The sequence below is a fragment of the Streptomyces violaceorubidus genome (assembly GCF_000717995.1).
GTDB classification, from domain to species: Bacteria; Actinomycetota; Actinomycetes; order Streptomycetales; family Streptomycetaceae; genus Streptomyces; species Streptomyces violaceorubidus.
In genome coordinates, this window is the sequence record NZ_JODM01000003.1 from 114,251 (window position 1) to 227,039 (window position 112,789).

102 protein-coding genes, 4 tRNA genes and 6 pseudogenes (2 of these 112 cut by a window edge) are annotated in these 112,789 nt (G+C 71.8%); 71 read left to right on the forward strand and 41 right to left on the reverse strand.

Annotated features, from left to right (window positions below):
• The 3 genes from IE94_RS0107095 to IE94_RS0107105 all read right to left on the reverse strand — a co-directional run.
• On the reverse strand, positions 1-508 hold the 5' portion of the coding sequence (locus IE94_RS0107095; protein WP_030179847.1) for an acyl-CoA thioesterase. 365 nt of this gene lie to the left of the window's left edge; the window shows 508 of its 873 coding nt (coding positions 1-508); the start codon lies at positions 506-508; its stop codon lies off the left edge, out of view.
• Between the two features lie 30 nt (positions 509-538).
• Positions 539-1,696, reverse strand: coding sequence for an acyl-CoA dehydrogenase family protein (locus tag IE94_RS0107100; RefSeq protein ID WP_030179849.1), 1,158 nt, complete (start codon positions 1,694-1,696; stop codon positions 539-541).
• A gap of 122 nt (positions 1,697-1,818) precedes the next feature.
• A complete protein-coding gene (locus IE94_RS0107105) occupies positions 1,819-2,421 on the reverse strand; it encodes an SACE_7040 family transcriptional regulator (protein ID WP_030179851.1) in 603 nt (200 codons plus the stop codon).
• Positions 2,422-2,528: 107 nt separating this feature from the next.
• On the opposite strand from IE94_RS0107105, the gene IE94_RS0107110 reads away from it, so the two are divergent.
• The 10 genes from IE94_RS0107110 to IE94_RS0107155 all read left to right on the forward strand — a co-directional run bounded on the left by IE94_RS0107110 (position 2,529) and on the right by IE94_RS0107155 (position 15,541).
• The gene (locus IE94_RS0107110; protein ID WP_030179853.1) at positions 2,529-4,145 is read left to right on the forward strand and encodes a carboxyl transferase domain-containing protein; all 1,617 of its coding nucleotides are present in this window, start codon (positions 2,529-2,531) and stop codon (positions 4,143-4,145) included.
• Between the two features lie 68 nt (positions 4,146-4,213).
• Entirely contained in the window at positions 4,214-6,178 is a 1,965-nt protein-coding gene (locus tag IE94_RS0107115) for an ATP-binding protein (protein ID WP_030179856.1), read from the forward strand.
• Positions 6,175-7,122 (forward strand): hydroxymethylglutaryl-CoA lyase, encoded by a 948-nt coding sequence (locus IE94_RS0107120; protein WP_030179858.1) that lies wholly within the window; start codon positions 6,175-6,177, stop codon positions 7,120-7,122. Before IE94_RS0107115 ends, IE94_RS0107120 begins: the two co-directional genes overlap by 4 nt.
• A gap of 5 nt (positions 7,123-7,127) precedes the next feature.
• Positions 7,128-8,288: an acyl-CoA dehydrogenase family protein gene (locus IE94_RS0107125; RefSeq protein ID WP_030179861.1), complete on the forward strand. Its 1,161-nt coding sequence runs from the start codon at positions 7,128-7,130 to the stop codon at positions 8,286-8,288.
• 147 nt (positions 8,289-8,435) lie between these two features.
• The gene (locus IE94_RS0107130; RefSeq protein WP_030179864.1) at positions 8,436-9,476 is read left to right on the forward strand and encodes an ABC transporter substrate-binding protein; all 1,041 of its coding nucleotides are present in this window, start codon (positions 8,436-8,438) and stop codon (positions 9,474-9,476) included.
• Positions 9,477-9,502: 26 nt separating this feature from the next.
• Positions 9,503-10,363, forward strand: a complete 861-nt coding sequence (locus IE94_RS0107135; protein ID WP_030179867.1) for a siderophore-interacting protein — start codon at positions 9,503-9,505, stop codon at positions 10,361-10,363.
• A 175-nt stretch (positions 10,364-10,538) separates the two neighbouring features.
• Positions 10,539-11,981, forward strand: a complete 1,443-nt coding sequence (gene desA, locus IE94_RS0107140; RefSeq protein ID WP_030179869.1) for a lysine decarboxylase DesA — start codon at positions 10,539-10,541, stop codon at positions 11,979-11,981.
• A complete protein-coding gene (locus IE94_RS0107145) occupies positions 11,965-13,245 on the forward strand; it encodes a lysine N(6)-hydroxylase/L-ornithine N(5)-oxygenase family protein (protein ID WP_030179872.1) in 1,281 nt (426 codons plus the stop codon). The genes desA and IE94_RS0107145 overlap by 17 nt, the downstream gene beginning before the upstream one ends.
• The gene (locus IE94_RS0107150; protein ID WP_030179874.1) at positions 13,242-13,772 is read left to right on the forward strand and encodes a GNAT family N-acetyltransferase; all 531 of its coding nucleotides are present in this window, start codon (positions 13,242-13,244) and stop codon (positions 13,770-13,772) included. Before IE94_RS0107145 ends, IE94_RS0107150 begins: the two co-directional genes overlap by 4 nt.
• A complete protein-coding gene (locus tag IE94_RS0107155; RefSeq protein ID WP_030179876.1) occupies positions 13,769-15,541 on the forward strand; it encodes an IucA/IucC family protein in 1,773 nt (590 codons plus the stop codon). The genes IE94_RS0107150 and IE94_RS0107155 overlap by 4 nt, the downstream gene beginning before the upstream one ends.
• A gap of 84 nt (positions 15,542-15,625) precedes the next feature.
• Here the strand turns inward: IE94_RS0107155 and IE94_RS0107160 are convergent, their stop codons facing one another.
• Entirely contained in the window at positions 15,626-17,233 is a 1,608-nt protein-coding gene (locus tag IE94_RS0107160) for a beta-N-acetylhexosaminidase (protein ID WP_030179877.1), read from the reverse strand.
• A gap of 123 nt (positions 17,234-17,356) precedes the next feature.
• Here IE94_RS0107160 and IE94_RS0107165 point away from each other — a divergent pair, with 123 nt between their 5' ends.
• The 3 genes from IE94_RS0107165 to glmS all read left to right on the forward strand — a co-directional run bounded on the left by IE94_RS0107165 (position 17,357) and on the right by glmS (position 20,489).
• On the forward strand, positions 17,357-18,274 hold the full coding sequence (locus tag IE94_RS0107165) for a DUF4429 domain-containing protein (RefSeq protein ID WP_030179880.1): 918 nt from the start codon (positions 17,357-17,359) through the stop codon (positions 18,272-18,274).
• 88 nt (positions 18,275-18,362) lie between these two features.
• The gene (locus IE94_RS0107170; protein ID WP_030179884.1) at positions 18,363-18,620 is read left to right on the forward strand and encodes a hypothetical protein; all 258 of its coding nucleotides are present in this window, start codon (positions 18,363-18,365) and stop codon (positions 18,618-18,620) included.
• Between the two features lie 51 nt (positions 18,621-18,671).
• Positions 18,672-20,489: a glutamine--fructose-6-phosphate transaminase (isomerizing) gene (gene glmS / locus IE94_RS0107175; RefSeq protein ID WP_030179888.1), complete on the forward strand. Its 1,818-nt coding sequence runs from the start codon at positions 18,672-18,674 to the stop codon at positions 20,487-20,489.
• An 81-nt stretch (positions 20,490-20,570) separates the two neighbouring features.
• On the opposite strand, the gene IE94_RS0107180 is transcribed toward glmS, so the two are convergent.
• Complete coding sequence (locus IE94_RS0107180; RefSeq protein ID WP_030179891.1) at positions 20,571-21,098, reverse strand: universal stress protein; 528 nt, start codon at positions 21,096-21,098, stop codon at positions 20,571-20,573.
• Positions 21,099-21,390: 292 nt separating this feature from the next.
• Between IE94_RS0107180 and IE94_RS40290 the strand changes: the two genes are divergently transcribed.
• The 4 genes from IE94_RS40290 to IE94_RS0107200 all read left to right on the forward strand — a co-directional run bounded on the left by IE94_RS40290 (position 21,391) and on the right by IE94_RS0107200 (position 24,219).
• Entirely contained in the window at positions 21,391-21,669 is a 279-nt protein-coding gene (locus tag IE94_RS40290) for a hypothetical protein (RefSeq protein ID WP_030179893.1), read from the forward strand.
• Positions 21,670-22,055: 386 nt separating this feature from the next.
• Positions 22,056-23,252, forward strand: coding sequence for a helix-turn-helix domain-containing protein (locus tag IE94_RS0107190; protein WP_030179895.1), 1,197 nt, complete (start codon positions 22,056-22,058; stop codon positions 23,250-23,252).
• 167 nt (positions 23,253-23,419) lie between these two features.
• Entirely contained in the window at positions 23,420-24,022 is a 603-nt protein-coding gene (gene orn, locus IE94_RS0107195) for an oligoribonuclease (protein ID WP_030179898.1), read from the forward strand.
• 124 nt (positions 24,023-24,146) lie between these two features.
• A tRNA-His gene (locus IE94_RS0107200) sits at positions 24,147-24,219 on the forward strand.
• Positions 24,220-24,343: 124 nt separating this feature from the next.
• Here IE94_RS0107200 and IE94_RS0107210 read toward each other — a convergent pair.
• Positions 24,344-25,399: a LacI family DNA-binding transcriptional regulator gene (locus IE94_RS0107210; protein WP_030179901.1), complete on the reverse strand. Its 1,056-nt coding sequence runs from the start codon at positions 25,397-25,399 to the stop codon at positions 24,344-24,346.
• Between the two features lie 364 nt (positions 25,400-25,763).
• Between IE94_RS0107210 and IE94_RS0107215 the strand changes: the two genes are divergently transcribed.
• The 4 genes from IE94_RS0107215 to IE94_RS0107230 all read left to right on the forward strand — a co-directional run bounded on the left by IE94_RS0107215 (position 25,764) and on the right by IE94_RS0107230 (position 30,589).
• Positions 25,764-27,089 carry an ABC transporter substrate-binding protein gene (locus IE94_RS0107215; protein WP_030179904.1) on the forward strand — a complete coding sequence of 442 codons (1,326 nt, stop codon included), beginning with the start codon at positions 25,764-25,766 and terminating at the stop codon, positions 27,087-27,089.
• 5 nt (positions 27,090-27,094) lie between these two features.
• On the forward strand, positions 27,095-28,108 hold the full coding sequence (locus IE94_RS0107220) for a carbohydrate ABC transporter permease (protein ID WP_030179907.1): 1,014 nt from the start codon (positions 27,095-27,097) through the stop codon (positions 28,106-28,108).
• Between the two features lie 12 nt (positions 28,109-28,120).
• Positions 28,121-29,032 carry a carbohydrate ABC transporter permease gene (locus IE94_RS0107225; RefSeq protein WP_030179908.1) on the forward strand — a complete coding sequence of 304 codons (912 nt, stop codon included), beginning with the start codon at positions 28,121-28,123 and terminating at the stop codon, positions 29,030-29,032.
• A 114-nt stretch (positions 29,033-29,146) separates the two neighbouring features.
• Complete coding sequence (locus IE94_RS0107230; RefSeq protein ID WP_030179911.1) at positions 29,147-30,589, forward strand: GH1 family beta-glucosidase; 1,443 nt, start codon at positions 29,147-29,149, stop codon at positions 30,587-30,589.
• A 471-nt stretch (positions 30,590-31,060) separates the two neighbouring features.
• Here IE94_RS0107230 and IE94_RS0107235 read toward each other — a convergent pair whose 3' ends face one another.
• Together IE94_RS0107235 and IE94_RS0107240 are read right to left on the reverse strand one after the other, a co-directional pair.
• Positions 31,061-32,479 (reverse strand): sensor histidine kinase, encoded by a 1,419-nt coding sequence (locus IE94_RS0107235; protein WP_037922046.1) that lies wholly within the window; start codon positions 32,477-32,479, stop codon positions 31,061-31,063.
• Positions 32,476-33,180 carry a response regulator transcription factor gene (locus IE94_RS0107240; RefSeq protein ID WP_030179917.1) on the reverse strand — a complete coding sequence of 235 codons (705 nt, stop codon included), beginning with the start codon at positions 33,178-33,180 and terminating at the stop codon, positions 32,476-32,478. Before IE94_RS0107240 ends, IE94_RS0107235 begins: the two co-directional genes overlap by 4 nt.
• A 111-nt stretch (positions 33,181-33,291) precedes the next feature.
• Between IE94_RS0107240 and IE94_RS0107245 the strand changes: the two genes are divergently transcribed.
• A complete protein-coding gene (locus tag IE94_RS0107245) occupies positions 33,292-33,867 on the forward strand; it encodes a hypothetical protein (RefSeq protein ID WP_030179921.1) in 576 nt (191 codons plus the stop codon).
• Between the two features lie 28 nt (positions 33,868-33,895).
• Here IE94_RS0107245 and IE94_RS0107250 read toward each other — a convergent pair whose 3' ends face one another.
• Together IE94_RS0107250 and IE94_RS0107255 are read right to left on the reverse strand one after the other, a co-directional pair.
• The gene (locus IE94_RS0107250) at positions 33,896-34,765 is read right to left on the reverse strand and encodes a spermidine synthase (RefSeq protein ID WP_030179924.1); all 870 of its coding nucleotides are present in this window, start codon (positions 34,763-34,765) and stop codon (positions 33,896-33,898) included.
• Between the two features lie 31 nt (positions 34,766-34,796).
• Entirely contained in the window at positions 34,797-35,177 is a 381-nt protein-coding gene (locus tag IE94_RS0107255) for a hypothetical protein (RefSeq protein ID WP_051777358.1), read from the reverse strand.
• Positions 35,178-35,464: 287 nt separating this feature from the next.
• On the opposite strand from IE94_RS0107255, the gene IE94_RS0107260 reads away from it, so the two are divergent.
• Positions 35,465-36,877 carry an NsdA family TPR-like regulatory protein gene (locus IE94_RS0107260; protein WP_030179928.1) on the forward strand — a complete coding sequence of 471 codons (1,413 nt, stop codon included), beginning with the start codon at positions 35,465-35,467 and terminating at the stop codon, positions 36,875-36,877.
• A 234-nt stretch (positions 36,878-37,111) separates the two neighbouring features.
• On the opposite strand, the gene IE94_RS0107265 is transcribed toward IE94_RS0107260, so the two are convergent.
• Positions 37,112-37,708, reverse strand: coding sequence for a histidine phosphatase family protein (locus IE94_RS0107265; RefSeq protein ID WP_030179931.1), 597 nt, complete (start codon positions 37,706-37,708; stop codon positions 37,112-37,114).
• Between the two features lie 213 nt (positions 37,709-37,921).
• On the opposite strand from IE94_RS0107265, the gene IE94_RS0107270 reads away from it, so the two are divergent.
• The 5 genes and pseudogenes from IE94_RS0107270 to IE94_RS41815 form a co-directional block, all read left to right on the forward strand.
• The gene (locus tag IE94_RS0107270) at positions 37,922-38,899 is read left to right on the forward strand and encodes a phosphatase PAP2 family protein (protein WP_030179933.1); all 978 of its coding nucleotides are present in this window, start codon (positions 37,922-37,924) and stop codon (positions 38,897-38,899) included.
• Positions 38,808-40,076 carry a hypothetical protein gene (locus tag IE94_RS0107275; RefSeq protein ID WP_078606418.1) on the forward strand — a complete coding sequence of 423 codons (1,269 nt, stop codon included), beginning with the start codon at positions 38,808-38,810 and terminating at the stop codon, positions 40,074-40,076. Before IE94_RS0107270 ends, IE94_RS0107275 begins: the two co-directional genes overlap by 92 nt.
• Positions 40,067-41,773 carry a hypothetical protein gene (locus tag IE94_RS0107280; protein ID WP_030179937.1) on the forward strand — a complete coding sequence of 569 codons (1,707 nt, stop codon included), beginning with the start codon at positions 40,067-40,069 and terminating at the stop codon, positions 41,771-41,773. The genes IE94_RS0107275 and IE94_RS0107280 overlap by 10 nt, the downstream gene beginning before the upstream one ends.
• Complete coding sequence (locus IE94_RS0107285) at positions 41,770-43,137, forward strand: AAA domain-containing protein (protein ID WP_051777342.1); 1,368 nt, start codon at positions 41,770-41,772, stop codon at positions 43,135-43,137. Before IE94_RS0107280 ends, IE94_RS0107285 begins: the two co-directional genes overlap by 4 nt.
• Before the next feature lie 138 nt (positions 43,138-43,275).
• Positions 43,276-43,918, forward strand: a pseudogene (locus IE94_RS41815) (IS701 family transposase); the annotation flags it as partial.
• Positions 43,919-43,961: 43 nt separating this feature from the next.
• Here the strand turns inward: IE94_RS41815 and IE94_RS37125 are convergent.
• Positions 43,962-44,481 (reverse strand): annotated as a pseudogene (locus tag IE94_RS37125) (DinB family protein).
• A 79-nt stretch (positions 44,482-44,560) separates the two neighbouring features.
• Here IE94_RS37125 and IE94_RS37735 point away from each other — a divergent pair.
• Positions 44,561-44,782: pseudogene (locus tag IE94_RS37735) on the forward strand (helix-turn-helix domain-containing protein); the annotation flags it as partial.
• A gap of 81 nt (positions 44,783-44,863) precedes the next feature.
• Here IE94_RS37735 and IE94_RS0107295 read toward each other — a convergent pair.
• Entirely contained in the window at positions 44,864-45,361 is a 498-nt protein-coding gene (locus IE94_RS0107295) for an SRPBCC family protein (RefSeq protein ID WP_051777344.1), read from the reverse strand.
• A 284-nt stretch (positions 45,362-45,645) separates the two neighbouring features.
• Between IE94_RS0107295 and IE94_RS41685 the strand changes: the two are divergent.
• Positions 45,646-45,786, forward strand: a pseudogene (locus tag IE94_RS41685) (transposase); the annotation flags it as partial.
• A 218-nt stretch (positions 45,787-46,004) separates the two neighbouring features.
• Positions 46,005-46,571 (forward strand): dihydrofolate reductase family protein, encoded by a 567-nt coding sequence (locus IE94_RS0107300; protein ID WP_030179949.1) that lies wholly within the window; start codon positions 46,005-46,007, stop codon positions 46,569-46,571.
• 8 nt (positions 46,572-46,579) lie between these two features.
• Here the strand turns inward: IE94_RS0107300 and IE94_RS0107305 are convergent, their stop codons facing one another.
• On the reverse strand, positions 46,580-47,014 hold the full coding sequence (locus IE94_RS0107305; protein ID WP_030179951.1) for an ATP-binding protein: 435 nt from the start codon (positions 47,012-47,014) through the stop codon (positions 46,580-46,582).
• Positions 47,015-47,232: 218 nt separating this feature from the next.
• Between IE94_RS0107305 and IE94_RS0107310 the strand changes: the two genes are divergently transcribed.
• The 4 genes from IE94_RS0107310 to IE94_RS0107325 all read left to right on the forward strand — a co-directional run bounded on the left by IE94_RS0107310 (position 47,233) and on the right by IE94_RS0107325 (position 50,102).
• On the forward strand, positions 47,233-48,084 hold the full coding sequence (locus IE94_RS0107310) for a helix-turn-helix domain-containing protein (protein ID WP_030179954.1): 852 nt from the start codon (positions 47,233-47,235) through the stop codon (positions 48,082-48,084).
• A gap of 8 nt (positions 48,085-48,092) precedes the next feature.
• A complete protein-coding gene (locus IE94_RS0107315; RefSeq protein ID WP_037922098.1) occupies positions 48,093-48,338 on the forward strand; it encodes a DUF397 domain-containing protein in 246 nt (81 codons plus the stop codon).
• 93 nt (positions 48,339-48,431) lie between these two features.
• Positions 48,432-48,893: a pyridoxamine 5'-phosphate oxidase family protein gene (locus tag IE94_RS0107320; protein WP_030179957.1), complete on the forward strand. Its 462-nt coding sequence runs from the start codon at positions 48,432-48,434 to the stop codon at positions 48,891-48,893.
• Between the two features lie 108 nt (positions 48,894-49,001).
• Positions 49,002-50,102, forward strand: a complete 1,101-nt coding sequence (locus IE94_RS0107325; protein WP_030179959.1) for an LLM class flavin-dependent oxidoreductase — start codon at positions 49,002-49,004, stop codon at positions 50,100-50,102.
• On the opposite strand, the gene IE94_RS0107330 is transcribed toward IE94_RS0107325, so the two are convergent.
• Complete coding sequence (locus IE94_RS0107330) at positions 50,078-51,979, reverse strand: putative bifunctional diguanylate cyclase/phosphodiesterase (RefSeq protein ID WP_030179960.1); 1,902 nt, start codon at positions 51,977-51,979, stop codon at positions 50,078-50,080. The two genes, IE94_RS0107325 and IE94_RS0107330, sit on opposite strands and share 25 nt — an antisense overlap.
• Before the next feature lie 283 nt (positions 51,980-52,262).
• Here IE94_RS0107330 and IE94_RS0107335 point away from each other — a divergent pair, with 283 nt between their 5' ends.
• The gene (locus IE94_RS0107335; protein ID WP_106977749.1) at positions 52,263-53,615 is read left to right on the forward strand and encodes a M6 family metalloprotease domain-containing protein; all 1,353 of its coding nucleotides are present in this window, start codon (positions 52,263-52,265) and stop codon (positions 53,613-53,615) included.
• Positions 53,616-53,803: 188 nt separating this feature from the next.
• Here IE94_RS0107335 and IE94_RS0107340 read toward each other — a convergent pair.
• From IE94_RS0107340 to IE94_RS0107365, 6 genes are all read right to left on the reverse strand, one after another.
• Positions 53,804-53,877: transfer RNA gene (locus IE94_RS0107340), tRNA-Lys, on the reverse strand.
• Positions 53,868-54,464, reverse strand: coding sequence for a bifunctional DNA primase/polymerase (locus IE94_RS37465; RefSeq protein ID WP_030179965.1), 597 nt, complete (start codon positions 54,462-54,464; stop codon positions 53,868-53,870). Before IE94_RS37465 ends, IE94_RS0107340 begins: the two co-directional genes overlap by 10 nt.
• Before the next feature lie 144 nt (positions 54,465-54,608).
• On the reverse strand, positions 54,609-54,956 hold the full coding sequence (locus IE94_RS0107350; RefSeq protein WP_030179968.1) for a hypothetical protein: 348 nt from the start codon (positions 54,954-54,956) through the stop codon (positions 54,609-54,611).
• A gap of 147 nt (positions 54,957-55,103) precedes the next feature.
• On the reverse strand, positions 55,104-56,660 hold the full coding sequence (locus tag IE94_RS0107355; protein WP_030179970.1) for a pectate lyase family protein: 1,557 nt from the start codon (positions 56,658-56,660) through the stop codon (positions 55,104-55,106).
• A 391-nt stretch (positions 56,661-57,051) separates the two neighbouring features.
• Positions 57,052-57,783: a maleate cis-trans isomerase family protein gene (locus IE94_RS0107360; RefSeq protein ID WP_030179973.1), complete on the reverse strand. Its 732-nt coding sequence runs from the start codon at positions 57,781-57,783 to the stop codon at positions 57,052-57,054.
• Positions 57,780-58,682, reverse strand: coding sequence for a maleate cis-trans isomerase family protein (locus IE94_RS0107365; protein ID WP_030179974.1), 903 nt, complete (start codon positions 58,680-58,682; stop codon positions 57,780-57,782). Before IE94_RS0107365 ends, IE94_RS0107360 begins: the two co-directional genes overlap by 4 nt.
• Positions 58,683-58,867: 185 nt before the next feature.
• Between IE94_RS0107365 and IE94_RS0107370 the strand changes: the two genes are divergently transcribed.
• Together IE94_RS0107370 and IE94_RS0107375 are read left to right on the forward strand one after the other, a co-directional pair.
• Positions 58,868-59,839 (forward strand): D-2-hydroxyacid dehydrogenase, encoded by a 972-nt coding sequence (locus IE94_RS0107370; RefSeq protein ID WP_030179977.1) that lies wholly within the window; start codon positions 58,868-58,870, stop codon positions 59,837-59,839.
• Between the two features lie 36 nt (positions 59,840-59,875).
• Entirely contained in the window at positions 59,876-61,282 is a 1,407-nt protein-coding gene (locus IE94_RS0107375) for an amidase (RefSeq protein ID WP_030179980.1), read from the forward strand.
• Here IE94_RS0107375 and IE94_RS0107380 read toward each other — a convergent pair.
• Entirely contained in the window at positions 61,260-61,757 is a 498-nt protein-coding gene (locus IE94_RS0107380; protein ID WP_030179982.1) for a DUF3830 family protein, read from the reverse strand. The two genes, IE94_RS0107375 and IE94_RS0107380, sit on opposite strands and share 23 nt — an antisense overlap.
• 107 nt (positions 61,758-61,864) lie before the next feature.
• Between IE94_RS0107380 and ehuB the strand changes: the two genes are divergently transcribed.
• From ehuB to IE94_RS0107410, 6 genes are all read left to right on the forward strand, one after another.
• Entirely contained in the window at positions 61,865-62,794 is a 930-nt protein-coding gene (gene ehuB, locus IE94_RS0107385) for an ectoine/hydroxyectoine ABC transporter substrate-binding protein EhuB (RefSeq protein WP_106977751.1), read from the forward strand.
• Positions 62,791-63,492: an ectoine/hydroxyectoine ABC transporter permease subunit EhuC gene (gene ehuC, locus IE94_RS0107390; RefSeq protein ID WP_030179988.1), complete on the forward strand. Its 702-nt coding sequence runs from the start codon at positions 62,791-62,793 to the stop codon at positions 63,490-63,492. The genes ehuB and ehuC overlap by 4 nt, the downstream gene beginning before the upstream one ends.
• On the forward strand, positions 63,489-64,139 hold the full coding sequence (gene ehuD / locus IE94_RS0107395; RefSeq protein WP_030179990.1) for an ectoine/hydroxyectoine ABC transporter permease subunit EhuD: 651 nt from the start codon (positions 63,489-63,491) through the stop codon (positions 64,137-64,139). Before ehuC ends, ehuD begins: the two co-directional genes overlap by 4 nt.
• Entirely contained in the window at positions 64,129-64,914 is a 786-nt protein-coding gene (gene ehuA / locus IE94_RS0107400) for an ectoine/hydroxyectoine ABC transporter ATP-binding protein EhuA (RefSeq protein WP_030179992.1), read from the forward strand. Before ehuD ends, ehuA begins: the two co-directional genes overlap by 11 nt.
• A gap of 181 nt (positions 64,915-65,095) precedes the next feature.
• A complete protein-coding gene (locus IE94_RS0107405; protein ID WP_030179995.1) occupies positions 65,096-65,854 on the forward strand; it encodes an IclR family transcriptional regulator in 759 nt (252 codons plus the stop codon).
• Between the two features lie 99 nt (positions 65,855-65,953).
• Positions 65,954-66,027, forward strand: a tRNA-Lys gene (locus IE94_RS0107410).
• Positions 66,028-66,072: 45 nt separating this feature from the next.
• Here the strand turns inward: IE94_RS0107410 and IE94_RS0107415 are convergent.
• From IE94_RS0107415 to IE94_RS0107425, 3 genes are all read right to left on the reverse strand, one after another.
• Complete coding sequence (locus tag IE94_RS0107415) at positions 66,073-66,678, reverse strand: lytic polysaccharide monooxygenase auxiliary activity family 9 protein (RefSeq protein ID WP_030179998.1); 606 nt, start codon at positions 66,676-66,678, stop codon at positions 66,073-66,075.
• Between the two features lie 129 nt (positions 66,679-66,807).
• Positions 66,808-68,067, reverse strand: coding sequence for an SPFH domain-containing protein (locus tag IE94_RS0107420; protein ID WP_245235193.1), 1,260 nt, complete (start codon positions 68,065-68,067; stop codon positions 66,808-66,810).
• A gap of 56 nt (positions 68,068-68,123) precedes the next feature.
• Positions 68,124-69,179 (reverse strand): peptidoglycan-binding protein, encoded by a 1,056-nt coding sequence (locus IE94_RS0107425; RefSeq protein ID WP_030180011.1) that lies wholly within the window; start codon positions 69,177-69,179, stop codon positions 68,124-68,126.
• Positions 69,180-69,376: 197 nt separating this feature from the next.
• On the opposite strand from IE94_RS0107425, the gene IE94_RS0107430 reads away from it, so the two are divergent.
• The 3 genes from IE94_RS0107430 (at position 69,377) to glxA (ending at position 73,644) form a co-directional block, all read left to right on the forward strand.
• Positions 69,377-69,450, forward strand: a tRNA-Lys gene (locus tag IE94_RS0107430).
• Positions 69,451-69,742: 292 nt separating this feature from the next.
• Complete coding sequence (locus IE94_RS0107435; RefSeq protein WP_030180012.1) at positions 69,743-71,710, forward strand: glycosyltransferase family 2 protein; 1,968 nt, start codon at positions 69,743-69,745, stop codon at positions 71,708-71,710.
• A complete protein-coding gene (gene glxA / locus IE94_RS0107440; RefSeq protein ID WP_030180014.1) occupies positions 71,707-73,644 on the forward strand; it encodes a radical copper oxidase GlxA in 1,938 nt (645 codons plus the stop codon). Before IE94_RS0107435 ends, glxA begins: the two co-directional genes overlap by 4 nt.
• A 14-nt stretch (positions 73,645-73,658) precedes the next feature.
• Here the strand turns inward: glxA and IE94_RS0107445 are convergent, their stop codons facing one another.
• The 3 genes from IE94_RS0107445 to IE94_RS0107455 form a co-directional block, all read right to left on the reverse strand.
• Positions 73,659-74,684 (reverse strand): glycoside hydrolase family 6 protein, encoded by a 1,026-nt coding sequence (locus tag IE94_RS0107445; protein ID WP_030180016.1) that lies wholly within the window; start codon positions 74,682-74,684, stop codon positions 73,659-73,661.
• Between the two features lie 91 nt (positions 74,685-74,775).
• Positions 74,776-75,459, reverse strand: coding sequence for a class F sortase (locus tag IE94_RS0107450; protein ID WP_030180018.1), 684 nt, complete (start codon positions 75,457-75,459; stop codon positions 74,776-74,778).
• 2 nt (positions 75,460-75,461) lie between these two features.
• A complete protein-coding gene (locus IE94_RS0107455; protein ID WP_030180019.1) occupies positions 75,462-76,025 on the reverse strand; it encodes a hypothetical protein in 564 nt (187 codons plus the stop codon).
• Positions 76,026-76,214: 189 nt separating this feature from the next.
• Between IE94_RS0107455 and IE94_RS0107460 the strand changes: the two genes are divergently transcribed.
• A complete protein-coding gene (locus tag IE94_RS0107460) occupies positions 76,215-76,994 on the forward strand; it encodes an HAD-IIA family hydrolase (protein WP_030180021.1) in 780 nt (259 codons plus the stop codon).
• Here the strand turns inward: IE94_RS0107460 and IE94_RS37745 are convergent.
• Positions 76,934-78,376, reverse strand: a complete 1,443-nt coding sequence (locus tag IE94_RS37745) for an ROK family transcriptional regulator (protein WP_425337956.1) — start codon at positions 78,374-78,376, stop codon at positions 76,934-76,936. The genes IE94_RS0107460 and IE94_RS37745 overlap by 61 nt on opposite strands.
• A gap of 197 nt (positions 78,377-78,573) precedes the next feature.
• On the opposite strand from IE94_RS37745, the gene IE94_RS0107470 reads away from it, so the two are divergent.
• From IE94_RS0107470 to IE94_RS0107480, 3 genes are all read left to right on the forward strand, one after another.
• On the forward strand, positions 78,574-79,656 hold the full coding sequence (locus IE94_RS0107470) for a Gfo/Idh/MocA family oxidoreductase (protein ID WP_030180027.1): 1,083 nt from the start codon (positions 78,574-78,576) through the stop codon (positions 79,654-79,656).
• Positions 79,653-80,141 (forward strand): heme-degrading domain-containing protein, encoded by a 489-nt coding sequence (locus IE94_RS0107475; RefSeq protein ID WP_030180029.1) that lies wholly within the window; start codon positions 79,653-79,655, stop codon positions 80,139-80,141. The genes IE94_RS0107470 and IE94_RS0107475 overlap by 4 nt, the downstream gene beginning before the upstream one ends.
• A 105-nt stretch (positions 80,142-80,246) precedes the next feature.
• The gene (locus IE94_RS0107480; RefSeq protein ID WP_030180031.1) at positions 80,247-81,119 is read left to right on the forward strand and encodes an LLM class F420-dependent oxidoreductase; all 873 of its coding nucleotides are present in this window, start codon (positions 80,247-80,249) and stop codon (positions 81,117-81,119) included.
• Positions 81,120-81,320: 201 nt separating this feature from the next.
• On the opposite strand, the gene IE94_RS0107485 is transcribed toward IE94_RS0107480, so the two are convergent.
• Positions 81,321-82,178 (reverse strand): fumarylacetoacetate hydrolase family protein, encoded by an 858-nt coding sequence (locus IE94_RS0107485; RefSeq protein WP_030180033.1) that lies wholly within the window; start codon positions 82,176-82,178, stop codon positions 81,321-81,323.
• Positions 82,179-82,491: 313 nt separating this feature from the next.
• Here IE94_RS0107485 and IE94_RS0107490 point away from each other — a divergent pair, with 313 nt between their 5' ends.
• Together IE94_RS0107490 and IE94_RS0107495 are read left to right on the forward strand one after the other, a co-directional pair.
• Complete coding sequence (locus tag IE94_RS0107490; protein WP_030180035.1) at positions 82,492-83,526, forward strand: SEC-C domain-containing protein; 1,035 nt, start codon at positions 82,492-82,494, stop codon at positions 83,524-83,526.
• A 126-nt stretch (positions 83,527-83,652) separates the two neighbouring features.
• Complete coding sequence (locus tag IE94_RS0107495) at positions 83,653-84,111, forward strand: SRPBCC family protein (protein ID WP_030180038.1); 459 nt, start codon at positions 83,653-83,655, stop codon at positions 84,109-84,111.
• A gap of 116 nt (positions 84,112-84,227) precedes the next feature.
• Here IE94_RS0107495 and arr read toward each other — a convergent pair whose 3' ends face one another.
• On the reverse strand, positions 84,228-84,638 hold the full coding sequence (gene arr / locus IE94_RS0107500; protein ID WP_030180040.1) for an NAD(+)--rifampin ADP-ribosyltransferase: 411 nt from the start codon (positions 84,636-84,638) through the stop codon (positions 84,228-84,230).
• Between the two features lie 153 nt (positions 84,639-84,791).
• Between arr and IE94_RS0107505 the strand changes: the two genes are divergently transcribed.
• Positions 84,792-87,941: a DEAD/DEAH box helicase gene (locus IE94_RS0107505; protein ID WP_030180043.1), complete on the forward strand. Its 3,150-nt coding sequence runs from the start codon at positions 84,792-84,794 to the stop codon at positions 87,939-87,941.
• A 30-nt stretch (positions 87,942-87,971) separates the two neighbouring features.
• Here IE94_RS0107505 and IE94_RS0107510 read toward each other — a convergent pair whose 3' ends face one another.
• Positions 87,972-88,586: an ATP-binding protein gene (locus IE94_RS0107510; protein ID WP_245235194.1), complete on the reverse strand. Its 615-nt coding sequence runs from the start codon at positions 88,584-88,586 to the stop codon at positions 87,972-87,974.
• A gap of 246 nt (positions 88,587-88,832) precedes the next feature.
• On the opposite strand from IE94_RS0107510, the gene IE94_RS0107515 reads away from it, so the two are divergent.
• The 14 genes and pseudogenes from IE94_RS0107515 to IE94_RS37765 all read left to right on the forward strand — a co-directional run.
• Positions 88,833-89,675, forward strand: a complete 843-nt coding sequence (locus IE94_RS0107515; protein ID WP_030180048.1) for a helix-turn-helix domain-containing protein — start codon at positions 88,833-88,835, stop codon at positions 89,673-89,675.
• A gap of 3 nt (positions 89,676-89,678) precedes the next feature.
• Positions 89,679-89,861, forward strand: a complete 183-nt coding sequence (locus IE94_RS37755; RefSeq protein ID WP_078606420.1) for a DUF397 domain-containing protein — start codon at positions 89,679-89,681, stop codon at positions 89,859-89,861.
• A gap of 118 nt (positions 89,862-89,979) precedes the next feature.
• Entirely contained in the window at positions 89,980-90,207 is a 228-nt protein-coding gene (locus IE94_RS0107520) for a hypothetical protein (RefSeq protein WP_030180050.1), read from the forward strand.
• Between the two features lie 43 nt (positions 90,208-90,250).
• Positions 90,251-90,694 (forward strand): DUF6879 family protein, encoded by a 444-nt coding sequence (locus tag IE94_RS0107525; protein ID WP_106977769.1) that lies wholly within the window; start codon positions 90,251-90,253, stop codon positions 90,692-90,694.
• A gap of 23 nt (positions 90,695-90,717) precedes the next feature.
• A complete protein-coding gene (locus tag IE94_RS0107530) occupies positions 90,718-91,563 on the forward strand; it encodes a helix-turn-helix domain-containing protein (protein ID WP_030180057.1) in 846 nt (281 codons plus the stop codon).
• Positions 91,564-91,625: 62 nt separating this feature from the next.
• Positions 91,626-91,931, forward strand: a complete 306-nt coding sequence (locus IE94_RS0107535) for a putative ATP-grasp-modified RiPP (RefSeq protein ID WP_245235195.1) — start codon at positions 91,626-91,628, stop codon at positions 91,929-91,931.
• A gap of 3 nt (positions 91,932-91,934) precedes the next feature.
• Positions 91,935-92,918 (forward strand): ATP-grasp ribosomal peptide maturase, encoded by a 984-nt coding sequence (gene tgmB / locus IE94_RS0107540; RefSeq protein WP_030180062.1) that lies wholly within the window; start codon positions 91,935-91,937, stop codon positions 92,916-92,918.
• Positions 92,915-94,120: an ATP-grasp peptide maturase system methyltransferase gene (gene tgmC, locus IE94_RS0107545; protein ID WP_030180065.1), complete on the forward strand. Its 1,206-nt coding sequence runs from the start codon at positions 92,915-92,917 to the stop codon at positions 94,118-94,120. Before tgmB ends, tgmC begins: the two co-directional genes overlap by 4 nt.
• 338 nt (positions 94,121-94,458) lie before the next feature.
• Positions 94,459-95,007, forward strand: a complete 549-nt coding sequence (locus IE94_RS35270; RefSeq protein ID WP_030180068.1) for a GNAT family N-acetyltransferase — start codon at positions 94,459-94,461, stop codon at positions 95,005-95,007.
• Between the two features lie 419 nt (positions 95,008-95,426).
• Entirely contained in the window at positions 95,427-98,147 is a 2,721-nt protein-coding gene (locus IE94_RS0107555) for a hypothetical protein (RefSeq protein ID WP_030180070.1), read from the forward strand.
• 505 nt (positions 98,148-98,652) lie between these two features.
• The gene (locus IE94_RS40565) at positions 98,653-98,934 is read left to right on the forward strand and encodes a hypothetical protein (RefSeq protein WP_030180072.1); all 282 of its coding nucleotides are present in this window, start codon (positions 98,653-98,655) and stop codon (positions 98,932-98,934) included.
• A gap of 2 nt (positions 98,935-98,936) precedes the next feature.
• Positions 98,937-99,359 (forward strand): roadblock/LC7 domain-containing protein, encoded by a 423-nt coding sequence (locus tag IE94_RS0107565; RefSeq protein WP_030180075.1) that lies wholly within the window; start codon positions 98,937-98,939, stop codon positions 99,357-99,359.
• Positions 99,356-99,514: pseudogene (locus IE94_RS35275) on the forward strand (DUF742 domain-containing protein); the annotation flags it as partial. The gene IE94_RS0107565 and the pseudogene IE94_RS35275, both read left to right, overlap by 4 nt.
• A pseudogene (locus IE94_RS37765) lies at positions 99,511-99,813 on the forward strand (cytochrome P450); the annotation flags it as partial. The pseudogenes IE94_RS35275 and IE94_RS37765, both read left to right, overlap by 4 nt.
• Before the next feature lie 89 nt (positions 99,814-99,902).
• On the opposite strand, the gene IE94_RS0107575 reads toward IE94_RS37765, so the two are convergent.
• A complete protein-coding gene (locus tag IE94_RS0107575) occupies positions 99,903-100,376 on the reverse strand; it encodes a carboxymuconolactone decarboxylase family protein (RefSeq protein ID WP_030180078.1) in 474 nt (157 codons plus the stop codon).
• A gap of 108 nt (positions 100,377-100,484) precedes the next feature.
• Positions 100,485-101,369: an alpha/beta fold hydrolase gene (locus IE94_RS0107580; protein WP_030180079.1), complete on the reverse strand. Its 885-nt coding sequence runs from the start codon at positions 101,367-101,369 to the stop codon at positions 100,485-100,487.
• Positions 101,370-101,520: 151 nt separating this feature from the next.
• Between IE94_RS0107580 and IE94_RS0107585 the strand changes: the two genes are divergently transcribed.
• The gene (locus tag IE94_RS0107585; RefSeq protein ID WP_030180082.1) at positions 101,521-101,823 is read left to right on the forward strand and encodes a hypothetical protein; all 303 of its coding nucleotides are present in this window, start codon (positions 101,521-101,523) and stop codon (positions 101,821-101,823) included.
• A 16-nt stretch (positions 101,824-101,839) separates the two neighbouring features.
• On the opposite strand, the gene IE94_RS0107590 is transcribed toward IE94_RS0107585, so the two are convergent.
• The 3 genes from IE94_RS0107590 to IE94_RS0107600 all read right to left on the reverse strand — a co-directional run bounded on the left by IE94_RS0107590 (position 101,840) and on the right by IE94_RS0107600 (position 105,190).
• On the reverse strand, positions 101,840-102,199 hold the full coding sequence (locus IE94_RS0107590) for a VOC family protein (RefSeq protein ID WP_030180086.1): 360 nt from the start codon (positions 102,197-102,199) through the stop codon (positions 101,840-101,842).
• A 50-nt stretch (positions 102,200-102,249) separates the two neighbouring features.
• Positions 102,250-103,761, reverse strand: coding sequence for an MFS transporter (locus IE94_RS0107595; protein WP_030180088.1), 1,512 nt, complete (start codon positions 103,759-103,761; stop codon positions 102,250-102,252).
• A gap of 73 nt (positions 103,762-103,834) precedes the next feature.
• Positions 103,835-105,190 carry a DUF445 domain-containing protein gene (locus IE94_RS0107600; protein WP_030180092.1) on the reverse strand — a complete coding sequence of 452 codons (1,356 nt, stop codon included), beginning with the start codon at positions 105,188-105,190 and terminating at the stop codon, positions 103,835-103,837.
• A 199-nt stretch (positions 105,191-105,389) separates the two neighbouring features.
• On the opposite strand from IE94_RS0107600, the gene IE94_RS0107605 reads away from it, so the two are divergent.
• Positions 105,390-106,754: an SGNH/GDSL hydrolase family protein gene (locus IE94_RS0107605; RefSeq protein ID WP_030180095.1), complete on the forward strand. Its 1,365-nt coding sequence runs from the start codon at positions 105,390-105,392 to the stop codon at positions 106,752-106,754.
• Positions 106,755-107,323: 569 nt separating this feature from the next.
• Here the strand turns inward: IE94_RS0107605 and IE94_RS0107610 are convergent.
• From IE94_RS0107610 to IE94_RS0107625, 4 genes are read right to left on the reverse strand one after another with little or no spacing between them, the layout of a single operon-like run.
• A complete protein-coding gene (locus IE94_RS0107610) occupies positions 107,324-108,142 on the reverse strand; it encodes a DUF1707 SHOCT-like domain-containing protein (protein WP_030180098.1) in 819 nt (272 codons plus the stop codon).
• Between the two features lie 33 nt (positions 108,143-108,175).
• Complete coding sequence (locus IE94_RS0107615) at positions 108,176-109,225, reverse strand: ABC transporter ATP-binding protein (RefSeq protein ID WP_030180101.1); 1,050 nt, start codon at positions 109,223-109,225, stop codon at positions 108,176-108,178.
• A 23-nt stretch (positions 109,226-109,248) separates the two neighbouring features.
• The gene (locus tag IE94_RS0107620) at positions 109,249-110,127 is read right to left on the reverse strand and encodes an ABC transporter permease (protein WP_030180104.1); all 879 of its coding nucleotides are present in this window, start codon (positions 110,125-110,127) and stop codon (positions 109,249-109,251) included.
• The gene (locus IE94_RS0107625; protein WP_063829705.1) at positions 110,120-110,926 is read right to left on the reverse strand and encodes an ABC transporter permease; all 807 of its coding nucleotides are present in this window, start codon (positions 110,924-110,926) and stop codon (positions 110,120-110,122) included. The genes IE94_RS0107620 and IE94_RS0107625 overlap by 8 nt, the downstream gene beginning before the upstream one ends.
• Positions 110,927-111,202: 276 nt before the next feature.
• On the opposite strand from IE94_RS0107625, the gene IE94_RS0107630 reads away from it, so the two are divergent.
• Positions 111,203-112,789 carry the 5' portion of a transglycosylase domain-containing protein gene (locus tag IE94_RS0107630; protein ID WP_030180109.1) on the forward strand. The gene runs 867 nt beyond the window's last position, so 1,587 of the gene's 2,454 nt are visible here — the first part of the coding sequence; its start codon is at positions 111,203-111,205; its stop codon lies beyond the right edge, outside the window.

Genomic DNA, 112,789 nt, shown 5'->3' on the forward strand with positions numbered 1-112,789 from the left:
CGCCGAAGGGCGGGTCGTCGACGTAGCGCAGGTCGACGGCGGCGCGCGTCTCCAGGAAGCGCTCCACGATCTCGGGTGGCAGGTGCGGGTAGCCGCGCAGCCGCTCCTCGCCGGTCGGCAGGGTCGCCGGGTCCGGTGCGGGCGGCATCGGGGCCTGGTGGTCCAGGCCCTCCTCGCGGGTCTGGAATGACGCCGACAGGGTGAAGATCGGCTTGCCGTGCTGGACGGCGACGACGCGGCGGGTGGTGAAGGAGCGGCCGTCGCGCAGGCGGTCGACGTTGTAGACGATGGGGGCGCCGGGGTCCCCGGGGCGCAGGAAGTACGCGTGCAGGGAGTGCGCGTGCCGGTCGCCGGGGACCGTGCGTCCGGCGGCGACCATGGCCTGGGCCGCCACCTGCCCGCCGAAGACCCGGGGGACGACGGCGGACCGGGAGCGGCCGCGGTAGATGTCCTCCTCGATCCGCTCCAGGTCGAGCAGGTCGAGGAGGGACTGGAGTGCTTCGCTCATGTCCGGTGGCTCTGTGGTCCGGGGACCGGTCTACAGGCCCATGTCCTTCGCGATGATCGTCTTCATGATCTCGCTGGTGCCGCCGTAGATGCGGTTGACGCGGTTGTCCGCGTACAGGCGGGCGATCGGGTACTCGTTCATGTAGCCGTAGCCGCCGTGCAGCTGGAGGCAGCGGTCGATGACGCGGTGGGCGACCTCGGTGCAGAACAGCTTGGCGGACGCGGCCTCGGCGGGGGTCAGTTCACCGGCGTCCAGGGCCTCGGTGGCGCGGTCGGCGACGGCCTCGGCGGCGTCCACCTCGGCCTGGCAGGCGGCCAGCTCGAACTTGGTGTTCTGGAAGTGGGCGACCGGCTTGCCGAAGACGGTGCGGTCCTGCACGTAGCTCTTGGCGAACCGGACGGCCGCCTTGGCCTGGGCGTAGGCGCCGAAGGCGATGCCCCAGCGCTCGGAGGCCAGGTTGTGGCCGAGGTAGGAGAAGCCCTTGTTCTCCTCGCCGAGCAGGTCCTCGACGGGGACCTTGACGTCGACGAAGGCCAGCTCGGCGGTGTCGGAGGTGCGCAGACCCAGCTTGTCCAGCTTGCGGCCGACCGAGTAGCCCTCGGACTTGGTGTCCACGGCGAACAGGGAGATGCCGTGGCGGCGGTCCTCGGCGGTGGGCGCGGCGGTGCGGGCGCAGACGATGACCTTGTCGGCGTGCACGCCGCCGGTGATGAAGGTCTTGGCGCCGTTGAGGACGTAGTGGGTGCCGTCCTCGGAGAGCTTGGCGGTGGACTTCATGCCCGCGAGGTCGGAGCCGGTGCCCGGCTCGGTCATCGCGATGGCCCACATCTCCTCGCCGGTGACGAACTTCGGCAGGTAGCGCTTCTTCTGCTCGTCCGTGGCCAGCATCTTGATGTACGGCAGGGCGAGCAGCACATGGACGCCGGAGCCGCCGAACTGGACGCCCGCGCGGGCGGTCTCCTCGTAGAGGACGGCCTCGAACTTGTGGCTGTCCAGGCCGGCGCCGCCGAACTCCTCGGGCACGTTGATGCCGAAGATGCCCAGCTCGCCGAGCTTGTAGTAGAACTCGCGCGGCGCCTGGCCCGCGGCGAACCAGTCGTCGTAGACGGGGACGACCTCGGCCTCGATGAAGGCCCGGAGGGTCTCCCGGAACGCCTCGTGGTCCTCGTTGAACACCGTACGGCGCACCGCGCCACCTCCAGGGTACGAATATCTAAGCGCTTGCTCAGACTCAACGGTACCGGCGGGTAGCCAGAGGCGTCCAGACCGGGACGTGGGTAACCCTCGTCACTCCCCGCCCCCGAGGGCGCTCACCGGGCCTCCCCCACCGCCGCGAACGCCCCCCGGGCCATCCGGTGCAGCAGCGAGGCCGTCACCGCGCGGCCGGGCAGGGAGCCGGGGCGGCCGAGGTGGGGGGTGGAGTTCAGGAGGCCGAAGACCGAGTGGACGGCGGAGCGGGCGGCGGGCTCGGCGAGGGCCGGGTAGACCTCCCGGAGCACCCCGACCCACAGCTCGACGTACTGCCGCTGCAGCTGGCGCACCATCTTGCGGTCGGCGTCCCGCAGGCGGTCCAGCTCGCGGTCGTGCAGGGTGATGAGCGGGCGGTCGTCGAGCGCGAAGTCGATGTGCCCCTCGATCAGCGAGTCGAGGACCGCCCCGGAGTCCCTCACCCCGTCCGCCTCCGCCAGCCGCCGCTTCGCCCCGGTCAGCAGCGAGTCGCTGATCCCGACCAGCAGCTCGGCGAGCATCGCGTCCTTGCCGGGGAAGTGCCGGTACAGACCGGGGCCGCTGATGCCGACCGCGGCGCCTATCTCGTCGACGCCCACCCCGTGGAAGCCGCGCTCGGCGAAGAGCCGGGCGGCCTCCTTGAGGATCTGCTCGCGGCGGGTGGGGGCGTCGGTTCTGGTGGCCATGGGACCAATTCTAGACAGGGCGGTTAGCGGTCGTTAACCTGAAGGAACATGCGTTAACGCTCATTAACCGATCGACCGATCGAAATTTCGGGTGAGGGGACCGCAGGATGCACGAGGCACCGGAGCTGACGACGGCGGCCGACCCCGCCTCGGAGGCCTTTCGGGCCAACGAGGAGGCGCACGCCGTCCTCGTTCAGGAACTGCGCGCCAAGCTCGCGGCGGCCCGGCTGGGCGGCGGCGAGCGGGCGCGGGCCCGGCACACCGCGCGGGGCAAGCTGCTGCCGCGCGACCGCGTGGACACGCTGCTCGACCCGGGCTCGCCGTTCCTGGAGCTGGCGCCGCTCGCGGCCGACGGGCTCTACGAGGGCGCGGCCCCGGCCGCCGGCGTCGTCGCCGGCATCGGCCGGGTCAGCGGCCGGGAGTGCGTGATCGTCGCCAACGACGCCACCGTCAAGGGCGGCACGTACTACCCGATGACCGTGAAGAAGCACCTGCGGGCGCAGGAGGTGGCGCTGGAGAACCGGCTGCCGTGCCTGTACCTGGTGGACTCGGGGGGCGCCTTCCTGCCGATGCAGGACGAGGTCTTCCCCGACCGCGAGCACTTCGGGCGGATCTTCTACAACCAGGCCCGGATGTCGGGCGCCGGCATCCCGCAGATCGCCGCGGTCCTCGGCTCCTGCACGGCGGGCGGCGCGTACGTCCCGGCGATGAGCGACGAGGCCGTGATCGTCCGCGACCAGGGCACGATCTTCCTGGGCGGTCCGCCGCTGGTGAAGGCGGCCACCGGTGAGGTGGTCACGGCGGAGGAGCTGGGCGGCGGCGAGGTCCACTCGCGGGTGTCCGGCGTGACCGACCACCTCGCCGAGGACGACCCGCACGCCCTGCGCATCGTGCGGCAGATCGTCTCCACCCTGCCGCGGCGCGGCGCGCTCCCCTGGGACGTGGAGCCCGCCATCGAGCCGAAGGTCGACCCCCAGGGCCTGTACGGCGTGGTGCCGGTGGACTCCCGCACCCCCTACGACGTGCGCGAGGTCATCGCCCGGGTGGTGGACGGCTCCCGCTTCGCCGAGTTCAAGTCCGAGTACGGGCAGACCCTGGTCACCGGCTTCGCCCGCATCCACGGCCACCCGGTCGGCATCGTCGCCAACAACGGCATCCTCTTCTCCGAGTCGGCCCAGAAGGGCGCCCACTTCATCGAGCTGTGCGACCAGCGCGGCATCCCGCTGGTGTTCCTCCAGAACATCTCCGGGTTCATGGTGGGCCGGGACTACGAGGCCGGTGGCATCGCCAAGCACGGCGCCAAGATGGTGACGGCGGTGGCGTGCACCCGCGTACCGAAGCTGACGGTGGTCGTCGGCGGGTCCTACGGCGCGGGGAACTACTCGATGTGCGGGCGGGCCTACTCGCCGCGCTTCCTGTGGATGTGGCCCAACGCCAAGATCTCCGTCATGGGCGGCGAGCAGGCCGCCTCCGTGCTGGCCACCGTCAAGCGGGACCAGTTGGAGGCGCGCGGCGAGGAGTGGCCGGCCGAGGAGGAGGAGTCCTTCAAGGCGCCGGTCCGCGCCCAGTACGAGCGGCAGGGCAACGCCTACTACGCGACGGCACGCCTGTGGGACGACGGCGTGATCGAGCCCGCCGACACCCGGCAGGTACTGGGCCTGGCCCTGACCGCGTGTGCCAACGCGCCGCTGGGCGAGCCCCAGTTCGGCGTCTTCCGGATGTGAGGAGGGGACCCATGCAGAACACGAACACGAACACGAACACGAACACGAACACGGACAGGACGCCACGCATGTTCGACACCGTGCTCGTCGCCAACCGGGGCGAGATCGCCGTCCGCGTCATCCGGACCCTGCGCTCGATGGGCGTGCGCTCGGTGGCGGTCTTCTCCGACGCCGACGCGGACGCCCGGCACGTGCGGGAGGCCGACGAGGCGGTGCGGATCGGCCCGGCGCCTGCGACGGAGAGCTATCTGGTGGTCGAGCGGCTGCTGGAGGCCGCCGCCCGCACCGGCGCGCAGGCCGTCCACCCCGGGTACGGCTTCCTCGCCGAGAACGCGGGCTTCGCGCGGGCCTGCGAGGAGGCGGGGCTGGTCTTCATCGGGCCGTCCGCCGACGCCATCGCCCTGATGGGCGACAAGATCCGGGCCAAGGAGACGGTGAAGGCGGCCGGGGTCCCGGTCGTGCCCGGCTCCAGCGGCAGCGGGCTCACCGACGCGCAGCTCGCCGACGCCGCCCGGGAGATCGGCACGCCGGTGCTGCTCAAGCCCTCGGCGGGCGGGGGCGGCAAGGGCATGCGGCTGGTGCGGGACCCGGCGGTGCTGGCCGACGAGATCGCCGCCGCCCGCCGCGAGGCCCGTGCCTCCTTCGGCGACGACACGCTGCTGGTGGAGCGGTGGATCGACCGGCCCCGGCACATCGAGATCCAGGTCCTGGCCGACGGCCACGGGAACGTGGTGCACCTGGGCGAGCGCGAGTGCTCGCTCCAGCGCAGGCACCAGAAGGTGATCGAGGAGGCGCCGAGCGTCCTGCTGGACGAGGCGACCCGCGCCGCGATGGGCGAGGCGGCCGTACAGGCGGCCCGCTCCTGCGGCTACCGGGGCGCGGGCACGGTGGAGTTCATCGTCCCGGGGGGCGATCCCTCCCAGTACTACTTCATGGAGATGAACACCCGTCTCCAGGTCGAGCACCCGGTGACCGAGCTGGTGACCGGCCTGGACCTGGTGGAGTGGCAGCTGCGGGTGGCGGCCGGCGAGCGGCTCGGCCTCACGCAGGACGACGTACGGCTGACCGGGCACGCGATCGAGGCCCGGCTGTGCGCGGAGACCGTGTCCGTCAAGGAGGGCGCGCGCGGCTTCCTGCCCTCCGGCGGCACGGTGCTGCGGCTGCGCGAGCCCGAGGGCGAGGGCGTGCGCACCGACTCCGGGCTCAGCGAGGGCACCGAGGTCGGCAGCCTGTACGACCCGATGCTGTCCAAGGTGATCGCGTACGGCCCCGACCGGGCCACCGCGCTGCGCAGGCTCCGGGCGGCCCTGGCCGGGACGGTCACCCTGGGCGTGCAGACCAACGCCGGGTTCCTGCGGCGGCTGCTGGCGCACCCGGCGGTGGTGGCGGGCGAGCTGGACACGGGCCTGGTGGAGCGCGAGGTCGACGACCTGGTCGCCACCGCCGTACCCGAGGCGGTGTACGAGGCGGCGGCGGCCGTACGGCTCGAGGCGCTGCGTCCGCGCGGTGCGGGCTGGACGGACCCGTTCTCGGTGCCGAACGGCTGGCGTACCGGGGGCGAGTCCAAGCCGGTCGCCTTCCCCCTGCGTGCGACGGGACAAGAGCCCGTCACCCACACCCCGCGCGGTTCCCACACCGTCACCGACGACCGGGTCGCCGTCACCCTGGACGGCGTCCGGCACACCTTCCACCGCGCCGCCGACTGGCTGGGCCGCGACGGCGACGCCTGGCAGGTGCGCGACCACGATCCGGTCGCCGCCTCCCTCGACCGGGCCGCCCACGCGGGCGCCGACTCGCTGACCGCGCCGATGCCGGGCACGGTGACGGTGGTGAAGGTCGCCGTCGGCGACGAGGTGAGCGCCGGGCAGAGCCTGCTGGTGGTGGAGGCGATGAAGATGGAGCACGTCGTCTCCGCCCCGCACGCCGGCACCGTCGCCGAGCTGGACGTGGCGCCGGGCACGACCGTCGCCATGGACCAGGTGCTCGCGGTCATCGCGCCCACCGACGGCGCGGCGGAGGAGGAGACGTCATGAACGCCCCGGAACCGGGCCTCCCGATGGCCGTTCCCGCGAAGGGCCTGCCCGCCCGTGTCCGCGTCCACGAGGTCGGCGCGCGGGACGGACTGCAGAACGAGAAGGCGATGGTGCCCACGGCCGTCAAGGCGGAGTTCGTCCGCCGCCTGGCCGGCACGGGCCTGACGACCATCGAGGCGACGAGCTTCGTCCACCCCAAGTGGGTCCCCCAGTTGGCGGACGCGGAGGAGCTGTTCCCGGCGGTGGCGGACCTGCCCGTCGAGCTGCCGGTGCTGGTGCCGAACGAACGCGGCCTGGAGCGGGCCCTGGCGCTCGGCGCGCGCCGTGTCGCGGTCTTCGCCAGCGCCACGGAGTCCTTCGCCAGGGCCAACCTCAACCGCACGGTGGACGAGGCGCTGGCCATGTTCGAGCCGGTGGTGTCCCGGGCGAAGGCGAGCGGCGTCCACGTCCGCGGCTATCTCTCCATGTGCTTCGGCGACCCGTGGGAGGGCCCGGTCCCGGTCCCCCAGGTGGTGCGGGTCTGCCGGGCCCTGCTGGACATGGGCTGCGACGAGCTGAGCCTGGGCGACACCATCGGCGTGGCGACCCCGGGCCATGTGACGGCGCTGCTCACCGCGCTGACCGGGGCGGGCGTGCCGGTGTCCGCGCTGGGCGTCCACTTCCACGACACCTACGGCCAGGCCCTGGCCAACACACTGGCCGCGCTCCAGCAGGGCGTGACCACGGTCGACGCCTCCGCCGGCGGGCTGGGCGGCTGCCCCTTCGCGAAGTCCGCCACCGGCAACCTCGCCACCGAGGACCTCGTGTGGATGCTGCGGGGTCTCGGCATCGACACCGGGGTCGATCTCGGCCGTCTCGTCGCCACAAGCGTCTGGATGGCCGCGCATCTGGGCCGGCCCAGCCCGTCCCGCACCGTTCGAGCCCTCTCCCACCAGGAGTCGTGAACACCATGGACCACAAGCTCTCCCCCGAACTGGACGAACTGCGCCGCACGGTCGAGCAGTTCGCGCACGACGTGGTGGCGCCGAAGATCGGCGACTTCTACGAGCGGCACGAGTTCCCGTACGAGATCGTCCGCGAGATGGGCCGCATGGGCCTGTTCGGGCTGCCCTTCCCGGAGGAGTACGGCGGCATGGGCGGCGACTACTTCGCCCTGGGCGTGGCCCTGGAGGAGCTGGCCCGGGTCGACTCCTCGGTGGCGATCACGCTGGAGGCGGGCGTCTCGCTGGGGGCGATGCCGATCCATCTCTTCGGCACCGAGGAGCAGAAGCGCCAGTGGCTCCCCCGCCTCTGCTCGGGCGAGATCCTGGGCGCCTTCGGCCTCACCGAGCCGGACGGCGGCAGCGACGCGGGCGCGACCCGGACCACGGCCCGCCTGGACGAGGCCACCGACGAGTGGGTGATCAACGGCACCAAGTGCTTCATCACCAACTCCGGCACGGACATCACCGGCCTGGTGACGGTCACGGCGGTCACCGGCCGGGGGCCCGACGGCAGGCCCCTGATCTCGTCGATCATCGTCCCCTCGGGCACCCCGGGCTTCACGGTGGCCGCCCCGTACTCGAAGGTCGGCTGGAACGCCTCGGACACCCGTGAGCTGTCCTTCGCCGACGTCCGGGTCCCGGCGGCGAACCTGCTGGGCGAGCGGGGGCGCGGCTACGCGCAGTTCCTGCGCATCCTGGACGAGGGCCGGGTCGCCATCGCCGCGCTGGGCACGGGGCTCGCGCAGGGCTGTGTGGACGAGTCGGTCGCCTACGCGAAGGAACGTCACGCCTTCGGCAGGCCCATCGGCGCCAACCAGGCCATCCAGTTCAAGATCGCCGACATGGAGATGAAGGCCCACACGTCCCGCCTCGCCTGGCGGGACGCGGCCTCGCGCCTGGTGGCGGGCGAGCCCTTCAAGAAGGAGGCGGCGCTGGCGAAGCTGTACTCGTCGACGGTCGCGGTGGACAACGCCCGGGACGCCACCCAGATCCACGGGGGCTACGGCTTCATGAACGAGTACCCGGTGGCCCGCATGTGGCGGGACGCCAAGATCCTGGAGATCGGCGAGGGCACCAGCGAGGTCCAGCGGATGCTGATCGCACGGGAGTTGGGGCTGGTGAGCTGAGGCCCGGCCGCCGCGCCCCAGCCTCGGGCGGCGGGGTGGGGGCCGCACCGGCCCCCACCCCTGGACAAGATCTGAGGTTAGGCTAACCTACCTTCGAATTGTCCCGCAGAGCACGACGCTCCGCACCGTTCGAAGGCAGCCACCACCATGTCCAACGCCAGAGCCACCCACCCGACCCGTCGCGGAATCCTCGCCGCCGGCGGCGCCCTCGGCCTCGGTGCCGTGCTCGCGGCCTGCGGGGACGACGACAAGGACAGCGGCGGGACGAGCGAGGGCGCCGCCAAGTCGGGCCCCTGGTCCTTCAAGGACGACCGCGGCACCACGGTGAAGCTGGACAAGGTGCCGACGAACATCGTCGCCTTCACCGGTGTCGCCGCCGCCCTGTTCGACTACGGCGTGCAGGTCAAGGGCGTCTTCGGCCCGACCACCACCAAGGACGGCAAGCCCGACGTGCAGGCCGGCGACCTCGACGTCGACAAGGTCACCGTCCTCGGCAACGAGTGGGGCAAGCTCAACGTCGAGAAGTACGCCGCCCTCGCCCCCGAGGTGCTCATCACCACGACGTTCGACACCGCGGGCACCCTCTGGTCCGTCCCGGAGGAGTCGAAGGACAAGATCGCCAAGCTCGCCCCGAGCGTGGGGATCTCGGTCTTCGACCGCAAGCTCACCCAGCCGCTCCAGCGCATGTGGGAGCTGGCCGAGTCGCTCGGCGGGGACATGAAGGCCAAGAAGGTCACCGACGCCAAGGCCGCCTTCGACCAGGCCTCCGCCCGGCTGCGCGCCGCCGCCAAGGCCAGGCCCGAGATCCGGGTGCTGGCCGGCTCCGCGAGCCCCGACCTGCTCTACGTCTCCGGCACCAACCTCTCGGTGGACCTGGAGTACTTCAAGTCCCTCGGCGTGAACTTCGTCGAGCCCTCCGAGGAGGCCAAGAAGGCGACCGGCGGCTGGTTCGAGAGCCTCAGCTGGGAGAACGTCGACAAGTACCCGGCCGACCTCATCATCATGGACGACCGCGCCTCCACCATCCAGCCCGCGGACATCACCGAGGGCACCTGGAAGAAGCTGCCCGCGGTCAAGGCCGGCCAGGTCATCGCCCGCTCCCCCGAGCCGATCCTGTCCTACGACAAGTGCGCGCCCCTGCTGGACAACCTGGCCGAGGCGATCGAGAAGGCCAAGAAGGTCGGCTGACCCACCACCCCTCTCCGGAGCCCTCCATGACGACGGCCGTGGCCGCCCCGTTCCGTTTCTTCTCCCTCCAGGTCGTACGGACGAGGCGGCTCGGCCCGTCCCTGGCCCGGGTCACCCTCGCCGGACCCGACCTGCGTGCCTTCCGCTCCGACGGCCTCGACCAGTCGCTGTCGCTGTTCCTGCCGCACCCGGGGCAGGCCGAACCGGCGGTCCCCGTCGAGCTGGGCGAGGGCTGGTGGCAGGGCTGGCGCGAACTGCCGGACGGCGTACGGGCGGTGATGCGCTCGTACACGCTGCGGGCGCTGCGCCGGGACGGTGACGGGCTCACCACCGAGATCGACGTCGACTTCGTCCTGCACGGCCTCGACGCGGGATCGGGCATCCAGGCGGGCCCCGCCGCCCGCTGGGCCGCAGGCGCCGCCCCCGGCGACCGGGTGCTGCTGCTCGGCCCGGCCCTCGCCGACAACCGGGCGATCCGCTTCCGGCCGCCCGAGGACACCGACCTGGTGGTGATCTGGGCCGACGAGACCGCCGTACCGGCCGCCTGCGCGATCGTGGAGGCACTGCCGGCCGGTACCCCCGCCCGCGTCTGGCTGGAGGTGCCGCACGCCGAGGACGTGCAGGACCTGCGCACGGCCGCGGACGCCGAGGTCACCTGGCTGGTCAGGGACGCCGGCGGCGGGCCCGGGGCAGGCCTCGCCGCCCTCCGCGACGCCCGGCTGCCGGGCGCCGAGCACCCCTACGTCTGGATCGCGGGCGAGTCCGGGTGCGTCAAGGAGCTGCGGCGGCACTTCGTGGGCGAGCGCGGCGTCGACCGGCGGCGCGTCACCTTCGTCGGCTACTGGCGCCGGGGCCTGACGGAGGAACAACTCCGCGCGCAGGGCTGAGGATCGAGAGCCGGCGCCCGCCCCCGCACGAGGACGCGGACGGGGCGGGCGTGACAGCGGTCACCCATCGGTGCGCGCTTGATCGACTCGACTTAGGTTAGGCTTACCTAAGTCGAAGCGAGGGCCTTTCGCCCTCTCCCGTCCCTCTCGGACCGTCCCCACCGGAGGACCCCCCATGCGCTCGCACCTGCTCAACGACGCCACCGCGGAGCGGTACCGCCGCTCCGTGACCGAAGGAGTCGAGCGGGTGGCCGCCACAATCGCCACCACCGACCGGCCCTTCACCGGAGTCACGGTCGACGCCCTCTCCCCCCGCATCGACGCTATCGACCTCGACCGGCCCCTGCACGACACGGCCGCGGTCCTCGACGAGTTGGAGGACGTCTACCTGCGCGACGCCGTCTACTTCCACCACCCCCGCTACCTCGCCCACCTCAACTGCCCCGTGGTCATACCGGCGGTGCTCGGCGAGGCGGTCCTGTCCGCCGTCAACTCCTCCCTGGACACTTGGGACCAGTCGGCCGGCGGCACCCTCATCGAGCGGAAGCTCATCGACTGGACCTGCGCCCGGATCGGCCTCGGTCCGGCGGCCGACGGCGTGTTCACCTCCGGCGGCACCCAGTCCAACCTCCAGGCGCTGCTGCTGGCCCGCGAGGAGGCGAAGGCCGAGAACTTCGCCGACCTGCGGATCTTCGCCTCCGAGGTGAGCCACTTCAGCGTGAGGAAGTCGGCGAAACTGCTCGGCCTCGGCCCCGACGCCGTCGTGTCGATCCCCGTCGACCGCGACAAGCGCATGCAGACCGTCGCCCTCGCCCGTGAGCTGGAGCGCTGCGCGAAGGGCGGTCTGGTCCCCATGGCCGTCGTCGCCACCGGCGGCACCACCGACTTCGGCTCGATCGACCCGCTGGAGGAGATCGCCGGGCTGTGCGAGCAGTACGGCGTGTGGATGCACGTCGACGCGGCCTACGGCTGCGGGCTGCTCGCCTCCCTGAAGTACCGGCACCGCATCGACGGCATCGAGCGGGCCGACTCGGTCACCGTGGACTACCACAAGTCCTTCTTCCAGCCGGTGAGTTCGTCCGCCGTGCTGGTCCGCGACGCGGCCACGCTGCGGCACGCCACCTACCACGCGGAGTACCTCAACCCGCGCCGCATGGTGCGGGAACGCATCCCCAATCAGGTGGACAAGTCCCTTCAGACCACCCGCCGCTTCGACGCGCTCAAGCTCTGGATGACCCTGCGCGTGATGGGCGCCGACGGCATCGGCGAACTCTTCGACGAGGTCTGCGACCTGGCCGCCGAGGGCTGGAGAATGCTCGCCGCCGACCCGCGCTTCGACGTGGTCGTCCAGCCGTCGCTGTCCACCCTGGTCTTCCGCTGCGTCCCGGCGGCCGTCACCGACCCCGCCGAGATCGACCGCGCCAACCTCTACGCCCGCAAGGCCCTGTTCGCCTCCGGCGACGCCGTGGTCGCGGGCACCAAGGTGGCCGGCCGCCACTACCTGAAGTTCACCCTGCTCAACCCCGAGACGACCACGGCCGACATCGCCGCCGTCCTCGACCTGATCGCCGGCCACGCCGAGCAGTACCTGGGAGACTCCCTTGACCGCGCTTCCTGAAGCCAGCGCCCCGTACGACTTCGTGGGGATCGGCCTCGGCCCTTTCAACCTCGGCCTGGCCTGCCTCACCGAGCCCGTCGCCGAGCTGAACGGCGTCTTCCTGGAGTCCAAGCCGGACTTCGAATGGCACGCCGGGATGTTCCTGGACGGCGCCCACCTCCAGACCCCGTTCATGTCGGACCTGGTCACCCTCGCCGACCCGACCTCGCCGTACTCCTTCCTGAACTACCTGAAGGAGCAGGGCAGGCTCTACTCGTTCTACATCCGGGAGAACTTCTACCCGCTGCGCGTCGAGTACGACGACTACTGCCGCTGGGCCGCGCACAAGCTGGGCAGCGTCCGCTTCTCCACCACGGTCACCGAGGTGACGTACGACGAGCGGGAGGAGCTGTACGCCGTCGCCACCACCTCCGGCGACACCTACCGCGCCCGCCGCCTGGTCCTCGGCACCGGCACCCCGCCGCACATCCCGGACGCCTGCCGGGGCCTGGCCGGGGACTTCCTCCACAACTCCCGGTATGTCCAGCACCGGGCGGAGCTGGTGAAGAAGAAGTCGATCACGCTGGTCGGCAGCGGCCAGTCCGCCGCCGAGATCTACCACGACCTGCTCGGCGAGATCGACGTCCACGGCTACCGGCTCAACTGGGTGACCCGCTCCCCCCGCTTCTTCCCCCTCGAATACACCAAGCTCACCCTGGAGATGACCTCCCCGGAGTACGTGGACTACTACCACGCGCTGCCCGAGGACACCCGCTACCGCCTCACGGCCGAGCAGAAGGGCCTCTTCAAGGGCATCGACGGCGACCTGATCAACGAGATCTTCGACCTGCTCTACCAGAAGAGAATCGCCGGTCCGGTGCCCACCCGGCTGCTCACCAACTCGGCGCTGACCGGCGCCCGGTACGCGGACGGCACCTACACGCTCGGCTTCCGCCAGGAGGAGCAGGGCGAGGACTTCGAGATCGAGACCGAGGGCCTGGTCCTCGCCACCGGCTACCGGTACACCGAGCCGGAGTTCCTCAAGCCCGTCCGCGACCGGCTGCGCCGCGACTCCCGCGGCAACTTCGACATCGCCCGCAACTACTCCGTGGACGTCACGGGGAGCGGGGTGTTCCTCCAGAACGCGGGAGTCCACGCACACAGCGTCACCAGCCCCGACCTGGGCATGGGCGCCTACCGCAACAGCTGCATCGTCCGGGAGCTGCTCGGGCGCGAGTACTACCCGGTCGAGAAGTCGATCGCGTTCCAGGAGTTCTCCGTATGACCTTCACGTTCCGCCCCCTCGACCCGCTGAAGGACGCCGAGCTCCTGCACACCTGGGTCACCCACCCCAAGGCCGCCTTCTGGATGATGCAGGACGCGAAACTGGAGGAGGTCGAGCGCGCGTACATGGAGATCGCCGCCGACGAGCACCACCACGCCCTGCTGGGCCTCCGGGACGGCGAGCCCGCCTTCCTGATGGAGAAGTACGACCCCGCCCACCGCGAACTGGTCGGCCTGTACGAGCCGCAGCCCGGGGACGTCGGCATGCACTTCCTCACGCCGCCGACGGACAAGCCGGTGCACGGCTTCACCCGCTCCGTGATCACCGCCGTCATGGCGCACCTCTTCGAGGACCCGGCCACCCTGCGGGTGGTCGTCGAACCCGACGTCCACAACAAGGCCGTCCACGCCCTGAACGAGGCCGTCGGCTTCGTGGCGGAGCGCGAGATCCAGAAGCCGGAGAAGAAGGCGCTGCTCAGCTTCTGCACCCGAGCTCGGTTTCTCGCCGCGACGGGGGTGCCCTCATGAGCCTGTCCGACGCCGTGGCCCACCTCTCCCCCGAACGCTGGGAGCGGGCCAACCGCCTGCTGATCCGCAAGGCACTGGCCGAGTTCACGCACGAGCGGCTGATCACGCCGGAGCGGTGCACGGGCGACGCGTACACCGTCCGCAGCGACGACGGCCGGACCGTCTACCGCTTCACCGCCACCGTCCGCGCCCTGGACCACTGGCAGGTGGCCGCCGACTCGATCACCCGCCACCGCGAGGGCGTGGAACTCCCGCTCGCCGCGCTGGACTTCTTCGTCGAGCTGAAGCAGGCCCTGGGTCTGAGCGAGGAGATCCTGCCGGTCTACCTGGAGGAGATCTCCTCCACCCTCTCCGGCACCTGCTACAAGCTCACCAAGCCCCAGCTCACCTCCGCCGAGCTGGCCCGCAGCGGCTTCCAGGCCGTCGAGACCGGCATGACCGAGGGCCACCCCTGCTTCGTCGCCAACAACGGCCGCCTCGGCTTCGGCATCCACGAGTACCTGTCCTACGCCCCCGAGACCGCGAGCCCGGTCCGGCTGGTGTGGCTGGCGGCGCACCGCTCGCGGGCGGCCTTCACCGCGGGCGTGGGCATCGAGTACGAGTCCTTCGTCCGCGACGAGCTGGGCGCGGCCACGGTCGAGCGCTTCCACGGCGTGCTGCGCGAGCGCGGCCTGGACCCGGCCGACTACCTCCTCATCCCGGTGCACCCCTGGCAGTGGTGGAACAAGCTCACCGTGACCTTCGCCGCCGAGGTCGCCCGCGGGCTCCTGGTCTGCCTCGGCGAGGGCGACGACGAGTACCTGGCCCAGCAGTCCATCCGCACCTTCTTCAACGCCTCGCACCCCGAGAAGCACTACGTGAAGACGGCCCTGTCCGTCCTCAACATGGGCTTCATGCGCGGGCTGTCGGCCGCGTACATGGAGGCCGCCCCGGCCATCAACGACTGGCTCGCCCGGCTGATCGAGGGCGACCCGGTGCTGAAGGGGACGGGGCTGAGCATCATCCGGGAGCGGGCCGCCGTCGGCTACCGGCACCTGGAGTACGAGCAGGCCACCGACCGCCACTCGCCCTACCGCAAGATGCTGGCGGCGCTGTGGCGGGAGAGCCCGGTGCCGTCCCTCCAGGAGGGCGAGACGCTCGCCACCATGGCCTCCCTGGTCCACGTGGACCACGAGGGCGCCTCCTTCGCGGGCGCGCTGATCGAGCGGTCCGGACTCATCCCCACCGAGTGGCTGCGCCACTACCTGCGGGCCTACTACGTCCCGCTGCTGCACAGCTTCTACGCCTACGACCTGGTGTACATGCCGCACGGCGAGAACGTGATCCTGGTCCTGGCGGACGGGGTGGTGCGGCGCGCGATCTACAAGGACATCGCCGAGGAGATCGCGGTGATGGACCCGGACGCCGTGCTGCCGCCGGAGGTCTCCCGCATCGCGGTGGACGTGCCGGACGACAAGAAGCTCCTGTCGATCCTCACGGACGTCTTCGACTGCTTCTTCCGCTTCCTGGCCGCCCACCTCGCCGAGGAGGGGATCGTGGATGAGGACGCCTTCTGGCGGACGGTCGCGGAGGTCACCCGGGAGTACCAGGCGTCGGTGCCGGAGCTGGCCGACAAGTTCGAGCGGTACGACATGTTCGCGCCCGAGTTCGCGCTGTCCTGCCTCAACCGGCTCCAGCTGCGCGACAACCGGCAGATGGTGGACCTGGCCGACCCGTCCGGCGCGCTCCAGCTGATCGGGAACCTGAGGAATCCGATAGCGGGACGGTAGGCGGCCAGGGCCCACGGACACGGGCCCCACGGACACGGGCACCCCGGAGACGGTCCTCCGGGGTGCCCGTCGTGCCGTGCGGGGTCAGGTCCAGGGCACCTGCGGCGAGCGGTAGTAGTCGATCCCCGCCGCCTCCCAGTACGGTGCCTGCGCGGCGAGCCGCACCTTGTAGGCGTCCCAGTCGTGCGTCGACGCCGGGGACCAGCCCAGCTCGGCGACGCCCGGCAGCCTCGGGAAGGCCATGAAGTCCAGCTGGTCCGGGTCGGAGAGGGTCTCCGTCCACAGCGGTGCCTCGACCCCGCGGACCGCGTCGGCCGGGGCGCCCGGCAGATAGGCGGCCGGGTCCCAGTCGTAGGACCGCCGCACCTCGACGTAGCCCGCCCAGGACAGGCCCAGCGGGGTGTCCTTGGTGTACTTCATGTCCAGGTACGTCCGGTCGGCCGGGGAGAGGATCAGCCCGGTGCCGTTCCTGGCGGCCTCGGCGACCTCGGTCTTCTCGGCGTCGCTGGTGCGGTCCAGGCCCCAGTACTGGACGAGCGCGCCGTCGGCCGGTTCGGCGCCGGCCAGCTGGTGCCAGCCGACGACCGTCTTGCCGTACTTGGCGACGGTCGGCTGCACCCGCTTCATGAACGTCACGAAGTCGGCGTGCGGCGTGGAGTGCGCCTCGTCGCCGCCGATGTGCAGATAGCGACCGGGGGTGAGCGCGGCGAGTTCGCCGAGGACGTCGTCCACGAAGTCGTAGGTGACGTCCTTGGCCACGCACAGCGAGCTGAAGCCGACCTTGGTGCCGGTGTACAGCGGGGGCGCCACGCCGTCGCAGTTCAGCTCGGCGTAGGAGGCGAGCGCGGCGTTGGTGTGGCCGGGCATGTCGATCTCGGGGATCACCTCCAGGTGGCGGGAGGCGGCGTAGCGGACGATCTCCCGGTAGTCCGCCTTGGTGTAGTAGCCCCCGGGGCCGCCGCCGACCTCGGTGGACCCGCCGTACGTCGCCAGGCGCGGCCAGGAGTCGATGGCGATGCGCCAGCCCTGGTCGTCGCTGAGGTGCAGGTGGAGCTTGTTGTACTTGTAGCGGGCCACGCGGTCGATGTAGCGCTTGACCTCGTCGACGCCGAAGAAGTGCCGGGAGACGTCGAGCATGGCGCTGCGCCAGGCGTAGCGCGGGGTGTCCTCGATGGTGCCGCCCGCGACCAGCCAGGGGCCCGCCTGCGCGGAGTCCTTCTCGACGGCGGGGGGCAGCAGCTGGCGCAGGGTCTGGACGCCGTGGAAGAGCCCGGCGGGCTCGCGGGCGGTGATGGTGACGCCCGAGGGTCCGCTGTCGAGCCGGTAGCCCTCGTCGCCGTACGGGCCCTCGGCCAGGCGCAGTCGTATGCCGCCCCGGCCGTGGGAGGTGACGGGGAGTCGGTAACCCGTGGAGGGCCGCAGGAGGTCGGCGAGGTAGTCGCCGACGCGGCGGGCCTCGCGCGAGTCGCCGACGCGGATGTGGGTGCCGGGGGTGACGCGGTACGGCGCGCCGCCGGGGTCGACCGAGGCCGGGGCCGGGATCACCCGGTCCAGGGGGGTCGGCTCCGCGGCCGTCCTGCGGTCCGGGGCGGCGCCGGTGGTCATGGCGCCGACCGCCGCCACCAGCAGCAGCGCTCCCAGCAGCCGGGTGATGCGGGGAGTCGTTCTGTGGTGCCGTCGATGAGGTCTCACGTGCGCTCCCTTCGCGAGGCGTGCGATCAGGTGCAATCAGGGGTCCTTGAGCGGGGGTTGGGACGGGTGCGGACCACTCTCCCGCACCATCACCGCCCGCGGGAGCGATGAAACAATCCCCGCATGGCGGAAATCATCCAGAAGGACGGAACGTGGGTCTTCGACGGCGACGCCCTGCGGCTGACACCCGGCCGGGACAAGAACGTCGGTCTGCTCCGCAGGGAACTGGGTGAACTGCTCGTGCCGCTCGGGGCGTTGGCGGGCATATCGTTCGAGCAGGGCAAGAAGTCGGGGCGGCTCAGGCTCCGGCTGCGGGACGGCGCCGACCCGTTGCTCCTCGCGACGGGCGGCCGGCTGACCGAGCCGCACGACCCGTACCAGCTCGCGGTGGAGCCCGACCGCTACGGGGTGGCCGAGTACTTCGTGGACGAGGTGCGCAACGCCCTGCTCCTGGACCAGGTTCCGTCCGGGCCGGTGGACGCCTATCTGCTGCCGGGCCCGTCGGTGCCGCGGTCGGTGTCGGCCGGGGACGGGGTCGCGAGCTTCGACGGGGAGGCGGTGCGGCTGGAGTGGAGGTGGCAGGCGGAGGAGGCCAAGTCCGCCGCCGGACCGCGCACCCTCCCTCTGACCGACATCGTCGCCGTGCAGTGGCGGCCCTCGGGGGGCGGGGCCAACGGCCACCTCCGCTTCACCGTGCGGGCGGCTCCGAACAAGGTGCCGCCGAAGTTCGACCCCAACGCCGTCGAGCTGTGGGGCTTCAAGAAGGACCCGCTGATGGCCCTGGTGGCCGCGGCCGTGCAGGCCCGCCTGCCGCACCCGACCGCCCGCCCGGCCCCGGGGGACTCCCGCGCGGCCGACGAGACGGCCGCCCCCTCCCCGGCGCCCTCCCCGGCCGCCGCACCGGCCGCCGCACCGGCCGCCGAGGACGACCACGACGCGCTGCTGCGCAGGCTGCGGGAGCTGGGCGAGCTGCACCGCTCCGGGGTCCTCACGGACGAGGAGTTCACCCTGGCGAAGCAGGCGGTACTGAAGCGGATGTAGCCCCGGCCACACCGGAGGCCCGACCACACCTGCCCGATATCGGGCAGGATTCTTGCGCAAGCGCCGCCCGTACCCCAGGATCTACCGGGTGCACGACGAACTCGTTGATCATCTGACGCGGTCCACCCCCCTGAACCGGGGCGAGGCGCTGCGCGTGGTCCAGGACGTGCTCGCCTACTTCGACGAGACGACCGAGGAGTACGTCCGTCGCCGCCACCGCGAGCTCCAGGCCCAGGGCCTGGTGAACGCGACGATCTTCGAACGGATCGAGGCGGAACTGAAATACCGGGCGGTCGCACCCCCGGAGCTGTCGCTCCGTCAGCTGCGCCGCATCGTCTACGGCTGAGAAGCCGGCTACGGCCGTCAGGCCGAAGAGAGACACGAGGTCTACGGATACATGTGCGGAATCGTCGGATACATCGGCAAGCGTGACGTCGCGCCCCTGCTCCTCGAAGGCCTCCAGCGCCTGGAGTACCGCGGGTACGACTCGGCGGGCATCGTCGTGACCTCCCCGAAGGCGGCCGGCCTCAGGATGGTCAAGGCCAAGGGCCGGGTGCGCGACCTGGAGGCCAAGGTCCCGGCGCGCTTCAAGGGCACCACCGGCATCGCCCACACCCGCTGGGCCACCCACGGCGCCCCCTCCGACGTGAACGCCCACCCGCACATGTCGGCCGACAACAAGGTCGCCGTCGTCCACAACGGCATCATCGACAACGCCGCCGACCTGCGCCGCAAGCTGGAGGCGGACGGCGTCGAGTTCCTCTCCGAGACCGACACCGAGGTCCTCGTCCACCTCATCGCCCGCTCCGAGGCCGAGAAGCTGGAGGACAAGGTCCGCGAGACCCTGCGGGTCATCGAGGGCACGTACGGCATCGCCGTGATGCACGCCGACTTCCCCGAGCGCATCGTCGTCGCCCGCAACGGCTCGCCGGTCGTCCTCGGCATCGGCGAGAAGGAGATGTTCGTCGCCTCCGACATCGCGGCGCTGGTCGCCCACACCCGGCAGATAGTCACGCTCGACGACGGCGAGATGGCCACCCTCAAGGCCGACGACTTCCGCACCTACACCACCGAGGGCACCCGGACCACGTCCGAGCCCACCACCGTGGAGTGGGAGGCCGCCTCCTACGACATGGGCGGCCACGACACCTACATGCACAAGGAGATCCACGAGCAGGCCGAGGCCGTGGACCGCGTGCTGCGCGGCCGGATCGACGACCGCTTCTCCACCGTGCACCTCGGCGGCCTCAACCTGGACGCCCGCGACGCGCGCGCCGTGCGCCGCGTGAAGATCCTCGGCTGCGGCACCTCGTACCACGCGGGCCAGATCGGCGCCCAGATGATCGAGGAGCTGGCCCGCATCCCCGCCGACGCCGAGCCCGCCTCCGAGTTCCGCTACCGCAACGCGGTCGTCGACCCCGACACCCTGTACATCGCCGTCTCCCAGTCCGGCGAGACGTACGACGTGCTGGCCGCCGTGCAGGAGCTCAAGCGCAAGGGCGCCCGGGTCCTCGGCATCGTCAACGTGGTCGGTTCGGCGATCGCCCGCGAGGCCGACGGCGGCATGTACGTGCACGCCGGGCCCGAGGTCTGCGTCGTGTCCACCAAGTGCTTCACCAACACCTGCGTCGCCTTCGCGCTGCTCGCCCTGCACCTCGGCCGCACCCGCGACCTCTCGGTCCGCGACGGCAAGCGGATCATCGAGGGGCTGCGCAAGCTGCCCGCGCAGATCTCCGAGATGCTGGAGCAGGAGGAGGACATCAGGAAGCTGGCCGCGCAGTACGCCGAGGCCCGCTCGATGCTCTTCATCGGCCGGGTGCGGGGCTACCCGGTCGCCCGCGAGGCCTCGCTGAAGCTCAAGGAGGTCTCCTACATCCACGCCGAGGCCTACCCGGCCTCCGAGCTGAAGCACGGTCCGCTCGCCCTGATCGAGCCGGCCCTGCCGACGGTCGCGATCGTGCCGGACGACGACCTGCTGGAGAAGAACCGCGCGGCCATGGAGGAGATCAAGGCCCGCAGCGGTCAGATCCTCGCCGTCGCCCACCAGGAGCAGGAGAAGGCCGACCACACGATCGTCGTCCCGAAGAACGAGGACGAGCTGGACCCGATCCTCATGGGCATCCCGCTCCAGCTCCTCGCGTACCACACGGCCCTGGCCCTGGGCCGGGACATCGACAAGCCCCGCAACCTCGCCAAGTCGGTGACGGTGGAGTAGCCGCACACCCCCCACCGGGACGGCCCTCGCGCGTGCTGACACGGGCGGGGGCCGTTCGTCGTGCCGGACGCGTCCGGTCCGTCAGGGAATGACCACCACGGGCCGCTTGGCCCGCTTGGCCAGCCGGCCCGCGACGGAGCCGAAGAGGCGGCCGACCAGGCCGTGACTGGAGCCGACGACGATGGCGTCCGCCGCGTACTCCCGCCCCACCTCTTCGAGTTCGTGGCAGATGTCCCCGCCGCGCTCCACGAGGATCCAGGGCACCTCGGCGAGGTAGTCCGCGCACGCCAGCTCCAGACCGAGCACCTCGGTGCGGTGGTCGGGCACGTCGACGAAGACCGGAGGTTCGCAGCCGGCCCACACCGTGGTGGGCAGCCGGTTGGCGACATGCACGATGACCAGGCCGGAACCCAGCCGGGAGGCCATGCCGATGGCGTAGGCGAGGGCGCGCTCGCTGGAGGTGGAGCCGTCGAAGCCGACGACGACGCCGTGCTTGAAGGCTGGGTCGCACGACTGGCGTGGCTCGTCGGCCGCCAGGGGCTCGGCCGCCGTAGGTTCGGCGACGGGCCGCTTGCGGTCCGCGGGTTCGAAGAATTCGTGACCGGCCATGGCTGTCTCGGCGTTTTTATCCTCTATGGGGGACAACAGTGCGCGGCGGAGCTGTGTCCGGGAATGGTCTTCCCAACCCCATACCCCCAAGGGTACGGCGGCACGCCTCCTACGCCCAGATCCCGCGGAGGGTCCCCGCAGGATTCCCCGGAGCATGCCCGAGAGGGCGCCCGTAACGCAATGGTTGCTGCTCTGTACAGGCGGTTTGCACGGGATTCAACTGTCCGTAACCGGTCGTGACCGACGTGCCGCGCGGGCGTTGATCTCCATGCCGCCACCCCAGGGAGCACCCGTGCCAGGACCGCACCGTCCCGCCGAACCGACCTCCGGCCCGCCCGGCCGGGACGGCGTCACCGATCTCGTCCGCTGGGCTGCGTTCAGTTGCTTCCTCGTCCCCGTCGCACTCCTCTGGTACGGCGCCTCCTTCGCGGGCGCCGCCGGCACGGCCTTCGGCCTCGCCGCCGTCACCGGCGCCTGCCGTCTGCTGCTGCGGCGTTCCGAGCGTCTGGCGGCCCGGCCGCGGGCCCGGCGGGGCGGTCGGCACACCGGAGAAAACACACCGGTCGACTGACCGGTTTCCGCGCACAGTTCCGCTTCTTTTCAGCCAACTTCCGCAGGTGGCGCATCTGCACCCCCCACCACCCCCAAACCCCCGTTCCACCTGCACGGAAAGGGTCTGGGAACCCCTCGGCACCCTATGGGGATTGGCCACTGACACAAGGCGCACTTCCCAGGGGCGCCCCGGAGTGCAACCCTTCGTGATCGACTGCTTCACGCCAAGTTGCCATGTCGACAATGTCCCAAGTGCCGAACCAGCCACCTCGGCGCGGCGGGACGCAGTAGATTCGATCTTGACCGTCTACGGCGGGGGACTCGTGCAGGACCGAGGGGAAACGTGTTGGAGCGACAGACCCGAAGGGTGAAGGGCGCCGCGACCACCGAGGGGGGCTTAGCAGGATGAGCCACGACTCCGCTGCCGCGCCGGAAGCCGCGGCCCGGAAGCTTTCCGGGCGACGCCGCAAGGAGATCGTCGCGGTGCTGCTGTTCAGCGGCGGCCCCATCTTCGAGAGTTCCATACCGCTGTCGGTGTTCGGGATCGACCGCCAGGACGCCGGCGTGCCGCGCTACCGGCTGCTGGTGTGCGCCGGCGAGGAGGGCCCGCTGCGGACCACGGGGGGCCTGGAACTCACCGCGCCGCAAGGGCTGGAGGCCATCTCGCGCGCGGGCACCGTCGTCGTCCCGGCCTGGCGGTCGATCACCTCGCCGCCGCCTCAGGAGGCGCTCGACGCACTGCGCCGGGCACACGAGGAGGGCGCCCGCATCGTCGGCCTGTGCACCGGCGCCTTCGTGCTGGCCGCCGCGGGCCTGCTGGACGGCCGCCCCGCCACCACGCACTGGATGTACGCGCCGACACTGGCCAAGCGCTATCCGTCGGTGCACGTCGACCCCCGCGAACTGTTCGTGGACGACGGCGACGTGCTCACGTCCGCCGGCACCGCGGCCGGGATCGACCTGTGCCTGCACATCGTGCGCACGGACCACGGCAACGAGGCGGCCGGCGCGCTCGCCCGCCGCCTGGTGGTCCCGCCGCGCCGCCAGGGCGGCCAGGAGCGCTACCTCGACCGGTCTTTACCGGAGGAGATCGGCGCCGACCCGCTCGCCGAGGTCGTCGCCTGGGCACTGGAGCACCTCCACGAGCAGTTCGACGTGGAGACACTGGCCGCCCGCGCCTACATGAGCCGCCGCACCTTCGACCGCAGGTTCCGCTCACTGACGGGCAGCGCCCCGCTCCAGTGGCTGATCACCCAGCGGGTCCTCCAGGCGCAGCGCCTCCTGGAGACGTCGGACTACTCGGTGGACGAGGTCGCCGGCCGGTGCGGCTTCCGCTCGCCGGTGGCGCTGCGCGGCCACTTCCGCCGCCAGCTGGGTTCGTCCCCGGCCGCCTACCGGGCGGCCTACCGGGCCCGCCGCCCCCAGGGCGACCGCCAGCCGGACCCGGACACCGCCGCCGCGGGCACCTCCCGGCCCCTGGCCCCGTCCGACCCGCCGGCCGCGCTCTCCCCGGAGAACGCGGTCCCGTTCCAGACCCGCCGCACGGCGACCCCGATGCCGGCGGGCGCGGCGAGCGTCCCGGGCCAGCGCAGCGCACCGTGAGGTGACAGACGGTTCCCTTGAACGCCGGACGGGCACACTCGGCCCGTCCGGCGTCCGAGGACGAGGCCGTCCAGGCCGAAGCGGGCGTCACGGGGGCGGCAGCCCCCGTGACGCCCGCACGGACGCCGGGGGCCCGATGAACAGTCGCTCACCGTACAGTGGCCCGCATGAACGATCGCATGGTGTGGATCGACTGCGAGATGACCGGCCTCTCGCTGTCCGACGACGCGCTCATCGAGGTTGCCGCCCTCGTCACCGACTCCGAGCTGAACATCCTCGGTGACGGTGTCGACATCGTCATCCGCCCCCCGGAGCGGGCCCTGGAGACGATGCCGGAGGTGGTGCGCGAGATGCACACCGCGTCCGGACTGCTCGCGGAGCTGGACGGCGGCACGACCCTGGCGGACGCCGAGGCCCAGGTCCTGGCCTATGTGCGCGAGCATGTGAAGGAGCCGGGCAAGGCCCCGCTGTGCGGCAACTCGGTCGGCACCGACCGCGGCTTCCTGCTGCGGGACATGGCGACGCTGGAGGGCTACCTCCACTACCGGATCGTCGACGTCTCCTCGATCAAGGAGCTGGCCCGCCGCTGGTACCCGCGGGCGTACTTCAACAGCCCCGAGAAGAACGGCAACCACCGGGCGCTCGCCGACATCCGCGAGTCCATCGCCGAACTGCGCTACTACCGGGAGGCGGTCTTCGTCCCGCAGCCCGGCCCCGACTCCGACACGGCCAGGGCGATCGCCGCGAAGCACGTCGTATCCGCCGGTTAGCGGCCCGGGCCCGCCGGGGGACGGCGCCCGGGAAAGCCGGGCGCGAGCACCCCTTCGGACCCTGTACACTTTTTCTCAGCCGGTCGGGAAACCCCGCCACGCGGGATTTCGAGCACCGGCCTTGGTGGGTGTAGCTCAGCTGGTAGAGCACCTGGTTGTGGTCCAGGATGCCGCGGGTTCAAGTCCCGTCACTCACCCTGAGCGATCAGCCGGTGATTCTCGCAAGAGAGTCACCGGCTGATTGCGTTGCGAAGACGCGTCGCGCGTCGAAAGGGTGCCGCCGGGGGACGCGCGCCCGGCGCACGCCCCCCGCCCGCGGTCTCATGACGACCTGCGCTCCACCAGCTCCGTCGCCAGGACCACCTGGTGGCGCTCCAGGCCCCGCGAGGCGGCCGGGCGGCGGTCGGCGATCTCGGTCAGCAGCAGGTCGATCATCGCGCGGCCCATCTCCTCGATGGGCTGGCGCACGCTGGTCAGCGGCGGCTCCATGTGGCGGGCGATGGCCGAGTCGTCGTAGCCGACCAGGGCCACGTCGTCCGGGATGCGCCGGCCCGTCTCGCGCAGGATCTGGCTCGCGCCCGCCGCGGTGACGTCCGAGGCGGCGAAGACCGCGTCCACGTCGGGGCGGCGGCGCAGCAGCTCCGCCATCGCGCGGCGCCCGCCCTCCTCGGTGAAGTCGCCCGGCTCGATGAGCCCCTCGTCCACCTCGTGGCCCGCCTCCCGCAGAGCGTCGCGGTAGCCGTCGACGCGTCGCTGGGCACCGTAGACGGCGAGGTGACCGGTGATGTGGGCGATGTGGCCGCGGCCCCGGGAGAGCAGGTGCTCGACGGCCGAGCGGGCGCCGCCGTAGTTGTCCGAGTCCACCGACGCCAGCGGTTCCGCCGCCGAGCGCGGGCCGCTGATCACCGCGGGGATCTCCAGCTGGGTGAGCAGATCGGGCAGCGGGTCGTCGGCGTGCACCGAGACCAGCAGGACGCCGTCCACCCGGTGCGCCGCGAGGTACTGGGCGAGCCGCTCCCGCTCCCTGTCGCTGCCCGCGAATATCAGCAGCAGCTGCATCTCCGTCTCGGACAGCTCGGAGCCGACGCCCTTCAGCATGTCCGAGAAGTAGGGCTCCGCGAAGAACCGGGTCTCCGGCTCCGGCACCACCAGGGCGATCGCGTCCGTGCGGTTGGCCGCCAGCGCACGGGCCGCCGTGTTCGGAACGTAACCGAGCTCCGCGACCGCCGCCTCCACGGCCGCCCGGGTCGCGTCGCTCACCCGCGGCGAGCCGTTGATGACGCGGGAGACCGTGCCGCGGCCGACGCCCGCGCGGGCCGCCACCTCTTCGAGGGTGGGCCGGCCACCGCTCCGACCACGCACTCCGTGGCTTGCCATCGGCTCCGCCTCCCGTCGTCACCCCCGCACTCTGCGGCTGGCCTGGAATTTAACAGGCCGGTCGGGTGTAATGACCGACTCCGGTCCCTCTCCCGTGAACGGGGGGTGTCGCCGGGCCGTCCGCAACATCCAGTTAACAGGCCGATAACTGAACGCGATTCGTCGCGTCCGTTCCCTTGACACCCCCGCCCGGACCGACGACTCTTCAACACATCACTTGTGGGAGCGCTCCCACACTACCTGGCACATACACATCCCGCACGTTCCCCGCCCGAGCCGCAGCGACGAACGAAAGACATGAAGCAGCGGGTCCAACCATGTAGTTGGCCGGGGGGTCGGCACGTCAGGGCAACAGGAGGACGCAATGCGAGCAGCACGCAGAGGATCGGCCCGCAGGGTGGTGGTCATGGCGGCCATCGCGTCGCTGGGCGCCGGGCTGCTGGCCGGCTGTGCCGACGACGGGAACGACGAGGACAGCTCGTCGTCGGGCGACAGCAGCGGCAAGACCACGATCACCCTCGGTCTGTTCGGGACGATGGGCTTCAAGGAGGCCGGTCTCTACGACGAGTACGAGAAGCTCAACCCGGACATCAACATCGAGGAGAACGTCACCGAGCGGAACGAGAACTACTACCCCGCCCTGGTGAACCACCTCACCACCAACAGCGGCCTCCAGGACGTGCAGGCGATAGAGGTCGGCAACATCGCCGAGGTCGTCGCCACCCAGGCGGACAAGTTCGAGGACATGTCCAAGGCCGCGGGCGTCCAGAAGGGCAACTGGCTCGACTGGAAGTGGCAGCAGGCCACCACCAAGGACGGCGCCACGATCGGTCTGGGCACCGACATCGGCCCGATGGCCATCTGCTACCGCAAGGACCTGTTCGAGAAGGCCGGCCTGCCGACCGACCGCGACGAGGTCTCCAAGATGTGGGCCGGGGACTGGAACAAGTTCATCGAGGCCGGCGAGAAGTACAAGAAGGGTGCCGGCAAGGACACCTACTTCATGGACTCCCCCGGCGGCCTGATCAACGCCATCCTCAGCAGTGAGAAGGAGAAGTTCTACGACGCCTCCGGCAAGGTCATCTACAAGACCAACCCGGCCGTCAAGGACGCCTTCGACCTGACCGCCGAGGCGGCCGAGAAGGGGCTGGTCCAGTCGCAGACCCAGTTCCAGCCGGCCTGGGACCAGACGATCTCCAACAGCCTGTTCGCCACCGTCGCCTGCCCGCCGTGGATGCTCGGCACCATCAAGGCCAAGTCCCAGCCGGAGTCCGCCGGCAAGTGGGACGTGGCCCAGGCCCCGAAGTCCGGCAACTGGGGCGGCACCTTCCTGGGCGTGCCCAAGGGCGGCAAGCACGTGAAGGAGGCGCAGAAGCTGATCACCTGGCTGACCGCGCCCGAGCAGCAGGCCAAGCTCTTCTCCAAGATGGGCAGCTTCCCGAGCGCGCCCGCCGCGTACAAGCTCCCGCAGGTCACCGGCGGCAAGAACGACATGACCGGTGACGCGCCGATCGGCGAGCTGTTCGCGAAGGCCGCCGAGCAGATCCCGACCCAGGTGATCGGCCCGAAGGACCAGATCGTCCAGCAGGGTCTGACGGACAACGGCGTCATCCTCGTCACCCAGGGCAAGTCCGCCAAGGACGCCTGGAACAACGCGGTGAAGACCATCGACAACAACCTGGAGAAGTGACCGGAATGACCACCCGGCACGACACCGCCGCGTCCCCCGTCAAGGGGGGCGCGGCCCCGGGCCGCCCGCCCGGCGGGAACACGTCCGCCGAGGCGGACCACAAGAGGCGGGCCAAGCTCTCCCGCCGCTGGCAGCGGGACATGCGCTGGAGCCCGTACGCGTTCGTCTCGCCGTTCTTCCTGCTCTTCCTCGCCTTCGGCCTGTTCCCGCTGATCTACACCGGCTGGGCCTCGCTGCACACGGTGGAGCTGACCGCGCCCACCGACATGAAGTGGACGGGTTTCGACAACTACACCCGCATCTTCGACGACGAGTTCTTCTGGAACGCCGCGAAGAACACGCTGTGGATCGGCATCATCTCCACGGTGCCGCAGCTGCTGATGGCGATGGGCCTGGCGCACATCCTCAACTACAAGCTGCGTGGCTCGACCTTCTACCGGGTCGTCATGCTGGCTCCGTACGCGACGTCGATCGCCGCGGCCTCGCTGGTCTTCGTGCTGCTCTTCGGCCGCGACTACGGCATGATCAACTGGGCCCTCGACCTGGTGGGCCTGGACAAGATCGACTGGCAGAACGGCTCGTGGGCGTCCAAGTTCGCCGTGTCCACCATCGTCATCTGGCGCTGGACCGGCTACAACGCGCTGATCTACCTGGCCGCGATGCAGGCGATCCCGCAGGACCTGTACGAGTCGGCGGCGCTGGACGGCGCCAGCCGCTGGCGGCAGTTCATCCACGTCACGCTGCCCTCGCTGCGTCCCACGATCCTGTTCACGGTCGTCGTGTCGACCATCGGTGCCTCGCAGGTCTTCGGCGAGCCGCTGCTCTTCGACGCCAACAAGGGCGCCTCGGGCGGCTCCCAGCACCAGTTCCAGACGCTCGGCCTGTACCTGTACGAGCAGGGCTGGGTCAACCAGCACCTGGGCCGCGCCTCCGCCATCGCCTGGGCCATGTTCCTGATCCTCATCGTGATCGGGATCATCAACGCCGTCATCTCGCGCCGGCTGCGCGCCAGTAGTTAAGGAGAACCGGCCGTGACGACGACCATGACGAAACCCCCGGCCGACGCGGCACCCGAGCCGTCCCGGCGGGGCCGACGACGTTCCAAGGCGGCGCGGGCGGGCGGCACCCTGCACGCCGGGCCGATCGCCTACATCATCCTCGCCCTGTTCACCATCGGCTCGCTGTTCCCCCTGGTGTGGTCGGCGATCGCCGCCTCGCGCGACAACCAGCGGCTCGCCCAGACGCCACCGCCCTTCTGGTTCGGCGGCAACCTCTTCGACAAGCTCGAGATCGCCTGGAAGGACGCCAACCTCGGCGAGGCGTTCCTGAACACCACCATCGTGGCCGGGATCTCCTCGCTCACCATCGTCTTCCTGTCGACGATCGCCGGGTTCGCCTTCGCCAAGCTGCGCTTCCGCGGGCGCAACGCGCTGATGCTGATCGTCATCGGCACGATGATGGTGCCCCCGCAGCTCAGCATCATCCCGCTGTACCAGCTGGTCGCGAAGCTGGACTGGTCCGACCAGTTGCAGGCGGTGATCCTGCCCTCGCTGGTGAACGCGTTCGGTGTGTTCTTCATGCGGCAGTACCTGCTCCAGGCACTGCCCGACGAGGTCATCGAGGCCGCGCGGGTGGACGGAGCCAGCAGCTGGCGCGTGGTGTGGCACGTGGTGTTCCCGGCGGCCCGGCCCGCGATGGCCGTGCTCGGCATGCTGATGTTCGTGCAGTCCTGGAACGACTTCCTGTGGCCGTTCCTGGTGCTGACGCAGAACGGCAGTCCGACCGTGCAGGTCGCCCTCGCCGGACTGGGGCGCGGCTACACCCCGGACCAGTCCCTGATCATGGCCGGCGCGCTGCTCGGCACGCTGCCGCTGCTCCTGGTGTTCGCGATCTTCGGCAAGCAGATCGTGGGCGGCATCATGCAGGGCGCCGTCAAGGGATGACACCCCTCCCGGGGGCCGGGCCACCGCCGTCCCGGCCCCGCCTTCCCCCCTCGTACCTCCACGCGTCGGACCTCCACGACCCGACCCGCCATGACCCGCAATGGGAGCGCTTCCATGCCTGAGTCCGCAACGCCGGTGACCCCGGTGACCTTCCCCCCCGCCTTCCTCTGGGGCGCCGCCACCTCGGCGTACCAGATCGAGGGCGCGGTGCGGGAGGACGGCCGAACCCCCTCGATCTGGGACACCTTCAGCCACACCCCCGGAAAGACGGCCGGCGGGGACACCGGTGACGTCGCCGTCGACCACTACCACCGCTACCGCGACGACGTGGCGCTGATGAAGGACCTGGGCCTGGGCGCCTACCGCTTCTCGGTCTCCTGGCCCCGGGTGCAGCCCACCGGCCGCGGCCCCGCCGTCCAGCGCGGCCTGGACTTCTACCGCCGCCTGGTGGACGAGCTGCTGGCCGCCGGGATCAAGCCGGCCGTCACCCTCTACCACTGGGACCTGCCGCAGGAACTGGAGGACGCGGGCGGCTGGCCCGAGCGGGAGACGGCGTACCGGTTCGCCGAGTACGCGCAGATCGTCGGCGAGGCGCTCGGCGACCGGGTGGAACAGTGGATCACGCTGAACGAGCCGTGGTGCGCCGCCTTCCTGGGCTACGCCTCCGGTGTGCACGCCCCCGGCCGCACCGACCCGGCGGCGGCGCTGCGTGCCGCGCACCACCTGAACCTGGCGCACGGCCTGGGCACGGTCGCGCTGCGTTCGGTGATGCCGGCCCGCAACTCGGTGGCGATCAGCCTCAACACGTCCGTGGTGCGGCCGCTGACGCAGAGCCCGGCGGACCTGGCGGCGGCCCGCAAGATCGACGACCTGTCCGGCGGGATCTTCCACGGCCCGATCCTGCACGGCGCCTACCCGCAGTCCCTCCTGGAGGCCACCGCGCCGGTGACGGACTGGTCGTTCGTCCAGGACGGCGACCTGGGCCAGATCCGCCAGCCGATCGACGCGGTCTGCCTCAACTACTACACGCCGACAGTGGTGTCGGCGGCCGACGGCGACTCGCGTGCGCCGCGCGCCGACGGCCACGGCGCCAGTGACCACTCGCCGTGGCCCGCCGCGGAGGACGTGGCGTTCCACCAGCCGCCGGGCGAGCGCACGGAGATGGGCTGGAGCGTCGACCCGACCGGCCTGCACGAGCTGATCATGCGGTACACCCGGGAGGCCCCCGGCACGCCGCTGTACATCAGCGAGAACGGCGCGGCCTACGACGACAAGCCCGGCGCGGACGGCTCGGTGCACGACCCCGACCGGGTCGCCTACCTGAACGGCCACCTCACCGCGGTGCGGCAGGCCATCGCCGACGGCGCCGACGTCCGCGGCTACTACCTGTGGTCGCTGCTGGACAACTTCGAGTGGGCCTACGGCTACGAGAAGCGCTTCGGCGCGGTGTACGTCGACTACGCCTCCCAGCAGCGCACCCCGAAGTCGAGCGCCCTGTGGTACAGCCGGGCGGCCCGTACGGGGACGCTGCCGCCGCTGGACGCCGTGGGGCAGTAGTCCCTCGGCGGGGCGGCACACGGACCGAGCGGGGCGCGGCATCCGACGGGGGGATGCCGCGCCCCGCTCGTGGGGCCGGTGCGGGGCCCGGCCCGCGCGGGGAGGAGCGGGCCTGCTGGTAGGCGGCGAAGACCTTGGCGGGCAGCGCCCCGCCACCGGCCACGGCCGCCGCGACGACGGTGCCGACCGCCTTGTTCCTGCCACTGACCTTGCGTCGGTGCGTGCGCATCACGTGCCTGCCTTCGCTGTTCACGGTGCCCCCGGCGGAAGGCCGGCGGGAGCGGGTGGGGGTGCGGCAGCACGCCAGCGACCCGGAAACGGGCAAAGATCCTGTTCCGGGCGGGGGTTGGCGATCTCAGGGCGGGCTAAAGGAAGGGATCGGGGCCGATTAGTGGTCGTGCCCGCTCAGCACCGGTCCGTGTCCGGTCAACGAGCGCGGCCGGCCCGGGCCGCCGGTGCCGACGCCGACGCCTACGCCGACGCCTGCGCCTGCGTACGGCTCTGTCCGCGTCGGCGTACGGTCCCCCGGTGCCCGCGCCGCACCGGGGCGGTACGCCCGTCCAGCTGGATCCATATCCGCACCTCGGTGCCGCCCAGCACGGAGGAGCCGATGCGTACGTCGCCGCCGGTCGACTCCGCCATCCGGCGCACGATGTCCAGGCCGAGCCCGGTCGAGCCGTCGGTGCCCGAACCCCGGCCGCGGGCCATCGCCGCCTCGGGGTCGGCTATGCCGGTGCCCGCGTCGGAGACGAGCACGATCACCGCGTCCTCGCCGTTGTGCAGGTCGACGGCGAAGGCGGTGCCCTCGGCGGTGTGCCGGAAGACGTTGCCGAGCAGGGCGTCGAGGGAGGCGGCCAGATCGGTGCGGGCCACGGGGATGCGCACCGGCCGGTCGGCGCCGGCCACCCGCCACTTGCGGCCCTCGTCCTCCGCGAGTGCCGACCAGAACCCCATCCGCTCCCGGACCACCTCGGCCGCGTCGCACCCGGCACCGGGACCGGCGGCGGCCGTCTGCGGCTTGGCGTCCCGGGCCGTGCGGATGATCGTGTCGACCTCGCGCTCCAGCTGCTCGACGGCGGCCCTGGTCTGCTCGGCGGCCGGGCCGTGGCCGAGCGAGGCGGCGTTGAGGCGCAGCACGGTCAGCGGGGTGCGCAGCCGGTGGGACAGGTCGGCGGCCAGCTCCCGCTCGTTGGCGAGGAGCTGGACGACCTGATCGGCCATGGAGTTGAACGCGACGGCCGCGCGCCGCAGTTCGTCCGGTCCCTCCACGGGCACCCGCGCGCCCAGCTTGCCCTCCCCCAGCTCGTGCGCTCCCTCGACCAGACGCCGCGCAGGCTGCACCATCCGGACGCCCAGCCGGTCGGCGACCGCGACCGAGCCGACGATCAGCGCCGCGCCGACCGCCGCCAGCACCGCCCAGGCCGTGCCGACGCCGTTGGTCACCTCGGACTCGGGGACGTACACCTCGACGACGGCGATCTGGCCGGAGCTGAGCGCGACCGGCTGGAGCAGGGTGGAGCCGCCGCCCACCTCGGTGGTGGAGGCCCGCCCCATCGTCCGTACGGCGGCGATGTCCTCGTCGGAGGCGCGCTGCCGTCCGATGTCGGTGGCGCCGCCGGTCCGCCCGGCACCGGAACCGGCACCGGCACCGGGCGCCGGTATGTGCACGGCCATGCCGGCGTCCGAACCGGCGGAGGCCACGACGCGCTCCAACTGCTCGCGGTCGGTGGTGATGGACAGGGCCGGCGCGACGGCGGCGGCCTCCCGTTCCGCGTTGGAGAAGGCGCGGTCGCGGGCCATCTCCCGGATGACGAGGCCGAGCGGCACGGCGAAGGCGACCACGACCATCGCGGTGACCGCCAGCGAGACCTTGACCAGGGCCCATCTCATCGCGGTGGCTCCGGTCGCGGTGGCTCCAGCTTCACGCCGACGCCGCGCAGGGTGTGCAGATAGCGCGGCCGGGCCGCGGTCTCGCCCAGTTTGCGCCGCAGCCAGGACAGGTGGACGTCGATGGTCTGGTCGTCGCCGTAGGACTGCTGCCAGACCTCGGCGAGCAGCTCCTTGCGCGGGACGACGACCCCGGGGCGGCCGGCCAGGAAGGCGAGCAGGTCGAACTCTCGGCGGGTCAGGTCGAGGACCGCGCCGTCCAGTTCGGCCTGGCGGCGCAGCGGGTCGACGGTGAGGCCGCCCACCCGCAGGACGGTCGGCGCCGCCGCCTTGGCGGGGCCGCCGCGGGCGCGGCGCAGGACGGCCGCCATCCGGGCCGACAGGTGCTCGGCGGAGAACGGTTTGGTGAGGTAGTCGTCCGCGCCCGCGTTCAACAGCCGTACGATCTCCGCCTCGTCGTCCCGGGCGGTGGCGACGATCACCGGTACGTCGGTGATGCCGCGCAGCATCTTCAGCGCCTCGGAGCCGTCCAGGTCGGGCAGTCCGAGGTCCAGGATCACCACGTCGAACCGGACATGGGCGACCTCGCGCAGCGCCTCCAACGCCGTGCCGACGCTGCGCACGGTGTGCGAGGCGTCGGTCAGCTGCCGGATGAGCGCCGAGCGTACGAACTGGTCGTCCTCGACCACGAGCACACTTGCCATGGGCGGCACCGTACGCCATGCGGACCGGCCCGGTCGGGGCCTGTGGACAACTCCGTCCCGGCCCGCGTCACACCGTCTTTCGGGCGACACGCGTGGGGCGGGTGAGGCAGTATGGCCGCGATGCGCAGAGGACTCGCCCACGTGATCGCCTGGCTGCTCGCCACCGGCGCGGCGGTGACGCTGTCGTGGTGGGGTGTGCACACGGTGATGGCGGGCACGGCCTACGACGCCCCCCGGGCGCTGCCGATCACGGCGGCCGACGCGAGCGTGCGGGACGAGGAGGACGACGGCGGGGAGCCCCTGGCGTCGTCCACCCGTCGGCCCTCGCCCTCGGCCTCGCCGTCGTCGGGCGGCGCGGCGCCGACGCCGAGCCGCACGTCCCGCGAGCCCGGCCCCGCCCCGTCGCGCACCGCGCCGTCCACCCCACCGCCCGAGGACCCGGCGAGCCCCGTGCCCGACACGTCCGGCGAGGTCAGGAGTTACGAGACCGACGGGGGCCGCGCGGTCTTCGACCTCGGTCCGTCGTCCGCGTCCCTGGTGTCGGCGACTCCGGGTCCGGGCTGGTCGATGCAGGTGTGGAAGACGCCGTCGTGGATCCGGGTGGAGTTCACCTCGGGCGCGGACCGGGTGTCGGTGTTCTGCACCTGGCACGACGGGCCGCCGCGGGTGGAGATCGGCAGCTACTGAACCGGCGCGCCCGGCAGTCGGCCGCGACTCACCTGAAGACGGACTCCGGCGGCGCGGGCGAGTCCACCGCCGCCGCGTCCGTCACGGGCCGGGCGCCACCGGTGAAGTCGGCGAGCGCGCGGCCGTGTTCCACGCGCGCGGTGTGCGGGTCGGAGGCGGCCCGGCGGGTGAGTTCGGCGATCGGCAGCGGGTGGTCGGCGGCGACCAGGATCGCGTTGCCGAAGCGCTTGCCGCGCAGTACGGCCGGGTCGGCGACGAGGGCGAGTTCGGCGAACCGGGCGGCGGCGGTGGCGATCTGGCCGCGCAGGTGGGCGAGGGGCGGGCCGTCGGCGAGGTTGGCGACGTGGACCCCGCCGGGGGCGAGCACGCGCCGCACCTCGTCGAGGAACTCGGCGGAGGTCAGGTGGGCCGGGGTCCGGGCCCCGCCGAAGACGTCCGCGACGACCAGGTCCGCCCACCCGTCGGGCACCTTGGCCAGCCCGGCGCGGGCGTCGGCGGCACGCACCCGGATCCGCGCGCCCGGGTCGAGGGGCAGCTCCCGGCGGACCAGTTGGACGAGGGCGGCGTCCCGCTCGACGACCTGCTGGGTGGAGCGGGGGCGGGTGGCGGCGACGTAGCGGGCGAGGGTGAGGGCGCCGCCGCCGAGGTGCACGGCCCGGACGGGCCGGCCGGGCGGGGCGGCCAGGTCGATGACGTGGCCGATGCGGCGCTGGTACTCGAAGGACAGGTACGCCGGGTCGTCGAGGTCGACGTGCGACTGCGGGGCGCCGTCGATCAGCAGCGTCCAGGCCCGGGGCCGGTCCCGGTCGGGGACCAGCTCGGCACGCCCCCCGTCCACGTCCTCGACGACGGCCTCGGCGGACGCGCGTCCGCGGCGGGTGTTCCTGGACTTTCCCATCGGTCCATTATCGGACCGGGCCCGGCGGTGCTCAGCGGCAGCTGTCCGCGGCCCTGATCAGCCGGGCCGCCTCGCCCAGCGCGGCCCGCAGTACGGCGGGGTCGGTCGCCAGGTCCGCCTCGCCGGGCGGCAGCAGCCAGTCGGAGCCCTCCACGGGCGGCTCGGGCGCCGGGACGACGCTCAGTCCGCGCCCGTCCGTCTCCGTGCAGGTACTGCCCGGCACGTCCCAGGCGGCGGCGGTGCCCGGCGGCACCAGGAATCCCAGGGTGCCGCAGCCGTCGTCGTGGAGCACCGGGCCCACCCCCTCACCCGCTCCCCGCCTGAGGATGTCGACCGCCTCCAGACCCTGCCGGGTCGGCACGGTGACGACGTCACAGGCGTCGCAGGGGGGAACGCTGACTCTGGTGTCCATCCCGGCCTCCACCACGGAACTCCTCCTCGGACGAGCGGCTCGGGAGTCGGGGGCCTCCCGGTCCACCCGGTTCAACGCGGCGGACCGTCAACGGCTACGGCCGAAGGCCGCCGCAAAGGATGGCACTTCATGGCAGATCGCGGAGGAGATATCCGGTTTGTAGCCAAACACCGCGTGGTCGCTCCGTCACAGCCGGTACGTTCTTGCTCGCCGGAAACAGGGGTCCGCCAGCCTTGCTCGCCCTCGTCTCCGGCATGGTTCGACGGTTCGCACGAGAGGACCCGGCCATGGCGTCGTCAACGGTGACCTTTGCCCAGCCCGAACGGCCACCGCGGCCGAACCTCGCCTTCAGGCGGTTGCGCGGCAAGCGCTCCCCGGCGGAGTTCGCGGCGGCGGTCCGCCGGGCCGCGCGCGAGATCGGCGAGCGGGTCAGCTGCGACGCGCGCTACGTCGGCCGGGTCGAGGCGGGCGAGATCCGCTGCCCCAACTACGCGTACGAGCGGGTGTTCCTGCACATGTTCCCCGGCCGCACGCTCACCGACCTGGGGTTCGCGCCCCGCTCGTCGGTGCGCGGGCGCCCCACGCGCACGACCGGTGAGTCGCGAGGGGCGGGTGAGCCGTATGAGAGCTGTGACACGCGAGACACGCAAGACCTGTACGAAACGCACGACAACAACGAGGAGAGCGACGTGCTGCGTCGCGCATTCATGACGAGCGGTGCCACCGTGGCCGCCGCCTCGCTGGGCCCCCTGGGACTCGCCTTCGACGCCGAGGCGGCCGGGCGCCCCACGCGCCGGGCCGGGACGGGCGAGGCCGGCGCCCTCGAAGAGGCCGTCCGCCGGATCCGGCTGCTCGACGACCGGCACGGCGCGGACGGCCTCTACCGGCGCGCGGCGGCCCCGCTGCGCACGGCGTACGCGCTCCTGGACGCCGGCGCGTCCCGGCAGGCGACCGCGGACCGGCTCTACACGGGCGCCGGTGAACTGGCGATCTCCGTCGGCTGGCTGGCGCACGACTCGGGGCGCTTCGACGACGCGCGCTCCCACTACGCCGAGGCCCTGGCCACCTCCCGGATGAACGCCGACGCCGGTCTGGAGGCGCACGCCTTCTGCAACATGGCCTTCCTGGCCCGCGACGCCGGTCGCCCGCGCGAGGCGGTACGGGCGGCCGAGGCCGCGCAGCGCGCCGCCCGCCCGCTCGGCTCGGCCCGGCTGATGTCCCTGCTCGCACTGCGCGAGGCGGGCGGCTGGGCGGGGCTCGCGGACCGGGTCGGCTGCGAGCAGGCGCTGGTCCGCGCGCAGACCTTCTTCGAGCGGGGCCCCTCGGACACCGACCCCGAGTGGATGAGCTTCTACGGCGAGGCCGAGCTGGCGGGGCTGGAAGCGCAGTGCTGGTCCACCCTGGGCGACTGGCCGCGGGCCGCCCGGCACGCGCGGCGGGCGGCGGATCTCCAGGACCCGCACTTCACCCGGAACCTCGCGCTGTACTCGGCGGAGCTGGCGGACGACATGGCCCGCGCCGGCCGCCCCGACGAAGCGGCGGGAGCGGGCATGCGGGTCCTGGACCTGCTGGACGAGGTCCAGTCCTCCCGCATCCACACGATGCTGGCGGGCACGGCCCGTGTCCTCCTGCCCCACCGCCGCGCCTCAGGCGTCTCCGCCTTCCTCGACCGCCACGCGGCACTGCCACGACCGGCCTGAGCCGCCGAGCCGCGGCAGTCGTGCCTCCCCCGGTGCCCGAACGGCCCGGTACCCCCGGGCGGCACGGGTGGACGGTGCGGGCCCCCCGAAGCCGGGAGCGGGGAGGCGCCCCGCCACGCCGGGCGGCGTCCCCCGCCCCCGCCCAGCTCCGACGCACGGCACCGCCGCGAGCACCGGCACCGGCACCGGCACTGGCACTGGCACCGGCACCGGCACCGGCACCGGCATTGATCGTCAGCCCACCAAATGCCCCACGTCGTTCCAGCTCTCCACCGCCGGTTCCCCGTACGCCCATCCCAGCACGGACAGCGACGTCGGATTCAGCCGTATCCGCGCGCCGAAGGACACCGGCAGCCCCAGCCACCGCGCCCCGATCGCGCGCAGAATGTGCCCGTGGGCGAAGACCAGCACGTCCCGCTCCGCCTCCCGCGCCCAGGCCACCACCTCGTCCGCGCGCGCGGTGACGTCCGCCACACCCTCCCCGTCCGGGACACCGTCCCGCCAGATCAGCCAGCCGGGCCGCACGGCCTGGATCTGCTCCGGCGTCATCCCCTCGTACGCGCCGTAGTCCCACTCCTGCAACGTGTCCCACGCGCGGGCGCGGTCGCCGAAACCGGCCAGCTCACAGGTCTCGCTCGCGCGCACCAGCGGACTGGTCCGCACCTCCACGCCGGCCAGCCCGTCCAGCGGCGCCCGGTGCAGCCGCTCGCCGAGCAGCTTCGCGCCGCGCCGGCCCTCCTCCAGGAGGGGCACGTCGGTCCTGCCGGTGTGTCTGCCGGACAGCGACCACTCCGTCTGTCCGTGCCGGGCCAGCAGAATGCGCGGAGCCATGGAAGGGCCTTTCCGGGAGAAATGTCTGAGGGGACCCCTCCATCATCCCGTACTGTCCGTGCGGGCAACCCGAGGGGCGGTACCGGCGTCTATCCGGTCCGAGGGCGCTTCGCGGGGCGGTCGCGGCGAGGCCGTAGAGTGGCTCGCCCGGGTCCGTGCGGGCGCACGGGTGAGCGAGAAGTGAGAAGCGTGAGAAGGGGGAGGGCGATCGGATTGCCGCACACCGAGACACCGGGCACCGAGGCGGCCCCGCACCCTCGGCTGCGCTGGTGGACGGAGCTGCCGCTCATCGTCCTCGTGTACGCCTGCTACAGCGCCGGGCGCCTGCTCGTGCGGGGCAACGTCTCCGACGCCGTCGACCACGGCCTGGCCATCCTGGACATCGAGAAGGCGCTCCACCTCAACGCGGAGCACCCCCTCAACCGCCTCTTCACGCGCGAGCCCTGGATCGGCGTACCGGCGGACTTCTGGTACGCGTCGCTGCACTACGTGGTCACCCCGGCGATCCTGATCTGGCTCTTCCGCTCCCGCGCGGTGCGCTACCGGGCCGCCCGCACCTGGCTGATGACGTCCACGTTCATCGGCCTCATCGGCTTCACCCTCCTGCCGACCTGCCCGCCCCGGCTGCTGGACGCCGGACACGGCTTCGTCGACACCATGGCCCAGTACAGCTCGTACGGCTGGTGGGGCGGCGAGGCGAGCGCTCCGCGCGGTCTGGGCGGGATGACCAACCAGTACGCGGCGATGCCGAGCCTGCACGTGGGCTGGGCGCTGTGGTGCGGGGTGATGCTGTGGCGCCACGGCGGCACGCGCACGGCGAAGGCGGCGGGCGTCGTCTACCCGGTGGTGACCACGATCGTGGTCATGGGCACCGCGAACCACTACTTCCTGGACGCGGTCGCCGGGGCGGCCGTGATGGGCGCGGGGCTGCTGCTGGCGCCGTACGTGCTGCGGACCGCGGAGCGGGTGCGGACCCGGGTCACGGCCCGTTTCGCGCCGGCCGCGGCCGGCTCCGCGAGCGCCTCGGCGCCCGCCCCCGACTCCGCCCGGGAGGGCGCGGGTTCCGCGATTGTCAGTGGTGGATGCCAGACTTCCGCGGGTGAGCGATTTCCACGGCAGCGCGAGCAGCGGTTCGGACCGGACCCCGCCCCCTCGGACGCGGGGGACGAGACTCCGGCACCGGCTCGCTGAGCTGCGCGGTCCCGACGTACCGGCCAAGGCGCTGGACGCGCGGGCCCTGGCCGCCCTCGCCGCCAATCCGGGATGCCGCCGGCGCGCGATCCTCGACGGCGCGGGCGTGGACAAGGCCTCCCTCGCCAGTGCGCTGGGCTCGCCGTCGGCCTTCGGACAGTCGCAGTTCGCCCTCACCCGGGGCAACGCCTTCGAGGCCAAGGTCAAGGCGGACGGCGGCGCCGAGTTGCTGCGGCTCGTGCACGAGAAGCTGGACCGGGGCGCCGAGCCGCCCGCCGAGGCCCGGGCCGAGGTGCCCGACCTGTCGGCGTCCGGCCCCGAGGGGCGCACGGCGCGCACGGCGCTGGCCCTGCGCGAGGCCGCGGGAGCACCCGGTGCGTGGACGCTGCTCGACCATCCGATGCTCGCCCTGGACGTCGCCGGTTCGCCCGCCTTCCTGGAGCCGGACGCCGTGGTCGTGCATCCGGACGGCAGCTGGACGGTCGTCGAGATCAAGTCCTTCCCCATGCTGGACGGCTCCGCCGACCCGGCGAAGGTCGGCGCCGCCGCGCGGCAGGCCGCGGTGTACGTGCTGGCCCTGGAGCGGGTCGCCGCCCGGCTCGACCCGGCCCCGCGCGTGCGCCACCGGGTCCTGCTCGTCTGCCCCAAGGACTTCTCCAACCTGCCCACCGCGTCCGCCGTCGACGTGCGCAAGCAGCGTGCCGTCACCGACCGCCAGCTGGCCCGGCTGACCCGCATCGAGGACATCGCCGACGCGCTGCCTCCGGGCGTCAGCTTCTCCCCCGAGCTGCCGGCCGAGGAGCTGGCGGCGGCGGTCGAGGCGGTCCCGGCGGCGTACGCGCCCGAGTGCCTGTCCGCGTGCGAGCTGGCCTTCCACTGCCGCGTCCGGGCCCGCGAGGCCGGTGCGGTGACCTGCCTGGGCCGCCCGGTGCGGGCCGAACTGGGCGGGCTGTCCACCGTCGAGGACGTGCTGGCCGCGGCCCGCGGCGAGGCCGGCGATCCAATCGACCCGGCGGTGGCCGCGCTGCGCAGGGCGGCCCGGCTGCGCGCGGAGGCCCTCGCGACGGCGGCTGCGGTGACCGGCGCGGCGGCGGGCGACGGCAGCGTCACCGGGGGCGGAGTCGGGATCGGCGTCAGGGGCGGGGTCGGGGTCGGCGAGGTGTCCGCGTGTCGCTGATCACCACGCTCGCCCGGCTGGAGGCCGTGCGCACCGGCCGGGCCCAGCCCGCCGCCACCGTCCGGCACCGGCACCTGTCCGACCGGCCGCTGGTCTTCGTGCCGCTCACCACCGCCGGTGAGGCCGGCGCCCCGCTCGGCGCGCTGGTCGGCACCGACCGGGACGCGCCGCACCTGCTGGTGGTGCCGCAGCCCCGCGACCGCGACCTGCGCTTCGCGTTCCTGGCCGACCTGGCCGACATCGTGCTGCCGCACATCGAGGCGTACGCGGAGAGCGTCGAGGCCGCCGAGCGCACCGAGACCGACCCGGAGACGGGCAAGCGGGTCAAGGTCGAGGTCGACCTGTGCGCGGACGCCGCGCAGCTGGTCGTGCCGAGCCGCGCGGGCATCGACTTCGTACGGCTGCTGGGCCGGTCCATGCGCTTTCGCCGTACGGCGGAGCAGGACCCGGAGACCCCGCACCCCGCGCCGCCGCGGGTGCCGCTGCTCGGCCGGTGGCTGACCCACTACGGCGAGCGGGCCCGGGTGCCCGGCTCCTCCCTCCTCCTCGCCATGACCGACCTGCTGGGCCGGCACTGGGCGACCGGGCAGTCCACGCTGGAGGACCAGCACCTGGGAGCCCTGCTCGCGTGGATCGCGCCGGAGAACTCACCAGAGGACTCCCCGGAAAACTCACCACAGGACTCCCCGGAGCCCTGCCGGACCGGCGCGGAGGCCGCCCGCCGCGCCGAGCTGGCCCGCGACGCCGACGGGCAACTGCTGTGCCCGCCCGCGGGCCCGGCGACCGACCCGGCCTTCGACAACAGGCTGCTCGCCCCCGCCATCGAGCGCTACGACCGCGCCCGCACCGCCCTGGCCGCCGCCGAGGACGGTCTGGAGGCCGACGACCGGCTCGGCGCGCTCACCGCCGCCGAGCGGGAGATCCGCGAGCTGGTCGACAGCCGTACCCGGCCCACCTGGGACGCGGTGTGGCGGGGCCTCGATCTGCTGCGGGCGCTGCCCGAGGGGGCGCACACCGAGGAGCGCTGGATGCGCGACCGCTGGTCGTTCACCTCCCACCGGGACCGCATCCTGGCCGGCGAGCCCCCGCAGCCGCGCCGCGACGACGCGGTGACCGCGGCGAACAAGCTGGCCACGCGCGAGCGCGAGCAGGCCCGCCTGGAGGCGCAGGAGGCGTTGGACGATCCGCTGGTGATGGCCGGGCGGCGGCTGTCCGGGGAGGCGTTCGCGGGCGAGGTCGTCGACGTCGTGATGGCGTACAGCGAGAGCAAGCGGCCGAGCCCGCGCCCGCTGGTCACGGTCCGCACGGACGACCGCCCGCACCTGGGCGAGCGGGTGAAGGTCTACCGCTCGCTGGGCGGCAGGCCCCAGACGGCCGAGTACGTCGGACCGGCGTTCCCGGACGACACGGCCGACGGGACCGAGCCGGGGACAGGGACCGGGCCCGGGACCACGACCGACGACGGGACGCTGGTCCTGCGGATCACGGACAAGATGGGTCGCGGCAAGGAGCCCGAGCCCGGGTCGGTGCCGGAGAAGGGCGACCTGGTCTGCTTCACACTCTTCGAGCACGAGCAGCGGGGCGGCGCGAAGCTCCCCGACCCGGAGCAGACCCCGTGGACACACGGCGGCCCGCCCGGGGAGGCGGCCGCGGTGCCGGAGGCCGCCGACGCCCAGACCGAGGAGGACGTGCTGTGACCGCCGAGGCACTCATCGCCCCCGCCCCAGCCCCCGCGACCTTCGACCCGGGCGCCGAGGCGGCCCGCGCCACCGCGGCGATCCTCCACGACACCCTGCACGGCACGGAGCGCGGTGTCGTCGTCGACTCCCCGCCCGGCGCCGGGAAGTCCACGCTCGTGGTGCGGGCGGCCCTGGAGCTGGCCGAGGCGGGCCGCCCCCTGATGGTGGTGGCGCAGACCAACGCCCAGGTCGACGACCTGGTACTGCGCCTGGCCGAGAAGAACCCGGACCTCCCGGTGGGCCGCCTGCACAGCAGCGACACCGACCCGTACGACAAGGCGCTCGACGCGCTCGGAAACGTCCGCAAGTCGGCGAAGGCGGCCGACCTCGCCGGGCAGGCCGTCGTCCTGTCGACGGCGGCGAAGTGGGCGCACGTCAAGGTGGACGAGCCCTGGCGGCACGCGATCGTCGACGAGGCGTACCAGATGCGTTCCGACTCCCTGCTCGCGGTCGCCGGGCTCTTCGAGCGGGCGCTGTTCGTGGGCGATCCGGGCCAGCTGGACCCGTTCGCGACGGTGGGCAGTGAGCAGTGGGCGGGCCTGGCCTACGACCCGTCGTCCTCGGCGGTGACCACCCTCCTCGCCCACAACCCCGCCCTCCCCCAGCATCGTCTCCCGGTCTCCTGGCGGCTCCCGGCGTCGGCGGCCCGCCTGGTCTCCGACGCCTTCTACCCGTACACGCCGTTCCGCAGCGGCACGGACCACGGCGACCGGAGCCTGGCCTTCACGGTGCCGTCGGACGGCTCGGGCCCCGACCGGGTGATCGACGAGGCCGCCGCCTCGGGCTGGGGGCTGCTGGAGCTGCCCGCCCGGCACACCCCGCGCACCGATCCGGAGGCGGTCCGGGCGGTGGCGGCGGTCGTCCGGCGCCTCCTCGACCGGGAGGGCCGGGCGACGTCCGAGCGCTCCCCGGACCCCGCGCCCCTCACCGCCGCCCGCATCGCCGTCGGCACCGCCCACCGCGACCAGGCGGCGGCCGTCCGCTCGGCCCTCGCCGACCTCGGGGTGACCGAGGTGACCGTCGACACGGCCAACCGCCTCCAGGGCCGCGAGTACGACGTCACGGTCGTCCTGCACCCGCTCTCCGGCCGCCCCGACGCCACCGCCTTCCACCTGGAGACGGGCCGCCTGTGCGTCCTGGCCTCCCGGCACCGGCACGCGTGCATCGTGGTCTGCCGCGAGGGCGTCGATGCCCTGCTGGACGACTATCCGTCCACGGAGCCGGTCCAGCTGGGAACGCTGGTGAAGTTCCCGGACGGCTGGGAGGCAATGTTCAGCACCCTGGACCACTGGCAGCAGCACAAGGTGTCCTGGCGACCGTGACCCCACCGACCCCAGGGGCTCTGACCAGCGCCTAATACTCCAGTCTGGTTTCGCAACATACTCCAGTCTGGTTTCGCGACATTGCGGCGGTCCTGGCTGGGAACGGGTATGGCCACCACGTGATCATCGGTTGGTGTGTGGACAAACGAAGATCGTGCGGTGGCCGCGGGCCACCGCGTAGACCCTGCGCGCCGGCGGGAGATGAGCACCGCCGCGCTGGACGCCGGAACACCGGCACAATGGGTGACCGGCGACGAGGCTTACGGGCAGGACCCGCAGCTGCGTGCCGAACGGGAAATGCGCGGGACCGGCTACGTGATGGCCGTCGCCTGCTCAACACGGGTGAGGATCAACCACGGCCGCACATCACTTCATGCGGACGCCGTTGCCGAACGCCTGCCCGCTGCCGCATGGCAGCGGCACAGCGCGGGCAACGGCGCGAAGGGCCCGCGCCACTACGACTGGGCCCGGATCCACATCGGCACCGACAGCCATCGCCACCTGCTGATCCGCCGCACATCGGACCACCGGGGAACTCGCCCTCTACCTGTGCTGGTCACCCACCACAACCACCCTTGCGGAACTGGTCCGCGTCGCCGGTTTCCGCTGGAGCGTCGAGGAATGCGTCCAAGCCGCAAAGGGCCAAGTCGGACTCGACCATTACCAGGTCAGGCACTGGACCTCATGGCACCGGCACGTCACGCTCGCCATGCTCGCTCTGGCCTTCCTGACCGCCGTCGCCGCCAGCTCAGCACCCGAGCCCGCCGCCCAACCAGCCCACCTCACCTGTGGTCACCCCCTGAGCGGAGCCGAACCGGCGATTTTCAGGTCAAGACCAGCCAGCGGCGGCCGTCGATCAGCTCTCGGGCTGCGTCGAGGTGACCGGCATGGCACGCAGACTCGGTGATGACATGCAGCAGAACGTCTCGCAGCGTATGCAGGTGCGGTTCACCGAACAGGTCGTGGGGCCACCAGGCCAATGCGGCGTCGGCAGGGGTGGCGGTGATGATGGCATCGGCCAGTTCCGCCTCCCGCCGATCGGTTGAGCACTTCGATGGCCGGCACTTCCGGGGCCAACGTCCACGCTTCGTCGCCGCTCGTCAGACCGCGAATGACCTTCTCGTCCCCGGCAACGACCGCACGGAACCAGAACCGCTCCACATCCAGTGCCAGGTGCTGGACCAGCCCCAGGCAGTGCCATCCAGAAGGCAGCACGGGCCGTCGAAGATCCTTCGCGTCGAGCCCGTCAAGGATGCCGAGAACGTGGCGTCGCTGTCCGTCCAGGACCCGAAGAAGCGCCCTTACCTCGCTGCCCGGAGTTGTATCCCTCAAATTTTCGGTCACGGGTCACCCAGGATCCGCGAATCTCTGCGGGAGCGGGAGGAATTCCCCAATATCCGGGACCCCGATCGCTGAAGGTGTGGTGGCTGAGCCTGTCCGTGTGCGCAGGTTGAGCGACCAGGAGGGTCAGAAGCTGCAGCAGATCGGGCGGCGGGGAAGCACCAGTACGGTGCGGTACCGGCGCGCGATGATGCTGCTGGCCTCGGCTGGCGGGAACCGGGTGCCGGTGATCGCGAAGCTGGTGCGGGCCGACGAGGACACCGTCCGGGACGTGATTCACCGGTTCAACGAGGTCGGGCTGGCTGACGCACCAATGCCAGGCAACTCCCGACGACGTGCTCGCGCTGACGGTCCAGGGCGCCCTTGGGGGCTTCGAGTTCCGCGTTCACCGGGCGGCGCACAGTTCGGCGAGGCGGTCCAGGGTGCTCACCATCTGTGACTGCCACCAGGCGCGCCCACTGTCCACTTCAGCGCGTTTGTCCTCCGGCATACGCGTACCGTCGAAGGTCTCGGTCACCACCGTCGCTCCGCCCTCATCCGGGAGCAGGTCGAAGATCCACCTGTGGCCCCACGCGGCCCCGGACGCGGTGGCGTCCGGGTGCCCACGACCGGGCCTCGGTTCCCAGCCGATGCGGCGGCCCGGCTCGTACTCGACGACGCGGTTGATCATCTCGTAATCGCCGTAGCGCTCGTAGTACATCCGCATCACGAAAACGTCCCCTACGCCCGAAACCACGGCGCCGGAGACACCACCGCGCAGCATCCCCGAGCCGTCGAGGTCCGCGTGCCGTCCGGGATCGGCCAGGATCCGGAAGATATCCCCCGCCGGGGCGCCGATGTGCCGGGACACCGCCACCACGGCCTCGCCTGTCGTACTTGTCATCCGCGCGCCTCCGTTAACCACAAAGCATGAGCCTGACTCCGGCCTGGACGCTACACCGGGGGTACGACAACGCCTGGCCGAGCACAGGCGGTCAACGCGGACTCCCACCAAACCAGTCCCGAAAGGACTGCCCCCGGCAAACCTTCCCGGTCAAAGCACTAGTAGTGCTTGGTCATGTGCGGTCTGGGATGGCGTGTCTTCTTGATCGGTCGTGTTGTTGATCGGGTGCGTTGGGTGGGGAGTTGGCTGCGGTCCGGTGTGATCTGGAGGACTTCGCGGCGGAGATGTTCGAGCCGTTCGCGCGGGCGGATCAGCGACGGCGGGGTGGGGTCTGTCTGCGGGGTCTGATGCTGGACGGCGGGCGTAAGTTGGTGGAGCCGATGGCCGCCCGCCTGGGCGAGGACGGGAACCGGCAGGCCCTGGCCCAATCCCGCCCTACCTGCCGATCGTCAACGGCGCTCTCGGCCGGCTGGTCCACACCTCGACGCGGAGCGAACTCACGCAGACCCTGAGCTGACCCGCCGAGGAGCACCCCCGGTTGCCGTCCGGGGCCGGGACCACGGACGTACGTCCGGCCACCGCCTGCGGAGCCCGCCCGGCGGCCGTACTGTCGTACCCGAGCCGCTACCGAGGAGGCCTTCCGATGCGCAGGGTGACCTATTCGATGAACACCTCCCTCGACGGCTGCGTCGTCGATCCGAGCGGCGGCATCGACTGGTCGGACCCGGACCCGGAGGTCTTCCGGCACTTCATCGACGAGTTGCGGCAGACCGGCGTCCATCTGCTGGGGCGGCGGCTGTACGAGACGATGCTGTACTGGGAGACCGCCGACCAGGACGCATCACTCGGCGCCGCGGAGTTGGAGTGGGCCGCGCTGTGGAAGGCGCTGCCGAAGGTGGTCTTCTCCAGGACACTGACGGCGGTGGCGGGCACCAACACCCGCCTGGCCTCCGGCACCCTGGCCGAGGAGATCGAGCACTGGCGGGCCGAGCCGGGCGACGGCGACATCGCCCTCGGCGGCGCCACCCTCGCCGCCGAGGCCGCCGAGTCCGGCCTGATCGACGAGTACCGGGCCACGGTCCACCCGGTCCTGGTCGGCGGCGGCACCTTCTTCTTCCCCCACCACGGGCGCCGGGTCAGGCTCGAACTCGTCGAGAACCGCACCTTCGCCTCCGGCGTCGTCCTCCTCCGCCACCGCGTGCGCCGCTGACCGGGGCTTCACGCACTCCGTCTCCCGGCAGCCGCCTCCGCGCCCAGCTCGCACCACACATACTTCCCACGGTTCCCCTCTCGCGCGAGCGGCTGCCACCCCCACACATCCGCGCACGCCCGGACCAACGCCAGCCCCCGCCCGTCCTCCCGCTCCACAGCCCGGTCGAACGGCTGCGGCGGCTCCGGCGGCGAGGGGTCCGCGTCCCATGCCCCGAGCCGAAGCACTCCGCCCCCGGACCAGCGCACCCGCAGCGCGGCGGGCCCCTTGGTGTGCCGTACGGCGTTGGACACCAGCTCCGTGGCGAGCAGCTCGGCCAGGTCCACCATCCGGATCAGCCCGTGCATCGTGAGGATCAGACGCAGGGTGCGGCGGCAGATGGTGACCGCTCTGGGGTCGTTGGGGATGTAGAGGGAGTACTCCCACGAGTCGTTTTCGGACATGCCGGTTCCCTTCGGGGATGGGGTGGGTGGTGCGGGGCCGGTGTCATTGCCACCCAGCCAGAGCAGGGCAAGACGGTGCACTTCCGGCGCCAGTGGTTGCACTACGTGCCGTTCGCAACACCGACGGTAGACCTTAGAAATAACGTCTAGCAAGCCGGTCGCGTAATCTGACGCCGAACGAGTAGCTGGGCCAGACGCGTTGAGCAGGGGGCACGAGAATGGGAACCAAACGCGAAGCAACAGCGCGGCAGCTGCGTTTGGCGGTTGAACTTCGCAGGCTGCGCGAGGCGTCAGCCCTCAGCGCCCGCGAAGCGGCGTCCCTCCTCGGCGTCAACTCCGTGCAGATCAGCCAAATCGAATCCGGCACCACCGGTGTGAGCGAACAACGCCTGCGCCGCCTGGCGGCGCACTACGCCTGTACGGACGAAAAGCTGATCAGCGCGTTGGTGGCGATGGCCACAGACAAGACGCGCGGCTGGTGGGAGGAGTACCGAACGCACTTGCCCGCGTCGTTCTTGGACCTGGCGGAGTTGGAGCATCACGCCACGTTCCGCTGGGACGTGGACTTCCTGCACGTCCCCGGGCTCCTACAGATCGAGGACTACTCCCGGGCCCTCTTCTCAAGGCGAGTGCCCGAACTCCTCCAGGACGACCTTGAATTGCGCGTCCGTCACCGGATGCAGCGACGCGAGATCCTCGAAGGCGAGCGACTCATCCCGTACGAAGCACTCGTCCACGAAGCGGCGTTGCGTATCCGAGTCGGTGGTCGCACCACCTCTCGCGCCCAGCTCGCACACATGCTGGAGTTCTCCGAAGCAGAGCACGTGACATTGCGCGTCATCCCCTTCGATCTGGAGGAGTTCGCAGACGTCACAGCCGCGATGGTTTACGCGGGCGGCGACGTCCCACGCCTGGACACCGTGGTGCGCGACGGCCCTCACGGCACGTTGTTCATCGATTCGGAACCACAGCTGGGCGTCTTTCGAACGCTTTTCCGTAGAGTAGAAGCGGTGTCGCTCACCCCCGAGCGTTCGCGTGACTTCATCCACAGGCTGGCAAAGGAACTGTGAGGCTCTCGGTGCCCACCCCCTACAACTGGCGGAAGTCCTCTTACTCCGGCAGCGGCGACGGCAACGCCTGCGTCGAGGTCGCCCTCGACTGGTGGAAGTCCTCCTACTCCGGCGGCGGCGAAGGCAACGCCTGCGTGGAGGTCGCCCTCGACCACCCCCACATAGCCGTCCGCGACTCCAAGGCGCCCACCCGAGCCGTGCTCGCCTTCCCCGCCCCCGCCTTCGCCGCCTTCCTGGCCGCCCTCCGGAGCTGAGGCACGCGGGCCGGGGCGGCCTGGGCTTACACAGCTCGGCCTAGGACCCACGCCCGATGCGCGTCGTGATCGCGGTGCCTAGGGTCGACGTCCATGCAGGCAACGGAGATCACGCGCCGCACCGCGGCGGAGCGCGGGCGCGACGCGCTGGAACGGCTGCGCACGGAGCGCGACGTGTGGGTGTCGACGGCCCACCCCGACCACGGACCGCACCAGGTGCCCCTGTGGTTCCTGTGGGACGGGCGAGCGGTGTGGATGTGCACCGGCGCCTCCTCCGCGACCGCGCGCAACGTGCGCGAGGAGCCGCGCGTACGTCTGTCGCTGCCGGACACCTTCGACGTGGTGTTGCTGCAGGGAGAGGTGGAGGCGTACCCCGCGAGCGAGGTGCCCGACGAGGCCGCGGACGCCTTCGCGGGCAAGTTCGGCTGGGATCCGCGCTCGGAGCAAGGTGACTTCGTCTACCTGCGCGTCGAGCCGACGACGGTGCGGGCCTGGCGCGGCGAGCCGGAACTTCGCGGCCGGGTCATCATGCGCGACGGAGTGTGGCCGGCGTAGCACCACCGGCGCCGACGCGACCTGCGGGGGGAATAACCGGAGACCCCCTCCTGTTACGTCGCGAAGCGACCCGCGTACGAACACGTCGAGCACAGGAGGCACCCCACCATGCCCGCAGACGCCGCAGAGGAGATCCGGGGCACCGCCCACGGCAGCGCTCCCGTCCCGCTCTCCGTACTGGACCTGGTGACCGTCGGGGCCGGTCGGACCGCCACCGACGCGCTGCGGACCGGCGTGGACATCGTGCGGCTCGCCGAGGCCCGCGGTTTCCAGCGGTACTGGGTCGCCGAGCACCACTCCATGCCCGGCGTCGCCTCCTCCTCCCCCGCGGTGATCCTGGCCCACCTGGCGGCCCACACCGACCGCATCCGGCTCGGGTCCGGCGGCGTCATGCTGCCCAACCACGCGCCGCTCGTCATCGCCGAGCAGTTCGGGACGCTGGAGGCGATGGCACCCGGACGCATCGACCTCGGTCTCGGCCGGGCGCCCGGCACGGACGGGGCCACCGCCGCCGCCCTGCGCCGCACCGACCGGCTGAACGAGGGCGCCGACGACTTCCCGCAGCAGCTCGCCGAGCTGATCCGCTTCCTGGACGACGACTTCCCGGATGGCCACCCCTACGCCCGTATCCACGCCGTCCCGGGCCCCGTGCAGGCCACCTCGCCCGGGGGCGTGCAGTCGGCGCACCGGCCGCCGGTGTGGCTGCTCGGTTCCTCCGGGTTCAGCGCGCGGCTGGCCGGCACCCTCGGGCTGCCGTTCGCCTTCGCGCACCACTTCTCGGCGCAGAACACGATCCCGGCGCTGGACCTGTACCGCGAGTCCTTCCGCCCGTCCGCCGTCCTGGACGCGCCCTACGCCCTCATCGGCGTCTCCGCGCTCGCCACCGACGACGAGAAGGAGGCCCGCAGGCATGTGCTGGCGGCCGCGCTGAACATGGTCCGGCTGCGCACCGGGCGCCCGGGGCTGGTGCCGACGCCCGAGGAGGCGGAGGCGTACGTCTTCAGCCCGATGGAGGAGGACTTCGTCCGGACCTGGAACGCCAACGTCATCCACGGCACCGCAGACGAGGTGCGGGCCGGCCTGGACGACCTGCACAAGCGCACCGGCGCCGACGAGCTGATGCTCACCGCCAACGCCCACGGCGGCGACGTGCGCCTGCGCTCCTACGAGCTGATCGCCGACGCCTACGGGTTGCCGACGCCGGCCTGAACCCCGGCGGGGCCGCCGGGTCCCGCGTGGCCCAGCAGCGCGGAGATGCGGTCCGGTGCCACCGGCCGGGAGTAGAGCCAGCCCTGGCCGGTGTCGCAGCCGATGCGGCGCAGCCGCATCGCCTGGTCCGAGGTCTCCACGCACTCCGCGGTGACGGTCAGGCCGAGGCGGTGGGCGAGCTGGACCATCGCCTCGACGATGACCTCGTCGGCGGGGTTGGCCACCTCGCCGGGCCCCGCCTCGGACACGGCCGCGTACTGGAAACCCCGGACGAACGCGCCGTCCAGCTTCAGCACCGAGACCGGCAGCCGGCTGAGGTAGGCCAGGTTCGAGTAGCCGGTGCCGAAGTCGTCGATGGCGATGCGCACGCCCATCTCGCTGAGCGCCTTCAGGACCTGGAGCGGACGCCCCGCCGAGCCCATCACGGCCGACTCCGTCAGCTCCAGCTGGAGCAGGTGGGGGGCGAGGCCCGTCTCCTCCAGGGTGCGGGCCACGTCCGCGACGAGGTCGGAGTCCCAGACCTGGCGGACCGCCACGTTGACGCTGACGAAGATCGGCGGCTCGTCCGGGTGGGCCAGCTGCCAGCGGCGGGCCTGGTGGCAGGCGGTGCGCAGGATCCAGCGGCCGAGGGGAACGATCGAGCCGTCCTCCTCCGCCAGTGCGATGAACCGATTCGGCGCCAGTACGCCGAACTGAGGATGATTCCAGCGGATGAGCGCCTCGACGCCCCGCACCCGGCCGTCCGCCATGCCGACCAGCGGCTGGTACTCCAGGGCGAACTCGCCGCGTTCGATGGCCGGGCGGAGGGTGGCGGCCAGCGCCTGCCGCGTCATGCGGGTGGCGTTGCGCTCGGGGTCGAAGAGCGTCCAGCGGGCCCGGCCGTCGGCCTTGGCCCAGTACAGGGTCGTGTCGGCCGCCTGCATCAGGGCCGTGGGGGTGGTGCCCGCCGTGTGGCGTTCGACGACGCCGACCGAGGCGGTGACCGACAGCCGGCGGTCGGACAGCTCGAAGGGCGGCTGGAGGGCCGCCAGGACCGCCCCGGCCAGGTCGGCGAGCTGGTCGGTGCCGGTGGAGTCCTCCACCAGCAGGGCGAACTCGTCACCGCCGAGCCGGGCCACCAGGGGCGCGCCGGAGCGGGGGTGGGCGGCCTCCTCCGCGCACCTGGTCAGCCGTTCGGCCACGGCGGCGAGCAGCCGGTCGCCGACGCGGTGGCCGTGGGTGTCGTTGACGGCCTTGAAGCCGTCCAGGTCCAGGTAGCACACGCCGATCCGGCCGGTGCCGCCGTTCTCGTACGACTCCGCCTCCAGCGCGGCGGTCAGGCGTTCGAAGAACAGGGCGCGGTTGGGCAGCCGGGTGACGGGGTCGTGCATCTGGAGGTGGCGCAGCCGGGCCTGGAGTTCGCGCCGGGCGCTGACGTCGGCGACGGAGAGCAGCAGGCCGCCCGGAATGTCCCCGTCCCCTGAGGCCCCGGACTCCCCGGAGTCGGCCAGGGGCTCGACCGTCACCTGCGCCCACAGAAAGTGCCCGTCGGCCCGCTTCAGCCGTCTGGTGCAGCGCAGCCGGGGCCGGTGCCCGCGCAGCACCTCGCGGTAGGCGTGCCAGGTGCCGGCGTCGGAGGCGAGGTCGACGAGGTCGGCCGCCACGCTGCCGGCCAGCGCGGCCGGGTCGGTGCCGAGCAGGGTGCCCAGGGTGTCGTTGGCGCTCACGACCAGGCCCTCGGCGTCGACGACGGCCATGGCGAGCGGGGCCGCGGTGAACACCGATCGGTAGGTCGGCGGCCCCGTACGCCCGGTACGAGGAGCCAGATCGCCATCACTGTCTGTGACGGTCAGGCCGAGGTCTGTCGCGGACGCCGGCCCTTCGGAGGTTCCGTTCACCGCTCGCTCCCGCAGTGCCTCGATCTCTGTTCGTGCTCTGTTCGTGCAGGAAAGTGTGCCGATCATAGAGGCTGACACCGGACCCTTCCAGCCGCCGTCCCGCGTGACGGACCGAGCGGCCCTCTGACCGATCGTTTCTGCTCACTGCTGGCCGGGTCCATCGCGCCTCCGACCAGTTGTGACGTTCCGTGAGTGTCTTCGCGGTGCCGGCCGGGAGAACTCCAGCGAGATCCCGGCCGGCTCACCCATCCGGTGCAGGCGAACAGGGCGCAATACGACAATCATGCACAAGCTGGGTGCGGTGTCCCGTCAACCGCGTCCGGAGGTCCCTGTGCCGCGCCAGCTCCCCCTGAGGCGATCTCCCCGGGAGGCGGGCACGGCACGGGTGACCCGGACCAGGCTGCGCAGCACTGCCGCGGTGTGCACCACGATGTCGGCGCTCGCCGCGACCTCCCTGATCACCGCACCCTCGGTCGCCGAGCCCTTCTCCCCGGAGCCCTGCGCGCTCCAGCGCACCGACGTGCACCACTCCGAGGGCCTGGACACCTGGAACGCCGCCTACCCGCGGCCCGCCCGCACCCTGGACGCGGTGATGGTGTTCCTGTCCTTCCCCGACTCCCAGCCGCTGACGTCACCGGCGGAACTGGCCGCCGACCACTTCCCCGCCACCGGCGACTTCTTCCGGCGCGCCTCCTACGGCGCCTTCACGCTCCGCCCGCACCCGCTGCGGGACTGGATCCGGATGCCGAGCCCGTCGACGTCGTACGCCATACGGCGCGACTGGGGCCCGGAGCACCGGGCCGCCTACCTGCGCGACGCGCTGGCCGCGGCCGACCGGTACGTCGACTTCTCCCGGTACGACGTCGTCTACTTCGTCGCGGACCCGGACGCGCCCGGGGTGGACTCGGACGCCACGAAGGTCGTCAACCTGGACACCCCGATGCGGGCCGACGGCACCGACATCCGGCGGGTCGTCACGGTCTTCGAGAACCATCCGCCGGACCGGCTGGTCCTGGCCCACGAGACGGGGCACGTCTTCGACCTGCCCGACCTGTACCACCGGCCGGTGGACGGCAAGGGCGACTGGGACACGCACGTCGGCGACTGGGACCTGATGGGCAGCCAGTTCGGCCTCTCCCCCGACCTGCTCGGCTGGCACAAGTGGAAGCTGGGCTGGCTGCAACCCCGGCAGGTGGTCTGCGTACGGGGCAGCGAACCGACGAGGCTGACGCTGGAGCCGCTGGGGGCGGGGCCCGGGGTGGTGGTGACCGGCGCCGCCGGCGCACCGGCCTTCGGCCTCGGGCGGGGCACGAAGCTGGCGGTGGTGCGCACCGGCGCGGGCAGCGCACTCGCCTTCGAGGTGCGCACGCCGGTCGGCAACGACGCGCTCTCCTGCCGGGCGGGGGTGCTGGTCTACCGGGTACACAGCGGGGCGGAGTCGGGCGGCGGGCCGGTGGAGGTGGTCGACGCCCACCCGGACACCGAGGCCTGCTGGGCGGACTCGGTCTACCCCCCGCTCGCCGACGCCCCGGTGGCCCTGGGCGAGAGCTTCACGGTGCCGGGCGAGGGCGTACGGGTGAAGGTGGAGGACCGCACGGTGTCGGGCGCCTGGACCGTACAGATCACCCCCGCCTGAGCCCCCGTCCCCGGCCCACCGACGCCGGGCGACCGAGCACCCCCGGCCCCGGGCGACCGAACACCCCCGGCCCACCGCGCATGGGGGCGTGGGTGGCGAAGCCCCCACAACGCGCGGCGAAGCCGCGCAAAAACAACGATGGCGAGGAGGTTCGCGCTTTCCGCGAACACGCCTCGCCATCGCCAACGTGCGCCGCCAGGGACTCGAACCCCGGACCCGCTGATTAAGAGTCAGCTGCTCTAACCAACTGAGCTAGCGGCGCCTGCTGACGTCGTAGACCTTAGCACCCTGGTCGGCGGGAGGAAAAATCGAAATCCGCACCGCCGCGCGGGTCGCCCGCACGACCGCCCAGAGCAGGATCTCCGGGCCGGGCAGCCACGGCTGGCGGGTGTCCGGGGCGACCAGCCAGCGGGATCCCGAGCGCGGCGGCGCACCCGCGGGGGCCGGTACGGTCACCGCGTCCCCGGCGCCGTGGCACAGCAGCGGCGGCGCCTCGCCCGTACGCCCGCCCGCACGGCCGCGGGCGCTCCACTCCTCCCAGTCGAGCAGCGAGGGCAGGCGCTGGGCGGTGCCCGGGGCGGCGAACAGCAGCATCCGGCCGCGGAACTCCGCCACCGGACCCGAACCGGGGCCGTCCTCCCACAGCCGGTCCAGCATCCGGCGGCCGAAGATCGCGGGCGCGCTCACCACGTCGAAGACGGAGCCGCAGGGCAGGACGACCGGGGCGTCGGGCCGCTCCCGCCAGAGCGAGAGCGTGCTGCGCGGGTACGCGCCCGCCGAGGCCAGCCAGGCGGCGCCGTCCGAGGTGACGTCCGAGACGTGGGGCGTGGCGTTGCGTGTGCTGCTCATGCCGACCATGTCTACCCGGCGTCAGGAGTCCGCTCCGGCGGGTTACGGGAAACCGGGACACGGCGGCCGGGAGGGGAGTATCTTGCCCAGCCTCCTGGCATATGCGCCCCGGCTACCCGGGCGCCGGGCCGGTCGGCTCCCGGTTCACTCGGCCGGTTCGCCGCGCATCAGGTCCCGTCCGAACTCGACCATCTTCTTGGCGTAGTCCTCGGTCCACTCGGCGCGCTCGGCGATGTCGGCGGTGGTCAGCCGGTCGAACCGCCTCGGATCGGCCAGCTGGGCCGCGGCGATCGCCTGGAACTCCATCGCCCGGTCCGCCGCCGCGCGGAACGCCTGGGTCAGCTCGGTGGCCCGCTCCAGCAGGGCGCGGGGGTCGTCGGTCGACTCGAGGTCGAAGAAGTGCTCGGGATCGGCGGCCGCCTCCGTCGGCTCGAAGAGCAGGGGCGCGGGGCGTAGCCGCGGTTCGTGCCGACGCGGCGTGGGCTCCGCCATGTCTTCTCCTCCTCGTACGGAACGACGGCCCGTCCCCGTGCGGGGCCCTCCGATGGAGTGGGCCACCGTCCATTGTCCCGCGCCCGCGCAAGAGGGCGGGGCGTGCCCGGAACCGCGATCCGGTCACCCCCCGCCCGTCGGGCCGCGTCAGCCCGCGTACGTCTCGAACTCGGCGATCCTCGGGGTGCCCGAGGCGCCGGTGATCTGGAAGGTGATCTTCTCCAGCGAGACCGGGGAGAAGCCGATCACGCCCGCGCCGCTGCCGGAGGCCAGGACGGCGCCGGTGGCGTGGTCGAGGACGCGGTAGGAGCCGATGGCGCCCTGGGAGCCGGCCGCCTCCCTGATGTTGATCTTGGAGACCGTGGTGGCGGAGGACCACTTCACGGAGATGGAACCGGTGGTGCCGGCCGGGGACCAGTACGTGGCGAGGTCACCGTCGCGCACGTTGCCGTAGCTGGTGCCGCTCGCCTTGGACGAGCCGTCCGCGCCCGCCGTGAGGCTCAGGTTGGTCCCGCTCGGCGGATCGGTCGGGTCCGGGTCCGTCGGGTCGGGGTCGGTCGGGTCCGGGTCGGTGGGGTCGGTGGGGTCCGGGCTCTGCGGCGTGCAGCTGCCGTCCGACACCTTCAGGCCCTTGTTCGCGCCCGCCGTGGCGCTCACGACGGACGGCACGCAGGAGGCGGCGTCGAGGGTGAAGGAGTACGGGACGGACACCGTGGTGTTGGACTTCGGGTCGGGGCCGGCCGGGTTGTTGTCCTCGCCGGGCTCGGACCAGGTGACGTTGTCGTAGATGTTGCCGCTGACCTGCCAGGTGCCGGCCTGGTCGGTGTAGAAGGTGCCGAGGACGTCCTTGGAGTCCTCGAAGTAGTTGTTGTCCACCTTGGCCTTGGCACCGGCCCGGGAGTTGATGCCGGACTCGTTCAGGCTCTTGTAGTGGTTGTTGTACATGTGGGCGATCCCGCCGCGCAGCAGGGGCGTGCGGGAGTCGATGTTCTCGTACAGGTTGTGGTGGAAGGTGATGTAGCCGTTGGAGCGGTCGCTCTCGCTGGACCCGATCAGCCCGCCGCGGCCGGAGTTGCGCAGGACGCTGTAGGACAGGGTCACGTACTGGGTGTTGTCCTTCATGTCGAAGAGGCCGTCGTAGCCCTCCGACTCCCCGCCGGAGGCCTCCAGCGTGGAGTGGTCGACCCAGACGTTGCGGACGTCGCTCTCCATGCCGATGGCGTCGCCGCCGTTGGAGGTGGGCGAGCCGGACTTCTTGACGTTCCGTACGGTCACGTTCTGGATGACGATGTTGCTGGAGTCCCGGATGTGGATGCCCAGCTGGTCGAAGACGGCACCGCCGCCGACCCCGACGATCGTGATGTTGCTGACCTGCTTGAGCTCGATCTTGTCGGCCGCGGTGCTGCAGCTGTCGCCCGAGACCTGGCTGGTGTTGCCGTGGTTGACGGTGCCCTCGACCTCGATGGTGATCGGGGTGCTGCTGCTGGCCCGGCCGCACAGGGCCTGGTGGATCGCGGTGCCGGTGGTGGCCCGCACGGTCTGCCCGCCCGCACCGCCGGTCGTGCCGCCGTTCTGGGTCGCGTAGCCGGTGGCGCCGCCGGCCGCTGCCGCCGCCTCGGGCATCGTCAGCACCACACCGGCCGCGGCCGCGAGGGCCAGTGTGCCCAGTGCCGCTTGGAGTCGCAGCGCGACTGGTCGTCTCATCCTCGGTCTCCCCATTCGCCTTCACATGCCGGAACGAACATCATGGCGTGACCATGTCAATCACACACTGTCGGAAAGCGCTTTCTCGGCGTGAGAATAGGGGTGGGTTTGAGAGCTGACAAGGGTTCGGACGCGATACCGCCGTTTCGTATTCACGACCCACGTCCATCTACATGAACGACTGCCGCTCGACGTGCACCCCGAGCGGAGCTGCGGTACGATCATCTTGCCTGATCACGGGGACCAACTCCCCGCAACGGGCACTGCGTTGGTGGTCCAAGGAAAGACGCCCCACTTCCCGTGGGGAAATGCAGGTGCAAGGCCTGCCCAGCGCTCGACGAGAACCCCGGCCCGCACCCGCGGACCGGGGTTCTTCCGTGTCACGCCCCTCTCAAACCTGCACCACCGGCTCCCGCGTGAACAGCGCGCCCAGCTCCGGTGCGTTGACCCGGCGGTCGGCCAGCCGCAGGCCCTCCCAGACGGTGACCTGGTTCGCGGTGAGGACCGGCTTGCCCAGCTCCTTCTCCAGGGCCGGGACGTGGGCCGCGGTGTGCAGGGCGGTGTCCGGGAGGAGCACCGCCTCGGCGTCCGGGCGGTCGGCGGCTCGGGCCAGCGCCAGCACCTCCTGCTCGGTCCAGGTGCCGACCTCCGCCGCCGTGACGACGCCCGAGCCGACCACGTCGGCCACCTCGATGCCGGCGGCGCCGAGGAAGTCCGCGAAGAGCCGCGCCACGTCGTCCGGGTAGGTCGCGCCGATGGAGACCCGGCGCACGCCGATCTCCTTCGCCGCGTGCACGAAGGCGAAGGAGGTCGACGAGGCCGGCAGGCCCGCCGCCCGGGCCAGGGCGCGCACCTGTTCGTGGGCGCCGTCCCAGCCGTGCACGAAGCTGCCGCTGGTGCAGGCCCACACCACGGCGTCGGCGCCGGCCAGCCGCAGCTCGGCCACGCCCGCCTCCAGCCGCCGCGGCGAGCCCATCTCCAGGAGTGCGTCCACCCGGTGGGCGTCCTCGCCGATGTCCGTGTGCACCAGGTCCACCCGGATGTCGCTGCCCAGGAGCTGCTCGATGCGTGGATAGTCGTCCTCGCCGGAGTGGCCCGGGTACAGGAATCCCAGTGCTGTCATGTCCACCCTTCCTGCTGCTGTTCCGTGTCCGGGCCGTCACCGACGCCCGGCATGTCCGCCGCCGCGGGCCCGACCGGGCCCGCCACCGCGGGGTCGACGGGACCAGCCGGTCCCACCACCGCGGGACCGGCCGCACCCGTCGCCGCGGGGCCGGTGCGCGCGGCCGGATCGGTCAGCGCCTGGTACGGCCCCATCGCAGGGGTACCCAGTCGGCGCAGCGCGGCCCACATCGTCACTTGGTTGGCCGAGATCACCGGGATCCGCAGCTCCGCCTCCGGCTGCGGGATGACGTCGTAGGTGGGGAGGTTGGTGCAGGAGATGAACAGGGCGTCCGCCGCTCCCGGCGCGGGCAGGGCCCGGCGTGCCATGTCGGCCACGTCGCGGTACGGGACCTTCCAGATGTGCCGGGTCAGCCCCATGAAGGCGCAGCCGGTGACGGCCACGCCGGCCTCGGCGACGTACGCCTCCAGCGCCCGGGTCACGGACACGGTGTACGGCGTCACCAGCGCGACCCGGCGTACGCCCAGCTCGGTCAGCGCGTCGAGCAGGGCGCCGGACGTGGTGACGGACGGGACGGCGTCGGCCCAGGTCATCGCCTCGCACCTGGCGTGCTCCCCGGCGGTGCCGCCGACGAAGCTGCCCGAGGTGCAGGCGTAGGCGACGACCTCGGGCGCGATGGCGTTGAGGGTGCGCACCGCCTCGCCGAGGGTCTCGTGCTCGCTGACCATCCGGGCGAGGTCCGGACTGACCTCGACGGGCACGTAGGGGGTCCGCGTCATGTGGAGCGACACGTCGTCGGGCACCCATCGCCACAGCTCGCGATCGAGTGCGAAGTCGAACGGGGCGACCACGCCGACCCCGCGTTGCGGAGCCGGTCCGCCGAGAAAGGAGATGTCCATGGCACGCACCGGCCTCACACTGAGGAAGGAGCGGGCAACGCACCGTTGCGCAAGGCCGTGTTGACGAAGGTAGGTTCCGGTGCGAGCGTGGTCAGTCCACTCGCATCACTCCCAGGTCAACAGCCGGTTAACTTCCGCGTCACCACCCGAACCGCCCCGCTTCCCCGACCGGAGACAGGCCGCCGATGACCACGCCCCCATCCGCCTCCGCCGCCCCGCCGACCCTCCTGGTCCTGGACGCCGAGCCGCCGCCCCGGCTGGGCCGGCTGACCGGCCGGGCCCGGATCGAGCACACCGACGCGGCGACGCTGGCCGAGCGGCTGCCGCGCGCCGACGTCCTGCTGGTGTGGGACTTCACCTCGCACGCGGTGCGCGAGGCCTGGCCCGGCGGCGGCCCGCGCCCGCGCTGGGTGCACACGGCGAGCGCCGGGGTGGACCATCTGATGTGCCCGGAGCTGGCCGAGTCGGACACCGTGGTGACCAACGCGCGCGGGGTCTTCGACCGGCCGATCGCCGAGTACGTCGCCGCACTCGTCCTGGCGATGGCCAAGGACCTGCCCACGACGCTGCGTCTTCAGGGCGAGCGGACCTGGCGGCACCGCGAGTCGACACGGGTGGCCGGAACACGCGCCTGCGTGGTGGGCTCCGGCCCGATCGGCCGGGCCGTCGTCAGCACCCTGGAGGCGCTCGGCATCACCACCGCGCTGGTCGGCCGGACCGCGCGCCCCGGTGTGCACGGGCCCCAGGAGCTGGACCGGCTGCTGGCCGGGGCCGACTGGGTGGTGGCGGCGGCGCCCCTGACCGACGACACGCGCGGCATGTTCGACGCCCGGCGGTTCGCTCTGATGCGGCCCTCCGCCCGGTTCGTGAACGTGGGGCGCGGCCGGCTGGTCGTCGAGGACGACCTGGTCGAGGCGCTGACCTCGCGCCGGATCGCGGGCGCCGCGCTGGACGTGCTGAGCCACGAGCCGCTCGCGCCGGACAGCGCGCTGTGGGAGGTGCCGGGGCTGATCGTCTCGCCGCACATGAGCGGGGACACGATCGGCTGGCGGGACGAACTGGGCGCGCAGTTCGTGGAGTTGTTCGAGAGCTGGGCGGCGGGCGGACCGCTGGCCAACGTGGTCGACAAGAAGCGTGGATACGTGCCCGGACACTGACGTCGCCGACGTCCGAGACCCGCGGGAGGGTGCCCCATGACCGACCTCACCGAGCTGACCGCCGTACAGCTCGTCGACGGCTACCGCAAGGGGGCGTTCAGCCCCGTGGAGGCGACCCGGGCGGTCCTGGAGCGGGCCGAGCGGATCCAGCCGGAGGTGAACGCGTTCGTCCGGCTGACCGGCGAGGAGGCGCTGGACCGGGCCCGGCGGGCCGAGGAGCGGTGGCGCCGCGGGGAGCCGTGCGGGCTCGTGGACGGGGTGCCGGTCACGGTGAAGGACATCCTGCTGACGCGCGGCCAGCCGACCCTGCGCGGCTCCCGGGCCGTGGCTCCGGACGGCCCCTGGGAGGAGGACGCGCCGTCCGTGGCACGGCTGCGCGAGCACGGCGCGGTCTTCGTCGGCAGGACCACGACGCCGGAGTTCGGCTGGAAGGGCGTGACGGACTCGCCCCTGTCCGGCGTGACGCGCAACCCGCACGACCCCTCCCGTACCGCGGGCGGTTCCAGCGGGGGCGCCGCGGCGGCCGTGGCGCTCGGGGCGGGGCCGCTGGCGCTGGGCACGGACGGCGGCGGCAGCGTGCGCATCCCGGCCTCTTTCTGCGGCGTCTTCGGCCTGAAACCGACGTACGGCCGGGTGCCGCTGTACCCGGCGAGCGCGTTCGGCACGCTCGCGCACGTGGGTCCGATGACCCGGGACGCGGCGGACGCGGCGCTGATGCTGGACGTGGTCGGCACCCCGGACGCCCGGGACTGGTCGGCGCTGGGTCCGGCCGCCGGGTCGTACACCGAGGCCCTGTCGGGCGGGGTGCGGGGGCTGCGGGTGGCGTACTCGCCCTCGCTGGGCGGGCAGGTGGCGGTGCGTCCGGCGGTGGCCGGGGCGGTCCGGCGGGCGGTGGAGCGGCTGGCGGGGCTCGGCGCGTACGTGACGGAGGCCGACCCCGACTTCACGGACCCGGTGGACGCCTTCCACACGCTGTGGTTCAGCGGCGCGGCGCGGATCGCGCAGCACCTGCGGGCGGGGCAGCGGGAGCTGCTGGACCCGGGCCTGCGGGAGATCGTCGGGGCGGGGGCGCGGTACTCGGCGCTGGACTATCTGGCGGCGGTGGACGTCCGGATGGAGCTGGGGCGGCGGATGGGCCTCTTCCACCAGCGGTACGACCTGCTGGTGACGCCCACGCTGCCGATCACGGCGTTCGAGGCGGGGGTGGAGGTGCCGAAGGGGTCCGGGTACCGGCGGTGGACGGGGTGGACGCCGTTCACGTATCCGTTCAACATGACGCAGCAGCCGGCGGCCACCGTGCCGGTGGGCGTGGACGGGGACGGGTTGCCCGTGGGGGTGCAGATCGTCGCGGCGCGGCACCGGGACGATCTGGTGTTGCGGGCGGCGCACGCGCTGTACGAGGCGGGGGCCGCTGGAGCGGTCACCCCGCCCTGCGGAAGCTGAGCGTCTCCCCCGCCGCCCCCGTGCGCCACAGGTCGTTGCAGGCCTCCGCCATGGCTTCCAGGCCCTCGGTGATGCGGCCCCAGACGGTGCCCGGGACCCAGCCGACGTCGCCGTTGAGGAGGAGGTTGTTGCGCTCGTAGAAGAGGGCGAGGTCGACGAGGGTGGTACCGGGGCGGACCTCGCGGTCGCAGCCGTACGCCTTCGTGCCCAACTCGGCACCCGCGAAGGCGAAATAGCACAGGTCGCCGGGAATGGGCGTGACCGTCGGATTCTCCAGCGGTGGTTCGGATGCCGCGAAGGGCAGGAAAAGGGCGTAGATCTCATTACGGGCGTATTTGGCGTGGTACACGTCGCCGCCGAGGGGGAGCGCGTCCCAGACGGCCGCGCAGGTGATCGGGGCCCGGTCGTCGAGCAGGTGGGCCGTGCAGGCGATTCCGCGCTTGACCAGCGAGACTTCGATGTAGCGATCAGCCATGCCCTCCATGGCAGTGCCCCGCGGCCCCGCGGTCAAGGTTGCCGGGCCGGGACATCGGACTGAAAAAGATCGGCATAACCCGTCCCCCTTCGGGTAGCTGCGCGCCCATGGCTCCACCACACAGAACCCCACCAGGGGGTATATCCGACCAGAGGTCCAGGACAGCCGGGCCCACGCGCCGGTCGCTGCTCGCGGGGGTCGCGGCGCTCGGCGCGCTGGGGGCGGCCGGCTGCTCGCGGGTGGCCACGGCGTCCGACGTCGAAGGCGGCGACCTGCTCGACCGGCTGCGGGCCCAGGGCGTGGCCCGGCTCGGCATCGCGGGTGAGGTCCCCTTCGGCTACATCGACAAGAACGGCGAGCTGACCGGTGAGGCCCCGGAGCTGGCGAAGGTCGTCTTCAAGCGGCTCGGGGTGGACCGGGTGCAGCCCGTGCCGACGGAGTTCGGCTCCCTCATCCCGGGCCTGGCGTCGCAGCAGTTCGACGTCGTGGCGGCCGGGATGTACATCAACCCCGAACGCTGCGAACAGGTCATCTTCTCCGACCCCGACTACCAGATGCTCGACGCGTACATCGTCCGCAAGGGCAACCCGCTCGGGCTGCACGACTACCGGGACGTCGTGAAGAAGAAGGCCAGGTTCGCGACCGGCACCGGATACGCCGAGATCGCCTACGCGGTGGAGCACGGGTACAAGGAGGACGACATCCTGATCGTCCCCGACCAGGTGGCCGGACTCAACGCCGTCGAGTCCGGGCGCGTGGACGTCTTCGCGGGGACCGCGCTGACCGTCCGCGACGTGGTGAAGAAGTCGGGCAAGGCCGAGGCGACCGAGGCCTTCGCCCCGCTCGTCGACGGCAAACCGCACGTCGACGGCGGCGGCTTCGCCTTCCGTCCGGACGAGACCAACCTGCGGGACGCCTTCAACGTCGAGTTGCAGAAGCTCAAGAAGAGCGGCGAACTGCTGCGCATCCTCAAGCCCTTCGGTTTCACCCAGAACGAGATGACCGATCTGACCGCGAAGGAGCTCTGCGGCGGATGACCTCGGGACTGTGGGAACTCGTACTCCAGGGCGTCTGGGTCACCATCCAGCTGCTCTTCTTCAGCTCGCTGCTGGCGACGGCCGTCTCCTTCGTGGTCGGCATCGCGCGCACCCACCGGCTGTGGATCGTCCGCTTCCTCGCGGGCTTCTACACCGAGGTGTTCCGCGGGACCTCCGCGCTGGTGATGATCTTCTGGGTCTTCTTCGTACTGCCCCCGGCCTTCGGCTGGCAGCTGGTGCCGATGTGGGCGGGCACGCTGGCGCTCGGCCTGACCTACGGGGCGTACGGCTCCGAGATCGTGCGCGGCGCGCTCGGCGCGGTCGACCCGGCGCAGAAGGAGGGCGGCATCGCGCTCAGCTTCACGCCCTGGCAGCGGATGAAGCTGATCCTGCTGCCGCAGGCGGTGCCGGAGATGATCCCGCCCTTCTCCAACCTGCTGATCGAGCTGCTCAAGGGCACCGCCCTGGTGTCGATCATGGGCATGGGCGACCTGGCCTTCAGCGCCAACCTGGTGCGCCTGGCGCTTCAGGAGAGCGCGGAGATCTACACGTACGTCCTGCTCATCTACTTCGTGATCGCGTTCCTGCTCACGCGGGTGATGCGCGGCCTGGAGAAGAAGCTGAAGGCGGGCGTCGGCAAGGCGCCGCAGAAGAAGACGGCGGCCGTGCCGGTGCCCGAGGGAAGTGGTGTGTCGTGACATGGGACTGGAGCGCGGTCTCCGACTTCCTGCCGCACTTCTGGGACGGCCTGCTGGTCACCCTGCAGATCCTGGTGCTCGGCTCGCTGGTCTCCTTCGGCGTCGGCCTGGTGTGGGCGCTGCTGATGCGGGTGCCGAGCCGCTGGGTGACCTGGCCGGTCGGTGCGGTCACCGAGTTCGTCCGCAACACCCCGCTGCTGGTGCAGCTGTTCTTCCTCTTCTACGTGCTGCCCGAGTGGGACATCACCTTCTCGGCGCTCACCACCGGTGTGGTCGCCATCGGGCTGCACTACTCGACGTACACGATGCAGGTCTACCGGGCCGGCATCGAGGGGGTGCCGGTCGGCCAGTGGGAGGCCGCGACGGCGCTGAACCTGCCGGTGCGGCGGACCTGGACGGCGGTCATCCTGCCGCAGGCGATCCGCCGGGTGACCCCCGCCCTCGGCAACTACGTGATCTCCATGCTGAAGGACACGCCGCTGCTGATGGCGATCACGGTGCTGGAGATGCTCGGCGAGGCACGGCTGTTCTCGCAGCAGAACTTCCAGTTCACCGAGCCCCTGACGGTGATCGGCGTGGCCTTCATCGTCATCTCCTACCTGGCCTCCCTTGCCCTGCGAGCCCTGGAGCGACGCCTTGCCCACTGACACTCTCCCCAACCCCGAGAAGAGCCCCGCGCGCAGCTCCGGCGAGCTGATACGCCTGGAGCAGGTCACCAAGCGGTTCGGGGACAACACCGTCCTCGACCACCTGGACTTCTCCGTCGACGCCGGCAAGCACGTCACCCTGATCGGTCCCTCCGGTTCGGGCAAGACGACGATCCTCAGGCTGCTGATGACGCTCCTCAAGCCCGACGAGGGCACGATCACCGTGGACGGGCAGAAGCTCTTCCCGGCGACGGAGAAGGAGCGGCGCGAGGTCCGCAAGCAGATCGGGATGGTGTTCCAGCAGTTCAACCTGTTCCCGAACATGAGCGTCCTGCGCAACATCACCGAGGCGCCGGTCACGGTGCTCGGGATGCCCAAGGACGAGGCGGTGGAGCGGGCCAGGGGCCTGCTCGACATGGTGGGCCTGGCCGACAAGTGCGACGCCCGGCCGGCCCAGCTCTCCGGCGGCCAGCAGCAGCGGGTGGCGATCGCCCGGGCGCTGGCGATGCGGCCGAAGGTGCTGCTGCTCGACGAGGTGACCTCGGCGCTCGACCCGGAGCTGGTCGCGGGCGTCCTGGACCTGCTGCGGGACATCGCCCGCAGCACGGACATCACCATGCTCTGCGTGACCCACGAGATGAACTTCGCCCGGGACATCTCGGACCAGGTCCTGATGTTCGACTCGGGCCGGGTCATCGAGGCCGGAGCGCCGGAGAAGATCTTCAGCGAGCCGGAGCACGACCGGACGCGGGAGTTTCTCAGCGCGGTCCTGTAATTGCGCGGCGCGCCTGCCCCAACGTCCGAGGTCGCGAAGCTGGGGCAGGCTTCCGGCATATGCCGGTGAGCTTGCGCCGCAGATGGGGGCCCCGGAATCCGGTCAACACCCCCTCACCGGGGGCCCCTTGGCGGCTATCGTGAACGCAGGGATGCACCAGCGAGCGCAGGGGGAGACCACCGTGGCGCTGCAGCACAAGCCGACCGCGCCGCACCACTCGGCCCAGGACGCCCTGCGCGTCCTGGAGACGGTGGCGCGGCACACCGCCGGTGTCACGGACACCGAGATCGGCCGCGGGAGCGGCCTCGACCGGGAGCGGCTGACCACGCTCCTGGGCATGCTGCGCCGCGAGGGCTACGTCGAGCAGACCGCCGACGGGGCGTACGTCACCGGGGAGGCGCTGGCCCGCCTCGGCTCGGCCCACGGCCGCGAGCAGGCCCTGCGCGAGAAGCTCCAGCGCACCCTGGACCGGCTGCGCGACTCGGTGGGCGCCGCCGTCTACATCAGCCGGTACGTCGACGGAGAGGTCAGCGTCACCCAGTACGCCGACGGCCCGACCACGCCCCGGGTGAACGAGTGGGTGGACTTCCGCGTCTCGGCGCACGCCACGGCGGTGGGCAAGTCCCTGCTGACCCAGCTGGACCACGCGGGCCGCCGCGACCACCTGTCCCGGCACCGGATGGCCCGCCTGACCTCGCGCACGATCACCAGCGACAAGCTGCTGCTGTCCCGGCTGGAGTCGCAGCCGGCCACCGTGCCCGTCCTCGACCTCCAGGAGTACGCGGTGGGCACGGTCTGCGCGGCCGTGCCGATCACCGCCGGTTCCGCCGTGGGCTGCCTGGCCCTGTCGCTCCCGGTCGAGCACGCGCACCGGCTGCGCCGGGCCGCGGACGAGCTGAACCGGAGCGCGGCACCGGTGCTGCTCTCGCTGGCGATCTAGGGCGTTTGGCGGCCGGTGAGGCACTGGTCACGAGCACTGCTCGGGAGCGGGTAGTATTTTCGTCGTCGCCGACCGCGGAGAGCGGACGGCGGGAGTCATGCGCCGCTAGCTCAGTTGGTTAGAGCAGCTGACTCTTAATCAGCGGGTCCGGGGTTCGAGTCCCTGGCGGCGCACAGAAGGAAGAGCCCCCTCGCCGAGCGAGGGGGCTCTTGCGCTGTTCAGAAGGTGACGTCCGAGCACGCGTAGAACGCGTTGCCGGTGTCGTGGACCGTCCACACCGCGAGGATCACGTGGTGCCCGCTCAGCCCGGACGGCAGCGTGCCGCTGTGGGAGAGGGTGGCCGGGGGCTGCTGGCCCCCGTAGGGCACCGTGAAGAACGGGGTGAGGTTGAGGTCGGACCGGGACAGGTTGTGGCTCTGGTTCCAGCCCGGCTTGGTGACGTAGTACTTGAAGTCGGTCGTGGCGTGCCGGGCGGTGAACTGCCAGCGGAAGGTGTAGCTCTGCCCGCCGTTCACCTTGGTGGTGGGCCACGCCTGGCCGTTCGGCTGCTTGGGGCTGTCGAGCGCGGCGAACGACCCGTTGCCCGCGGAACAGATCTTCCCGTCGGCCGGCCCGGAGGCCGGGAAGCCCTTGGGCCCCTCGACGCTCTGCGGCTCCCACTGGATGGCGCCGCACCCGCCGACCGTGCCGTTCTGGCACACCTTCTGCCGGCTGACCGGCAGGTCGGTGTAGCCGTGACCGCTGGCGCCGCCGGACGAGAGCACGAGGGCTCCGGTGGTCGCCATGCCCAGCGCCGCGGCGTACAACTTGGTCCTTGTGCGCATACTGCTGCTCCCTGTGACGTGTGGGGAAGTTCAGTGAGCCGTGCAGGTCTAGACCAAGTTCAGATTATTGCCGGTAGTTGAACATGTCCATACCAAAGGCGGAACCCGCCGCCCGTCCGCGGCGGCGGGTCAGGCCCCCGTGTCCCCGCGCCCCGCGCAGAACGCCACCGTCAGGTCCTTGACCAGTACCTTGCGTTCGTAGTCGTCCAGTTCGACCAGTCCGCGCATGGTCAGCCGGGTCACCGTGTCCTCCACCGAGTCCACGACCGAGGTGAGCACGCTCGCCCGCTGCGCCGCGTCCAGCGCGGCGATCCGGCGCCGGTGCATCGCCGCGGCGACCTCGGGGGCGTACTCCACCCGGACCGGGCGCACCGAGAACACCTCCAGGCCGACCGGCGCCGCGTCCGCCGCCACCAGCCGGGTCAGCGTGTCGCCGGCCACGTCCGCCGAGCTGCGGACCGTGCCGAGCGGCTCCACCGGGACCCGGGCCAGCGCCGCCTCGACGCACTCGCGCAGATAGGTCTCGTGGTCCTCGACGCCCAGCGTGGCCTTCGCGGTGTCCCGCACCCGCCACACCACCAGCGTCACCACCCTGAGCGCCACCCCGTTGCCGTCGGCGGCGGGCATCGGCTCGCTGCGCCAGTGCCGCAGCCGCACGTCCACGCGGCGGCGCAGCAGCAGCGGGTTCACCCACATCAGACCGGTGCGCCGCACCGTCCCCCGGTAGCGGCCGAACAGGCCGAGCACCCAGGCCCGTCCGGTCCGGCCCCGGGCCAGCCCGCCGAACCCGAACATCCCCAGCGCCCCCGCCGCCGCGTACGCCGCCCACTGCGCGGGGCCGAGCCCGGCGCCCGCGTACGCCGGCAGCCCGAGCGCCTGGGCCGCGAGCGGTGGGACGAGCCCGGCCCACCAGGAGGTGGCCGCGCACCCGGCCGCCCCGCACAGACCGGCGGCCACGCCCGCGGCGCCGGGCAGCACCCTGGCAGGACGTTCCGTCAGCTCCGGGTCCACCTGCGGTGCGGGCCGCGGTCGCGCGACGACGGGGCGCCGTGTGCTCGGCCGCTCTCCCGACCGCTCCCCGGCCCCCTGCCGCCGCGCGACGACCGCGGGCCGCAGCGGCACCGCCGCCGGGTCGGGGTCGTCGCGGAACAGCAGGTGGACCGGGATCTCGGTAGTGGCCTCGTTGTGGATGAGCCGGGCGGACCGCGGACCGGTCGCCGCCCCCGCCGCGGGCTGGTCCGGCGCCGGCACGGGTGCCGGAGCGGGGGCCGGTGCCGCGCTCCGGAGATCCGTGGCCGGTGCGGCCGGTGCGACCGACGCGGCCGATACGGCTGATGCCGTGGACGCGGCCGATGCCGTGGACGTCGTGGATGTCGTGTTCGTACTCATGCGTGCTCCAGCCTCCGCGCCAGACGCGTCATGAACGGGTGATCACCCCGGTGCGGTCAGGAGAAGAGCCGCCGCCAGGTCTCCGGGCCCGGGTGGCCGTCCGCCGCTCCGCCGCGCCAGCCCTGGGCGCGCTGGAAGGCCTGGACGCCCCGCCGGTCCGCCTCGCCCCAGCGCGGACCCGGGCCCTTCGTGTAGTGCGCGCCGAACCCCTTCTTCACCAGCTGCCTGCCGAGCCGGGTGACGTACGGGTTGTCCGCGCCCGGCGCGAACATCGCCCGTCCGGGGTATCCGGCCGTCTGGTGGGAGGAGGGGCCGCCCGCGGCCACGGGCGCCTCCTCCTCGGCGCCCGCCGTGCCCGCCTTGGCCGCCGTGACCCCCTTGTAGCGGTACGGCAGGTACTTGGCGGAGTTGTTCCAGTAGGCGTAGGGCGTGTCGAGTCTGCGGGTGTGCGGCGGGGTCTGCTCGTACGCCGTGTAGGCGGTGTGCGTGCCGTCCGTCCAGCCGCCGAAGATCACCACGTGGGAGCCCTCCTGGGGGTCGGCCGCGTTGTGGAAGAGCAGGATGTCGCCGGGCTGGAGCTCCTCCTTGGTGATGCGGTCGGCGACGGTGGCGAGGCTTCCGGTCCATTCGTTGGCGGGTAGCTTCCAGGCCATCGACACGAAGCCCGAGCAGTCCTGCCGGTAACCGTCGGACCAGTAGGCGGTCATGCTGTACGGGACCTTCGCGGCCACCCAGGTCGCGGCCCGCTCGATGATCTCCGTACGGGTGATGCCGGCCAGCTCCGCACCGGCCGGGGGCACCGCGGGCCGGCCGGTCGCACCGTGCAGCGGGGCCCGGGGCCCCTGGGGGGTGCCGGGCTCGTCACCGGCGGGGACGCCCGGGCGCTCGGGGGCGTGGGCGGCCGCGGGGAGCGCCGCCGCCTGCCCGGCGCCGAGGGCGGACACGGCGGTGGCGGAAGCGGCGGCGGTGGCCACGACCAGCGCGCGGTACGCCGCCGGATGGGCGAGCGCGCGACCGGCCGGGGCATGCGGCAGGACGCGCCGCCAGTGGCGGCAGCCCGAGCAGTCGCAGTCGCTCGCGGGCTCGATCTCCTCGAATACGGGAGTCTCCATGCGATTCCCCTCACACTCCCGGTGGGCAGGTCCGCGACGGTGCGCTTCGGTACATGTCGGTCAGTTTCGCAACTGTCCACATCACGCGCATGTTGACGGTCCGAATGATGTACCCGGCCGGGGCGGCCGGCGGGCGGGCGCCGCCGGCGTGGTCCGGAGCACCGGTCGGCGTCGGGTAGAGTTGTGCAGGTCAGCAGGCGCCGCTAGCTCAGTTGGTTAGAGCAGCTGACTCTTAATCAGCGGGTCCGGGGTTCGAGTCCCTGGCGGCGCACCGACGATCGAAGGCCCTCCGTACCACACGGGGGGCCTTCGGTGTGTCCGGTGCCGGGACGTCTTGCGATCATGACGAACGCCGTAGAACCCTGGTCCGGTTGGGGCCGGGCGCCGGGGGGATGCCGAGGGGGGCATCATGCAACCGGGGGTCGCCATTCCATGTCTATATAAGGTGTGGATGCCGTGGTGACAGTGACCCACCACTGTGACGGCCGTGACGGTCGAGGGGGACCGGAGCAGGCGAAGGAAGCGACGAAACACGCATGACCCGCGTGTGGGGGGAATGACTCATGACGTCGACGCCGACGGGCGCCGGGCCGGACCACGACCCGTCCCAGACCACCCAGCTCAGGGTGCCCGGGCAGCGGAACTGGAACACCGGTTCGTTCCGCCGGATAAAGAAGACGCTCCCGAAGTACGACTACGAGCACTACAGCCGCCTCGCGGGCCCCCTCACCCAGCCCGATCCGAACCGGCCGTACCGGGTGCAGTACCGCTCGCTGATCTCGCAGGAACCGCACCGCATCCGGGTCGCCCTGATGCTGGCCGCCGCGCCGCTGCTGTCGGTGGTGCTGCTGGTCTGGCTGCTCCAGCCCGAGCACTGGACGGAGCGCGACTACCCCGCCTTCTCCTGGCTGCCCGCGCTCGACATCGTGATGCTCGTCGCGATCGGCCTGATCGAGCTGTTCCGCTGTCTCAACGTGCTGTCGAACGCGCACGCCACCCTGGTCGCCCGCGACCCGGTCCCGGTGGTGCCCGAGACCGGCACCCGGGTCGCCTTCCTCACCTCCTTCGTGCCCGGCAAGGAGCCGCTGGAGATGGTGACGAGGACCCTGGAGGCGGCCGTGAAGATCCGCCACCGCGGCCCGATGCACGTCTGGCTCCTCGACGAGGGCGACGACCCGGAGGTGAAGGAGGTGTGCGCGCGCCTGGGCGTGCACCACTTCTCCCGCAAGGGCGTCGCACACTGGAACCAGGCGAAGGGCCCGCACCGCGCCAAGACCAAGCACGGCAACTACAACGCCTGGCTGGAGGCGCACGGCGACGACTACGACTTCTTCGCCTCCGTCGACACCGACCACGTGCCGCTGCCCAACTACCTGGAGCGGATGCTCGGCTTCTTCCGCGACCCGGACGTCGGCTTCGTCATCGGCCCGCAGGTCTACGGCAACTACGACAACCCGATCACCAAGGCCGCCGAGTCGCAGCAGTTCCTCTTCCACGCGCTGATCCAGCGCGCCGGCAACCGCTACGGCGGTCCGATGTTCGTCGGCACCTCCAACGCGGTGCGCATCAGGGCGCTCAAGCAGATCGGCGGCCTGTACGACTCGATCACCGAGGACATGGCGACCGGGTTCGAGATGCACCGCCACAAGAACCCGGCCACCGGCCGCAAGTGGCGCTCGGTCTACACCCCGGACGTGCTCGCGGTCGGCGAGGGCCCGAACGCCTGGACGGACTTCTTCACCCAGCAGATGCGCTGGTCGCGAGGGACGTACGAGACGATCCTCAAGCAGTACTGGAAGGGCTGGTACTCGCTGCCGCCGAGCAAGCTCTTCAACTACACGATGATGATCATCTTCTACCCGATGTCGGCCCTGAACTGGATCCTGGCGGCGCTGAGCTGCTGCCTGTTCCTGGGCCTGGGCGCATCCGGCGTCAACATCGACCCGACGGTCTGGCTGATGCTCTACGGCAACGCCTCCGCGCTCCAGATCGGCCTGTACGTCTGGAACCGGCGCCACAACGTCTCCCCGCACGAGCCGGAGGGCTCCGGCGGTGTGGCCGGCATGATCATGTCCGCGCTGTCGGCGCCGCTGTACGCGAAGGCGCTCATCGACTCCCTGCTGCGCCGCAAGAGCAAGTTCGTGGTGACCCCGAAGGGCGACTCGGCCAGCCCGGACACCCTCTTCGGCACCTTCCGCTACCACTGGTACTTCATCGTGATCTTCGCCGGCTCGATCACCGCCGGCCTCGTCCTCGGTCACGCGCACCCCGCGATGGTCATCTGGGCGACCTTCGCGCTGCTGATCACCGCGTCGCCGATGTTCGCCTGGCGCCACGAGCTGAGGAAGGCGAAGAAGCGACCGCCGGTCGCGGCGGCGGAGCCCGCGCCGTGGGTCCCGTCGCAGCAGCCGCACGCACGACACGCGGCGCACGCACCGCGGCAGAGGCCCGACTGGGCCGCCTCCGCCGACGGGGGCGACGACCAGACCATGCAGATCGCCCTTGGTGGACTTGGGGGACGTAAGGAATGAAAGACCGTGCCGGCCGCCGCCGCGCCCGTCGCTTCGCGATAGGTACGGCGGTGGTAGTAGCGCTGGCCGGGATGAACGGGCCGTGGCTCTACCGCTTCGGAACCGAGAAATACCACCAGTACAAGATCAACCAGCCGGAGTACAAGGCCGCCAACGGCAAGTGGGAGATCGTCGAGTTTCCCGAGAAGTACCGGCAGAACACCATCCACGCGGCACTGCTGCGCACCGGCAAGGTGCTGCTGGTCGCCGGGTCCGGCAACAACCAGGACAACTCCGACGCCAAGCAGTACGACACCCGGATCTGGGACCCCGTCAAGGGCACCGTCAAGAAGGTGCCGACGCCCACCGACCTGTTCTGCACCGGGCACACGCAGCTCGCCAACGGCAACCTGCTGATCGCGGGCGGCACCAGGCGGTACGAGAAGCTCAAGGGCGACGTCACCAAGGCCGGCGGCCTGATGGTCGTCCACAACGAGAACCCGGACAAGCCGATCACCCTCCCGGCGGGCACCCGGTTCACCGGCAGGGAGAACGGCAAGACCTTCGTCTCCAAGGACCCCGTGCTGGTGCCGCGCGCGAAGAAGGTCTTCGACCCGGCGACCGGCGCGTTCGTCCGCAACGACCCGGGCCTCGGCCGGATCTACGTCGAGGCGCAGCGAAGCGGCAGCACGTACGAGACGGGCACGGAGGACAACTACCGCATCCAGGGCCTGTCGGGTGCCGACGCCCGCAACACCTACGGCATCGCGCAGAAGCTCGCCCTCGACAAGAAGGACTTCCAGGGCATCCGGGACGCCTTCGAGTTCGACCCGGTCGCCGAGAAGTACATCAAGGTCGACCCGATGCACGAGGCCCGCTGGTACCCGACGCTCACCACCCTGAGCGACGGCAGGGTCCTCAGCGTCTCCGGCCTCGACGAAATCGGCCAGCTGGTCCCGGGCAAGAACGAGGTCTACGACCCGCGGACCAAGGAGTGGACCTACACCGACAAGGTCCGCCAGTTCCCGACGTACCCGGCGCTGTTCCTGATGCAGAACGGCAAGATCTTCTACTCGGGCGCGAACGCCGGGTACGGACCCGACGACATGGGCCGCACCCCGGGCGTCTGGGACGTGGAGACCAACAAGTTCACCAAGGTCCCCGGCATGAGCGACGCGAACATGCTGGAGACGGCGAACACGGTGCTGCTGCCGCCCGCGCAGGACGAGAAGTACATGGTGATCGGCGGCGGCGGGGTCGGCGAGTCCAAGCTGTCCAGCGAGAAGACCCGGATCGCCGACCTCAAGGCGGACGACCCGAAGTTCGTGGACGGGCCGTCACTGGAGAAGGGCACGCGCTATCCGCAGGCCTCGGTCCTGCCCGACGACAGCGTGCTGGTCTCCGGCGGCTCGCAGGACTACCGGGGCCGCGGCGACTCCAACATCCTTGAGGCCCGGCTCTACCACCCGGACACCAACGCCTTCGAACGGGTCGCCGATCCGCTGGTGGGGCGCAACTACCACTCCGGTTCGATCCTGCTGCCCGACGGGCGCCTGATGTTCTTCGGCTCGGACTCGCTCTACGCCGACAAGGCCAACACCAAGCCGGGCAGGTTCGAGCAGCGCGTGGAGATCTACACGCCGCCGTACCTGTACCGGGACGCGCGGCCGGACCTGTCCGGCGGTCCGCAGACCATCGCGCGCGGCCAGTCGGGCACGTTCACGTCCCGGACGGCGTCGGCGGTCAGGAAGGTGCGGCTGATCCGGCCGAGCGCGTCGACCCATGTCACGGACGTGGACCAGCGGTCCATCGCGCTGGACTTCAAGGCGGACGGGGACAAGCTGACGGTGACGGTGCCGGAGGGGAAGAACCTGGTGCAGTCGGGGTGGTACATGATGTTCGTGACGGACGGGGAGGGGACTCCGAGCAAGGCGGAGTGGGTGCGGGTGCCGTAGCATTCCCGCGGCGTCTACTCCCGCGCCAGTTCCAAGGCGTACTCGGGGTACCATTCGCCCGCCTTCGGGCCGCCCTTGCACTCGCCGTCGGACTCCCCGGGGCGCTTGACCCACAGGTAGGCGTCGACCAGGGGGTCGGCCGTCTTCGCCGTCGGGGTCTCACCGAGGGCGCGGCCCGGGGGGTTGCACCAGCGTTCGTCGGGGGAGCCCTCGGTGTAGGGGCCGTTGCCGTTGCGGCTGGTGTCGACGACGAAGTGCTTGCCGCCCACCTTGGCGGAGAGCTGCTTGCCGTAGGCGATGGAGTCCTCGGTGGTGTAGAAGTTCGACACGTTGACCGAGAAGCCGTCGGCCTGGTCGACGCCGGCCCGCTTCAGGGGGTCGAAGATCTGGTCGGGGTGGCCCCAGCCGGCGTTGCCCGCGTCCAGGTACACCTTGGTGTTCTTCAGGGCGCCGAGCTTGGCGATCGCCCCCTTGAGCAGGTCGTAGCGCTCCTCGTGGAACTCCTGCGGGGTGCAGCCGTCGACGAGGTGGAGCACCGCGTCCGGTTCCAGCACGACGGTGGCGGCACGGTCGCCGATGCCCTTGGCCACGCCGTCGACGAAGGAGCGGTACGCGTCGCCGTCTGCGGCGCCGCCGCCCGAGTACTGGCCGCAGTCGCGGTGCGGGATGTTGTAGAGGACGAGCAGCGCGGTGCGGCCGGCCTCGTCGGCGGCCTCGGTGAAGCCGCGGGTCTGCTCCTCGGGGTTCTCCGGGCTGATCCACTCGCCGGTCGGCTGCTGGGCGATCCTGCGGATCCGCTCGGCCTGGTCCTTCTTGCCTTCCTCGGTGAGGGCCGCGACCTGCCGGGCCGCGGTGCCGTCCGGGTTGACCCAGTACGGGTCGGCCTCCTTGGGCTGCTGCGTGATCCCCGCGCCCGCGCCCTTGTCGTCCCCGTCGCCGGCCGAGGAGCAGCCCGCGAGCAGCAGCGCCGCCGCCGCGAGTGCCGCCGCCGACGCGGCCCGCCTCCTGGACATGCTTCCGGCCGGCCTGCTGCCGTACATCCAACCCCCCTGGGTGCACTGTTCCGAGGCTCAATCCTGACATACGCCTCCTGCGCCCACGCGGTTCCCGGACCGGGGTCCGGATGCTGTGCTAGGAGGCGGTCGCGGTCAGGTAGGCGGAGACGACGACGTTGGCCGTGTAGCTGTGGGTGGCCTGGTCGAAGGTGCCGCCGCAGGTGATGAGGCGGAGTTCGGAGCGTCCCGTGGCGCGCGGCCCGTAGGCCTGCTGGGCGTCGAAGCCGTCGCGGGTGAGGACCTGGACGTCGTCGACGGTGAACTCGGCGACCGCGGCGTCCTCGCGGACCACCCGGATCGTCTCGCCGGGTTCCAGGGTGCTCAGCTCGTAGAAGACGGCGGGCCGGGTCTCGGTGTCGACGTGGCCGACCATCAGCGCGGTCCCGGCCGCTCCGGGGGTGACGCCCGCCGCGTACCAGCCGACGGTGCCGGGCTGGTCGAAGGGCGGCGGCTCGATGGCGCCCTCGCCGTCGAGGCCGCGGGCCACGACGGGGGCGTCGATGCCGAGTTCGGGGACGTCGAGCCGCTGCGGCCGGGCGTCGCCGAGCGGTGCGTGGGCCGGGGGCAGGGGGACGTCGGGGGGCCGGCCGGCCGCCGCCATGTCGCCGGTGGCCGGCCGGGATATGCCCTCGCGCACGTCGGTGGCCTCGCGGCCCCACAGCCACAGCCCGAGGAGCAGCACCGCCCAGGCGATGCCGGTCACCAGGCGGCCTTGGGGGGCGGCGGCCGGGGCGGTCTCGCGCGTGTCCTGTTCGGACATGGTCAGTCGGTCCCGCGGCTCCGGCTGCGGACGCCGCGCAGCGCCACGGCGACGGCGGCGATGCCCGCGAGCACCAGGCCGGTCACGGTGTGCGCCGTGCCGGGGGCCTCGGAGCGGGCCTGCTCCGCGCCGTCGGCGGCCAGCCGCGCGGTGCCGCCGCCGCCCGCGTGGACCGGGGCGACGGGCGAGGCGGGCGCGGACGGCCGGGTGTCTGGGCGCCGGTCCCCCTCGACGGTGATCGTGCCCCTGCGGGCCTGGTCGCCGCACGTGACCTGTACGGCGTACGCGCCCGCCCGCACGCTGGTGCGGACCCGGCTGGAGCCGACGAGGACGCCGTCGCCCGCGGCCAGGCCGAGCCGTACGTCCGACTCGAACGCCGCGGACACGGCGACGGCCGTCTTCTCGGTGCAGCCGGGCACGCGGAGCGTGACGTCGGTGCCGGGGGCGGGCGAGGACGGCGTCACGGAGACACCCCCGCCGTCCGCCGCGTGGGCGAGGGCCGCCGGCGCGCACAGCGCGGTGGCCAGCGCGGCCCCGGCACAGAGTGTGACTTTCAGTGAGCCCATCGTGTACCTCCAGTTACCTGGAGGCTGCCCCGTGAGCCCCGGCACCGCATCCTGCGCGGGGGCGGGGCTACTCCGATCGGGTCATGGCTGGATGGCGGAGGTTTCGGCCTCAGCGGGGGTGATCCATGCGAACGTATGACTGCATAGCATGGGCCTCCCATGGTCCACGCACGGCAGGAGTCCGCCCCCATGACAGAGCGCAAGCCCATCGAATCGTGGCTCACCGACATGGACGGGGTGCTGATGCACGAGGGCGTCCCCGTTCCCGGTGCGGACGCCTTCATCAAGAAGCTGCGCGACTCCGGGCGGCCGTTCCTGGTCCTCACCAACAACTCGATCTACACGGCCCGGGACCTGCACGCCCGCCTGAGCCGGATCGGCCTCGACGTGCCGGTCGAGAACATCTGGACCTCCGCGCTGGCCACCGCCTCCTTCCTGGACAACCAGCATCCCGGCGGCACCGCCTACGTCATCGGTGAGGCCGGTCTGACGACGGCGCTGCACGACGCGGGCTACGTGATGACGGACACCGACCCCGACTTCGTGATCCTGGGCGAGACCCGGACCTACTCGTTCGAGGCGCTGACGAAGGCCATCCGTCTGATCAACAACGGCGCCCGCTTCATCGCCACCAACCCGGACAACACCGGGCCCTCCCCCGAGGGCGCCCTGCCGGCGACGGGTTCCGTGGCCGCGCTGATCACGAAGGCCACGGGGAAGGAGCCGTACTTCGTCGGCAAGCCGAACCCCCTGATGATGCGGACCGGCCTCAACGTCATCGGCGCGCACTCCGAGAGCAGCGCCATGATCGGCGACCGGATGGACACCGACGTCCTGGCCGGTCTCGAGGCCGGGATGGAGACCTTCCTCGTCCTCACGGGGCTGACCACGCTCAACGACATCGACCGCTATCCGTACCGGCCGACCAAGGTCGTGGACTCCATCGCGGACCTGGTGGACCTCGTCTGAGGGAGCGGTCCGTTCTCCCCTCGGCCGCCCTCCCCCCGCCCGAACAGCGGGGCCAGCAGCAGTTGGGCCGCGCCCTTTGCGACCCCGCGCGTCCCGCCCGGCGCGAGCCGTACGGGTACGGCGCCGTCGTGACCGCCCTCGCGCCGGGCGCGGGCGTCGAGGACCGAGGCGACGCCCTGGACGAAGGCTCCGGGCGCGGCGGCGACGGTACGGCCGCCCAGCAGCACCAGGTCGATGTCCAGCAGTCCGGCGAGGTTCGCGGCGCCCGTGCCGAGCACCCTGGCCGCCTCCGCGAGGTCTCCGCGGGCGACGGCGGCGAGGCACAGGGCCTCCACGCAGCCCCGGGCGCCGCAGGTGCAGGGCGGTCCGTCGAGCTGGACGACCTGGTGCCCGAACTCCCCGGCACCGGTCCGGGCACCCCGGTGCACGGCGCCGCCGAAGACGAGACCGGCGCCGAGACCGGTGCCGAGGTGCAGGTACGCGAAGGAGCCGTCCCCGGCGCCGTCCTCCCCCGCCCCGCCCCCCGCGCCGCCCACCGCCAGGCCGAGCGCCGCCGCGTTGGTGTCCTTGTCGACGACGACCGGCACGCCCAGCCGCCGCTCCAGTGCGTCCCGCAGCGGATAGCCGTCCCACTCCGGGAAGCCGGTGACCCGGTGCAGCACACCACGGACGTGGTCCAAGGGCCCGGGGAGGGCGACGCCGAGCCCGAGGAGAGTGGGAGCGGCGGCGAGGGCACCGCCCGGCGGCCGGGCATCCTCCGCGAGCGAGGTCCCCAGCCCCTCCGGGACGCGCTCCCCGGGGGCCGGCGGCTCCAGCCCCTCCGGACCGGAAGCCCCCGAGCCGCCCCCGCCGGACGTTCCAGAAGCCCCCGAGCCGCCCCCGCCGGACGTTCCGGGAGTGTCCGCGGCCTCCGCCCGTCCGCCACCCGCGGCACACGGGCCCGCGCCCTCCGACGCGAGGGGACCGGCGTCGGCGCCCGCGCCCAGCCCCTCCGCCGCGAGTTCCTCCGCCGCCCGGGCCACCTCCTCCAGTACGGTCTCCGCCCCCGCGCCCAGGTCCAGCGGGGCTCGGCGCTCCGCCACCACGGTGCCGTCGAGGTCGACCAGCACCGCGCGCAGCTCGTCCCGGTCCAGGTGGACGCCGAGGGCGTGGCCGGCCCCGGGGACCAGGCGCAGGACCGTGCGCGGCTTGCCGCCGGTGGACGCGCGGCGTCCGGCCTCGGTGGCCAGGCCCTCGCCCCGGAGCCGGGCGGTGATCTTACTGACGGCCTGCGGGGTCAGCCCCGTGCGCTCGGCGAGTTCCAGCCGGCTGATGCCCTCGGCCCCGGCGGTGCGCAGCAGGTCGAGCACCAGGGCGGTGTTGTGGCCGCGCGGGGCGAGCAGGTTCGCCCCGCCGCCCGCAGCCGCACCAGTGCCGGCGGCAGCGGCGGCGGCAGCAGCAGCAGTGCCCGTGCCTGTACCCGTACCCGTACCCGTACCCGTACCCGCGCCGATTCTCGAACCTCCGCCGTTGCTCCTGTTCACACCCCCATTGTCCCCGGCGCTTGCACTTTGGCAACACCGTTGCGAAAGTAGGGCGCATGACTGGTACTCCTCCCGGCAATCTCCCTCTGCGCGTCGGCCTCGTCGGCTACGGCCTCGCGGGTTCCGTCTTCCACGCCCCGCTGATCGCCGCCACCGAGGGCCTCGCCCTGGACACGGTCGTCACCTCGAACCCGGAGCGGCAGCAGCAGGCCCGCGCCGAGTTCCCCGAGGTGCGCCTCGCCGCCACGCCCGACGAGCTCTTCGACCGGGCCGGCGAGCTGGACCTGGTCGTCGTCGCGTCCCCGAACAAGACGCACGTACCGCTGGCGACGCGAGCCCTGGAGGCCGGTCTGCCGGTCGTCGTGGACAAGCCGGTGGCGGGCACGGGCGCCGAGGCGCGTGCGCTGGCGGCGCTGGCCGAGGAGCGCGGTCTGCTGCTCTCCGTCTTCCAGAACCGCCGCTGGGACAACGACTTCCTCACCCTCCGCGAACTGCTCGCCGAGGACGCGCTGGGCGAGGTGTGGCGCTTCGAGTCCCGCTTCGAGCGCTGGCGGCCCAAGCCCAAGGGCGGCTGGCGCGAGTCCGGCGACCCCGCCGAGATCGGAGGGCTGCTGTACGACCTCGGCAGCCACGTCGTCGACCAGGCCCTCGTCCTCTTCGGCCCGGTCACGCAGGTGTACGCCGAGTCCGTGGTCCGGCGGGCGGGCGCGGAGGCGGACGACGACACGTTCCTCGCGCTCACGCACGCGAACGGCGTCCGCTCCCATCTCTACGTCTCCTCCACCGCCGCCCAGCTCGGCCCCCGTTTCCGGGTGCTCGGCTCGAAGGCGGGCTACGTCAAGCACGGCCTCGACCCGCAGGAGGCGGCGCTGCGCGAGGGCAAGCGGCCGGGCCCCGGCTGGGGCGAGGAGGCCGAGTCGCTGTGGGGCCGCGTCGGCTCCGGCGAGTCCCCGCCGACCGGTGGCGGACAGGTGACGGCGACCGTCGCGGGCGACTACCCCGCGTACTACGCGGCCGTGGCCAAGGCCCTGCGCGAGGGCGGCCCGAACCCGGTGACCGCGCTGGAGGCGGCCGCCGCCCTGGACGTGCTGGAGGCGGCCCGCCGCTCCGCCCGCGACGGTGCGGTGGTGTCCCTGTGAGCACCGCACCGAACTCCGAGGCACCCGTCCCCACCGTGGCGGAGCTGGAGGAGCAGGAGCGCCGCCTGGTCTTCCGCCGGTTCACCCACGACGACGCGTGGGCGCTGGGCTCCCTGCTCGTCGAGCTGGCCCGGGAGCGCGAAGCCCCGGTCGCCGTCGACATCCACCGCGCCGGACAGCAGCTCTTCCACGCCGCGCTGCCCGGCTCGACCCCGGACAACGACGCCTGGATCGCCCGCAAGCGCCGCGTGGTGGAGCGGTACGGCTCGGCGTCGTACCTGGTCGGCTCGCGGTTCCGGGCCAAGGGCACGACCTTCGAGGAGTCCTCGCGGCTCGACCCCGACACGTACGCGGCGCACGGCGGCTCCTTCCCGGTCACCGTCGCCGGCGTCGGTGTCGTCGGGGCCGTGACGGTCTCCGGGCTGCCCCAGGTGGAGGACCACCGGCTGGTCGTCGAGGCGCTGGAGCGGTTCCTGGGCGAATAGCCCGACCGGCCCCCGCTGCGTGGTGGGGGAATGGGCGGTGGGTACGTGTGGTTGTCAGGCAGACGTTCAGGTTGATCACGGTGCCCACCGGAGGGATCGCAGGAGATGAACGAGGCGACGGCTTCCCTGAAGGAATCGATCGGACGGTACGGCGTCTGGAGCGGCCAGTTGCGCTCCGAGGACCCGGAGGGCGCGGCGGAACGCGCCGAGGCCGCGGCGGAGGTGGAGCAGCTCGGCTACGGCGCCCTGTGGCTCGGCGGCAACACCGCCGCCCGGGATGCCGCGCCGCTGATCGGGGCGACCGGGCGGATCGTGGTCGGCACCAGCATCCAGAGCATCTGGGAGCACGAGGCGTCCGAGGCGGCGGCGAGCTTCGCCGAGCTGGAGGTGTCCCACCCGGGCCGCTTCGTGCTCGGCCTCGGTGTGAGCCACGGACCGATCGCGCGGGGGTACCGCCGCCCGTACTCGACGATGGTCGGCTACCTGGACGAGCTGGACCGGGCCGGGATGCGCTCCGGCCACCGGGTGCTGGCCGCGCTCGGCCCCAAGATGCTGGAGCTGTCCCGGGACCGGGCGGCGGGTGCCATCCCGTACCTGGTCACCCCCGAGCACACCGCGCAGGCCCGCGAACGGCTCGGCGAGGGCCCGCTGCTGGCCCCGGAGCTGAAGGTCGTCCTCGACGCGGACCCCGACCGCGCCCGTGCGACGGCCCGCGCCTATCTGGCCATGTACCTGAAGCTCCCGAACTACACGAAGAACTTCCTCAACCTGGGATTCACCGAGGACGACGTCAGCGGCGGCGGCAGCGACCACCTCGTCGACGCCGTCTTCGCCTGGGGCGACGAGGCCACGATCCGCGCCCGCATCGACGCGTTCCACGACGCGGGCGCCGACCACGTCGCCCTCCAGCTGGTAGAGGACGACATGTCCCGCCTGCCGAGGGAGGGCTGGCGCAGGCTCGCTTCACTCCTCGCGTGAGAGCGTGAGACGACGGACCCGGCCCAGCGGGGGCGCGGGGCCGGGACGCGGGCGGCTCCGCCGCGTGGGCGCGACCGGCCGCGGCCGACCCGCCCCCGATCCCCGGCCGACCCGCGCCCGACCACGAAGCGCGCTCCCCGGCGCGCCCCCGCCCGTCCCGTCCCGTCCCCCGGCAAGGCGCCCCGTCCCCCGGTGGAGCGCCTACGCGTTCTTCAACTCCTGCCGCTGCCGCCCGAGTCCCTCGACCTCCAGCTCGACCACGTCCCCGGCCCGCAGGTACGGCTTCGGCTCGGGCTGCCCCATCGCCACGCCCGCAGGCGTCCCGGTGTTGATGACGTCGCCGGGACGCAGCACCATGAACTGGCTGACGTACCGCACGACCTCCCCGACGGGGAAGATCTGCTCCGCCGTCGTCCCGTCCTGCTTCAACTCTCCGTTCACCCACAGCCGCAGCGACAGCCGCTGCGGGTCGGGCACCTCGTCGGCGGTCACCAGCCACGGGCCCAGCGGGTTGAACGTCTCGCAGTTCTTGCCCTTGTCCCAGGTCCCGCCGCGCTCGATCTGGAACTCCCGCTCGGACACGTCGTGCGCGACGGCGTACCCGGCGACACACGCGAGCCCTTCCTCGGCCGACTCCAGGTAGCGGGCGGTGCGTCCGACGACCACCGCCAGCTCCACCTCCCAGTCGGTCTTGGCGGACCCGCGCGGCACGAGCACCGTGTCGTGCGGCCCGACCACCGTGTCCGGCGCCTTGAAGAAGACGACCGGCTCGGCGGGCGGCTCGGCCCCGGTCTCACGGGCGTGGTCGTGGTAGTTCAGCCCGATGCACACGATCTTGCCGATGTGTCCCACCGGCGGTCCGACGCGCAGCCCGGTGCCGTCCAGGGCGGGCAGCTCACCGGCCGCGGCGGCGGACCGTATCCGGTCGAGCGCGCCCTCGTCGGCGAGCAGCTCGCCGTCGATGTCCGCCACGACGCCCGACAGGTCTCGCAGGGTCCCGTCGGCGTCGAGCAGCGCGGGCCGCTCGGACCCCGCCGTACCGACTCGCAACAGCTTCATGATCCCCAACTCCTCGATCGCGGGCAGCCCGCCCGACGATGCGCGGCTGGGTGCGGCAGCGACGCGACAGCCGTCGGAGGACTGGTCGATCCTCCAAGGCCCGGTTCCACTCTGCAATACCCCGTTCACGTACTGGACCGTAGCCACGCGCGCCGCGACCGGGCCCCGGCGGGCCCCGCTCAGCGGTGGAGCACCGCCACTGAGCGGACCGACGCCGCCCCGGCCCCCATAGGCACCGCTCCCCCGCCTCCGGCCGGGCGGCTCCCCCGGGGGTGGCTGACCCTCGTCACCTCACGGCAGTACGGTGTCCCCCATGCGCCCCGACACGCCCGCCGAAAACGTCGACCACGCCGCCGAGGCGGCCCGCCTGGAACGGACCGCCGGCCTCTACCCCGAGGACGCCGAGGCCCTGCTCCTGCGCGCCGCCGCCCACCGGGAGCTGTCCGGCGACCGCCCGGCCGCGACCACTCTCTACGACCGCCTGCTGTCCTCCGAGACGTCCGTGCCGCTGGACAACCCGGCCCTGGTCCGCGCCCTGAAGGCGTCGAACCTGTGGGAGTACGACCACGAGGCGGAGGCCCGGGCGATCATCGACGGGGTGCGTGCGGCGTCGCCGCTGGACCCGGCCCCGTGGGTGATCGTGGCCGAGGCCCTGGAGTCCCACGACGAGCTGGAGGCGGCGCACGAGACCTTCACGGAGGGCGCCCGCCTGCTCCTGACGGACGTGCCGGAACCCCCGTACTCCACGCACCCCCTCCTCTACGGCCGCCACCGCGTCCGCAGGATGCTGGGCCTGGCCCACGACGCGTGGGACACCCTCGCCGACACGCTGCACTCGATGCCGGTCTCCCTGGACGAGCTGCACGACCCCAAGCGCGTCTGGTCCCTGGGCTCGGACAACCCGGCGGACCTGGAGGCGGAGATCTCCCGCCTGCGCGCCGAGTTGGGCGCCTACCGCGCGGCCCTGTCCCGCCCCTTCCCGGTGGCCATGCTCCACTGGCCGGCCGGTGAACTGACCGAACTGACCGAGGCGTACCCGTCCCTCTCCTCCGAGTACCCCTCCTACGACGACCACCTGGCGTCGATAGAGGCGGCCCTGCGCGAACTGGCCTCCTCCGGCACGCCGAACCTGGGCGTGGTCCCGGGCACCGTCCCGTCCTACGAGGCCTTCGCGGCGTCGGAGGGCGCGTCCCCGGCCGACCCGACCCTGCTCCCGCAGTACGCGACGACGCTGGCGGCCCGCGGGCTCGCCGTGGCGTGGCCGCCGCAGCGCGGGGCGGCGTGCTGGTGCGGGTCCGGGCGGACGTACGGGGAGTGCCACGGGCAGGACGCCGCCGGGAACCGATGAGATCCGGCGCCGCCGGGCGTCTACAGGTGCGAGAGCCGACGCGGAACGCGCCGCGTCGGCGGAGTCGACCCGATCCCTTCGTGGATCACCGGGGACCACCGAGCCCCACCGAGGAGACACGACGACATGAGCACCGACCAGACGCCCGCCGCGGCCGGCGACGGCTTCCCCTACACCCTGACCCGCACCCTGGACGCCCCCGCGGCCCAGGTCTGGCGGGCCTGGACCACCCCCGACCAGTACGCCCGGTGGGCCTACGCCGTCCCCGGCTCCGTGGAGATGGACGTCCGCCCCGGCGGAACCTGGAAGGCCACGATGCGTACGCCGGACGGCACGGAGTTCCCGCTGACCGGCTCCTACGTCGAGGTCGACGAGCACTCGGCCCTGACCATCGGCATGGACGTCCCGGGCCGCCCGGACCCTGCCACGATGACCGTCGAACTCACGGAACAGGGCCCCCGCAACACCGTCATCACCCTCCGCCAGACCTGCGACACGGCGGAGGAACGGGACGGCGCCAAGCAGGGGAGCACCATGCTGCTGGACGGGTTGACGGGATTCCTGGCGAGCGGGGAACGGGGCTGATCGGCTCACCCCGGCCACACCCGCGCAGCCGCGGCGGTCGCGTTCAGAGGCGGCGGGGCGACGGTGGTCTTCCTCCGGGCCCCGGTCCCCGGACCCCTGGAAAACTCCGACGCGTGTCAGTTGATGATCTCGGCGCGCCCTTCCAGGCGCATCGCGGCCAGCCGCTCCCGCCACATCTGGAGGGCTTCGGGCGTCTGCCGCGTCCAGTCGGTGACTTCGCCGACGATCCGGAGCGGCTCCGTGCTCCGGTAGGAGCGGGTGGGATTGCCGGGGAACTTCTTGTCCGTCACGTTCGGATCGTTCTCGAACTCCCCGGTCGGCTCGACGGCGTACACCCGAGGCTCGCCGTCACCGGCCGCGAGCTCGGCGGCGAGTCCGGCGCCGTCCCGCAACGCGGTGAAGTAGACGTGGTTCATCAGGATCTCGGGCCGGTAGTTCGAAGGGAAGCCGGCGGTGAGGTGGTCTCCGACCCGTAGATCGGCCTTCGTACCGTGGAAGAAGGGTCCCTCGTCCAACACCTGGTCCATTGCGGCAGGTTATCAACCGGGCCGTCGCGACCTCGTGCCGTTCACGACGATGCCGAGGGCGCAGCCCTGCTGAATGATGTCGATCACTCCGCATGATGTCGGTGGCTCCTGCTACAACTTCCCCCACGTCGACGTGTGGTGAAAGGGACTTAAGTGCAGCAGTCGGGGAGCGGGAAACAGCCGGTCGCTGGGGTCTACGAGGAGCTGATCACTGACCGGGTGCACAGCGAACTCGAGCGTCTTGAGGCCGCAGGGTGGAAAGCCATCGACGCCGAGGTCGGTGCAGGATCGTCACCCCATGTGCTGGCCCGCCACGTCGGCGACATAGTGGCTCGCCATCTCAGCCAACTCAGGCCCGAGGATCGAGTTCCCTTCGCGAATCGCGTACTTGAGTCCCTGGCCGCCGACGTCGGTGAGCAGAGCGGTGCAGAGCCCGTCAGCACCATCGCCGACGGACCCCGCCAGTTGCTGGCGCTGGCCGAGCAGGAAGCTCCCGGCGCCTATGCGATCCGCCCGCTCACGCCCCTTTCCGAAACGTCTCTTCTCACCAACTCGCCTGAAGACCTCAACCTCGGCGCAGAACTGCGGGCCGAGTTGGCCACGGCGGATCGAATCGATCTGCTCTGCGCATTCGTGAAGTGGTACGGCATCCGTGTGCTGGAGGACTCACTCCTCGCGGCGAAGGAGCGGGGCGTCCCGATCCGGATCATCACCACGACCTACCTGGGCGCCACGGACCGCCGCGCGCTCGACCGGCTCGTGCGCGAATTCGGCGCCACCGTGAAGGTGAATTACGAGACCCGGTCGACGCGGCTGCACGCCAAGGCATGGCTCTTCCGGCGCCGGACGGGATTCGACACGGCGTACGTCGGCAGCTCGAATCTCTCCCGTGCAGCGCTGCTCGACGGCCTCGAGTGGAACGTACGCCTGTCGTCGGTGGCCACACCGGCGGTGATAGACAAGTTCGAAGCGACCTTCGACGCGTACTGGAACGACGTGGCGTTCGAGACGTACGACCCGGCCTCCGACAGCGGTCGCCTCGACGCGGCACTGGCGCAAGCGGGTGGAACGGGGTCGACCTCCGACTTCAAGATCAACCTTTCCGGTCTCCAGGTGCGCCCCTTCCCGCACCAGCGGGACATGCTGGAGCGGCTGAGCGCGGAGCGCGAGATCCGGGGGCGCCACCGCAACCTGCTGGTCGCGGCCACCGGGACGGGGAAGACGGTGATGGCCGCCCTCGACTACCGCGAGCTGAGCCAGCGGGCGACCTCCGGGCGGCCCAGGCTGCTGTTCGTGGCACATCGCAAGGAAATCCTCAAGCAGTCCTTGCGTACCTACCGCGAAGTGCTGGTAGACGCCTCGTTCGGCGAGTTGCTGCACGGCGGTGCCGACCCACAGGAGTGGAACCACGTCTTCGCCAGCGTCCAATCGCTCAACGTCCAGAGACTGGAGCAACTGGCGCCGGACCACTTCGACGTCATCGTCATCGACGAGTTCCACCACGCCACGGCGAGTACGTACCGGCGGGTGATCGAGCACTTCACGCCGAAGGAGTTGCTGGGGCTCACCGCCACTCCCGAGCGCATGGACGGGCTCAATGTCCAGGACGAGTTCTTCGATGGCCGCATCGCCGCCGACATGAGGTTGTGGGAGGCCCTGGAGAACGACCTACTCTCTCCCTTCCACTACTTCGGCATCCCAGACGGTACCGACCTGACGAATCTGACCTGGCAGAAGGGGTCGTACGCCGATCAAGAGCTCGGGAACCTCTTGACGGGCAACGATGCCCGAGCCCGCATCGTCGTCAAGCAGATCCGGGACAAAATCTCCGATCCCGGTGGCATGCGCGCGCTCGGCTTCTGCGTCACGAAGGCGCACGCCCACTTCATGGCCGACTACTTCCGCAGGGCCGGGTTCCGGGCAGCCGCGCTCGACAGCGACTCGTCAGCCGAAGTACGCGCCCGAGCGCTGTCCGACCTCAAAGCCGGTGAGCTCCAGGTCATCTTCTCGGTGGACCTGTTCAACGAAGGGCTCGACATCCCGGACGTGGACACGCTTCTTCTGCTGCGACCCACCAACAGCGCCACCGTCTTCCTCCAGCAACTGGGGCGGGGACTGCGGCGCACGGACACGAAGCCGGTGCTCACGGTCCTCGACTTCATCGGACAGCACCGGGCGGAGTTCCGCTTCGAAGAGCAGTTCCGAGCCATGACCAACCTGTCTCGCAATCGGTTGGTCGAGCACATCGAGCGAGGCTTTCCGCAGTTGCCGTCCGGCTGCCAGATCATTCTGGAGGGCAAGGCGAAGAAGCTGGTCCTCGACAACATCAGGACCCAGCTGGCCGCCACGGTGAAGACGCTGGTGAAGGAGGTGAAGGAGTACAGCACTCCGCTCCTCGCCGACTACCTCCGCGAGAGCCGCCGAGAGATCAAGGAGCTGTACAAGAACAGCAACTCCTGGACCCTCGTTCTGCGCCGTGCCGGCCTGGCCGCCGAACCGGCTCCGCCGGGTGAGGAAGCGCTGCTCAAGCGGGTCCACGCCTTCCTGCACGTGGACGATCCCGAGCGGGCGCGGGCATACCTCAACCTGTTGGCGGACGACGCCCCGCCATACGACGAACTCGACGAGACCGGCCAGGCGTACGCACGCATGTTGTTCTTCAATCTGTGGGACAACGCGGGCGGGTTCACCAGCTATGCGGACGGCCTCGCGGCGCTACGTCCGCAGCGAGGTCTGAGGGACGAACTCCGACAGGTGCTGTCGTACGTCATCGACCGAGCCGACCATGTCCCGCTCCCGCTGTCCGGTGGTCTCGGCACCCTGCCGCTGAAGGTCCACAGCGCCTACAACCGGTCGGAGGTACTGGCCGCCCTCGGCATCGCCCGGTTCGGTGGGCAGATGCCGAGATCCTTTGCCCAGGGCGTGCAGTGGGCGGAAGAGTGCCAGACAGACGCGCTGCTGATCACGCTGGAGAAGGACGAGAAGGACTTCTCACCCACCGTCCGATACAAGGACTACGCGATCAGCCCGAACCTCTTCCATTGGGAGTCCCAGAACGCGATCTCTCCCGCATCAGCCACCGGCAAGCGCTACCAGGAGCACGTCGCTCGTGGCACGCACGTCCTGCTGTTCATGCGCCGCTACGCGACCACGGACACGGGCAAGTCCCAGCCGTGGATGCTCCTGGGACCGGCAACCTACGTGGACCACACCGGCAGCAAGCCGATGGCGATCACCTGGAACCTCCAGCACCCGATCCCGGCCGACGTATGGTCCTACTCGGCGGCGATCCAGGCGAGTTGACCCTTGAGCTTCGGCCTCGGCCGGAACGTCTCAGTGCAGTCGCACTTCACACTCCGCCTCGAAGTGCGACTGCGCCTTGTCGAGCGTGTCGTCCACGTCCCACCCTTGCGCACGGAACCAGTAGAGCAAGTCGGTGATCGCGTTGATCGCGGCCTCTTCCACCGTGGCCGCCGCCAACCGACCCTGATCAACCGCCTCGCGCGTCGGCTCTGAACCGCCGTACAGGCTCAGCACGTCCGCGGCTCTCGCCAGCCGCGTCCTCGGCATGCACCGCTCTTCGGCTCGGGCCGCGTGCACGCGGAACTCACACCAGGTCACCTTGCGATCACCGGGAAGCTCCACCCCCCAACGGTCACTCACGGCGTCGACCAGGGCCATCCCCCGGCCCGCCTCCGCGTCGAGGCTCGCGCACGTGAGCGTCGGAAGGGCACGAGCATCGGGATCGTGAACCTCGACGCGCAGATGGGATCCACCGAGTGAGGTGACGAGGGTGGACGGCGTCCCCGAGCCGACGTGCTTGATCACATTGGCGACGAGTTCGCTTGCGCAGAGCTCGACCGCGTCCGCCAACTCGTGCAGCCCCCAGTACTCCAGGCGGGCGCGCAGGGCACGCCGAAGAGCCCACACCTGGTCGGCCTCTGCCACAAACGGCAGCCTCCACGGCCGCATCGGCCTCCATAGAGCCTCATTCATGTCTCTCCGCCCCCCATCGCCAATGCCTCACCGTGATGAACTCACGACTCAGAGTTGCATTGAAACTCTCAGAATGGAACTCTCATTGGGCGCGGTCGGGAGCACGCGTCCTCGTCACGCGCCCCCAGCGCACCACGTGTTGCCGCCGCCACCAGCGCGGCGCCACGATCTACAGAACCAACGCGAAGGACTGAGAACATGGCAGTCGGACCCACCACTCGTAGGCGCCAGTTGGGCGCCGACCTGCGGCGACTCCGCGAACGCAAGGGCTTGACGCTCGAAGAGGCAGGATCCCGCGTCGGAATCTCCAAGGCGACGCTGAGCCGCTACGAGACGAAGGAGGGCACAGTCAAGTGGCCCGCCGTGGACGCCCTATGCCGTGAGTACTCCGCGACGGACGAAGAACGGTCGGCCCTGGTGGAGTTGGCCAAGGGGGCCAAGATCCAAGGGTGGTGGCGATCACTCGCCGACTCGATTCCCGACTCCATGAACCTCATGCTCACCTTGGAGGACGAGGTCGTACGCGAGGACCACTACGCGTGCATGTACGTGCCGGGACTCCTCCAGACACGCGCCTACGCAGAGGCGGTCCATCGCGCTTCGGAGGTTCAGTGCGACGAACGCGAAGTCCAGCACATGGTCGACATCCGCATGAAGCGCCAAGAACTGTTGGAACGCGATGAGCCCCCGCGCATCTGGTGTGTCATCGACGAAGCCGCGATCCGCCGTCAGGTTGGGGGCCGTCAGGTCATGCGCGAGCAACTGGTGCACCTGCTGACCTGCGCCGAGCGTCCGCACATCACCGTCCAAGTCCTCCCGTTCTCCCTCGGAGCGCACGCGGCCGCAGTCGGGAGCTTCGTCACACTGCGTGGCCAAAGCCGTGAGCTGGACGTCGTGTACGTCGATCTCCTCGGTGGTGGGTTGTTCATGGAGAAGCCGGAGGAACTGGAGCGATATAGGTTGGCCTTCGACTACCTCAGCGCACAGGCGCTCGACCTCGAGTCCTCGGTCGAACTCATCGACCGGGTCAGCAAGGAGTGAGTCTTGATCGCAGCCAACCCGGCGCCGCACTGGTTCAAGTCCTCATACAGCGGTGGCAGCGGCACTGAATGCGTGGAGTGCGCGCACGTAACACACGGCGTGCTGATACGCGACTCAAAGCGCCCAGTCGGCCCCGTCCTCTCCGTAGGCACCGATGCCTGGCGTCACTTCATCGGCGCTATGTAGCGGGACAACGCAGCCCAAAGCCCGGACTTGTAGAAGTTCGTGCAAGTAGCTGGCACACCGTGCTTCGACCGAGCAAGCCTGGTCATCTCGACACACGTCAACGCCGCCGGAGGGCATCATGGCGCTGCACCGCCTGGGTAAGGACCCCGAGAGTCCCAACAACGGCTCTCCGACCGTGTACCTGGACGACGAAACCGGTAACTACATCCTACAAGGCTGGCGAGTCACGGACGCTGAGCGCCTGGCGCAGCTGGACATCCCGGGGCACGAAACGGTGATCGAGTTCCCCAGGCGCATGATGCAGTTCTTCCCGGAGGTGAGCGGCGGTGCCGCAGCCGACGTTTGAGGAGCTCTTCCGCTCAGCCCGGCACAGCGCGCGTCACCTGGAGATGCGCGATGCCTACGGCCTCGATGCGGATTATCGCGAGTGGTCGAAGGGCCACCACTTCGACCCGGCGGAGCGCTGGCCCTGGTGGATCGAGCTTGTCTCCTCGGCGGTGGCTCGGGGGGTGGCCGTGCAACGCGCCCGCATCGTCTCCGAGCCGCTGTCCTCCTACACCCGCTACGAGTACGAGCTGACCAGCGGGCACAACGTCAAGGCCGGCGAAGACGTCCGCTGGCTGCCCCGCAAGCAGACTTCGGACCTCGCGCTGCCGGGAAATGACTTCTGGCTCTTCGACGGCAGCGTCGTCCTGTTCAACCATTTCGCCGGGGACGGGACCATGACGGGCGAGGAACTAGTGACGGACCAGACCGTCGTCGGCCTGTGCTCCTCCGCCTTCTCCGCCGTGTGGGAACGAGCAGTCCCCCACGAGGAGTACCGGCCCGCCTGACAGCGACCGCCTCGCCACACATCATGCCTTCGTCATCCAGCGTCCAGCAGGCCCGGGAGTCCCTGGGCAAGCGACTGCGCGAGATCCGTAATGACTCGGGTCTCACCGCGCGGGAGCTTGCCTCCAGGGCGGGCTGGCACGAGAGCAAGTGCAGCCGCATCGAGAACGGGCGTACGCCACCCTCCGATGACGATCTGCGCGCGTACACGCTGCACTGCGCCGCGAGCGACCAGACAGCCGACCTGATCGCCACAGCTCGCAACATCGACGGCTCCTACGTCGAGTGGCGGCGTATGGAGCGCTCGGGACTGCGCCGCGCTCAGGAATCGGTCATCCCTCTGTGGGAGCGGACTCGGCATTTCCGGGCGTACTCGTCGTGGCTCATACCCGGACCGTTTCAGACACCCACGTACATCAGGGCCCTTCTGACGTCGATCCGTGACCGCCGCGCGCTCCCTGACGACCTTGAGGCAGCCGTCGGCGTTCGCGTGGACAAACAGCGCGTGCTGTACGAGAGCGCACGCCGATTCGCCGTCGTCCTGGAGGAGAGCACGCTTCGGCACGTGATCGGCGGGCCCGAGACCATGGCCGGGCAACTCGGACACCTGCTGTCGCTGGCCACACTGCCCAACGTCAGCCTGGGCGTGATTCCGCTGAGCACGGACCGCACAGCGCTCTGGCCGGTCGAGGACTTCTGGGTTTTCGACGACTCCCAAGTAAACATCGAGTTGGTCTCCGCCTTCCTGACCATCACCCAGCCCCACGAGGTCGGCATGTACGTACGGACCTTCGCCGCTCTCGCCGACTCGGCGGTCTACGGCGCCCGCGCACGCACACTGATCACCTCAGCGATCGACTCGCTCGGATGACTACGTGCAAGTTCGCACATGTTCGTTGAGGGGTGCCTTCAGGCGTTCCTAGCGTGGTCGGCATGGAACTCATGGAATCCATGGACAAGGAGCGGGTATTCAGTCCCGCGGCTTCCGCCCGCGCCCCCTGGGCGCTGTCTCTCGTCACCGATCGGTTCCCTGTCTCCCCCGCCCCCTACGCGTCCGTCACCCTGGACGCGGCCACCCAGACCGCCCGCTACACCGACGCCGTCGGCCGAGTGGTCGAGATGGGAAAGCACGGAACCTCGCGGACGAGCGGTACGGCGTCCGTGTCGGGCGGTGGGGACGGGCAGCAGCCGCAGCCTCAGTCGCAGGACGACACGACGACCGACTACGAATCGGACTGAACGATGGCCCGTACCGTCCTGGTGGTCACGGCCCTGGAAGACGTGACCGCTGACTGGGTCGTCGCCGCGCTGAACCAGCGTGAGGTGCCCGTTGTAAGGGTTGATCCCGCCGACATCGGATCAGGACTGACCTTCGGGTTCCGGCTCGACGCCCACGACCCATCCTGGAGCGGGCCGCTGCGTACCGAGAGCCGAGAGGTGGAGCTGGAGGAAATCGGCGCTGTCTACTATCGGCGTCCCACTCCCTACGGGAGCCGATTCGCACGGTTGCCGCGGCAGCAGCGCCAGTTCGCGACGGCCGAAGCAAGGCACGGACTCGACGGCGTCCTGCACAGCCTGTGTTCCGCCGTGTACGTCAACCACCCGGCGGCGGTGGCTCGTGCCGAGTTCAAACCGGGCCAGCTCAAGGCGTTCGTCGAGCTCGGGCTGCGGATTCCCACCACGCTCGTCACCAACGACGTTGTCGCAGCACGGGAGTTCAGCGAGGAACATCCGTCCGTCGTCTGCAAGACCTTTCGAGGGCTACCGCCCGGGGAGGACGGTCGTGCTGGTGCGATCTGGACTCAACGCGTTCACCATGAGGACTTCGACGACTCCCTCTCGGTGACGGCGCATCTCTTCCAGGCCGAGGTTCCGAAGGTCGGTGACGTACGGGCCACTGTGGTCGGTCGGCGCGTCTTCGCCCAGCGGATCACCGACCCGCGCGGTGCTCTCGACTGGCGGTGCGGTGACTGGAACGACCTGGTGCACACCCCCGTCGCCGTCCCCGCGGTCGTCGAGACCGCGTTGCACGGCTATCTGGCCGCCTCCGGTCTGGTCTTCGGGTGCTTCGACTTCGCGCTCACCGGTGACGGGAGCGCTCCGGACGACTGGTGGGCCATCGAGTGCAATCCGAACGGGCAGTGGGGCTGGCTTCCGGACGCGCCCGCGATCACCGAGGCCTTCGCCGACATTCTGAGCGCGGAAGGGACCTGCGGCAGCTCATGACTCTGCCTACCGACCTCGACAACGACGCGGGGGCGCTGCGCGCGGCGATGGTGAAGAGCCTCGCCGCAGCCGGTGCCGGGCGCCCGGTTAACCCGGCCTGGCTCGTGGCCGCGGGGAACGTGCCCCGGCACGTCTTCGTGCCTGGCTTCTACCTCCCCGCCGACGAACCCGACGGGCAAGGGCTGACGGTGTGGGAGCCCGTGACGTCGAAGCTCGACTACGGACGATGGCTGGCCGCCTCGTATTCGGACACCACCCTGATCACCCAGTTCGACGGCGAGGAGACCGACTGGGAGCGGCCGGCCGTCCGGCACGGCGGAGCGCCCACGTCATCGTCGACGCTCCCCTCACTCGTCCTGCGCATGTGGTCGGACGCGGATGTCTCCGAAGGGCACACGATCCTGGAGATCGGCACGGGGACCGGGTACTCGACCGCGCTCGCCTGCGAACGGCTGGGCTCGTCCCACGTGACCAGTGTCGAGGTCGACCCCGCCCGGCTGAGGGGGGCGGCCGACGTCCTCTACGGCTGTGGCTACACACCGTCTCTCGCCCGGGCCGACGGGATGTACGGATACTGGCCCGAGGCGTGGTTCGACCGGATCGTGGCCGCCTGTTCCTTCCGGTCCGTGCCGCTCGCCCTGCTCAGGCAGACCCGCCCGGGTGGGAAGGTCCTGCTCCCCTTGTCGGGGTGGCTCTACGGCAACGCCCGCGTCCTGCTCACCGTCGCCGGGGACGGCACCGCCGAGGGGGCCTTGCTGCCAGGGACCATCTCCTTCATGCCCGCCCGGACCCATACGGCACCGGCGTACGGAAATCCCGCCGACTGGGCCGCGGGGCTGCCTGGGGCACCGCGGTCCGCGCGGCACGCCCCCGACCGGATCACGGCTGGGACCGAGGATGCCTTCCATCTTCGGTTCCTTGCCCAGAGCGCCGTACCGGACGCACAAATGGTCACCACTGACGGGGTGGTGCATCTCATCGACTCGGTCTCCGGTTCCGCCGCCACGCTCACGCCCGACGGCGGGGACTGGAGCGTCCGGGAGAGCGGTCCGGTGAAGCTGTGGAGCCGGATCGAGCGCTTCGTCGATGCCTTCGACGCCGCGGGGCGGCCCGGGCCGCAGACGTACACCTTGCGGGTGGACGGCGACGGACAGCGGCTGCTGCATCCAGGACTTCCCCAGCTGCGGCTGCCCGTGGGGTAGGCGGCCGGGCGGCCCCGTGCGGAGCCGCCCGCGGGATGTGGGCTGTCAGACTGCCGTCAAGTCGAACGTGCCCGCACCATCCTGCCGACCGGTGGAGCACTGCCGGATGAACTCACGTCGCGCTAGAGGTAGAACCGCTGAAGGTCGTCCTCCGCGCAGGGGCCGTCATCAGGACCGCTCGGTCCGTGGCCGCGTTCCTCTCGGCGAGGTCGCGCATCCACCGTTGCCCCAGTTCCACAGGGACGCCTCGACGGCGCCGTCGTTCTCCGTCACGTCGCACAGGCGCGGGACGGAAATTCGGTGTCCCGCCGACTCCGCAAGGGCGCAGGATGGCCCCCATGACTCTGGCCACCCCCACCCTCCACACCCCCCGCCTGCGGCTGCGCCCCTTTGTCGAGGGTGACGCGGACCGGCTCTACGCCCTGCACAGCAGCGCACGCGTGATGCGCTTCTGGGATTCCCCGCCGTGGGCCGAGCGGGCTCGTGCCGGGCGGTTCGTCGAGAGGTGCCGGGAGATGGCGGAGGAGGGCACCGGCGTGCGGGTGGCCGTCGACCGGGCGTCCGACGGGGCCTTCGTCGGCTGGTGCTGCCTGGTCGAGTGGAACCCGGTCTACCGCAGCGCGTCGCTGGGTTACTGCCTCGACGAGGCGATGTGGGGCCACGGCTACGCGACGGAGACCGCGCGCGCCCTGCTGACGTGGGCCTTCGACACGCTGGACCTGAACCGGGTCCAGGCCGAGGCGGACACGCGCAACGTGGCGTCCGCCCGGGTGCTGGAGAAGGTCGGGTTCGTGCGCGAGGGGACGTTGCGGGAGGACTGCGTCGTCGACGGCGAGGTGTCCGACTCCTGGGTGTACGGGCTGATCAGACGCGAGTGGCAGCCGTAAACCCCGCGCTCCTCGTCGCTGGGCATGACGCACGAGGACCCGGCGTACCGGCCCGTGGCCCGGGCCGGATCGGTTGTGCCGGGAGTCGGGGCGAAGGAGCTCAGTCTCATGGACGGAGGCCCGGTTCCGGTGCGGTCCCGGACGAGAAGCGGCCGACGACGCGCAGGGTCCGGACAACGGGCAAGCGTGTCGGGAGGTTTCAGCGACTTGGCGTGCTGAACCGGTGCCGTCGCGCATCCGGCCGACGGCTCGTTACCGGTGGCCCATCATGTCGCCCTTCCCGTACGGCACTTGCTCACCACCGGCGATCGTGACGCGTTCCGCACGGGTCCCCGGAGTGTTTTCCCGCCGCACCCCTGCTGTTCGCCGTGCCCGGCTACCTTCGCGTGGCCCGGTCCGGCAGCAGGAGAGGTTTGTCCATGAACGCCCCTGTCCAGCGCAGCTCCGAACGGCCCTCCGCAGCCGTCCTGGCAGCGGCCCGGCAGCGCCGGGAGGAAGGGCGGACCGGGAGTTCGTCGGGGTCCGGGACCTCGGCGGAGCAGGCCTTCCTCGGATTCCAGTCCAGCGTCGGCAACCAGGCGGCGAGCGCCACGGTGCAGCGGGCAAGGGGCAGGACCCTGGAGCGGACCGCGGGGCCCGGCACCGACCGCCCCGGCTCCGCGCCCGGCACCCGGCGCGACCCCGCCGGTCCCACCCGGCGCGGCTCGGAGTCCGGGACCGACGGCATGGACGTCGACCCCGCCCTGCGGGAACAGGCCACCGCCGCCAGGCGCGCCGCCCTCGCGGCCGGCTTCACGCCGTCGGGCCGTACGCGACGCGCCTCCGACTCCGGCGCCCGGCCCGGCGTCACCGGCCCCACCCGGCGCGGCTCCGAGTCCGGCGCCCAGGGCTTGGCGGTCGACCCCGCCCTGCGGGAACAGGCCGCAGCCGCGAGGCGCGCCGCGGAGGAGAAGGCGGCGGCCGAGGAGGCGGCGCAGACGCGACGGCGGGTACGGGCGGGGGCGGAGGCCGCGGCGGCCACGGCGCGCAACCGCAGTACGGCGAAGAAGGCGGCGAGCGAAGCGGCGGCAAGAGGAGCACGCCTCCTCGAAGAGGCGGAAGCAGCCGCGGCGGAAGCGGCGGAGACGGAGCGACGGCGTCGCGCGGGGGCGGAAGCGGCGGCGGCCAAGGCGCGGGAGCGCATCGCGGCGGCCGAGGCGGCAGCGGCGGAAGAAGACCGGCTGCGCCGTGCGGCGGAGGCGGAGGCGGCGGCGGAGGCGGATCGACGCCGCCGCCTCGAAGAAGAAGCACGCCCGCCCGTGGTGGAGGAAGCACGCACCGCCGTCGAAGAGGAAGAAGCGGCCCGCCCCGCCGTCGAGGGGGGCGAGGAAGCACGCGCCACCGTCGCGGAGGAAGAGGAAGCACGCACCACCGTCGAGGAGGTCACGCTCGCGCCCGAGGAGCGGGCGGCCAGGGACGCTCGCCTCGCCGGCCTCGCGGCCCGCCTCACCTCCTCGGGCCGCACACGGCGCGACTCCGACCTCGACGTCCGGCCCGGCCGTGCCGACCTCACCCGGCGCGGCTCCGACTCCGGCATCCGGTACGCGGAAGTCGGCGCCGGCCCCTGGGAACGCGTCGGCACGGCCGGGGACGAGGACGGCACCCGCACCACCCCCGCCGACGAAACAGCGCCTCCCGCCGAGGAGACGGCACCCCCCGCGGAGGAGGAGGCACGCCGCTCCGGAGAACGCGCCGCCGCCGAGACCAGGGCGGAGGTCAGGACTGATCGCCTGAAGGCGGTCGCCGAGAACGCGGACCAGGGCAAGCGGCTCCTCGATCCCGTGGACGCCCTGGGCAAGGGCGTCCAGGCCCCCACCGCCGCGGGCCTCGGCCAGGAGGCCACCGAGAGGGCGGCCAACGCGCCGACGCCGGACACCGGCGGCGGGACGGGCGCCGAGGCCCTGAAGCACGACGCCGCCGCCGTGGGGGTCTCCGGCGCGTCGCTGAGCGCCGGTGCGGAGCTCCTCGCGCTCGGGGCAAGCGTCGCGGACGCGTTCCGGAACCTGCGGACGGCCCTGCGCAGGAGGACGGGGGCCGGGTTCCACAGCGCGCGGAAGAAGGCCAAGGTCAAGGCGGGCGACGCGGGCGTGAGCGTCCTCAGTACGGGTGCCAACGCGGGCGCCGTCGCCAAGGAAGCGGTCAAGATCCAGGGGGTGGCGAGCACCGCGGCCTCGGCCGAGGCGAGCGGTGTTCTCAGCGGCGTCGCCGGTCTGGCGAAGAGCATGCGTGCCGTCTTCAAGAGCGGCGGGGCGATCCGCAAGTTCCGGGGCCTGGGCAAGCTCCCGGACGCCGAAGTCGCCCACGCCGAAAGGCTCGACACGCTGAAGACCGCGTGGGAGGCCGAGGAGCGGCGCGCCAAGGAGGCGTACGACGCGGTCGTGGCGCTCGAGACGCAGGCCGAGGCGGGTCGCCGGCGGGAGGGGTGGGACGAGGCGCTCGACGCCGCCGCGACCGCCTACGAGGCGGCGGCGCATCGCGAGGCGCAGGCCAAGACCGCCCACCTCGCCGCCGTGGACGACGCGAGGACCGTGAACCGGACCAAGAAGCTGGCGAGGCGGAAGATGGCCTCCAAGGGCGCCAAGGAGGCGGTGGGCGGCGGCCTGGGCGAGGGCCTGAAGGGCGCGGGCGGCATCACGACCGTGGCCGTCGTCGCCACCGGGGCCCTGGCGTCCAACCCGGCCGGTTGGATCATCGCCGCGGTGGGGGCGGGCCTTGTCGTCGGCGTCGCCGCCTACAAGGGGGTCCGGTCGGGCTACGGGCGTTTCCAGGAGGCCCACCACCCCGAGCTCTACACGCCGCACGGCGAGGAGGTACCGGAGGCCCTGCCCACCTGGGAATCGCTGAAGCACGCCATGAAGGCGTGGAAGAAGATCTCGCGGTACAAGCGCCAGCTGGCGGCGCACAAGCTCTACGGCATGCTCTCGCGTCCCGACACCGAGCCCGAGCTGCGCCGGTCCGCCATGGATCTGCTGGTCGTGCTCAAGGCCGGTCCCGACGACCACGGGATGGACCGGCCGACCTGGGAGGCGAGCCTCATGGACCCGGCGAACAAGGCCGACTGGATCAAGGAGATCACGGACCAGCTGAGCTCCGGGTCGTGACGCGGCGGGGCGGGGCGGCGCGGGGCGGGGCGGCGCGGCGCGGGGCGGGGCGCCGCGCCTCTACCAGCGCGCCGTCTTTCGATCCAACTCGCTTTCCAGCCAATGCAGTTCGTCTGCCATCCGGGCATTTTTCGCGTCAAACCCCCGGTGGTGCCGAGTCGTGGTCACGAGCCCGGCACGTGGCATGAGCACAACGTGAGCACAAGCGGTATGGTCCCTTTCCGTACGTCGAACGCCGGTCGTGGATACGGGAGTTCGAGGCGCATCGGGACGCGCGGTCCCGTTCCGTTTCGAGTCCGCGTCATCGGCGCCCCCTGCTCGTACCGGCCCTCGCGTGTTCCTGGGAGATCCATGTCGTGCGCCTTCGCCGTCCTCCGCTTCGCCGCCGGCTCCGCGGCGCGGCGTGACCGTGGGAGACACCGGTCCGCTCCGGCCTGTTGAGAGCCCGGTCGTCATCGGCTCCCCCGCCGTGACCGCAACCCCCACCCCCGCGACCCCCACCCCCGTGACCACCACCGCCGGCGGCCTGACCGTCTGTCGGCGTTCCACCGCGCCCACCCCCGCGCCCACCCCCGCGCGCCGCCCCGCCGCCGCCGACGACGCCGAGCCCGGCCGTCCCGCCGTAGCCGCCGCCTGGGCGGCCGGGACCCGCAGCGGCCGGGAGGGGGAGCAGTCCTCGCCGGCCTCCGCCGACGTCTCCCGTCCCGCCGGGCACACCGCCACGCACACCACCCGCATCGCCGCCCGCACCACCCCCCACGACGCCGCTGACGACGAAGGACACTGATCGTGCAAGACACACACACCAACGGCCTGGGCTGGCTGCTGGACCAGGAACTCGGCAGCGTCGAGGGCGTCCGGTACGCCGTGCTGATGAGCAGCGACGGTCTGCTGAAGGCCCGCACCCGGACGATCGGCCAGGACGACGGGGAGAAGTTCGCCGCGCTGACGGCGGCGCTGCGCGCGGCCGGCAAGGCCTGGGACGAGTTCACCGGCGGTGCGGGGATGCGGCAGCTGCTGATCGAGTCGGTCGGCTGCATCGGCCTGACGACGACCGCCGCGAAGAACACCATGCTGTCGGTGTGCACGACCGGTCCGGACGCCGACGTCGGGCTGATCTCCCACCACATGGTGCGGCTCGCCACCCGGGTGGGGCACGAGCTGGCCACGGAGGAGCGCGTGCCGGTCGCGGACGGCGGCTCACCGGTATGAGCGGGCCGCGGCGCGATCCCGACACGGTCCGGCCCTACGTCCGTACCGGGGGCCGGATCCGCGCGCGCCAGGACGTGCGCCTGGAGAGCGTGGTCATCGCCGCGACCGCTCCCACGGACACCCTCGGCCCGGACGCCCGCCGGGTGATGCGGCTGCCTGCGGGGAGGCGATCCTCGCCTCGTACGCCGCGGCCAACCGCCACCCGGACTGGCACGAGGACGCCGACACCTTCGACGCGACCCGCACGCTCAAGGAGCACCTCGCCTTCGGCCACGGCGTCCACTTCTGCCTGGGCGCGCCGCTGGCCCGCATGGAGGTGACCCTCGCGCTGGAGAGCCTCTTCGGCCGCTTCCCGGACCTCCGCCTCGCCGACCCGGCCGAGGAACTGCCGCCGGTCGCCTCCCTGATCAGCAACGGCCACCAGCGGCTCCCGGTCCTGCTGCACGCCGGCTGAGCGGCGGACGGCGGGCGCCGGGACCCGGGATCAGGGACCAGGGACCAGGGGCCGGGGAGGGCGGCCGGCGGCCGGTGGCGGTGCCGGCCTCAGCCGAACATCCCCGGCCGGTAGTCGCCGGCCGGCTGCTGGGTGATGACGTTGAGACGGTTGTAGGTGTTGATGACCGCGATCAGCCCCACCAGGGCGGTGAGCTGCTCCTCGTCGTAGTGCTTCGCGGCGTTCGCCCAGGCCTCGTCGGTGACTCCGCCCGAGGCGTCGGCGATGCGGGTGCCCTGCTCGGTCAGTTCGAGGGCGGCGCGCTCCGCGTCGGTGAACACCTTGGCCTCCCGCCAGGCGGCGATCAGGTTCAGGCGCAGCGAGGTCTCCCCCGCCTCCGCGGCGTCCTTGGTGTGCATGTCGAGGCAGAAGCCGCAGCCGTTGATCTGGCTGGCGCGGATCTTGACCAGCTCCTGGGTCGCGGCCGGCAGCGTCGAGTCCGACACGGCCTTGCCCGCGGAGTTGATGTGCCGCAGCAGCTTGCCGGCGAGCGGGTTGGTGAAGAGGTCGAGACGCGCTTCCATCGTGGGTTCCTCCGTCGTCGCTTGTTCGTCCTTGGCCGTACACAGCTACGACGGACGCCGACGGCGCGATGTGACAGGCCGCGGCAGGGACCGCTTGTGACCTGCGTCTCACCCGTTGGAGGGGGTTCGTTCCAGCAGTCGGCCCAGTGCCTCCGTCACGGCGGCCGGGCGTTCGTCCATCACCCAGTGGCCGGCGTCGTCCAGCATCGTCAGCTCGGCGCCGGGCACGGCCCCGGCCAGCCCGGTCGCGATCGCCGGGCTCAGGTACGGGTCCGCGCGGCCCCAGACGACCGCCGTCGGGCAGGTGATGTCGCGCAGTCGCCGGCGCAGTTCGGGGCGGGCCGGGGTGCGGTAGTCGCCGAAGTAGTGGAGCAGCCAGCGGCGGCCCTCGGGTGCGGCCATCCAGTCGAGGTAGCCGTCCAGGACGCGGGCGTCGAGGTGGCCGGCGCGCACGAGGGGCGCGAAGGAACGGCGGTGGAGGGCGGCGTACGGCAGGAGCTGGGCCGGGCGGCGGAGGACGGGGCTGCGTCCGGCGAGGCTGATCAGGCTGAACACGGCGTACCAGCGGCGGGTGAAGGTGGCGTGCGCGCGGCTGTTGAGCAGCGCCAGCCTGCGGACCCGGCCGGGATGGTTCTCGGTGAAGCCGAGGGCGAGGAAGCCGCCGTAGTCGTGGCCGACCAGGTTCACCGCGTCCAGTTCCAGCGCGTCCAGGAGCCGGCCGAGCCGGGCGACCTCGGTGTCGTAGTCGAAGGACAGGTGCAGGGGTCGGTCGGACGCGCCCCAGCCGAGGAGGTCCGGCGTGATGACCCGGTGGCGGACGGACAGCGGCGGGACCTGGTGGCGCCAGCACCGGTGGTCGGCGGGGTAGCCGTGCAGGAGCAGGACCGGCTCGGCGTCCGGCGGCCCCGACTCCCAGCAGGCGACGCGGGCGCCGTCCACCGTGATCGTCCGGCTGCGGGGCGGGTCGTACGTGCCGGGACGCTGCGTGGTCATCGGTCTCCTCCGGGTGTTCGACTCCCCCAACGGAGCGGATACCCGCTCGTGTCACGATCAGGGCTCGGTGTTCGGCCGAAAGGGGCGGGGATTAGCCTCGGTCCCGACATATCGGTACGGCCGGAGTCGTCCGGCGGAGCAGGAGGCAGACATGGCGAAGGTTCCCAGCGCGGTGGTCGCCGCGGGCGGTCTCGTCGGCGGGTACGGCGTGGCCCGCTGGACCGGGAAGCGGGAGCTCGGCGGGGCCGTGCTCGCCGTGGCCGGGGCCGCCGCCGCGCAGCAGTGGCGGGCGCGGGCCGGCGGCGGGGCCGCGGGCGCGCTGACGGCGGCGTATGTCGCGGGCTTCGCCGGGTCGCACCCGCTGGCCAAGAAGGTGGGCGCCTGGCCGGCCGTGTTCGGTGTGGCGGGCGCCGTGGCCCTGGCCTCGTGGGCGGTCGCCGACCGGCGCGCCTGAGCGCCCGCGGCGCCGGTCAGGAGCGGTGGGTGAGTACGTTGATCACCCGGCCGTTCGGGTCGCGCACGAAGAAGCGCCGTACGCCCCACTCCTCGTCGCGCGGTTCCCGGACGATCTCGGCGCCCGACGCGACCACCTGGGCGTAGACCGCGTCGACGTCCTCGACCTCGACGCTCAGGTCGGGGACGACGGGCGCGGTGCGCTCCTCGGTGAAGAGGCTGATCTGGGCGGTGGGGTTGGACGGCGAGGCCAGGGTCGTGACCCAGCCCATGTCCATGACCTCCTCGAAGCCGAGCAGGCCGTAGAACTCGCGGCTGGTGTTCCACTGCCCCTCGGCCTCGACGTGGATGTTGGGGACGATCCTGCGGATGCTCATCGGGGGCTCCTCGGCGTAGGTGCCGGATCGGGTGGGCGTCGTGTGCGACGCTAGCCGGTCCGCGCCGCGGAGTCCGCCGTTCCGGAGGTGTCCGGTGCCGCCGACAGCGGTTCCGCGATGTCCTCCAGCGAGCGGCGTTCCGCCTTCACCGCGAGGAAGGCCGCGACCAGACCGGCCGCGCACATCAGCCCGGCGCCGATCCGGAAGGCCAGGACGGTGTCGCCGACCACGCCGGACTCGGTCAGGTCGGCGAAGAGCAGCGGGCCGCTGATACCGCCGGCGGCGGTGCCGAGGGCGTAGAAGAAGGCGATGGCCATGGCGCGGGTCTCCATCGGGAAGATCTCGGAGACCGTCAGATACGCGCTGGAGGCGCCCGCCGAGGCGAAGAACAGCACCACGCACCAGCAGGCCGTCATGGTCGTCGCCGTGAGCGAGCCCCGGTCGAAGAGCCAGGCCGTGCCGAAGAGCAGCAGGCCGGAGAGCAGATAGGTGCCGGAGATCATGATCCGGCGGCCGACGGTGTCGAAGAGCGGGCCGAGGAGCAGCGGGCCGCAGAAGTTGCCGGCGGCGATGACGGCGAAGTAGTAGCCGGTGCTGCCGGTCGGCACGTCGAAGAAGGTGATGAGGATGGTGCCGAAGCCGAAGGTGATCGCGTTGTAGAGGAAGGCCTGGCCGATGAAGAGGGACAGGCCGAGGACCGCGCGGCGCGGGTAGCGGCCGAAGACGGTCTTGGCGATCAGGCCGAAGCCGATGGACTTGCGCTGGTGGATGGTGATCTCACCGGCCGGCGGCGGCAGTTCCTCGCCCTTCTCCCGCTCGATCTCCCGTTCGACGGAGGAGACGAGGGCGTCCGCCTTCTCGCCCTGGCCGTGGATGAACTGCCAGCGTGGACTCTCCGGGACGTGCCGCCGCACCAGCAGCACCACCAGACCCAGGATCACACCGAGGGCGAAGCTGAGCCGCCAGCCGACGTCCTTGGCGAAGATGTCGGTGTCCAGCATGACGATGGACAGCAGGGCGCCGCCGATCGCGCCCAGCCAGTAGCTGCCGTTGATGATGAGGTCGACCCGGCCTCGGTAGTGGGACGGGATCAGCTCGTCGATCGCGGAGTTGATCGCCGCGTACTCCCCGCCGATGCCGAAACCGGTGAGGAAGCGGAACAGGAAGAACCACCAGGACTCGAAGGAGACCGCGGTCAGCGCGGTGGCCGCCAGATAGACCACCAGCGTGATCATGAACAGTTTCTTGCGGCCGTGCCGGTCGGTCAGCCAGCCGAAGAACAGGGCACCGGAGCACGCCCCGGCCACGTACAGGGCGGCGGCGAGGCCGGTGATCTGCGCGGAGCTGATGTCCAGGCCGCTGCCGTCCTCGGCGATGCGTCCGGCGACGTTGCCGACGATCGTGACTTCCAGACCGTCCAGGATCCAGACGGTGCCCAGCCCGATCACGATCATCCAGTGCCAGCGCGACCAGGGCAGCCGGTCCAGGCGGGCGGGGACGGCCGTGGTGACCGTCCCGGTGGAGGCGGGCACCGAACCCGACGACGACGCTTGTGCTGTCATGGCTCCCTCTCCGTCGAGCGAACGCCTCACGTGTGCCCGCCGCCGGAGGGAACACGCCCGCCGCGCGGGGAGGCTACGCCCCCAGGATGCGGGAGACCGTGTAGATCAGCAGCCCGGCCAGGGAGCCGACCACGGTGCCGTTGATGCGGATGAACTGGAGGTCGCGGCCGATGTTCGCCTCGATCTTCTTCGTGGTGTGCTCGGCGTCCCAGCTCGCCACCGTGTCGGTGATCAGGGAGGTGATCTCCTTGCGGTAGGTGGTGACGACGTACACCGCGGCGCCCTCCACCCAGCGGTCGACCTTGCCCTGCACCTTGGTGTCGGAGGCCATCCGGGCGCCCAGGGACAGCAGCGAGGCGCGCACCCGCAGCCGCAGCTCACTGCGCTCGTCCTCCGCCGCCGAGACGATCATGGACCGTACGGCCGTCCAGGCGGACGCGATCAGATCCTGGACCTCGCCGCGGCCCAGCACCTCGGTCTTCAGCCGCTCCACCCGCGCGCGGGTCTCCGTGTCGGACTGGAGGTCGGCGGCGAAGTCGGTGAGGAAGCGGTCCAGGGCGCCGCGCGCCGGGTGGGCGGGCATGTCGCGCATCTCGGTGACGAAGCGCAGCAGCTCCTTGTAGACCCGGTCGCCGATCTTCCGGTCGACGAACCGGGGGGTCCATCCGGGTGCCCCGCCCTGTACGGCGTCCATCACCGAGTCGCCGTGCAGGACGAGCCAGTCGCGGGCGCGGGAGACGATCAGGTCGACGGCCCGCTTGTGACCGCCGTCGGAGACGACCCGGTCCAGCATCTTGCCGATGCCGGGCGCGATCTCCTGGGCGTCGGCACGGCGCGTGATCGCCTCGCCGACCACCGCCTGGACGTCGGAGTCGCGCAGCACGGTGAGGGCGCCGCGCAGGGCGGCGGACAGCTCGGCCGTCACCCGGTCGGCGTGCTCCGGCACGGCGAGCCAGGCACCGAGGCGGCCGCCGATGCCGACGGCACGCAGCCGCTGGCGCACGACGGCCTCGGAGAGGAAGTTCTCCCCGACGAACTCGCCCAGGGAGACGCCGAGCTGGTCCTTCTTCTTCGGGATGATCGCGGTGTGCGGGATGGGGATGCCGAGCGGGTGGCGGAAGAGCGCGGTGACCGCGAACCAGTCGGCGAGCGCGCCGACCATCCCGGCCTCGGCGGCGGCCGACACATAGCCCGCCCAGGCACCCGCGCCCCGGTGGGAGGCCCACTCGGCCAGGACGTAGACCACGGCGACGAACAGCAGCAGACCGGTGGCGGTGAGCTTCATCCGGCGCACGCCGCGGCGCTTGACCTCGTCGGCCGGGCTGAAGGACGTCATCGCGCGGTCGCGGACCGCCGCACCCCTGCCGGCACCCCCGGAACCACCCGCCGACCCCGCGTCCTCGGGAAGATCCGCCTTCGTGCGTTCCATCCGCTCCACCGTTCGCTGATACGTCCCTCGCACATTGTCCCTTCCTGACCTACTCCCGGAACGGAACACAAGTTCCCGGCGTCTGTCCCGGGAGGGGGAACGCCCGGGGCTCCTGCGGCCTTTCCCCCGCCCATGACGCATCATGGGTTCATCGGACCGGAGCCTCGGGGCTCCCCTCGCCCGAGGAGAACAGAACAGCATGACCCGGGGTCGTGACGGGGGTGCGGGGGCGCCTCCCACCAAGCACCGTGCCCTGCTCGCGGCGATCGTCACCCTGATAGTGGCGATCTCCGCGGCCATATACGCCGGAGCGTCCGCGGACGACGGCACCAGGGACCACGCGTTGCAGGCCGGAGGCCGTCTCCCGCGAGGGGACGCCGCCCCCGCCTCCACGGGCGCCTGGGTGGGCGCCTGGGCCACCGCACCGGCCGCGGCCGAGCCGGGCACCGAGACGACCGGCATGGCGGGCCGCTCCGTGCGCAACGTCGTGCACACCTCGGTCGGCGGCACCAGCGCGCGGATCACCCTGTCCAACCTGTACGGCCAGTCGCCGCTGACCGTCACGCACGCCTCGATCGCCCTTGCCGCGGGGCCCGACACGGCCGCCGCGGTCGCCGACACCCTGCGCGTGCTGACCTTCGGCGGCAGCACCCGGGTGATCATCCCGGCGGGCGGCCGGGTGATGAGCGACATCGCCCGCATCGCCATCCCCTACGGGGCGAACGTCCTGGTCACCACGTACTCCCCGGTCCCGTCCGGGCCGGTGACCTACCACCGGCAGGCCCGTCAGACCAGCTACCTCGCCGACGGCGACCGCACGGCCGACGTCACCGCCGTCGCGTACACCACACCCACACCGTACTGGCGCTACCTGACCGCGCTGGACGTACTGAGCCACGAGGCCGACGGCACGCTGGTAGCGTTCGGCGACTCGATCACCGACGGCCTCGGCTCCGCGACCGACGCCAACCACCGCTGGACCGACATCCTCGCCGCGCGCCTCCACGAGGCGGCCGGCACCGGCCGGGACACCCCCCGCTACAGCGTCGTGAACGAGGGCATCAGCGGCAACCGGATCCTGACCAGCAGGTCGGGCCGCCCGGCCGACAACCCGAGCGGGCTGAGCCGCTTCGAACGCGACGTGCTGGAGCGCACCAACGTGAAGGCCGTCGTCATCGCCCTCGGCGTCAACGACATCCTGAACAGCCCGGAACTCGCCGACCGCGACGGCATCCTCACGGGCCTGCGCACCCTCGTCGACCAGGCGCACGCCCGGGGACTGCGGGTCGTCGGCGCGACGATCATGCCGTTCGGCGGCCACGGCGGCCACACCAGGGTCCGCGAGACGATGCGGCAGGAGATCAACGAGGAGATCCGCTCCGGCCGCGTCTTCGACACGGTCGTCGACTTCGACAAGGCCCTGCGCGACTCGTACGACCCGCGCAGGCTGCGCTCCGAGTACGACAGCGGCGACCACCTGCACCCCAGCGACAAGGGGTACGCACGCATGGGCCGGACCCTCGACCTGGACACCCTGAAGGGCAGGACACCGGTGGCGGCATAGCCCCCGGGCGGCCCGGGGGGGCGCCCGGTCGCTCCCGGGTTCGGCACGACGCCGACCCCGACGAAACCCACGCCCCAGACCCCGGGCACGAAGGCGCGCTCAAACCGCCCCACCCGGCCCGACACCCAGGCCGGACCCCGACCGAACACCCTCAAGGGCGCGACACCAGTGGCGGCACAGCCCACCGGTCAGACCCCGCCCGCGAAAGCCACCCTCAACCGCCCCCACCCGACCCAGCCGCCCCGACGGGCACCCCACAGCCGACGGCACAGCCCACCGGCCGACCCCGGGAACGGCACCCGCCCCTCCCCAGCACAGCACCGACGCCGACGAAACCCACGCCCCAGACCCCCGGGCGCGAATGCCGCCCTCGGCCGCCCCCACTCGACCCAGACACCCTCACGGGCACCCCACAGCCGACGGCGCAGCCCACCGGTCAGACCCCGCCCGCGAAAGCCGCCCTCGGCCGTACCCACGCCGGTCCGGACCCGCTCAAGCGGCGGCACAGCCCCACCGGTCAGGCCCCGGCCGGAAGACGCGCTCCGGCGTTCCCGGTCCGGCGCTGTCCTTCAGGTGTCCCTGCGGCGCTCGCGTTCCCGCTCCCGCTCCCGTTCGCGGGCCCCGCCGTGCAGGTCGCCCAAGCCGTGGCCCTCGCGGCGGGAGCCGTCCAGCTCCCTGCGGCCCGAGCCGCGCTCCAGCCGGTCCCGCTCCCGCGCCTCGCGGCGCTCCAGCTTCTCCTGCCGGCGCTCCTCCCTCAGTCGCTGCCGCTCCGCCCGCGTCACCTTGCGCTCGACGCCGACGCCGCCCCAGAAGGCGAAGCCCGTCACGACCACGCGCGGGGCGCCCGGGTCTCCCGGGACGCCCTCCTCGCTGTGGTCGAAGCCGCCCATGATGCCGATGCCGCGCACGACGACCTCGACGCCCGGCGGCACGATCACCTGCGCCCCGCCCATGATCGCGACGCAGTTGATCACGACCTCGCCGGCCGAGAAGTCCGCCTCGCGCAGGTCGATCTCCCCGCCGCCCCAGAACGCGAAGCAGTTGAACCGCCTCGGCACCGTCCAGCGGCCCCTGCGCTGGAAGCCGGACATCACGGCGACCGCCCAGGTCGACGAACCCTCCGCACCGGTGATCCGCCCCGCCCAGCCCCCGTCCCGCTCCGGCTCCTTGGTCATCGACACCCGGGGCGCCGCGGCCACCGTGCCGACCGGCAGGTCCCGGGTGATCGGCGCCAGCTCCCCGTACGTCCGCGCCTTGTAGGTGGCGTCCAGCCGCTCCTCGAACTCGGTCATGTCCAGCCGCCCCTCGGCGAGGGCGTCGCGCAGGACCTCGGCGACTCGTTCACGGTCGGCGTCGGAAGCACGGAGTTCCGGGGCGTCGTCGGTCATGTACAGCAGCCTACGAGGTCCCCGCGCCGGGCACTACGCGCCCGCGCGTTCCGCGTACATCTTCGCGATCACCGACTCGATGTCCGGCTCCCGCACCGACAGGTCCACCAGCGGGTACTCCGCCGCGATCCGCGCCACCAGCCCCGCCGCCGACGCCGACGCCGGGAACGCCAGCCACTGCCGCGGTCCCTCCACCCGCACCACCCGGGCGGGCTCCGGCGCCTCGATCGGGGGCAACTCCCGTTCCAGGTCCACCACGAGGGTGCGTTCGCTCTCCCCCGCCTCGTGCAGGCCGGCCAAGGGGCCGTCGTACATCAGCCGCCCGTGGTCGATGACCATCACGCGCGAGCAGAGCTGCTCGATGTCCTGGAGGTCGTGCGTGGTCAGCAGCACCGTCGTGCCGCGCTCGGCGTTCAAGTCCCGCAGGAACCCCCGCACCTTGGCCTTGGAGACCACGTCCAGGCCGATCGTCGGCTCGTCCAGGTACAGCACCTCGGGATCGTGCAGCAGCGCCGCCGCGATGTCGCCGCGCATCCGCTGGCCCAGCGACAGTTGCCGCACCGGCACGTCCAGCAGGTCCCGGAGCTGGAGGAGTTCGACACAGCGGTCCAGGTTTTCGCGGTAACGGGCGTCCGGGATGCGGTACATGCGGTGCATCAGCCGGTAGGAGTCGATCAGCGGCAGGTCCCACCACAGCGTCGTCCGCTGCCCGAAGACCACCCCGATGCGGTGCGCCAGCCGGGTCCGCTCCCGAGACGGGTCGATGCCGGCCACCCGCAGCCGCCCGCCGCTGGGCGTCAGGATGCCGGTGAGCATCTTGATCGTCGTCGACTTCCCGGCGCCGTTCGGGCCGATGTAGCCGACCATCTCGCCGCGCGACACCGTGAACGACAGCCCGTCCACGGCCCGCACCCGCCGCCGCTCCCGCTTCAGGAAGCCGGTCTTCTTGCGCACGTCGAAGACCTTCTCGACGCCGTCCAGCTCGATGAAGGCCGCCACCGCGTCCACCGCAGCCGAAGCCTCCGCCCCCGCCCCGGGCTCCGCCCTGTCCGCCGTCTCCGACGTGCCCGCCGTGTCCGTCATGTCCGCCGTCTCCGCCCTCTCCGTCAGTTCCCCGTGCTCCGGTACGAACGCAGGCCCGCCCGCCAGGCCAGCCCCGCCAGCGCGCAGCAGGCGGCGGCCGCCAGCGGCGGCGTGAACGCCACCCACCCGGGCAGGTCCAGCGGATACGGCCGCCCCAGCACATAGCTCGCCGGCAGCCAGTTCACGAACGCCAGCGGCACCACGAACGTCGCCCCGCGCACCAGGTCCAGCGCGAACACCGTCGGCGGGTACTGCAACATCGTCGTACCGCCGTAGGTGAAGGCATTGGACACCTCCGAGGCGTCCTGCGCCACGAACTGGAACGCCGCCGCCGCCACGAACACCGCGGCGAAGATCCCGGCCCCGCTGACCAGCGTCACCGGCATCAGCAGCAGCTTCGCCGCCGTCCAGTCGATGTCGACGACCGTCAGCGCGTACCCCAGCACCAGCAGCCCCTGCACCACCCGGCCCAGCCGGCGCAGCGCGAACCGGTCCGCCGCCACCTGCGCCAGCACCGGCGCCGGACGCACCAGCAAGGTGTCCAGCGTGCCGTCGCGCACCCGCCGCCCCAGCCGCTCCATGGAGCCGATCGAGAGGTCGGCCAGCCCGAAGGAGACCCCGGACAGCCCGTACAGGAACGCCACCTCGGCCAGCGAGTAGCCGCCCAGCGCGTCGACCCGGGAGAACATCAGCAGGATCGCCACGAAGTCCAGCGCGGTCATCGCGAAGTTCCCGAACGTGGTCAGCGCGAAGGACGTCCGGTACGCCATCGTCGACCTGATCCACATCCCGGCGATCAGCCCGTACGCGCGCACCCCCTCGACGACCCGCCCGCGCCGCACCCCCGGCTCGGCCGCCTCGCCCGCCCCGGCCGCCTCAGCCGCCCCGGCCGCCTCAGCCACCCTGGACCACCACCCGTCGCGTCGCCGCCGACTGCACCAGCCGGCCCAGCGCCAGCAGTGCCACCGCCCAGGACGCCTGGAAGGCGAAGGTCCCCAGCGGGTCGGCCTCGCCCAGCAGCACGTCCGCCGGCGCCTGGAGCAGCGACGACCACGGCAGCGCCCGCACCACCTCGCCGAGCACCCCCGGGAACACGTTCAGCGGCAGCAGCATCCCCGAGCAGAACAGCCCCGCCAGCCACGCCATCTGCGTCACCCCGGTGCCGTCGAGCAGCCAGAACGCCGAGAGCGCCACCAGATAGCGCAAGGCGAAACCCACCAGCATCGCCAGCAGCAGCGTCACCAGGAACGCCGCCCACACGGACACCTCCCGCGGCAGCGCCACCGGGAAGAACAGCGACCCGAACACGAACGGCACCACACCGCGGCCCAGCAACTGGAACAGCGCCCGCCCCACGTCCGCCGCCAGCCACCACAGCTGCAGGTCCGCCGGCCGGTACAGATCGACGGCGACGTCACCCGTACGGATGCGCTCCATCAACTCGTCCTCGAACCCGCCGCCCCCGATCGCCAGCGCCGCCAGCAGCGCCTGCCCCAGCCACACGAAGGTCACCGCCTGCGCCTGGTCGTACCCGCCGAGCTGCGGTCTCTCGTCCCACAGCGCCAGGTAGGTGTACACCAGGATCAGTCCGAAGACGGTGTTGGTGAACACTCCGGCGGCCGTGGCCGCCCGGTACGTCGCGTACCGCCGGAATCCGCCCGCCGCGACGGCCGCGTACAACCGCCCCGAGCCCGTACCCACTGCCCTCCTCCTCCGCCCGGCACCAAAGCGCAGGAGCCTAGTGCGAAGGCCGTGGGCCCTGCCACGGAATTTCACGGGTGTGCCCTCGAGCGGGAACGGAACGCCCGGTGCGAGAGTCTTCTTCAGAGGGCGTCACAGACGTGGGAACGCGCCAGAGGGCGCACCGGCGCACAAGACCGTACGAGACCAGCCCGACCAGACCGTACGACGCGAAAACCGTACGATGCGAAAACCGTACGAAGTGAAGCAGACGCGAAACAGGAGTCCGTGCACGAGATGAGCGACGAGCCGCAGCCGCAGCAGCCGAACCCGGGCTGGGCCCCGAGAGAGCCACAGGCGGCCGGCGAGGGGCAGACGGGGGACCCGGGGGCGTCCGGGAAGGCGAAGAAGCCCCAGCGGCCCAAGCGCACCGGATGGCGCCGCCTGATCCCGACCTGGCGCATCGCGCTGAGCACCGTCGTCGTCGGCCTCCTGCTGATCGTCGGCGGCTTCTTCCTCGGCTACCACCTCGTCCAGATCCCCGCCGCCAACGCGCTCGCCACCAAGCAGTCCAACGTCTACCTCTACGCCGACGGCAGCGTCCTCGCCCGCGACGGCGAGGTCAACCGCGAGAGCGTCGGCCTCGCGCGCATCTCCAAGGACGCCCAGCACGCCGTCCTCGCCGCCGAGGACCGCGACTTCTACACCGAGTCCGCCATCGACCCCATGGCGATGGTCCGGGCCGGCTGGAACACCGCCACCGGCAAGGGCAAGCAGTCCGGCTCCACCATCACCCAGCAGTACGTCAAGAACTACTACCTGGGCCAGGAGCAGACCGTCACCCGCAAGGTGAAGGAGTTCTTCATCTCGATCAAGCTCGACCGGGAGAAGAGCAAGAGCGAGATCCTCGAGGGCTACCTCAACACCAGCTTCTTCGGCCGCGGCGCCTACGGCATCCAGGCCGCCGCCCAGGCCTACTTCGGCGTCGACGCCAAGGACCTCACCGCCGCCCAGGGCGCCTACCTCGCCTCCCTGCTCAACGCCCCCAGCCAGTACGACGTCGTCGCCCACCCCGAGAACAGGCCCGCCGCCGAGGCCCGCTGGGACTACGTCATGAACGGCATGGTCGACAAGGGCTGGCTCAGCCCCGCCGACCGCGCCGCCGCCACGTTCCCCAAGCCCAAGCAGTCCACCGTCTCCACCGGAATGTCCGGACAGCGCGGCTACGTCGTCAACATCGTCAAGAAGTACCTGATCGAGAACGACATCGTCGACGAGGAGGAACTCGGCCGCGGCGGCTACCGCATCACCACCACCCTGGAGAAGGACAAGCAGGACGCCTTCGTCAAGGCCGTCGACGACAAGCTGATGTCCCGGCTGGACCAGAAGGAACGCAAGGTCGACACCTACGTCCGGGCCGGCGGCGCGTCCGTCGACCCGAAGACCGGCAAGGTCGTCGCGATGTACAACGGCATCGACTACGTCAAGCAGTACACACCCAACGCCGTCCGCCGCGACTTCCAGGTCGGCTCCACCTTCAAGCCCTTCGTGTTCACCTCCGCCGTCGAGAACCACTCCGAGACGCAGAGCGGCGAGACGATCAACCCGAACACGCGCTACGACGGCACCAGCGAGCGCCCCGTCCGGGGCTGGAGCGGCGGCCGCTACGCCCCGGAGAACGAGGACCACCGCGACTACGGCCACGTCACCGTCCGCGAGGCCACCGACAAGTCCATCAACGCCGTCTACGCCCAGATGGCCGTCGACGTCGGCTCCGACAAGGTCAAGCAGACCGCGATCGACCTCGGGCTCTCCTCCGACACCCCCGAACTGACCCCGTCCCCCTCCATCGCCCTCGGCGTCGCCACCGCCAGCCCCCTCGAC

Coding starts and splice junctions, on each gene's coding strand:
- IE94_RS0107105 (WP_030179851.1), bottom strand. CDS start 2,421: ATGGCCACCAGAACCGACGCCCCCACCCGCCGCGAGCAGATCCTCAAG.
- IE94_RS0107110 (WP_030179853.1), top strand. CDS start 2,529: ATGCACGAGGCACCGGAGCTGACGACGGCGGCCGACCCCGCCTCGGAG.
- IE94_RS0107115 (WP_030179856.1), top strand. CDS start 4,214: ATGTTCGACACCGTGCTCGTCGCCAACCGGGGCGAGATCGCCGTCCGC.
- IE94_RS0107120 (WP_030179858.1), top strand. CDS start 6,175: ATGAACGCCCCGGAACCGGGCCTCCCGATGGCCGTTCCCGCGAAGGGC.
- IE94_RS0107125 (WP_030179861.1), top strand. CDS start 7,128: ATGGACCACAAGCTCTCCCCCGAACTGGACGAACTGCGCCGCACGGTC.
- IE94_RS0107130 (WP_030179864.1), top strand. CDS start 8,436: ATGTCCAACGCCAGAGCCACCCACCCGACCCGTCGCGGAATCCTCGCC.
- IE94_RS0107135 (WP_030179867.1), top strand. CDS start 9,503: ATGACGACGGCCGTGGCCGCCCCGTTCCGTTTCTTCTCCCTCCAGGTC.
- desA (WP_030179869.1), top strand. CDS start 10,539: ATGCGCTCGCACCTGCTCAACGACGCCACCGCGGAGCGGTACCGCCGC.
- IE94_RS0107150 (WP_030179874.1), top strand. CDS start 13,242: ATGACCTTCACGTTCCGCCCCCTCGACCCGCTGAAGGACGCCGAGCTC.
- IE94_RS0107155 (WP_030179876.1), top strand. CDS start 13,769: ATGAGCCTGTCCGACGCCGTGGCCCACCTCTCCCCCGAACGCTGGGAG.
- IE94_RS0107165 (WP_030179880.1), top strand. CDS start 17,357: ATGGCGGAAATCATCCAGAAGGACGGAACGTGGGTCTTCGACGGCGAC.
- glmS (WP_030179888.1), top strand. CDS start 18,672: ATGTGCGGAATCGTCGGATACATCGGCAAGCGTGACGTCGCGCCCCTG.
- IE94_RS0107180 (WP_030179891.1), bottom strand. CDS start 21,098: ATGGCCGGTCACGAATTCTTCGAACCCGCGGACCGCAAGCGGCCCGTC.
- IE94_RS0107190 (WP_030179895.1), top strand. CDS start 22,056: ATGAGCCACGACTCCGCTGCCGCGCCGGAAGCCGCGGCCCGGAAGCTT.
- orn (WP_030179898.1), top strand. CDS start 23,420: ATGAACGATCGCATGGTGTGGATCGACTGCGAGATGACCGGCCTCTCG.
- IE94_RS0107210 (WP_030179901.1), bottom strand. CDS start 25,399: ATGGCAAGCCACGGAGTGCGTGGTCGGAGCGGTGGCCGGCCCACCCTC.
- IE94_RS0107215 (WP_030179904.1), top strand. CDS start 25,764: ATGCGAGCAGCACGCAGAGGATCGGCCCGCAGGGTGGTGGTCATGGCG.
- IE94_RS0107220 (WP_030179907.1), top strand. CDS start 27,095: ATGACCACCCGGCACGACACCGCCGCGTCCCCCGTCAAGGGGGGCGCG.
- IE94_RS0107230 (WP_030179911.1), top strand. CDS start 29,147: ATGCCTGAGTCCGCAACGCCGGTGACCCCGGTGACCTTCCCCCCCGCC.
- IE94_RS0107235 (WP_037922046.1), bottom strand. CDS start 32,479: ATGAGATGGGCCCTGGTCAAGGTCTCGCTGGCGGTCACCGCGATGGTC.
- IE94_RS0107240 (WP_030179917.1), bottom strand. CDS start 33,180: ATGGCAAGTGTGCTCGTGGTCGAGGACGACCAGTTCGTACGCTCGGCG.
- IE94_RS0107245 (WP_030179921.1), top strand. CDS start 33,292: ATGGCCGCGATGCGCAGAGGACTCGCCCACGTGATCGCCTGGCTGCTC.
- IE94_RS0107250 (WP_030179924.1), bottom strand. CDS start 34,765: ATGGGAAAGTCCAGGAACACCCGCCGCGGACGCGCGTCCGCCGAGGCC.
- IE94_RS0107255 (WP_051777358.1), bottom strand. CDS start 35,177: ATGGACACCAGAGTCAGCGTTCCCCCCTGCGACGCCTGTGACGTCGTC.
- IE94_RS0107260 (WP_030179928.1), top strand. CDS start 35,465: ATGGCGTCGTCAACGGTGACCTTTGCCCAGCCCGAACGGCCACCGCGG.
- IE94_RS0107265 (WP_030179931.1), bottom strand. CDS start 37,708: ATGGCTCCGCGCATTCTGCTGGCCCGGCACGGACAGACGGAGTGGTCG.
- IE94_RS0107295 (WP_051777344.1), bottom strand. CDS start 45,361: ATGACAAGTACGACAGGCGAGGCCGTGGTGGCGGTGTCCCGGCACATC.
- IE94_RS0107300 (WP_030179949.1), top strand. CDS start 46,005: ATGCGCAGGGTGACCTATTCGATGAACACCTCCCTCGACGGCTGCGTC.
- IE94_RS0107305 (WP_030179951.1), bottom strand. CDS start 47,014: ATGTCCGAAAACGACTCGTGGGAGTACTCCCTCTACATCCCCAACGAC.
- IE94_RS0107310 (WP_030179954.1), top strand. CDS start 47,233: ATGGGAACCAAACGCGAAGCAACAGCGCGGCAGCTGCGTTTGGCGGTT.
- IE94_RS0107320 (WP_030179957.1), top strand. CDS start 48,432: ATGCAGGCAACGGAGATCACGCGCCGCACCGCGGCGGAGCGCGGGCGC.
- IE94_RS0107325 (WP_030179959.1), top strand. CDS start 49,002: ATGCCCGCAGACGCCGCAGAGGAGATCCGGGGCACCGCCCACGGCAGC.
- IE94_RS0107335 (WP_106977749.1), top strand. CDS start 52,263: ATGCACAAGCTGGGTGCGGTGTCCCGTCAACCGCGTCCGGAGGTCCCT.
- IE94_RS37465 (WP_030179965.1), bottom strand. CDS start 54,464: ATGAGCAGCACACGCAACGCCACGCCCCACGTCTCGGACGTCACCTCG.
- IE94_RS0107350 (WP_030179968.1), bottom strand. CDS start 54,956: ATGGCGGAGCCCACGCCGCGTCGGCACGAACCGCGGCTACGCCCCGCG.
- IE94_RS0107355 (WP_030179970.1), bottom strand. CDS start 56,660: ATGAGACGACCAGTCGCGCTGCGACTCCAAGCGGCACTGGGCACACTG.
- IE94_RS0107360 (WP_030179973.1), bottom strand. CDS start 57,783: ATGACAGCACTGGGATTCCTGTACCCGGGCCACTCCGGCGAGGACGAC.
- IE94_RS0107365 (WP_030179974.1), bottom strand. CDS start 58,682: ATGGACATCTCCTTTCTCGGCGGACCGGCTCCGCAACGCGGGGTCGGC.
- IE94_RS0107370 (WP_030179977.1), top strand. CDS start 58,868: ATGACCACGCCCCCATCCGCCTCCGCCGCCCCGCCGACCCTCCTGGTC.
- IE94_RS0107375 (WP_030179980.1), top strand. CDS start 59,876: ATGACCGACCTCACCGAGCTGACCGCCGTACAGCTCGTCGACGGCTAC.
- IE94_RS0107380 (WP_030179982.1), bottom strand. CDS start 61,757: ATGGCTGATCGCTACATCGAAGTCTCGCTGGTCAAGCGCGGAATCGCC.
- ehuB (WP_106977751.1), top strand. CDS start 61,865: ATGGCTCCACCACACAGAACCCCACCAGGGGGTATATCCGACCAGAGG.
- ehuC (WP_030179988.1), top strand. CDS start 62,791: ATGACCTCGGGACTGTGGGAACTCGTACTCCAGGGCGTCTGGGTCACC.
- IE94_RS0107415 (WP_030179998.1), bottom strand. CDS start 66,678: ATGCGCACAAGGACCAAGTTGTACGCCGCGGCGCTGGGCATGGCGACC.
- IE94_RS0107420 (WP_245235193.1), bottom strand. CDS start 68,067: ATGAGTACGAACACGACATCCACGACGTCCACGGCATCGGCCGCGTCC.
- IE94_RS0107425 (WP_030180011.1), bottom strand. CDS start 69,179: ATGGAGACTCCCGTATTCGAGGAGATCGAGCCCGCGAGCGACTGCGAC.
- IE94_RS0107435 (WP_030180012.1), top strand. CDS start 69,743: ATGACGTCGACGCCGACGGGCGCCGGGCCGGACCACGACCCGTCCCAG.
- glxA (WP_030180014.1), top strand. CDS start 71,707: ATGAAAGACCGTGCCGGCCGCCGCCGCGCCCGTCGCTTCGCGATAGGT.
- IE94_RS0107445 (WP_030180016.1), bottom strand. CDS start 74,684: ATGTACGGCAGCAGGCCGGCCGGAAGCATGTCCAGGAGGCGGGCCGCG.
- IE94_RS0107450 (WP_030180018.1), bottom strand. CDS start 75,459: ATGTCCGAACAGGACACGCGCGAGACCGCCCCGGCCGCCGCCCCCCAA.
- IE94_RS0107455 (WP_030180019.1), bottom strand. CDS start 76,025: ATGGGCTCACTGAAAGTCACACTCTGTGCCGGGGCCGCGCTGGCCACC.
- IE94_RS0107460 (WP_030180021.1), top strand. CDS start 76,215: ATGACAGAGCGCAAGCCCATCGAATCGTGGCTCACCGACATGGACGGG.
- IE94_RS0107470 (WP_030180027.1), top strand. CDS start 78,574: ATGACTGGTACTCCTCCCGGCAATCTCCCTCTGCGCGTCGGCCTCGTC.
- IE94_RS0107480 (WP_030180031.1), top strand. CDS start 80,247: ATGAACGAGGCGACGGCTTCCCTGAAGGAATCGATCGGACGGTACGGC.
- IE94_RS0107485 (WP_030180033.1), bottom strand. CDS start 82,178: ATGAAGCTGTTGCGAGTCGGTACGGCGGGGTCCGAGCGGCCCGCGCTG.
- IE94_RS0107490 (WP_030180035.1), top strand. CDS start 82,492: ATGCGCCCCGACACGCCCGCCGAAAACGTCGACCACGCCGCCGAGGCG.
- IE94_RS0107495 (WP_030180038.1), top strand. CDS start 83,653: ATGAGCACCGACCAGACGCCCGCCGCGGCCGGCGACGGCTTCCCCTAC.
- arr (WP_030180040.1), bottom strand. CDS start 84,638: ATGGACCAGGTGTTGGACGAGGGACCCTTCTTCCACGGTACGAAGGCC.
- IE94_RS0107515 (WP_030180048.1), top strand. CDS start 88,833: ATGGCAGTCGGACCCACCACTCGTAGGCGCCAGTTGGGCGCCGACCTG.
- IE94_RS0107520 (WP_030180050.1), top strand. CDS start 89,980: ATGGCGCTGCACCGCCTGGGTAAGGACCCCGAGAGTCCCAACAACGGC.
- IE94_RS0107525 (WP_106977769.1), top strand. CDS start 90,251: ATGCGCGATGCCTACGGCCTCGATGCGGATTATCGCGAGTGGTCGAAG.
- IE94_RS0107530 (WP_030180057.1), top strand. CDS start 90,718: ATGCCTTCGTCATCCAGCGTCCAGCAGGCCCGGGAGTCCCTGGGCAAG.
- IE94_RS0107535 (WP_245235195.1), top strand. CDS start 91,626: ATGGAACTCATGGAATCCATGGACAAGGAGCGGGTATTCAGTCCCGCG.
- tgmB (WP_030180062.1), top strand. CDS start 91,935: ATGGCCCGTACCGTCCTGGTGGTCACGGCCCTGGAAGACGTGACCGCT.
- tgmC (WP_030180065.1), top strand. CDS start 92,915: ATGACTCTGCCTACCGACCTCGACAACGACGCGGGGGCGCTGCGCGCG.
- IE94_RS35270 (WP_030180068.1), top strand. CDS start 94,459: ATGACTCTGGCCACCCCCACCCTCCACACCCCCCGCCTGCGGCTGCGC.
- IE94_RS0107555 (WP_030180070.1), top strand. CDS start 95,427: ATGAACGCCCCTGTCCAGCGCAGCTCCGAACGGCCCTCCGCAGCCGTC.
- IE94_RS0107575 (WP_030180078.1), bottom strand. CDS start 100,376: ATGGAAGCGCGTCTCGACCTCTTCACCAACCCGCTCGCCGGCAAGCTG.
- IE94_RS0107580 (WP_030180079.1), bottom strand. CDS start 101,369: ATGACCACGCAGCGTCCCGGCACGTACGACCCGCCCCGCAGCCGGACG.
- IE94_RS0107585 (WP_030180082.1), top strand. CDS start 101,521: ATGGCGAAGGTTCCCAGCGCGGTGGTCGCCGCGGGCGGTCTCGTCGGC.
- IE94_RS0107590 (WP_030180086.1), bottom strand. CDS start 102,199: ATGAGCATCCGCAGGATCGTCCCCAACATCCACGTCGAGGCCGAGGGG.
- IE94_RS0107595 (WP_030180088.1), bottom strand. CDS start 103,761: ATGACAGCACAAGCGTCGTCGTCGGGTTCGGTGCCCGCCTCCACCGGG.
- IE94_RS0107600 (WP_030180092.1), bottom strand. CDS start 105,190: ATGGAACGCACGAAGGCGGATCTTCCCGAGGACGCGGGGTCGGCGGGT.
- IE94_RS0107605 (WP_030180095.1), top strand. CDS start 105,390: ATGACCCGGGGTCGTGACGGGGGTGCGGGGGCGCCTCCCACCAAGCAC.
- IE94_RS0107610 (WP_030180098.1), bottom strand. CDS start 108,142: ATGACCGACGACGCCCCGGAACTCCGTGCTTCCGACGCCGACCGTGAA.
- IE94_RS0107615 (WP_030180101.1), bottom strand. CDS start 109,225: ATGACGGACACGGCGGGCACGTCGGAGACGGCGGACAGGGCGGAGCCC.